General features: G+C 73.4%; 110 protein-coding genes and 1 pseudogene (1 of these 111 running past the window's edge). 68 read left to right on the top strand and 43 right to left on the bottom strand.

The features are described 5' to 3' along the window. The first annotated feature begins 2 nt into the window (after positions 1 to 2). Both DEI99_RS16620 and DEI99_RS16615 read left to right on the top strand, forming a co-directional pair. Complete coding sequence (locus tag DEI99_RS16620; RefSeq protein WP_071297718.1) at positions 3 to 674, top strand: SDR family NAD(P)-dependent oxidoreductase; 672 nt, start codon at positions 3 to 5, stop codon at positions 672 to 674. A 162-nt stretch (positions 675 to 836) separates the two neighbouring features. Then, a complete protein-coding gene (locus tag DEI99_RS16615; protein WP_111040406.1) occupies positions 837 to 1,937 on the top strand; it encodes a hypothetical protein in 1,101 nt (366 codons plus the stop codon). Positions 1,938 to 2,109: 172 nt separating this feature from the next. Here DEI99_RS16615 and DEI99_RS16610 read toward each other — a convergent pair whose 3' ends face one another. From DEI99_RS16610 to DEI99_RS16580, 7 genes are all read right to left on the bottom strand, one after another. Continuing rightward, positions 2,110 to 4,944, bottom strand: a complete 2,835-nt coding sequence (locus tag DEI99_RS16610; protein WP_111040405.1) for an ABC transporter permease — start codon at positions 4,942 to 4,944, stop codon at positions 2,110 to 2,112. Further along, positions 4,941 to 5,669, bottom strand: coding sequence for an ABC transporter ATP-binding protein (locus DEI99_RS16605; protein WP_071259064.1), 729 nt, complete (start codon positions 5,667 to 5,669; stop codon positions 4,941 to 4,943). The genes DEI99_RS16610 and DEI99_RS16605 overlap by 4 nt, the downstream gene beginning before the upstream one ends. Continuing rightward, positions 5,666 to 6,247 (bottom strand): PadR family transcriptional regulator, encoded by a 582-nt coding sequence (locus DEI99_RS16600; RefSeq protein WP_258369134.1) that lies wholly within the window; start codon positions 6,245 to 6,247, stop codon positions 5,666 to 5,668. Before DEI99_RS16600 ends, DEI99_RS16605 begins: the two co-directional genes overlap by 4 nt. A gap of 164 nt (positions 6,248 to 6,411) precedes the next feature. Beyond that, positions 6,412 to 7,290, bottom strand: a complete 879-nt coding sequence (locus tag DEI99_RS16595; RefSeq protein WP_111040403.1) for an aldo/keto reductase — start codon at positions 7,288 to 7,290, stop codon at positions 6,412 to 6,414. Further along, positions 7,283 to 7,921, bottom strand: coding sequence for a YdeI/OmpD-associated family protein (locus DEI99_RS16590; RefSeq protein ID WP_111040402.1), 639 nt, complete (start codon positions 7,919 to 7,921; stop codon positions 7,283 to 7,285). The genes DEI99_RS16595 and DEI99_RS16590 overlap by 8 nt, the downstream gene beginning before the upstream one ends. Positions 7,922 to 7,942: 21 nt before the next feature. Further along, on the bottom strand, positions 7,943 to 9,520 hold the full coding sequence (locus DEI99_RS16585; RefSeq protein WP_111040401.1) for an FAD-binding oxidoreductase: 1,578 nt from the start codon (positions 9,518 to 9,520) through the stop codon (positions 7,943 to 7,945). A gap of 88 nt (positions 9,521 to 9,608) precedes the next feature. After that, complete coding sequence (locus tag DEI99_RS16580) at positions 9,609 to 9,839, bottom strand: hypothetical protein (RefSeq protein WP_111040400.1); 231 nt, start codon at positions 9,837 to 9,839, stop codon at positions 9,609 to 9,611. A gap of 110 nt (positions 9,840 to 9,949) precedes the next feature. On the opposite strand from DEI99_RS16580, the gene DEI99_RS16575 reads away from it, so the two are divergent. Further along, positions 9,950 to 10,936 (top strand): aldo/keto reductase, encoded by a 987-nt coding sequence (locus DEI99_RS16575; RefSeq protein ID WP_111040399.1) that lies wholly within the window; start codon positions 9,950 to 9,952, stop codon positions 10,934 to 10,936. 180 nt (positions 10,937 to 11,116) lie between these two features. Here the strand turns inward: DEI99_RS16575 and DEI99_RS16570 are convergent, their stop codons facing one another. From DEI99_RS16570 to DEI99_RS16550, 5 genes are all read right to left on the bottom strand, one after another. Then, the gene (locus tag DEI99_RS16570) at positions 11,117 to 11,599 is read right to left on the bottom strand and encodes an FBP domain-containing protein (protein ID WP_111040398.1); all 483 of its coding nucleotides are present in this window, start codon (positions 11,597 to 11,599) and stop codon (positions 11,117 to 11,119) included. 180 nt (positions 11,600 to 11,779) lie between these two features. Continuing rightward, positions 11,780 to 12,499, bottom strand: coding sequence for a methyltransferase domain-containing protein (locus DEI99_RS16565; protein WP_111040397.1), 720 nt, complete (start codon positions 12,497 to 12,499; stop codon positions 11,780 to 11,782). Between the two features lie 19 nt (positions 12,500 to 12,518). Further along, complete coding sequence (locus DEI99_RS16560; protein WP_146247037.1) at positions 12,519 to 13,424, bottom strand: helix-turn-helix transcriptional regulator; 906 nt, start codon at positions 13,422 to 13,424, stop codon at positions 12,519 to 12,521. Between the two features lie 83 nt (positions 13,425 to 13,507). After that, positions 13,508 to 14,782 carry a hemolysin family protein gene (locus tag DEI99_RS16555; protein WP_111040395.1) on the bottom strand — a complete coding sequence of 425 codons (1,275 nt, stop codon included), beginning with the start codon at positions 14,780 to 14,782 and terminating at the stop codon, positions 13,508 to 13,510. 184 nt (positions 14,783 to 14,966) lie between these two features. Next, a complete protein-coding gene (locus tag DEI99_RS16550) occupies positions 14,967 to 16,013 on the bottom strand; it encodes a M23 family metallopeptidase (protein WP_111040394.1) in 1,047 nt (348 codons plus the stop codon). Positions 16,014 to 16,196: 183 nt separating this feature from the next. Between DEI99_RS16550 and DEI99_RS16545 the strand changes: the two genes are divergently transcribed. Next, entirely contained in the window at positions 16,197 to 16,691 is a 495-nt protein-coding gene (locus DEI99_RS16545) for a hypothetical protein (RefSeq protein ID WP_111040393.1), read from the top strand. Between the two features lie 42 nt (positions 16,692 to 16,733). Here DEI99_RS16545 and DEI99_RS16540 read toward each other — a convergent pair whose 3' ends face one another. Next, a complete protein-coding gene (locus DEI99_RS16540; protein ID WP_258369132.1) occupies positions 16,734 to 18,425 on the bottom strand; it encodes a cation:proton antiporter in 1,692 nt (563 codons plus the stop codon). Between the two features lie 149 nt (positions 18,426 to 18,574). Between DEI99_RS16540 and DEI99_RS16535 the strand changes: the two genes are divergently transcribed. Beyond that, a complete protein-coding gene (locus tag DEI99_RS16535) occupies positions 18,575 to 20,785 on the top strand; it encodes an NADP-dependent isocitrate dehydrogenase (RefSeq protein WP_111040391.1) in 2,211 nt (736 codons plus the stop codon). 150 nt (positions 20,786 to 20,935) lie between these two features. On the opposite strand, the gene DEI99_RS16530 is transcribed toward DEI99_RS16535, so the two are convergent. Further along, positions 20,936 to 21,388, bottom strand: a complete 453-nt coding sequence (locus DEI99_RS16530) for a DUF3817 domain-containing protein (protein WP_111040390.1) — start codon at positions 21,386 to 21,388, stop codon at positions 20,936 to 20,938. 38 nt (positions 21,389 to 21,426) lie between these two features. Further along, positions 21,427 to 22,851, bottom strand: coding sequence for a DUF4832 domain-containing protein (locus DEI99_RS16525; protein WP_111040389.1), 1,425 nt, complete (start codon positions 22,849 to 22,851; stop codon positions 21,427 to 21,429). Positions 22,852 to 23,002: 151 nt separating this feature from the next. Between DEI99_RS16525 and DEI99_RS16520 the strand changes: the two genes are divergently transcribed. Continuing rightward, positions 23,003 to 23,779 carry a ThuA domain-containing protein gene (locus DEI99_RS16520; protein WP_181434298.1) on the top strand — a complete coding sequence of 259 codons (777 nt, stop codon included), beginning with the start codon at positions 23,003 to 23,005 and terminating at the stop codon, positions 23,777 to 23,779. Beyond that, positions 23,776 to 24,933: a GAF domain-containing protein gene (locus DEI99_RS16515; RefSeq protein ID WP_111040388.1), complete on the top strand. Its 1,158-nt coding sequence runs from the start codon at positions 23,776 to 23,778 to the stop codon at positions 24,931 to 24,933. Before DEI99_RS16520 ends, DEI99_RS16515 begins: the two co-directional genes overlap by 4 nt. Positions 24,934 to 24,975: 42 nt before the next feature. On the opposite strand, the gene DEI99_RS16510 is transcribed toward DEI99_RS16515, so the two are convergent. Beyond that, complete coding sequence (locus DEI99_RS16510; RefSeq protein ID WP_071297523.1) at positions 24,976 to 25,419, bottom strand: hypothetical protein; 444 nt, start codon at positions 25,417 to 25,419, stop codon at positions 24,976 to 24,978. Positions 25,420 to 25,644: 225 nt separating this feature from the next. Between DEI99_RS16510 and DEI99_RS16505 the strand changes: the two genes are divergently transcribed. From DEI99_RS16505 to DEI99_RS16480, 6 genes are all read left to right on the top strand, one after another. Continuing rightward, complete coding sequence (locus DEI99_RS16505) at positions 25,645 to 26,256, top strand: DUF6197 family protein (RefSeq protein WP_111040386.1); 612 nt, start codon at positions 25,645 to 25,647, stop codon at positions 26,254 to 26,256. After that, positions 26,253 to 26,945, top strand: coding sequence for a DinB family protein (locus tag DEI99_RS16500; RefSeq protein WP_111040385.1), 693 nt, complete (start codon positions 26,253 to 26,255; stop codon positions 26,943 to 26,945). Before DEI99_RS16505 ends, DEI99_RS16500 begins: the two co-directional genes overlap by 4 nt. A gap of 208 nt (positions 26,946 to 27,153) precedes the next feature. Next, entirely contained in the window at positions 27,154 to 27,801 is a 648-nt protein-coding gene (locus DEI99_RS16495; RefSeq protein ID WP_111040384.1) for an ABC transporter permease, read from the top strand. After that, a complete protein-coding gene (locus DEI99_RS16490; protein ID WP_111040383.1) occupies positions 27,788 to 29,065 on the top strand; it encodes an ATP-binding cassette domain-containing protein in 1,278 nt (425 codons plus the stop codon). The genes DEI99_RS16495 and DEI99_RS16490 overlap by 14 nt, the downstream gene beginning before the upstream one ends. Continuing rightward, the gene (locus DEI99_RS16485) at positions 29,062 to 29,823 is read left to right on the top strand and encodes an ABC transporter permease (RefSeq protein WP_111040382.1); all 762 of its coding nucleotides are present in this window, start codon (positions 29,062 to 29,064) and stop codon (positions 29,821 to 29,823) included. The genes DEI99_RS16490 and DEI99_RS16485 overlap by 4 nt, the downstream gene beginning before the upstream one ends. Continuing rightward, the gene (locus DEI99_RS16480; RefSeq protein ID WP_111040381.1) at positions 29,820 to 30,821 is read left to right on the top strand and encodes a glycine betaine ABC transporter substrate-binding protein; all 1,002 of its coding nucleotides are present in this window, start codon (positions 29,820 to 29,822) and stop codon (positions 30,819 to 30,821) included. The genes DEI99_RS16485 and DEI99_RS16480 overlap by 4 nt, the downstream gene beginning before the upstream one ends. 143 nt (positions 30,822 to 30,964) lie before the next feature. Here DEI99_RS16480 and DEI99_RS16475 read toward each other — a convergent pair whose 3' ends face one another. Further along, positions 30,965 to 31,594 (bottom strand): TetR/AcrR family transcriptional regulator, encoded by a 630-nt coding sequence (locus tag DEI99_RS16475; RefSeq protein WP_111040380.1) that lies wholly within the window; start codon positions 31,592 to 31,594, stop codon positions 30,965 to 30,967. A gap of 61 nt (positions 31,595 to 31,655) precedes the next feature. On the opposite strand from DEI99_RS16475, the gene DEI99_RS16470 reads away from it, so the two are divergent. Continuing rightward, the gene (locus tag DEI99_RS16470; RefSeq protein ID WP_181434297.1) at positions 31,656 to 32,183 is read left to right on the top strand and encodes a GNAT family N-acetyltransferase; all 528 of its coding nucleotides are present in this window, start codon (positions 31,656 to 31,658) and stop codon (positions 32,181 to 32,183) included. A gap of 58 nt (positions 32,184 to 32,241) precedes the next feature. On the opposite strand, the gene DEI99_RS16465 is transcribed toward DEI99_RS16470, so the two are convergent. After that, positions 32,242 to 32,529: a hypothetical protein gene (locus DEI99_RS16465; RefSeq protein ID WP_111040482.1), complete on the bottom strand. Its 288-nt coding sequence runs from the start codon at positions 32,527 to 32,529 to the stop codon at positions 32,242 to 32,244. A 104-nt stretch (positions 32,530 to 32,633) separates the two neighbouring features. Between DEI99_RS16465 and DEI99_RS16460 the strand changes: the two genes are divergently transcribed. Genes DEI99_RS16460 through DEI99_RS16450 form a run of 3 tightly spaced genes read left to right on the top strand, consistent with a single transcriptional unit; the run spans position 32,634 to position 35,239 of the window. Next, positions 32,634 to 33,305, top strand: coding sequence for a hypothetical protein (locus DEI99_RS16460; RefSeq protein WP_111040378.1), 672 nt, complete (start codon positions 32,634 to 32,636; stop codon positions 33,303 to 33,305). A 39-nt stretch (positions 33,306 to 33,344) separates the two neighbouring features. Beyond that, positions 33,345 to 34,790: a phytoene desaturase family protein gene (locus DEI99_RS16455; protein ID WP_071259182.1), complete on the top strand. Its 1,446-nt coding sequence runs from the start codon at positions 33,345 to 33,347 to the stop codon at positions 34,788 to 34,790. A 5-nt stretch (positions 34,791 to 34,795) separates the two neighbouring features. Next, entirely contained in the window at positions 34,796 to 35,239 is a 444-nt protein-coding gene (locus DEI99_RS16450) for an SRPBCC family protein (RefSeq protein WP_111040377.1), read from the top strand. 76 nt (positions 35,240 to 35,315) lie between these two features. Here DEI99_RS16450 and DEI99_RS16445 read toward each other — a convergent pair whose 3' ends face one another. Further along, positions 35,316 to 36,134, bottom strand: a complete 819-nt coding sequence (locus DEI99_RS16445) for a shikimate 5-dehydrogenase (protein ID WP_111040376.1) — start codon at positions 36,132 to 36,134, stop codon at positions 35,316 to 35,318. Between the two features lie 79 nt (positions 36,135 to 36,213). On the opposite strand from DEI99_RS16445, the gene DEI99_RS16440 reads away from it, so the two are divergent. The 3 genes from DEI99_RS16440 to DEI99_RS16430 are packed head-to-tail and all read left to right on the top strand — an operon-like array spanning position 36,214 to position 38,782. After that, entirely contained in the window at positions 36,214 to 37,140 is a 927-nt protein-coding gene (locus DEI99_RS16440) for an NADP-dependent oxidoreductase (RefSeq protein WP_258369130.1), read from the top strand. A gap of 14 nt (positions 37,141 to 37,154) precedes the next feature. Further along, positions 37,155 to 37,349 (top strand): PspC domain-containing protein, encoded by a 195-nt coding sequence (locus DEI99_RS16435; RefSeq protein ID WP_071259202.1) that lies wholly within the window; start codon positions 37,155 to 37,157, stop codon positions 37,347 to 37,349. Between the two features lie 35 nt (positions 37,350 to 37,384). Next, positions 37,385 to 38,782: an L-serine ammonia-lyase gene (locus DEI99_RS16430; protein WP_111040480.1), complete on the top strand. Its 1,398-nt coding sequence runs from the start codon at positions 37,385 to 37,387 to the stop codon at positions 38,780 to 38,782. Between the two features lie 5 nt (positions 38,783 to 38,787). Here DEI99_RS16430 and DEI99_RS16425 read toward each other — a convergent pair whose 3' ends face one another. From DEI99_RS16425 to DEI99_RS16405, 5 genes are read right to left on the bottom strand one after another with little or no spacing between them, the layout of a single operon-like run. Then, positions 38,788 to 39,624, bottom strand: a complete 837-nt coding sequence (locus tag DEI99_RS16425; RefSeq protein WP_111040375.1) for a class II fructose-bisphosphate aldolase — start codon at positions 39,622 to 39,624, stop codon at positions 38,788 to 38,790. Next, on the bottom strand, positions 39,621 to 40,619 hold the full coding sequence (locus DEI99_RS16420) for a 1-phosphofructokinase family hexose kinase (RefSeq protein ID WP_111040374.1): 999 nt from the start codon (positions 40,617 to 40,619) through the stop codon (positions 39,621 to 39,623). The genes DEI99_RS16425 and DEI99_RS16420 overlap by 4 nt, the downstream gene beginning before the upstream one ends. Further along, complete coding sequence (gene nagA, locus DEI99_RS16415) at positions 40,616 to 41,737, bottom strand: N-acetylglucosamine-6-phosphate deacetylase (RefSeq protein ID WP_111040373.1); 1,122 nt, start codon at positions 41,735 to 41,737, stop codon at positions 40,616 to 40,618. Before nagA ends, DEI99_RS16420 begins: the two co-directional genes overlap by 4 nt. Next, positions 41,734 to 42,639: an ROK family protein gene (locus tag DEI99_RS16410; protein WP_111040372.1), complete on the bottom strand. Its 906-nt coding sequence runs from the start codon at positions 42,637 to 42,639 to the stop codon at positions 41,734 to 41,736. Before DEI99_RS16410 ends, nagA begins: the two co-directional genes overlap by 4 nt. Beyond that, positions 42,639 to 43,517 (bottom strand): SIS domain-containing protein, encoded by an 879-nt coding sequence (locus DEI99_RS16405; protein WP_111040371.1) that lies wholly within the window; start codon positions 43,515 to 43,517, stop codon positions 42,639 to 42,641. Before DEI99_RS16405 ends, DEI99_RS16410 begins: the two co-directional genes overlap by 1 nt. Positions 43,518 to 43,643: 126 nt before the next feature. Between DEI99_RS16405 and DEI99_RS16400 the strand changes: the two genes are divergently transcribed. The 9 genes from DEI99_RS16400 (at position 43,644) to DEI99_RS16360 (ending at position 53,560) form a co-directional block, all read left to right on the top strand. Further along, positions 43,644 to 44,432 carry a DeoR/GlpR family DNA-binding transcription regulator gene (locus DEI99_RS16400; protein ID WP_071260337.1) on the top strand — a complete coding sequence of 263 codons (789 nt, stop codon included), beginning with the start codon at positions 43,644 to 43,646 and terminating at the stop codon, positions 44,430 to 44,432. Positions 44,433 to 44,810: 378 nt separating this feature from the next. Next, on the top strand, positions 44,811 to 46,061 hold the full coding sequence (locus tag DEI99_RS16395) for a Gfo/Idh/MocA family protein (protein WP_502867031.1): 1,251 nt from the start codon (positions 44,811 to 44,813) through the stop codon (positions 46,059 to 46,061). Positions 46,062 to 46,084: 23 nt separating this feature from the next. Beyond that, on the top strand, positions 46,085 to 47,410 hold the full coding sequence (locus DEI99_RS16390; RefSeq protein ID WP_111041624.1) for an ABC transporter substrate-binding protein: 1,326 nt from the start codon (positions 46,085 to 46,087) through the stop codon (positions 47,408 to 47,410). An 11-nt stretch (positions 47,411 to 47,421) separates the two neighbouring features. After that, entirely contained in the window at positions 47,422 to 48,396 is a 975-nt protein-coding gene (locus DEI99_RS16385) for a carbohydrate ABC transporter permease (RefSeq protein WP_111041623.1), read from the top strand. Beyond that, positions 48,393 to 49,253, top strand: a complete 861-nt coding sequence (locus tag DEI99_RS16380) for a carbohydrate ABC transporter permease (protein ID WP_071259293.1) — start codon at positions 48,393 to 48,395, stop codon at positions 49,251 to 49,253. The genes DEI99_RS16385 and DEI99_RS16380 overlap by 4 nt, the downstream gene beginning before the upstream one ends. Further along, positions 49,250 to 50,017: a hypothetical protein gene (locus tag DEI99_RS16375; RefSeq protein WP_111041622.1), complete on the top strand. Its 768-nt coding sequence runs from the start codon at positions 49,250 to 49,252 to the stop codon at positions 50,015 to 50,017. Before DEI99_RS16380 ends, DEI99_RS16375 begins: the two co-directional genes overlap by 4 nt. 34 nt (positions 50,018 to 50,051) lie before the next feature. After that, positions 50,052 to 50,258, top strand: coding sequence for a hypothetical protein (locus DEI99_RS16370; protein ID WP_071259299.1), 207 nt, complete (start codon positions 50,052 to 50,054; stop codon positions 50,256 to 50,258). 47 nt (positions 50,259 to 50,305) lie between these two features. Further along, positions 50,306 to 51,991, top strand: a complete 1,686-nt coding sequence (locus tag DEI99_RS16365) for a bifunctional 3'-5' exonuclease/DNA polymerase (RefSeq protein ID WP_111041621.1) — start codon at positions 50,306 to 50,308, stop codon at positions 51,989 to 51,991. A 45-nt stretch (positions 51,992 to 52,036) separates the two neighbouring features. Next, on the top strand, positions 52,037 to 53,560 hold the full coding sequence (locus DEI99_RS16360; protein ID WP_111041620.1) for a glycosyltransferase family protein: 1,524 nt from the start codon (positions 52,037 to 52,039) through the stop codon (positions 53,558 to 53,560). 67 nt (positions 53,561 to 53,627) lie between these two features. Here the strand turns inward: DEI99_RS16360 and DEI99_RS16355 are convergent, their stop codons facing one another. Beyond that, a complete protein-coding gene (locus DEI99_RS16355; RefSeq protein WP_220037140.1) occupies positions 53,628 to 54,515 on the bottom strand; it encodes a CE1 family esterase in 888 nt (295 codons plus the stop codon). A gap of 84 nt (positions 54,516 to 54,599) precedes the next feature. Between DEI99_RS16355 and DEI99_RS16350 the strand changes: the two genes are divergently transcribed. The 6 genes from DEI99_RS16350 (at position 54,600) to DEI99_RS16325 (ending at position 61,295) form a co-directional block, all read left to right on the top strand. Further along, positions 54,600 to 54,968, top strand: coding sequence for a MerR family transcriptional regulator (locus tag DEI99_RS16350; RefSeq protein ID WP_111041619.1), 369 nt, complete (start codon positions 54,600 to 54,602; stop codon positions 54,966 to 54,968). 32 nt (positions 54,969 to 55,000) lie between these two features. After that, positions 55,001 to 55,819: a phosphatase PAP2 family protein gene (locus DEI99_RS16345; RefSeq protein WP_111041618.1), complete on the top strand. Its 819-nt coding sequence runs from the start codon at positions 55,001 to 55,003 to the stop codon at positions 55,817 to 55,819. 75 nt (positions 55,820 to 55,894) lie between these two features. Continuing rightward, the gene (locus DEI99_RS16340) at positions 55,895 to 57,493 is read left to right on the top strand and encodes a serine/threonine-protein kinase (protein ID WP_111041617.1); all 1,599 of its coding nucleotides are present in this window, start codon (positions 55,895 to 55,897) and stop codon (positions 57,491 to 57,493) included. A 46-nt stretch (positions 57,494 to 57,539) separates the two neighbouring features. Continuing rightward, positions 57,540 to 60,734 (top strand): GH92 family glycosyl hydrolase, encoded by a 3,195-nt coding sequence (locus DEI99_RS16335; RefSeq protein ID WP_258369365.1) that lies wholly within the window; start codon positions 57,540 to 57,542, stop codon positions 60,732 to 60,734. A 34-nt stretch (positions 60,735 to 60,768) separates the two neighbouring features. Then, positions 60,769 to 61,011 (top strand): hypothetical protein, encoded by a 243-nt coding sequence (locus DEI99_RS16330; protein ID WP_111041616.1) that lies wholly within the window; start codon positions 60,769 to 60,771, stop codon positions 61,009 to 61,011. Between the two features lie 59 nt (positions 61,012 to 61,070). Continuing rightward, positions 61,071 to 61,295: a hypothetical protein gene (locus tag DEI99_RS16325; RefSeq protein WP_146247103.1), complete on the top strand. Its 225-nt coding sequence runs from the start codon at positions 61,071 to 61,073 to the stop codon at positions 61,293 to 61,295. A 90-nt stretch (positions 61,296 to 61,385) separates the two neighbouring features. On the opposite strand, the gene DEI99_RS16320 is transcribed toward DEI99_RS16325, so the two are convergent. Genes DEI99_RS16320 through DEI99_RS16310 form a run of 3 tightly spaced genes read right to left on the bottom strand, consistent with a single transcriptional unit; the run spans position 61,386 to position 63,608 of the window. After that, positions 61,386 to 61,934 carry a GNAT family N-acetyltransferase gene (locus DEI99_RS16320; RefSeq protein ID WP_111041630.1) on the bottom strand — a complete coding sequence of 183 codons (549 nt, stop codon included), beginning with the start codon at positions 61,932 to 61,934 and terminating at the stop codon, positions 61,386 to 61,388. 52 nt (positions 61,935 to 61,986) lie between these two features. Continuing rightward, entirely contained in the window at positions 61,987 to 62,925 is a 939-nt protein-coding gene (locus DEI99_RS16315; protein WP_111041614.1) for an aldo/keto reductase, read from the bottom strand. 53 nt (positions 62,926 to 62,978) lie between these two features. Continuing rightward, positions 62,979 to 63,608: a CG0192-related protein gene (locus DEI99_RS16310; protein ID WP_111041613.1), complete on the bottom strand. Its 630-nt coding sequence runs from the start codon at positions 63,606 to 63,608 to the stop codon at positions 62,979 to 62,981. A 41-nt stretch (positions 63,609 to 63,649) separates the two neighbouring features. On the opposite strand from DEI99_RS16310, the gene DEI99_RS16305 reads away from it, so the two are divergent. Beyond that, positions 63,650 to 64,570: a putative RNA methyltransferase gene (locus DEI99_RS16305; RefSeq protein ID WP_111041612.1), complete on the top strand. Its 921-nt coding sequence runs from the start codon at positions 63,650 to 63,652 to the stop codon at positions 64,568 to 64,570. Positions 64,571 to 64,580: 10 nt separating this feature from the next. Here the strand turns inward: DEI99_RS16305 and DEI99_RS16300 are convergent, their stop codons facing one another. Both DEI99_RS16300 and DEI99_RS16295 read right to left on the bottom strand, forming a co-directional pair. After that, on the bottom strand, positions 64,581 to 65,513 hold the full coding sequence (locus DEI99_RS16300; RefSeq protein WP_111041611.1) for a hypothetical protein: 933 nt from the start codon (positions 65,511 to 65,513) through the stop codon (positions 64,581 to 64,583). 64 nt (positions 65,514 to 65,577) lie between these two features. Then, positions 65,578 to 65,997 (bottom strand): VOC family protein, encoded by a 420-nt coding sequence (locus tag DEI99_RS16295; RefSeq protein WP_111041610.1) that lies wholly within the window; start codon positions 65,995 to 65,997, stop codon positions 65,578 to 65,580. 62 nt (positions 65,998 to 66,059) lie between these two features. Between DEI99_RS16295 and DEI99_RS16290 the strand changes: the two genes are divergently transcribed. The 8 genes from DEI99_RS16290 to DEI99_RS16255 all read left to right on the top strand — a co-directional run bounded on the left by DEI99_RS16290 (position 66,060) and on the right by DEI99_RS16255 (position 75,575). Beyond that, on the top strand, positions 66,060 to 67,004 hold the full coding sequence (locus tag DEI99_RS16290) for a helix-turn-helix transcriptional regulator (RefSeq protein ID WP_111041629.1): 945 nt from the start codon (positions 66,060 to 66,062) through the stop codon (positions 67,002 to 67,004). A 228-nt stretch (positions 67,005 to 67,232) separates the two neighbouring features. Beyond that, complete coding sequence (locus DEI99_RS16285) at positions 67,233 to 67,322, top strand: potassium-transporting ATPase subunit F (RefSeq protein ID WP_017887940.1); 90 nt, start codon at positions 67,233 to 67,235, stop codon at positions 67,320 to 67,322. Further along, positions 67,322 to 69,004, top strand: a complete 1,683-nt coding sequence (gene kdpA, locus DEI99_RS16280) for a potassium-transporting ATPase subunit KdpA (RefSeq protein ID WP_111041609.1) — start codon at positions 67,322 to 67,324, stop codon at positions 69,002 to 69,004. The genes DEI99_RS16285 and kdpA overlap by 1 nt, the downstream gene beginning before the upstream one ends. Further along, positions 69,001 to 71,097 carry a potassium-transporting ATPase subunit KdpB gene (gene kdpB / locus DEI99_RS16275; protein ID WP_111041608.1) on the top strand — a complete coding sequence of 699 codons (2,097 nt, stop codon included), beginning with the start codon at positions 69,001 to 69,003 and terminating at the stop codon, positions 71,095 to 71,097. Before kdpA ends, kdpB begins: the two co-directional genes overlap by 4 nt. A 2-nt stretch (positions 71,098 to 71,099) precedes the next feature. Next, positions 71,100 to 71,702 carry a potassium-transporting ATPase subunit KdpC gene (kdpC, locus tag DEI99_RS16270; protein ID WP_111041607.1) on the top strand — a complete coding sequence of 201 codons (603 nt, stop codon included), beginning with the start codon at positions 71,100 to 71,102 and terminating at the stop codon, positions 71,700 to 71,702. Between the two features lie 109 nt (positions 71,703 to 71,811). After that, positions 71,812 to 74,304, top strand: a complete 2,493-nt coding sequence (locus DEI99_RS16265; protein ID WP_111041606.1) for an ATP-binding protein — start codon at positions 71,812 to 71,814, stop codon at positions 74,302 to 74,304. Further along, entirely contained in the window at positions 74,301 to 74,984 is a 684-nt protein-coding gene (locus DEI99_RS16260) for a response regulator (RefSeq protein WP_111041605.1), read from the top strand. Before DEI99_RS16265 ends, DEI99_RS16260 begins: the two co-directional genes overlap by 4 nt. A 96-nt stretch (positions 74,985 to 75,080) precedes the next feature. Next, complete coding sequence (locus DEI99_RS16255) at positions 75,081 to 75,575, top strand: helix-turn-helix domain-containing protein (RefSeq protein WP_111041604.1); 495 nt, start codon at positions 75,081 to 75,083, stop codon at positions 75,573 to 75,575. Here the strand turns inward: DEI99_RS16255 and DEI99_RS16250 are convergent. After that, positions 75,559 to 76,422, bottom strand: a complete 864-nt coding sequence (locus tag DEI99_RS16250; RefSeq protein WP_111041603.1) for a helix-turn-helix transcriptional regulator — start codon at positions 76,420 to 76,422, stop codon at positions 75,559 to 75,561. The genes DEI99_RS16255 and DEI99_RS16250 overlap by 17 nt on opposite strands. A 109-nt stretch (positions 76,423 to 76,531) precedes the next feature. Here DEI99_RS16250 and hxlB point away from each other — a divergent pair, with 109 nt between their 5' ends. From hxlB to DEI99_RS16235, 3 genes are all read left to right on the top strand, one after another. Further along, entirely contained in the window at positions 76,532 to 77,095 is a 564-nt protein-coding gene (gene hxlB, locus DEI99_RS16245; RefSeq protein ID WP_284180890.1) for a 6-phospho-3-hexuloisomerase, read from the top strand. A gap of 11 nt (positions 77,096 to 77,106) precedes the next feature. Beyond that, entirely contained in the window at positions 77,107 to 77,733 is a 627-nt protein-coding gene (gene hxlA, locus DEI99_RS16240; protein WP_111041601.1) for a 3-hexulose-6-phosphate synthase, read from the top strand. 131 nt (positions 77,734 to 77,864) lie between these two features. Continuing rightward, the gene (locus tag DEI99_RS16235) at positions 77,865 to 78,587 is read left to right on the top strand and encodes an alpha/beta hydrolase (RefSeq protein WP_111041600.1); all 723 of its coding nucleotides are present in this window, start codon (positions 77,865 to 77,867) and stop codon (positions 78,585 to 78,587) included. A 45-nt stretch (positions 78,588 to 78,632) separates the two neighbouring features. On the opposite strand, the gene DEI99_RS16230 is transcribed toward DEI99_RS16235, so the two are convergent. Beyond that, the gene (locus DEI99_RS16230) at positions 78,633 to 79,988 is read right to left on the bottom strand and encodes an APC family permease (protein WP_111041599.1); all 1,356 of its coding nucleotides are present in this window, start codon (positions 79,986 to 79,988) and stop codon (positions 78,633 to 78,635) included. 203 nt (positions 79,989 to 80,191) lie between these two features. Between DEI99_RS16230 and DEI99_RS16225 the strand changes: the two genes are divergently transcribed. The 3 genes from DEI99_RS16225 to budC all read left to right on the top strand — a co-directional run bounded on the left by DEI99_RS16225 (position 80,192) and on the right by budC (position 84,517). Further along, positions 80,192 to 81,001, top strand: coding sequence for an HAD family hydrolase (locus tag DEI99_RS16225; RefSeq protein ID WP_111041598.1), 810 nt, complete (start codon positions 80,192 to 80,194; stop codon positions 80,999 to 81,001). 33 nt (positions 81,002 to 81,034) lie between these two features. Beyond that, on the top strand, positions 81,035 to 83,545 hold the full coding sequence (locus DEI99_RS16220; RefSeq protein WP_111041597.1) for a glycoside hydrolase family 65 protein: 2,511 nt from the start codon (positions 81,035 to 81,037) through the stop codon (positions 83,543 to 83,545). A gap of 204 nt (positions 83,546 to 83,749) precedes the next feature. Further along, entirely contained in the window at positions 83,750 to 84,517 is a 768-nt protein-coding gene (gene budC / locus DEI99_RS16215) for a meso-2,3-butanediol dehydrogenase (protein ID WP_111041596.1), read from the top strand. A 48-nt stretch (positions 84,518 to 84,565) separates the two neighbouring features. Here budC and DEI99_RS16210 read toward each other — a convergent pair whose 3' ends face one another. Continuing rightward, positions 84,566 to 84,952, bottom strand: coding sequence for a VOC family protein (locus DEI99_RS16210; RefSeq protein WP_111041595.1), 387 nt, complete (start codon positions 84,950 to 84,952; stop codon positions 84,566 to 84,568). Further along, a complete protein-coding gene (locus tag DEI99_RS16205) occupies positions 84,949 to 85,470 on the bottom strand; it encodes a DUF1697 domain-containing protein (protein WP_071259506.1) in 522 nt (173 codons plus the stop codon). The genes DEI99_RS16210 and DEI99_RS16205 overlap by 4 nt, the downstream gene beginning before the upstream one ends. A gap of 91 nt (positions 85,471 to 85,561) precedes the next feature. Here DEI99_RS16205 and DEI99_RS16200 point away from each other — a divergent pair, with 91 nt between their 5' ends. After that, a complete protein-coding gene (locus DEI99_RS16200) occupies positions 85,562 to 86,134 on the top strand; it encodes an ArsR/SmtB family transcription factor (RefSeq protein ID WP_146247102.1) in 573 nt (190 codons plus the stop codon). Next, on the top strand, positions 86,131 to 87,375 hold the full coding sequence (locus tag DEI99_RS16195; protein ID WP_111041593.1) for an MFS transporter: 1,245 nt from the start codon (positions 86,131 to 86,133) through the stop codon (positions 87,373 to 87,375). Before DEI99_RS16200 ends, DEI99_RS16195 begins: the two co-directional genes overlap by 4 nt. 31 nt (positions 87,376 to 87,406) lie before the next feature. On the opposite strand, the gene DEI99_RS16190 is transcribed toward DEI99_RS16195, so the two are convergent. Further along, entirely contained in the window at positions 87,407 to 87,670 is a 264-nt protein-coding gene (locus DEI99_RS16190; protein WP_071259515.1) for a hypothetical protein, read from the bottom strand. 133 nt (positions 87,671 to 87,803) lie between these two features. On the opposite strand from DEI99_RS16190, the gene DEI99_RS16185 reads away from it, so the two are divergent. Continuing rightward, complete coding sequence (locus DEI99_RS16185) at positions 87,804 to 88,256, top strand: hypothetical protein (protein ID WP_111041592.1); 453 nt, start codon at positions 87,804 to 87,806, stop codon at positions 88,254 to 88,256. Positions 88,257 to 88,465: 209 nt separating this feature from the next. On the opposite strand, the gene DEI99_RS16180 is transcribed toward DEI99_RS16185, so the two are convergent. Next, complete coding sequence (locus DEI99_RS16180) at positions 88,466 to 89,938, bottom strand: NCS2 family permease (protein WP_111041591.1); 1,473 nt, start codon at positions 89,936 to 89,938, stop codon at positions 88,466 to 88,468. 147 nt (positions 89,939 to 90,085) lie between these two features. Between DEI99_RS16180 and folE the strand changes: the two genes are divergently transcribed. From folE to DEI99_RS16155, 5 genes are all read left to right on the top strand, one after another. Next, entirely contained in the window at positions 90,086 to 90,703 is a 618-nt protein-coding gene (gene folE, locus DEI99_RS16175; RefSeq protein WP_258369360.1) for a GTP cyclohydrolase I, read from the top strand. Then, positions 90,700 to 91,602: a dihydropteroate synthase gene (gene folP, locus DEI99_RS16170; protein ID WP_220037139.1), complete on the top strand. Its 903-nt coding sequence runs from the start codon at positions 90,700 to 90,702 to the stop codon at positions 91,600 to 91,602. Before folE ends, folP begins: the two co-directional genes overlap by 4 nt. Next, complete coding sequence (locus DEI99_RS16165) at positions 91,599 to 92,336, top strand: pyrimidine reductase family protein (protein WP_258369359.1); 738 nt, start codon at positions 91,599 to 91,601, stop codon at positions 92,334 to 92,336. Before folP ends, DEI99_RS16165 begins: the two co-directional genes overlap by 4 nt. 119 nt (positions 92,337 to 92,455) lie before the next feature. Beyond that, positions 92,456 to 93,109 (top strand): HAD-IA family hydrolase, encoded by a 654-nt coding sequence (locus tag DEI99_RS16160; protein ID WP_111041590.1) that lies wholly within the window; start codon positions 92,456 to 92,458, stop codon positions 93,107 to 93,109. A 116-nt stretch (positions 93,110 to 93,225) separates the two neighbouring features. After that, a complete protein-coding gene (locus DEI99_RS16155; protein ID WP_111041589.1) occupies positions 93,226 to 93,768 on the top strand; it encodes a type 1 glutamine amidotransferase domain-containing protein in 543 nt (180 codons plus the stop codon). A 15-nt stretch (positions 93,769 to 93,783) separates the two neighbouring features. Here DEI99_RS16155 and DEI99_RS16150 read toward each other — a convergent pair whose 3' ends face one another. Next, positions 93,784 to 94,362 (bottom strand): molybdenum cofactor biosysynthesis protein, encoded by a 579-nt coding sequence (locus DEI99_RS16150; RefSeq protein ID WP_258369358.1) that lies wholly within the window; start codon positions 94,360 to 94,362, stop codon positions 93,784 to 93,786. Positions 94,363 to 94,475: 113 nt separating this feature from the next. On the opposite strand from DEI99_RS16150, the gene DEI99_RS16145 reads away from it, so the two are divergent. The 5 genes from DEI99_RS16145 to DEI99_RS16125 all read left to right on the top strand — a co-directional run bounded on the left by DEI99_RS16145 (position 94,476) and on the right by DEI99_RS16125 (position 100,390). Next, positions 94,476 to 96,041 (top strand): DNA-3-methyladenine glycosylase 2 family protein, encoded by a 1,566-nt coding sequence (locus DEI99_RS16145; protein ID WP_111041588.1) that lies wholly within the window; start codon positions 94,476 to 94,478, stop codon positions 96,039 to 96,041. Next, a complete protein-coding gene (locus tag DEI99_RS16140) occupies positions 96,038 to 96,550 on the top strand; it encodes a methylated-DNA--[protein]-cysteine S-methyltransferase (RefSeq protein ID WP_111041587.1) in 513 nt (170 codons plus the stop codon). The genes DEI99_RS16145 and DEI99_RS16140 overlap by 4 nt, the downstream gene beginning before the upstream one ends. 241 nt (positions 96,551 to 96,791) lie before the next feature. After that, positions 96,792 to 97,613 carry an alpha/beta fold hydrolase gene (locus DEI99_RS16135; RefSeq protein WP_111041586.1) on the top strand — a complete coding sequence of 274 codons (822 nt, stop codon included), beginning with the start codon at positions 96,792 to 96,794 and terminating at the stop codon, positions 97,611 to 97,613. An 18-nt stretch (positions 97,614 to 97,631) separates the two neighbouring features. Beyond that, positions 97,632 to 98,504 (top strand): hypothetical protein, encoded by an 873-nt coding sequence (locus DEI99_RS16130; protein WP_111041585.1) that lies wholly within the window; start codon positions 97,632 to 97,634, stop codon positions 98,502 to 98,504. A gap of 410 nt (positions 98,505 to 98,914) precedes the next feature. After that, positions 98,915 to 100,390, top strand: a complete 1,476-nt coding sequence (locus DEI99_RS16125; RefSeq protein ID WP_111041584.1) for an APC family permease — start codon at positions 98,915 to 98,917, stop codon at positions 100,388 to 100,390. 103 nt (positions 100,391 to 100,493) lie between these two features. Here DEI99_RS16125 and DEI99_RS16120 read toward each other — a convergent pair whose 3' ends face one another. After that, the gene (locus tag DEI99_RS16120) at positions 100,494 to 101,249 is read right to left on the bottom strand and encodes a LysE/ArgO family amino acid transporter (RefSeq protein ID WP_111041583.1); all 756 of its coding nucleotides are present in this window, start codon (positions 101,247 to 101,249) and stop codon (positions 100,494 to 100,496) included. 69 nt (positions 101,250 to 101,318) lie between these two features. On the opposite strand from DEI99_RS16120, the gene DEI99_RS16115 reads away from it, so the two are divergent. Then, positions 101,319 to 102,242 carry a LysR family transcriptional regulator ArgP gene (locus DEI99_RS16115; protein WP_111041582.1) on the top strand — a complete coding sequence of 308 codons (924 nt, stop codon included), beginning with the start codon at positions 101,319 to 101,321 and terminating at the stop codon, positions 102,240 to 102,242. Between the two features lie 24 nt (positions 102,243 to 102,266). On the opposite strand, the gene DEI99_RS16110 is transcribed toward DEI99_RS16115, so the two are convergent. After that, positions 102,267 to 102,818 (bottom strand): TetR/AcrR family transcriptional regulator, encoded by a 552-nt coding sequence (locus DEI99_RS16110; RefSeq protein WP_111041581.1) that lies wholly within the window; start codon positions 102,816 to 102,818, stop codon positions 102,267 to 102,269. 144 nt (positions 102,819 to 102,962) lie between these two features. Here DEI99_RS16110 and DEI99_RS16105 point away from each other — a divergent pair, with 144 nt between their 5' ends. Then, positions 102,963 to 104,009: an aldo/keto reductase gene (locus tag DEI99_RS16105; protein ID WP_111041580.1), complete on the top strand. Its 1,047-nt coding sequence runs from the start codon at positions 102,963 to 102,965 to the stop codon at positions 104,007 to 104,009. A 69-nt stretch (positions 104,010 to 104,078) separates the two neighbouring features. Then, the gene (locus DEI99_RS16100) at positions 104,079 to 104,576 is read left to right on the top strand and encodes a hypothetical protein (RefSeq protein WP_111041579.1); all 498 of its coding nucleotides are present in this window, start codon (positions 104,079 to 104,081) and stop codon (positions 104,574 to 104,576) included. Positions 104,577 to 104,595: 19 nt separating this feature from the next. On the opposite strand, the gene DEI99_RS16095 is transcribed toward DEI99_RS16100, so the two are convergent. Both DEI99_RS16095 and DEI99_RS16090 read right to left on the bottom strand, forming a co-directional pair. Next, a complete protein-coding gene (locus DEI99_RS16095; protein WP_111041578.1) occupies positions 104,596 to 105,375 on the bottom strand; it encodes an Fpg/Nei family DNA glycosylase in 780 nt (259 codons plus the stop codon). After that, a pseudogene (locus DEI99_RS16090) lies at positions 105,368 to 110,121 on the bottom strand (ATP-dependent helicase). Before DEI99_RS16090 ends, DEI99_RS16095 begins: the two are co-directional and overlap by 8 nt. Positions 110,122 to 110,281: 160 nt before the next feature. Here DEI99_RS16090 and DEI99_RS16085 point away from each other — a divergent pair. Further along, complete coding sequence (locus tag DEI99_RS16085) at positions 110,282 to 110,941, top strand: PadR family transcriptional regulator (protein ID WP_111040854.1); 660 nt, start codon at positions 110,282 to 110,284, stop codon at positions 110,939 to 110,941. A gap of 122 nt (positions 110,942 to 111,063) precedes the next feature. On the opposite strand, the gene DEI99_RS16080 is transcribed toward DEI99_RS16085, so the two are convergent. Then, a complete protein-coding gene (locus DEI99_RS16080; RefSeq protein WP_258369225.1) occupies positions 111,064 to 111,681 on the bottom strand; it encodes an alpha/beta hydrolase in 618 nt (205 codons plus the stop codon). Positions 111,682 to 111,755: 74 nt separating this feature from the next. Here DEI99_RS16080 and DEI99_RS16075 point away from each other — a divergent pair, with 74 nt between their 5' ends. Continuing rightward, positions 111,756 to 112,310, top strand: coding sequence for an NUDIX hydrolase family protein (locus DEI99_RS16075; protein WP_071259587.1), 555 nt, complete (start codon positions 111,756 to 111,758; stop codon positions 112,308 to 112,310). A 79-nt stretch (positions 112,311 to 112,389) separates the two neighbouring features. On the opposite strand, the gene DEI99_RS16070 is transcribed toward DEI99_RS16075, so the two are convergent. Continuing rightward, positions 112,390 to 112,590, bottom strand: partial view of a CsbD family protein gene (locus DEI99_RS16070; protein WP_111040853.1) — the 3' portion only. Its footprint extends 3 nt past the window's final position; 201 of the gene's 204 nt are visible here — the last part of the coding sequence; the start codon falls outside the window, past its right edge; the stop codon is at positions 112,390 to 112,392.

Below are 112,590 nucleotides of genomic sequence, written 5' to 3'. Positions count from 1 at the left end.
ACATGACCACCATCGCCATCGTCGGCGCCGGCAAGGGCCTCGGCATCGCCGTCGCCGAGCGCTTCGCCCGAGAGGGCTTCGCCGTCGCCCTGATCTCCCGCAACCAGGACCGCCTGGACGGCCTCGCCGCGGAACTGCGCGAGCGCGGCCACACCGCCGCCGGGTTCGCCGCGAACGTCCGCGACGGGGACTCGCTGCGCACCGCGCTCGAGCGCGCCACCGAGCAGCTCGGCCCGATCGAGGTGTTGCAGTACAGCCCGCTCCCCGCCAAGGAGTACATGCGCCCCGTGCTCGAGACCACGGCGGAGGACCTGGTCGGTCCGATCGAGTTCTCGGTCTACGGCTCGGTCAACGCCGTCCGCCAGGTGCTGCCCGGCATGCGCGCGATCGGCCACGGCACGATCCTGTTCGTGAACGGCGGCAGCGCGGTCCGCCCGGGTGCCCGCGTCACCGGCACGTCCGTCGCCTTCGCCGGCGAGAGCGCGTACGCCCAGCTGCTCCACGACGCCGTCCGCGACGAGGACGTGCACGTCGGCCAGCTCATCATCCCGTTCGGCATCGACGACGGGCAGCCCGAGCACTCCGGTGAGTCCATCGCCGACCGCCTGTGGGCGATCCACACCGAGCGCGGCGACTTCCGCACCTACGCGGAGCCGATGCCCGAGCTCGGCTGAGCGCGACGCGCTGCGCACCACGTGCCGGACGGGAGGCCCGTGGTGACGCCGCCACGGGCCTCCCGTCCGTCGCGTGTCGCCACCAGGGCCCCGATGGGTCGGGGGACACAGTCGCGACGTCGGAGGGCGGGCCGCACCGCCGCGCGCCCCTAGCGTCGAGGCGTGGACCCGGAAGCCTTCGACGGTGCGGCGGGCACCGCCCTGCTGCTCGTCATGCCGCTGTCCGTGCTGTTCGTCGCCGCGGCCCTGCGGCGGGCGGGCGCGCCGCGGTGGACCTGGGCGCTGTACCTGCTCGGGGCCGCCGGGGCGCTGGTGCTGCTGCACGTCGCCGGGCACACCCGGTACGACGGCCCGTCCGACGGGCACTTCCCGTGGGACGTCGGGCAGTTCGCGGGTCTGGGCCTCGGCCGGATCGGCGTCGCCGTCAACGCGGTCGCCGCGACGCTGTGGATCGCGCCGGGGCGCCGTCCGTACACCGAGCCGTTGCCCCGTCGCGAGAACCGACTGGTCGTCGCCGCGTACTGCTCGGCGGCGCTCGCGACGGTCGTGCCGGCGACGTGGTGGAGCGTCGGGCTCGGCATCGTGCCGGTCGGCGTCGAGCTGCCGGTCGTGCTCGCCGGGGTCGGGTTCCTCGCTGCAGCGGTGCTGCTCCGGCGGCGGCGCCAGCGCGCATCGGGCGAGCGCGAGCTTCTGCCCGAGACAGTGTGGCCGGTGGACGCGGTCGTCGCGATCGGCCTCGCCGGGGTACTCGCGGTCGGGCCGTCGTTCTCCGGCAGCGGCCTGCCGGACCCGTCGTCCGAGCGCGACCCGGCCGTGGTGACCGACCGACCCGCCCCGACGACGGACCCCGAGTGGCCGGGGCCGACACCCGTGACCCGGACGTCGCTCGGCCCCGCTGCGGTCGAGGCGGGGACGCGTGCCCTGCTCGAGGACACGGTCCGCTGGGCCGGCCCGCTCGACGACCTGTCGTCCCCGACGCCGGCCGCCGCCGAGCCGCCGGCGGTCGCCCTCGTACCGGAGCGGTGCGACGACCGCGGGCGGCGCTGGACCGGCTCGCTCGTGCTGCCCTCGGCCCGGCCGCAGGACCTGGCGCCCCGGGTGCTCTCGGGCTGGAAGGCGTCCGGCTACGCCCCGGTCGACCGGGCGATGGGGACCGACCTCGTCATGCCGCTGCGGACGGACGCCGCGGTCGAGCGGATGCGCCTCGGTGGGGGCCCGGACGGCGTGCACGTCACCGTCGAGTCCTTCTGCGTGCCCGACTGAGCGCGGCGCTCGCCGCTTCGTGAGCAGGAACGGTCGGCTCACCCGCAGCGACCCGACCGTTCCTGCTCACGATGTGACGGACGGGAGGCCCGTGGCGGCGCCGCCACGGGCCTCCCGTCCGTTCGTGCTCCCGTTCGTTCAGTGCGCCCGTCCGTTCAGTGCTCCCGTCCGTTCAGTGCGCCCGTCGCACCGCGACCCGGCGCCGGCTCCGGGTGGTCAGCCAGGCGCCGGCCGACACGACCAGCGGCAGGCCGATCGCCAGCAGCCCGAGCACCGGCCAGTCCGGGACGAACGGCAGGTGGTTCACGCCGGCGGCCTGCTCGCCGAACCGGATCGTGAGCGCCCGGATCGGCAGCAGCCCGAGCAGCGTCCCGATCACGGCCCCGACCGTGGTGAGGATCGCCGCCTGCCAGGTCGACACCTGCCGGCGCAGACGGGGTGCCGCGCCGACGGCGTCGAGCACCTCGTCGTCGCGGCGGCCGTCCGACCGCGCCAACCCGAGTGCGACCGCGGTCGCGCCGATCGTGACGGCGGCGGCCAGCGCGAGCACGATCGCCCGGATGAGCGCCCCGTTATCCACCGGGCCGGTCTCGTAGAAGAACTGCGGTCCGTACCACCGTTCGCGGTCGGCCCCGCCGTACGACTGCCACGCGGAGCTCAGTTCGTCGTACTGCTTCGGCGTGAGGTCGCCCGGCAGCGTCGTGACGAGCAGGCCGTCCACCGCCGGCACGTGGTACCGCTCCGCGGTGGCCCGGGTCATGAACACCCCGACCTTGATCCGCGGCGACTGCACGTCGGTGACGGCCGGGATCGTGACGCTGGAATCCGGACGGGTCCGTTCGGTGATCGTCGGGCTCTCGTACGTGCGGTCGCGGAACGTGTCGATGCGGACCGCGCCGTCGCGGGCGTACTCGGACCAGAGCGACACGGCCTCGCCGCCCTCCAGGGCGTCCCGCACCGCGGCCGACGGCCGGTGCCCGGTGAGCACGGCGTAGTCGTCGACGGTCCCGGTCAGGATGTGCGGCTCCGCCGCGTCGTCGGTGTCGAGGAACCACGAGCACGCGGTCGTGTCGTTCACGGTGCAGTCGTACGGCGTCCAGCGGTGCGGGATCGTCACGGTCGTCGGCGTCTCGCCCGAGCCGCCCTTCACCACGCCGAGCACGCGGATCCGGTCGTGGCGCAGCACGCCCGCGGTGACCTTCGCGGCCCGTGCGGTGAGCTCGGCGTCGTGTTCGCCGAAGGACCCACCGTCGGCGTCCGAGACCTGGACCTCGGTCGTGGCGACCCCGACGGCGGTGGCGTAGTCGTAGCCACGGACGTACCGGGCCTGGCTCGAGGCGTTCCAGGTGATGACGAGCGAGGCGACGAAGACGACGCTCATCACGCTGGCGAGCACCGGGACGGTGCGCACCGGGTTCCGCAGGGCGTCGCGGGCGGCCATGCGCGCTGCGAGTCCGAGACGCGACGACAGCCGCGCCACCAGGGCGAGCAGCCACGGGGAGCAGATCGCGACACCGAGCTGCATGAGGCAGGGGCCGATCGCGACCCCGGCGCCGACGACCCACGCCAGGTGGTCTTCCTGCACCTCGCGGTCGTTCAGCACGAGGACCCCGATGCCGCAGGCCAGCGTCATCACGGCGCCGCCGACGATGAGCGCAGGGCCCCAGATCCGGCGTCGGCGCCGTGCCGGACGGCTGACCGTGACCGGGCGGAGGGAACCGCGCAGGGCGGCGAGCACGTTGATGCGGGTCGCCGTGCGCGCCGCGACCAGGGCGGAGACGAGGCCCGCCAGCACGCCGGCGCCGCCGATCGTCAGCAGCAGGGGCAGCGGCACGTGCAGGCCCGGGAACGACACGACGTCGCCGTTGTCGATGATCCGGTAGGTGAACATCCCGATACCGGTGCCGAGCAGCACGCCGAGCACGGCGCCGGTCGCCCCGAGCACCAGCCCGGACCCGGCGACGATCGTGCGGACGAACCGCTTCTCGCCGCCGACGCTCGTGATGATCGCGTACGAGCGGGTGTCCGCCCGGGTGCCGACCAGGAACGCGGCACCGGCGAGCAGTGCCACCTCGAACATCGCGAAGACGCCGAGCAGCGCGAGGCCGCCGAGGTACCAGCCGAGGTTCGACCCCGAGGACCCACCGGTGACGCGCTCGTCCGGCGGGTCGAGCACGACGGGGCGGGACTGCACGGTGATGCCGTGCGCGTTGAGCTGCCGGATCTCCGACCAGGTCGGCGCCGTCGTCGGCAGGTAGACCGTGACGTCGGGCAGGCTGCCGGCATCCGTCGCCGCGGTGTCCGTCATGGTGGTGCCCCACGGCACGAACACGCCCTGCGTGTCGGGCGCCGACCCGAGGTCGCGCATGGTGCCCGTGATCGTGAAGCGCTTCGTCACCGGGTCGGTCAGGTCGACGGTGTCGCCGATGTGCGCCCCGAGCCGGTCGAGCGTCGCCGGGGTCACCATGAGTTCGTCGCGCGCCGTCGGCCGGTCGCCGGCGAGCACCCGCCAGTGCCCGTCGAGCGAGCGGTCCCAGGTGCTGCCCTCGACCGCCGTGATGCCGACCGGTCCCTTCGGCCCCTGCAGCACGACGGGCGCGCTGCCCACCGGGATCGCGAGCGCCCCGTCCGGGACGAACGACAGCGGGTCCGCGAAGGGGGCGTCGCCGTCCGCCTTCGTCACCGGGCTGTTCCGCGCCGACTCGGTGGACTGCCACTGCACCGGGTCCTGCCGCATGCCGGGCAGGTCGGGACCGGACACGCGCATCTGCGCCGCGGCACCGCCGAGGTCGTAGGCGAGCGATTCGGCCTGGGTCGGCTGGGTCGACTGCACCACGACGGCCACGGCCGCGAACCCCGCGGTCGGGATCCCGATGAGCGCCACGATGAGCGCGGCCCGCCCGGCCTTCGCGAAGGCGAGTCGGCGGCCGAGTCGGAGCGCGGGACGGAGTGCGAAGGGTGTCCGGACGCGCTGGGCGGTCCCGGTGGACCGCCGTCGCCCGCTCACGACGCGGCCCGGTCGGCGAGTGCCTGCTCGACCCCGGTGTACACGGCCTCGTCGACGACGCGACCGTCGCGCAGGAACACGATCCGGTCGGCCCAGGCGGCGTGCCGTGCGTCGTGGGTGACGAGCAGCGCGCCGGCACCCGCGTCGACGTGGCGGCGGAGCATGCGCAGGACGACCTCGCCGGTCTGCGAGTCGAGCGCCCCGGTCGGTTCGTCCGCGAGCACCAGGCGGCGCTCGCCGACGACCCCGCGGGCGATCGCCACGCGCTGCTGCTGGCCGCCGGACAGGTCGTCCGGGTAGGCGGTCAGCCGGTGGCCGAGCTCCACGTTGTCGAGCGCGAGCTCGGCGGCGCGGCGGGCCTGCGAGGCCTTCCAGCCGTCGAGTTCGAGCGGCAGGGCGACGTTCTCGACGGCCGTCAGCGAGGGGATGAGGTTGAAGTCCTGGAAGACGAAACCGAGCAGCCGACGCCGCAGCGCCGCGAGCTCCTTCGCCGGGCGCTCGGAGACGAACTCGCCGTCGATGACGACCTCGCCGCTCGTCGGCGGCAGCAGGGTGCCGGCGACCGCCAGCATCGTCGACTTGCCGGAGCCCGACGTGCCCATCACCGCGACCATCTCGCCGCGCTGGACCGACAGGTCGATCCCGGCGAGGGCGGTGACGGCCTTGGCGCCGGACCCGTAGTGCACGCTCACGGCGTCGAGCCGCAGCAGCGGCGCGGCGCTCACCGGACACCCCGGGCTGCGTCGGCGGCGGGCGCGGTCGCGGATTCCGGAGCGGCAGGGTGCTCGTCCGGTCGGTACCGGGCCACGCTCGACTCGACGTGGTCGAGCCAGCGCACCTCGGCCTCGGCCTGGAACACCATCGACTCGAGCACGAGCGACCACGCCAGGTCGGACGCCGGGTCGGCCGTGCGCTTGAGCCGCGTCAGGTCCTGCAGGTTGCGGATCGCGGCACCGCGCTGCACCTGCACGAGCCTGGCGACGTCGACGCCGGGCACCGTCACCGCGAGGGCGAACTTGATCGCCAGCTCGTCGCGACCGCGCTTGGCCGGCACCGGCTCGCTGAACCAGCGCGCCACTTCCTCGTGCCCCGCGGGGGTCGCCGTGTAGACGACGTGCCCGTCGTCGTCGGCGTCGCCGCGGGCCACGAGGCCGTCGCGCTCGAGCCGGTCGAGGGTCGTGTAGACCTGGCCGATGTTCAACGGCCAGCTCCCGCCGGTGCGGTGCTCGAACTCCCCCCGGAGCTGGTACCCGTACCCGGGTCCCCCCACCAGCAGCGCGAGTACGCCCATCCGTACGCTCATGACACTTCCTCGTTCCGTTCTGCGAACGGGCATACTCGGTATGCCCATACCGAGTATGCAGACGCAGCGGGAACGGCGCAAGTGCGGCTCGCGACGTGCCTGCACGACGGACGGGAGGCACGGTGCCCGCTGGCGCCGTGCCTCCCGTCCGTCTGCTGGTCGCGTCAGGAACCGAGCTTCGACAGCTCCTCGAACTCGTCGTCGGTGAGCTCGATGGTCGCGCCCTGCAGGTTGTCCTCCAGGTGGGAGACGCTCGACGTGCCCGGGATCGGGAGCACGACGGGCGAGCGCTTGAGCAGCCAGGCGAGCGCGAGCTGCGCCGGCGAGGCGCCCTTGCGCTCGGCGATCTCGGTGAGCGGCGAGTCCTCGCCGGTGAGGCCACCGGTCGCGAGCGGGAACCACGGGATGAACGCGATGCCCTGCTCGGTCGACCAGTCGAGGAGCTCCTCGGCGTCGCGCTTCTGCAGGTTGTACAGGTTCTGCACGGAGACGATCGTCGCGATCTCCTGCGCCGCCTTGACGTCGTCGACGGAGACCTCGGACAGGCCGATGTGGCGGATCTTGCCCTCGTCCTGCAGCTTCTTCAGCTCGCCGATCTGGTCCTCGAGGGGGACCTTCGGGTCGATGCGGTGGAGCTGGAACAGGTCGATGCGCTCGAGCCCGAGGCGGCGGAGGCTCATCTCGGCCTCCTGGCGCAGGTACTCCGGGCGGCCGACCGGCGGCCACTCGTTCGGGCCGGTGCGGGTCAGCCCGGCCTTGGTCGCGATGACGACGTCGTCGCCGTAGGGGTGCAGGGCCTCCTTGAGCAGGTCCTCGGCGACGTAGGGACCGTAGCTGTCGGCGGTGTCGAAGAAGTCGACGCCGAGCTCGACCGCGCGCTTGAGCACCCGGACGGCCTCGTCGTGGTCCTTCGGCGGTCCCCAGACGCCGGGGCCGGTGAGCTGCATGGTGCCGTAGCCGAGGCGGTGGACCTCGAGGTCGCCACCGATGCGGAAGGTGCCGGAGGCAGCGGCCGGACGGTTCGTGGTGTCGGTGTCAGTCATGACCCTGGTCTACGCCTGGTGCGTCGCCGGTCCCTGGACGGGTGTCCCCCGGCGACGGCCGGGGGAACGGGGTCTCGCCGCGCTCCAGTCCACCGACGAGCTTCGCCAGCCGGTTCGTCCGCGCCGCGGCGCTCGGCGCCGTGGCGATCCGGTGCAGCACCGCGTACCGGTTCGTCGCGTCGAGGTCGGCGAACAGGGCGGCAGCGGCGGGGGCTGCGTCGAAGGCCGCCCGCAGGTCCTCCGGCACGGTCGCACTCGCCGCCCCGGCGTAGGCGCGGTCCCACCGGCCGTCGCCCTGCGCCCGGTCGATCTCGGCCTGGCCCCGGGCGCGCATCCGCCCCTCGGCGATGAGCGCGGCGACGAGCCCGACGTTCCGCTGCGACCACAGCGAGGCACGCCGACGCGGGGTGAACCGCTGCCGGAAGGTGGCGGCGTCGCGTCCGCGCTTCTGCCCGTCGATCCACCCCGAGCACAGGGCCTCGTCGAGTGCCTGGTCGTAGGTCAGGGTCGTCGGCTCCGTCGTGCCCTTCTTCGCCAGGACGAGCCACACGCCGTCGGCGTCGTCCTCGTGGGCGTCGAGCCAGGCCCGCCACGCGGCGGCGTCCGGCAGCACGAGGTCGACGACGTCCATGCCGTCATCGTAGGGGCGACCTCAGACCCAGTTCGGCTGCGACAGCACGCCGGCGGGGTCGGCCTGCTCGGCGATCCGGTGCAGCCGCGAGGTGTTGTCGCCGAAGTAGGCGGACGGGTCCGTGATCGCCGCGTCGCAGTAGTTCGCGTAGGCGGCATCGCCCCACGCCGGCCGCATCGCGTTCCGGAACCCGCGCACGTAGGCGTCGAACGGAGCGGGGTCCGTGCCGTCCGCGAACACCGCGGTGTACTGCACCGTCATGAGGGCCGACCGCCACGGGAAGGCCGAGTCGGTCCGGCCGACGTCCGCGACGACCCCGCCGAGCGCGTCGAGGGAGACCCCGCCCTCGTCGAGCCCCGCGACGTCGCCGCTCGCGGCGGCCTGCTGGACGAGCACGTCGACCTGCTCGTCCGTCAGCTTCCTCGAGCCGATCGACGACGTCGCCGCCTCGGACACCCGGGCGCCGGAGCCGGCGAGGGCGGCCATCGCGGCACCGTAGTCGAGCTGCCGCCCGGTGTGGGTGACGGGTTCGGCGCCCGTCGCGCGGATGAACCCGTCGACGGAGGCGTCCGCGCCGGTCTTCGAGCCGGTCCAGACACCGGAGACCGTGACGGTCGGCGTCGCGTGCCGTGCACCACCGAGGAGCTTCAGCGTCGACCACAGCTCGGGGTCGGCGGTCGGCGCCCAGTCCTGCCAGGCACGCACCACGTCCGCGGCCGCTGACCAGGGGAACGTGATGGTGAACAGCAGCACGTCCGGCGCGGGGCGCGTGCGGAAGGTCATCGCGGTCACGACGCCGACGGTGCCGCCGCCCCCGCCCCGACAGGCCCAGAACAGGTCCGGCTCGTCCGTCGCCGAGACCGCGCGCTCGCGGCCGTCCGGGGTGACGAGCGTGACGCCGGTGAGCTGGTCGGCGGTCAGTCCGAAGGAACGGACGAGCACCCCGACGCCGCCGCCGAGGGTGATGCCGCCGATGCCGACGGTCGGGCAGGACCCGGACCCGATGGCACGGCCGGCGTCGGCGAGCGCGGCGTAGACGTCCCCGAGCTGCGCGCCCGGGCCGATCGTGACGGTGTCGTCGTCGTGCAGTTCGATGTCGTCGAGGTCCTGCGTGCTGATCACGAGCGAGCGGGGGACGTCGGTGCCCGGGGCGCCACCGGCCGACCACCCCGTGTACGAGTGCCCGCCGGCCCGGAGCGCGACGGGCGTGTGCGTCGCCCGGGCGAAGGCCAGGCCGGCCTGCACGTCCCCGGCGTCAGCGACGCGCAGGATGCCCCGCGGGTCCGCGTCGTCGTACCGGGGGTTCCGGAGCACCCTGGCGTCGGCCCACCCCGACGAGCCGGGGCGGAGCAGGGTGCCGGACACGGCGGCGGCCAGGGCCTCCCAGGTGTCCGGGACCGCTGCGGTCGGGCCGGTCCCACCGGCTCCGGACGTGCCGGGCGCTCCGGACGACCCGCTGCCGGTCGGGCTCGGTGACGCGGCGGGTGCCGGTCCGCTGCACGCGGCGAGCACCCCGGCGACCCCGATGCCCACACCCCCGGCGAGCAGGACCCGTCGGGTCGGCTTCGGGGTGCTGCGGTCCTCGTCGTCTCCGGTCACCGGACCTGTCTACGCCGTCCCGCGCCCGCCGACGTCCGTCGCCGGGCTGACATCCGGGGAGATGAGCGGCGACGAGCGGGCGGGCAGGTCAGCCGATCGGGCCGCCGGCGCCGGAGATCCCCTGGTGGGCGGCCTTCGACAGGCCCTCGGTCATCGCGGCCTGGGCCTCGGCGTCGTGGCGCGCCTGGTCGGCGATCCGCGGGTCGGCCCGTTCGAGGTGGGCCAGGCGACGCGCCCGACGGCGGTTCTGCACCTCGAGCACGGTGAGCAGGACGGCGGCGACGAGCACCACCCCGATGACGATCCAGATGACGGTCACGGTGTTCCCCCTTCTTCCGGGGCGCCTCCGCCCCGAGCCCACCCTAGCGAGGACTGACCGGTACCCCCAGGGCCTCCCAGCCGTCGGTGACGCGGGAGTAGACCTGCACCATGCAGACACGCAAGCTCGCAGACCTCGAGGTCGGACCCGTCGGCCTCGGAACCATGGGCATGAGCGCCTTCTACACGGGCGCCGGCACCGACGACGACGAGTCGATCCGCACCGTCCACCGCGCGATCGACCTCGGCGTCACCCTGTTCGACACCGCCGAGGCGTACGGCCCGTACACGAACGAGGACCTGCTCCGCCGGGCCCTCGCCGACCGGCGCGACGACGTCGTCATCGCGACGAAGTTCGGCCTCATCACGCACACCGCCGGCGAGGAGACCCCCGCCACCGGCCGCGGCATCAGCTCCGCCCCGGAGTCCGTGCGTGAGGCGCTCGAGGGCTCGCTCCGCCGCCTCGGCACCGACCACATCGACCTCTACTACCAGCACCGCGTCGACCCGGCCGTCCCGATCGAGGACGTCGTCGGCCAGCTCGCCGGCTTCGTGCAGGAGGGCAAGATCCGGCACATCGGCCTCTCCGAGGCGAGCGCCGCCACGATCCGCAAGGCCCACGCCGTGCACCCGATCACCGCGCTGCAGAGCGAGTACTCGCTGTGGACGCGCGACCCCGAGGGCGACGTGCTCGACACCCTGCGCGAGCTCGGCATCGGCCTGGTGCCGTACTCGCCGCTCGGCCGCGGGTTCCTGACCGGTGCGATCACGAAGCCGTCCGACCTGGACTCCGACGACTTCCGCCTGGCGAACCCCCGCTTCCAGCAGGAGGCGTTCGCGCAGAACATGCGCATCGTCGACGCGGTCAAGGACATCGCGACCGAGGCCGGCGCCACCCCGGCGCAGGTGTCCCTCGCCTGGCTGCTGGCCCAGGGCGACGACGTCGTCCCGATCCCCGGCACGAAGCGGGTCTCGCGCCTCGAGGAGAACGTCGGCGCGGCCGACCTGACCCTCACCGCGGACCAGCTGTCGCGCCTGTCGTCGCTGCCCGTGCCGACCGGCGACCGCTACCCGGACATGTCGAGCATCGGTCGCTGACCCCGGCTGGGTGCAATTCCGCGCGTGGGAGGCCGTTCCGCGCGTCGGAGGGCGTTCCGCGCGTGGGAGGCCGGACCTTCCGGCCTCCCACGCGCGGATCCGCTTCCCATCCCACGCGCGATGGGACGGACCGTCCCGCGCGACGGACTGTGCCGTCGCGACGGGACTGCCGTGCGCGGGTCAGACCTCGGCGGCGAAGGACGCGGCGCGCAGCTGCAGGTCCTCGATGCGCCGGACCCGCGCCGCCTCGACGTCGTACCCCTCGTACGCCGGCGGCGGCAGCTTCCGGACGTTGCGCGAGCACTGGAAGTCCTGGCAGACCAGGGTGCCGACGGTGTTGCCGTTCCGACCGGCAGGCCCCGAGCGCTTCGCGCTGTAGAACACGACGTCGTTCGGCAGCTGCACGTCCTGGCACCACGAGCACTGGGCGCGCGCGCGGGACGAGGCCTCGGCCTGCCGGAACAGGATGCCGACGAGCGTGCCGTCGAGTGTCGGCACGACGGCGTACGCGCGCCGTCCGATCTTCGGGTCGCGCCAGCCGAGGTAGTCGAGTGCGTCCCAGTCGGTGGTCGCGAACTCGGCGGGCAGCGTGATGTCGGACGTCTCCTTGCGGGAGGCGTTGACGAAGGACGTGCGGAGGGTCTTCTCCGTGATGGGGAGCATGGTCGTGGCTTTCGTGCGGACCCGGGGCGTGCGGACGCACACCGCACCGGGCGGAGGAGGTCAGGGGACGACGAGGTCGGCCGCGCCCGAGGGCACGACCGGGGGCCTCACGCCCTGATGCCGGCGATACGGGCGCCGACCACCTCCTGCAAGCTCACCCGACCAGCCTACGACGACGTGTCAAGCGGTCGGGGTCGCGGTGACGAGCACGAGCGACCCCCGGTGCGTCGGGCTGATCCGGAGCGCCCCGTGACACCGGTCCCACTCACCGGACTCCAGCGCGGAGCGGAGTGCCGCGACCGACCGTCGCGCGGTGAACGCGTCGACCTGCGCCCACGCCGGGTCTGCGTGCCGGACGCCCGCGTCGAGCAGCCGTTCGGGGCGGGCGGAGTACGCCTCGGCGAAGCCGTCGACGCACGTGAACGGGATCGGCAGCGGCACGGCCGTCACCGCGTCGCCCGGGAGCGCATCGCTGACGTCGGCCGGCGACGGGTGGCGCCGGGCCGCTGCCGCGACGACCTCGGGTGCGTACTCCGCGAGCCAGTGCTCCTGCGCGAGCTCGCGGTCGACCGCGATCAGCACGATCGGCCCGCGGGTCACCCGGCGCAGCTCGGCGAGCACGGCCCCGGGGTCGACCGGTCCCGGCAGGGGCGCCGTGGCGAGTGCGGCGTCGAACGCCCCGTCGGCGAACGGCAGGTGCCCGGCGGCGTCGACGACCGTGACGCGACTCCGGTCGGTCGGCGCGTACGAGGGCGCCGCGTCGCCCTTCGGCGGCCCGAGCTCGAGCAGCGAGCCGGCGCCGCCGAGGGCCTTCGCGACGGCGCGGGCGAAGACCGGTTCGGCGCGACGGTACCGGCGCCGGTCGTCGTCGGCGGCGGCGGTGTCCGGCGGGGTCGTCACGAGGTGCTCGCGGTGGGGGTCAGTCGACCGACTCGGACTCCGACGCCCGCAGGGCCGCGGAGCGCTCGGCCCGTTCGGTCGCCGCCCACGAGCCGAGCAGCGACAACGAGCGCTCGGACTCGCTGCTCGGCTCCGCTGAGTACGTGAACAGCACGAGTCCGGGGTCGGCGACGAGGTCGAGGGCCTCGTAGGTCAGGCGGAGCTCGCCGACGATCGGGTGCACGATGCGCTTGCCCCCGCCGCGGTGCATCCGCACGTCGTGCTCCGCCCACCAGGTGCGGAACTCCTCGCTGCGGGTGGAGAGCTCGCCGACGAGCGTGATGAGCCCGGGCTCGCAGGGGTTCGACACCGCGGCGGCGCGCAGGACCGCGACGGCGTCGCGTGCGGTCTGCGCCCAGTCCGGGAAGAACTCGCGGGCGGACGGGTCGAGGAAGGTGAAGCGGGCGGTGTTCACCGGGCGCCCGGGGCCGGCGAACATCGGCGCGTAGAGGGCGTGGCCGAGCTCGTTCGTGGCGACGACGTCACCCCGCTCGTTGCGCACCCACGCCGGTGCGCCCGTGATCGCGTCGAGCAGGCGCTGCACCGCCGGCCGCACCCGGGTGGGGACGGTGCGGTGCATGTCCTTCACGCCGGCGTTCGCCAGGCGGGTGAGGTCCCACAGGTGCACGCGTTCGTCCTCGTCGAGCTGCAGCGCGTTCGCGAGTCCCTCGAGCACGCTCTCCGAGACGCCCTTCAGCGAGCCCCGTTCGAGCCGCGTGTAGTAGTCGACGCTCACCCCGGCGAGCATCGCGACCTCGTGCCGCCGCAGGCCGGGGACGCGTCGGACGCCGCCGCCGAAGGACGGCATGCCGACCTGCTCCGGCGTGAGCCGGGCCCGTCGCGAGGACAGGAAGTCGCGGATCTCGTTGCGCACGTCGATACCCATGCGTCGAGCGTACGTGTCGCGTCGGTGCCGCGGGCGCGGCGGACGGGAGGCCCGTGGCGGGGCCGGCACGGGCCTCCCGTCCGTCAGGCGGGGACGTCGGCCGCGATGCGGACGCGCGCCACGCGGTGACCGTCCATGGCGGTCACCTCGAGCCGGTGGCCAGCCACGAGGACGACGTCGCCGACCGCGGGGACGCGGTCCAGGTGCACCTGGACGAGCCCGCCGACGGTCTCGTAGTCGCCGTCCGGCAGGACCGGGCCGCCGTCGGCGGCAAGGTCCTCGAGGACGGTCGCGCCGTCGACCCCGTCGCGCTCGGCGGTCGGCCCGTCGTGTTCGACGGTGTCCCACTCGTCGCGGATGCGGCCGACGAGGTCCTCGAGCAGGGCCTCGAGGGTGACCATGCCGGCACTGCCGCCGTACTCGTCGACGACGAGGGCGATCTGGTGCCCGTCGGTGCGCATGTCCGCGATGGCGCCGGACAGCGACTTCGTCTCGGGCAGGGCGAGCACCGGACGCACGAGCGTCGACACCGGGGCGTCGGGGTCGGCCGGGCGCAGCAGGTCGCGGAGGTGCACGAAGCCGTCGACCTCGTCGCGTCCGCCCGAGGTCACGAGGTACCGGGTGTGCCCCGCCGCGATCGCCCGGTCGGTGGCCTCGGCGACGGACAGCCCCGCGTCGATGGTCGACACGTCGTACCAGGGGCGCATCGACTCGCGCAGGATCCGGTCGCCGGCGTCGAGCGCGCTGCGGGCGATCCGGCGGCCCTGCGCGTCGATCGCGTCGTGGTCGTCGACGAGGCCGCGGAGCTCCTCGGTGCTCATCGACTCGCTGCGGGCGTGCGGGTCGCCGCCGAGCAGGCGCACGACGGCGTCGGTGGACGTCGAGAGCAGCCAGATGACCGGCCGCATGAGCACCGCGAAGCGTTCGAGCGTCGGGGCGACGGCCATCGCGAAGCCCTCGGCGCGCTGCAGGGCGAGGCGCTTCGGCACGAGTTCGCCGAACACCAGCGACAGGTACGCGATGACGAGGGTCATGAGCACCAGGGCCACCGCCTCGGCCGCTCCCCGGTCGAGTCCGGTGCCGAGCAACAGCGGGGCGACGTCCGGCGCGATCGACGAGGCGCCGTAGGCGGCGGAGAAGAACCCGGCCACCGTCACGCCGATCTGCACGGCGGACAGGAACCGGTTCGGGTCACGGCCGAGGGCGGCGACCCGGGCGCCGCGGGGCCCCCGGCGTTCGAGCTGCTGCAGCTGCGACTCGCGCAGCGAGACGAGGGCGATCTCGGCCGCGGCGAAGACGCCGCCGACGAGCACGAAGAGGATGACGAGCCCGAAGGCGATCCAGGTGTCGGTGCCCATCAGCGGGCAGTCCGTGCAGATCGGGATCGGGCGGGCGGTCTGTGACAGTCGTCCATGCTGTGATCCTGCACAGGTGGACTGGGACGCCACCGCGGCGGTGCTCGACGAACGCTGTGGATCCGGTGTGGCCGTGCTGCGGGGCGGTGTCGACGCGTGCCCTCGTCGCGTGTCCCGCGGGGTCGCGTCAGATGGTGAGCGAACGACCGATGCGGGCCTCGAGCCACGCCTCGGGGTCGATCGGGGTGATGCCGTCCATGAGGACCTCGAGGTGCAGGTGCGCACCGGTCGAGACGCCGGACGAGCCGACCAGCCCGATGAACTCGCCCGCCTCGACCTGGTCGCCGACCTGCAGCGGCGACGAACCCGGGATCATGTGCCCGTAGAGCGTCGAGACCTGGCGCCCGTCGATCACGTGGTCGATGACGACCGCGTTGCCGTACGAGAAGTACGTGCCCGAGACCCGGACGGTCCCGGCGGCGACGGCGCCGATCGGCGTGCCCATGCCCGGCGTGAAGTCGAGGCCCTGGTGGAGCGACGAGCACGCGCCGCACGGAGCCGCTCGGTAGCCGAAGCCGGAGCTCATCTGCACCGGTCCGGGGAACGGCGACCGGACGGCGCCGCCGTACGACACTGCGTCGTCGGACGAGCCCGGGCCGCTCGCCGTGCGGGTCGAGCCGCCGCCGACGGTGAACCCGTCGCGGGACAACCCGGAGGCGGTGACGGCCTGCGTCACGGCGTAGTCCTGTGTGCGGACCATCGGCGCGATGGTCGAGGTCGCCATCGAGGTGCCGGCGCTGGCGTGCGCGGGCATCGCGGACGCGGCGAACAGGGCGATGGCCGCGGCGGCGCTCGTGAGCGTGATGCGGCCTGCCCGACCCGACCGCGAGCGACGCGGGGCGGGTGCGGGGGCTGGCGCGGTGACGGAGGGACGGCGGACGACGCGCGTGATGCGGCGGTCAACGTGCTCGGTCGTCGAGCGGGCGGTCGTTGCACGACGCCCGGTCGGCACGGCGGCCGGCTGCGCGGCGGCGGGCTGCACGGTGACCGGCTGCTGCGCGGCGACCGGCGGCTGCGTGGCGCGCTGTCCGGAGCGCTTCTCCGGGCGGGGCGTGCGGGCTGCTCGACGCTCGGGCTTCCGCGCCGCGGCGCGCTCCGCCTCGAGTGCAGCACGACGGGACAGGTGCACCACCGGGGTCGCCGGGTGCTGGTCGGGTTCGTGTGCAGTCGTCATGGCCGCCCACCATTCTGCACGACTCTGTCGCTTTGTACAGAGACTTTCGTGATCTTCTCGTTACCGAACCGGATCGCACCGCGGAGCCGCCGTCCTGGGAAGGGCCTGGCCGTCGGGCGGTCGGCGGCCCCTCGCGCGGGACGATCGGTAGCGTCGGGACGGAGCGCCGGAAGGACCCCCACCATGGCCCGATCGCCGCACGAGCGGCCCGCACCGGTCGACCTGACGTCGGCCGACGTCGTGCTCGCCGGTACCCAGGAACTCCTGCCCGTCCTGCGCGCCGCCGCGGTGCGCGCGGGCATCGACGCCGCACGGATGCGGGTGGTCGGCGTCGACGACCCGCCGGACCCCGACGAGACCTGGGACGCGACGCTCGCCGTGATCGCCGTCCGACGGCCGGGCGACGACCCGGCGTTCCACCGAGCGCAGGCGGCGGCCGAGTCGATCGACCCGCTCCTCGCCCCCGGGGCCGTGCGCGTCGTGGTGACGGTGTCCGGGCTCACCCGGCTCGCGCCGAAGCTCGAGCGCACCCTGACGTCCGAGGTGCTGCACCAGATCGGCGTCGCGTCGGCGTGGTCCGGGTTCCGTCGACCGTTCCGCGGGATGCGGATGCGGCTCGGGCTCGCGGGTCTGCGCGCGTCCGGGGTGCGGGTCTTCCGGATCTCGATCGGCACCTGACCCGGCGTCCGGCCGGCGGACTCCGCTCCGGTCCGTCGGTCGTCAGCGCTCCGGTCCGCCGCGCAGCTCCAGGGCGATCTGCTCGGCGTCCAGGTTCTGCAGCATCGACTCGAGCACCTCGGCGTCGAACGTGCCGTCGTCGCGGGCGTCGAGCACCGCGGCTCGCTGTGCCTCGAGCACCGCGAGGCGCCGGGTCTTCTCGCGGCCCATCCAGGCGCGGAGCTCGACCGGGTCGGCCGCGCGCAGCTCCTGCTCGGTCGCCGGGGGCCGTTCGCGCTCGGCGGGCACCTGCGTCGCCGCGTCCCGCATGAGCTCGAGCAGCCGGTGGCGTTCCTCGGTGTCCTGCGCCTCGGTGTCCGTCGCCGGGGCGGCGATCCGACGGAGCAGCGGCCCGATCGTGCCGCCCTGCACCACGAGCGACAGCAGGGCGACGGCGAAGGCCACCAGGACCAGCAGGGATCGCTGCGGGGTGTCCTCCGGCAGTGTCTGCGCCGCGGCGACGGTCACCGCGCCGCGCATCCCCGCCCACACGACGGCGGTGCCCTCCCGCCACCCGAGCGGCGCCTGCGTGTAGTACGCGATGTCGGCCAGGGTGCGGCGGATCCGGGTCGAGAACCGGTCGAGCTCGCGTTCCGACGGTGCGCGACCGCCCGGGCGGTGCTCGCGGATCACCTCGCTCATCGCGTCGCGGTCGCCGGCGTGCATCTCGGCGAAGCGGTCCCGCATCCGCTCACCGCGGGCGGCGCCCTTCGACAGGGCGAACAGGAGCGGGGCGACGTACGCGGCCCGGACGAGCACGGTCAGCACGAGGGCGCCGACCGCGACGAGCAGCGCCGGACCGATGCCGGTGTGCTCCCGTTGCACGTCCCCCAGGATCCGCGCGAGCTCGAGCCCCATCGTGAGGAACACCGCGCCCTCGAGCACGAGCTCGACGGTCCGCCAGTTCTGCGCGTCCGAGAGCCGGTGGCCCGGCGGGAGCCGCCGCGGTCCGACGATGCCGGTGAACAGGCCGGCGACGACGGCGGCGACGAGTCCGGAGCCCCCGAGGTGCTCGGTCGGCACGGCCGCGACGAACGGCACCGCGAAGGACAGCGCCGTGTTCACCGCGGCGCTCGGCACCCGGGCGCGGACGAACACGTTCAGCCAGCCGACGAACCAGCCGATGACGACGGCGACGGCGACGGCCTTCGCGAAGTCGCCGAGTGCGCCCCAGAACGAGAACGTGGTGCCCGCGGCGACGATCGCCGTGCGCAGGAGCACGAGCGCCGTGGCGTCGTTGAGCAGCGACTCCCCGTCGAGGATCGAGATCGCCCGCCGAGAGATCGAGGTCTGCTTGACGATCGAGGTCGCGACGGCGTCGGTCGGGCTGATGATCGCGCCGAGGGCGATGCCCCACCAGAGCCCCAGGTCCGGCACCACCCAGGCGAAGAAGAGCCCGAGCACGAGGCTGCTCGCGACCACGAGCACCACCGACAGGCCGCTGATCGCGCCGAACTCGCGGCGGAAGTTCATCGACGGCATCGACACGGCCGACGAGTACAGCAGCGGCGGCAGCAGCCCGGCCAGGATCCACTCCGGATCGATCCTCGCGTCCGGTACCCACGGCAGCAGGCTCGCGACGATCCCGACGACGACGAGCACGAGCGGGGCGGCCACGCCGATCCGTGGCCCGAGCACGGCTGCGCCCGCGATGGCGATGAGGGCGATGACACCCACGGCGAGGAGTTCGGTCACCGTTCCAGGGTGGCACTCCACCCGCCGTCGCGGGCTGCCGGCACACCTCGGGGCGACGCGGAGCACCCCCATGTATCTTGATGTCGAGACATCCTGCGCCACGAGTACCGTGGACGTACCGACGGTCGAACAAGGGAGTACCCGCCAGCATGGCCAAGATCATCTACACCCTCACGGACGAGGCGCCGTTCCTCGCCACCCACTCCTTCCTCCCGGTCATCAAGGCCTTCGCCGGCACCGCCGGGGTCGAGGTCGAGACGCGCGACATCTCGCTCGCCGGCCGGATCATCGCCCAGTTCCCCGAGCGGCTCACCGACGAGCAGCGCGTGGACGACGCCCTCGCCGAGCTCGGCGAGCTCGCGGGCACCCCCGAGGCGAACATCATCAAGCTGCCGAACATCTCGGCGTCCATCCCGCAGCTCAAGGCGGCGATCAAGGAGCTGCAGTCCCAGGGCTACGACCTGCCGGACTACCCGGACGAGCCCGGCACCGACGCCGAGCGCGACATCCGCACCCGCTACGACAGCGTGAAGGGCAGCGCCGTCAACCCGGTCCTGCGCGAGGGCAACTCCGACCGCCGGGCGCCGCTGTCCGTGAAGAACTACGCCCGCAAGCACCCGCACCGCATGGGTGCGTGGTCGCACGACTCGAAGACGAACGTCGCCACGATGGGCGCCGACGACTTCCGGTCGAACGAGAAGACCTGGGTCGCCCCCGCCGACGACGCCCTGACGATCACCTTCGTCGCCGAGGACGGCTCCGAGCAGGTGCTCAAGCAGTCGATCCCGGTGCTCGCGGGCGAGGTCGTCGACGGCACCGTGCTGCACGTCGGTGCGCTCGAGCAGTTCCTGCGCCGTCAGATCCAGCGCGCGCAGGACGAGGACGTCCTGTTCTCGGTGCACCTCAAGGCCACGATGATGAAGGTCTCCGACCCGATCATCTTCGGCCACGTGATCCGCGCCTTCTTCCCCGACGTGTTCGACCGCCACGGCGCGGACCTGGCCGCCGCGGGGCTCACCCCGAACGACGGCCTCGGCTCGATCCTCGCCGGCCTCGACGCGCTGCCGAACGGCGCCGAGATCGCGAAGGCGTTCCACAAGGGCCTCGCCGAGGGCCCCGAGCTCGCCATGGTCGACTCGGACAAGGGCATCACGAACCTGCACGTCCCGAGCGACGTCATCGTGGACGCCTCGATGCCCGCGATGATCCGTACCTCGGGTCACATGTGGGGTCCGGACGGCGACGAGCACGACACCCTCGCCGTCATCCCCGACTCGAGCTACGCCGGCATCTACCAGGCGGTCCTCGACGACTGCCGCGCGAACGGCGCCTTCGACCCGGCGACGATGGGCTCCGTGCCGAACGTCGGCCTCATGGCGCTGAAGGCCGAGGAGTACGGCTCGCACGACAAGACCTTCGAGGTGCCCGGCGACGGCACCGTGCGCGTCACGGACCAGGCCGGCGACGTCGTCATCGAGCACCGGGTCGAGCAGGGCGACATCTGGCGCGCCTGCCAGACCAAGGACGTCGCGATCCGCGACTGGGTGAAGCTCGCGGTCACCCGCGCCCGCGCCACGGGGGCCCCCGCGGTGTTCTGGCTCGACCGCTCCCGCTCGCACGACGCCGCGCTCATCGAGCTCGTGCACCGGTACCTCGGCGAGCACGACACCGAGGGCCTGCAGATCGAGGTGCTCTCCCCCGAGGACGCCATGCGCTTCTCGCTCGAGCGCATCCGCCGCGGCGAGGACACGATCTCGGTCACCGGCAACGTCCTGCGCGACTACCTGACCGACCTGTTCCCGATCATGGAGCTCGGCACCTCGGCGAAGATGCTCTCCGTGGTCCCGCTGCTCGGCGGCGGTGGCCTGTTCGAGACCGGTGCCGGCGGGTCGGCCCCGAAGCACGTGCAGCAGCTCGTGCAGCAGGACTACCTGCGCTGGGACAGCCTCGGCGAGTTCCTCGCCCTCGCTGTGAGCCTCGAGCACCTCGCCGGTGTGACCGGCAACGAGCGGGCGAAGATCCTCGGCGAGACCCTCGACCGCGCCACCGGGACCTTCCTCGAGCAGGACAAGTCCCCGGGGCGCAAGCTCGGGTCGATCGACAACCGCGGCAGCCACTTCTACCTGGCGAAGTACTGGGCCGAGGAGCTCGCGGCGCAGACCCAGGACGCCGACCTGGCGGCGTCCTTCGCCGCGATCGCGGCGAAGCTCGGCGAGCAGGAGCACACCATCGTCGAGGAGCTCGTGTCGGTGCAGGGCCACCCGGCCGACATCGGCGGCTACTACCGCCCCGACGACGCCAAGACGAGCGCGGTCATGCGCCCGTCCGCCACGTTGAACGCGACCCTCGCGGCCCTGTAGCCGCGCCGACGACGGACGGGAGGCCCGGTGCCAGCTGGCACCGGGCCTCCCCTCTGTGGTCGCGGCCACCGCGTCGAGTGAGCAAAGACGTCGGGTCCCGACCGCGGACCCGACGTCTTCTGCTCACTCAGCGGCGCGGCGCCGCGCGCGTCAGCCCCGCGGGACCGGCGGCCCGACGGCGAGCAGCGCCGCGAAGACCAGGGCGACCGCGACGACGCCGACGCCCGCGGCGACCCACGGGTGCCGCACCACGACGAACAGCAGGCGGTCCCAGGCCCCCGACCGTGCGTCGGGCGAGCGGCGCCAGGGCCCCTCGAGCAAGCCGCGCCGGGCGACCGCGACCTCGAACGGGACGGTCGTGTACGGCACGACGGCGCTCGCCCAGCCGAGCACGAGGGTGCCGACCGACCAGCGCTGGTTCACCGCGACCACCGTCGTCACGACGAGGTAGGCCAGGAAGACGAACCCGTGCACGCTCCCGCCGATGCGGACGGGCAGGTCACCGAGTCCGAACGCGTACTTCATGAGCATGCCGACGAGCAGCAGGGTCCAGGTCACGAGTTCCGCGACGGCGAGGGCGCGGAACAGGGATCGAGGCGTCATGCCCGTCATCGTTCCGCACCCCGCCTGGGGAACCGGCGTCAGCGCCGGACGGTGACCGTCTGCCCGAGCCGGTTCACACCGGTGCGGGCGTCCCACGTGCCGACGTTCGCGGTGCGGATGGCGAACGCCGGGTCGTCGGCGATCGTCCGTTCGGGTGCCGGCAGGGCCAGCGCGACGTGCCAGGTGCCCCGCGGGACCCCGCGCAGCGACGCGGAGACGGTCACGGACCGCCCGGGCTGCCAGTCGCGGGCGTCGGCGCGGGTCGGCACGGTCACGGTGCGACGGCCGTCGGTCAGGACGAGGTCGACCGGACGCGTGTTGTACGGCGCCGCCCAGCCGTCGTTCCGCACGGTGACGGACACCGCGGCGGAGCGCCCGGACGTGACGGTGCTCGAGGTCATCGTGAACCGGTAGCCGAGCTTCTTCGCGGCGTCGCGCATGCCCTCGGCGCCCCAGGTCGCGAGGACGTCCCGGTTGTAGTCGAGGTTGAGGTAGCTGTAGTGGTACCGGGCCATCTCGGCCGACGCCGACGGGTACTCCGAGCGCGGAGCGTTCACGGCGCAGGTCTCCCCGCCGACGGGGACGTACCGCGACTCGGCGGCCAGGTAGTCCTGGTCGAGCGACAGCGGGTCGCTCAGGAACGTGCCGAAGTCGTCGGGGGACGCCAGGAAGCAGTCGTTGTGGTGCCCGATCCGTGCCGCTGCCGACCCGTCGTGCGCCTGCGCGGGGGTGAGCGCCCCGGCGGTGCCGGACGGCGTGCGCAGGGCGTCCTGCTTCATCTGCATCGTGCGGACCTGGATCGAACGCGAGGACGGCAGCGCCCGGAGCTCGGCGCGGACCACCTGACGACGCGCGGCCTCGTCCGCCTCGGTCAGGACGCCCGGGTTCGCCGGGTCGCTGGCGAAGTGGTCCGTGTAGTAGCCCTCGCCCCAGAGGCCGATGAAGCCCTGCTGCAGGGTCGGGATGACGTCGGCGTTCCGGCGGAGCGTCGGGGTGAGCTGCTCGATGTGGGCGAGCACGGTCGGCAGGTCGGCGTCGCCGTACGGTGCCGTGTACGGGTAGTCGCCGCCCTGCACGTACGCGAACCGGGTGATGACCCCGATGCCGGCGTCCCGCGCGGTGTCGTAGTCGTGCTGCACGAGCCGGAGCCAGGCACGGCTCAGGTGCCGCTGGTCGACGAAGGCCTCCATGTAGAAGACGCGGACGATCTGCGTCACGCCCTCGTCGCGGTACCCGGCCAGGGTGGTCGCGTCGAGCGGCGTGTACCCGGAGCCGTCGGCGCGGTAGTGGGTCTCGGTGGTGTGGTCGAACCCGCGGGACGGGTTCGCGATGACCGCGTCGCTCGCCGTGTACCGCACGGTCGAGGTGGACGCGTGACCACCGGGCGAGGCCGCCGCGGTGGTCGGGACGGCGAGAGCGATCACGGTCGCGGCGGCGACGGTGAGGATGGTGCGGTGCAGCATCGAGCGGACCCCTGTCCTCGGCGCTGGCGGTCGTCCGGCGCCCCTGGCACCGCCGCTCTGCGCGTTCGTGCTCACAAGGTAGGCGAAACGATCAGGAAACGCCAGGGTCGATCACCGGACCGTGGACGACGGTGTCCAGTAGCGTGGCGGCATGTCGACGCCGACCGAACCCCGTGACCTGCACATCGTCGTCTGGAACGAGAACGTGCACGAGACCCGCGGTGACGCGACGGTCGTCGAGCACTACCCGCACGGCATCCACACCGTCGTCGCCGACGGCCTGCGCGAGCACCTGCCGCACGCCGACGTCTCGACCGCGACCCTGCAGGAGCCCGACCACGGCATCACCGCCGAGCGCCTCGCCGCCACCGACGTGCTGTTCTGGTGGGGGCACGTCGCCCACGACGAGGTGAGCGACGCCGTGGTCGACCTGGTCGTCGACGCGGTGCACGCGGGCATGGGCCTCGTCGTGCTGCACTCGGGCCACTACTCCAAGCCGTTCAAGCGCCTGATGGGCACGACCTGCTCGCTGAAGTGGCGCAACGACGGCGAGCGCGAACTCGTCTGGACGATCGCGCCCGAGCACCCGATCGCCGCGGGCGTCCCGCACCCGATCGTCATCGACCGCCAGGAGATGTACGGCGAGTACTTCGACGTCCCCCGTCCCGACGAAGAGGTCTTCCTGTCGACGTTCGCCGGCGGCGAGGTCTTCCGTTCCGGTGTCGCGTACCGACGCGGCCTCGGCCGGGTGTTCTACTTCTCGCCCGGCGACCAGGAGTACCCGGTGTACCACCACCCGGACATCCGTCGGGTGCTGTCGAACGCCGCACGGTGGGCGGCCCCCGTGTCCGGGCGTCGCGAACTCACCGCCGACCCCCACCCGCGGGACTGGTTCCTGACGGACGGTGCGGGTAGACAGGGGGCATGACCGACCTGGAGTCCGCAGCGCGCCGAGCCGCCGTCGTCGAGGCGCTCGGCGTCCTCGGCAGCGGTCCGGAGGAACGCTTCGACCGGATCACGCGGATGACGCAGGAGGCCTTCGGCGTGCCGCTGAGCTTCCTCAACCTGGTCCACGACGGACTCGTCACCGCACAGTCCACCCAGGGCTGGAACCAGGGGCAGAGCGTCCCGGCCGAGTGGGTGTTCTGCGCGACGACGGTGCTCACGCCCGAACCGCTCGTCGTGCCGGACACCGTCCTCGACGAGCGGTTCCGCCACATGCCCGCCGTCACGGACGAGGGCATCCGCTTCTACGCGGGCGCGCCCCTGTCCATGCTCGACGGCACCCGGGTCGGCACCCTCTGCATCATGGACGCGGCCCCGCGGACGTTCTCCGACGAGGACCTCGCCCTGCTCCGCGACCTCGCCCGGTGGGCGGAACGCGAGCTCGGCCAGGCGATCGACCGCGGCCGGGTGCGTCGGGTGCTCGACGGGCTCGTGCCGGAGCCGGTCGTCGTGCCCGGCCACGACCTGGCCACCCTGGTGACGCAGCGCGAGGACGGCGGCGGCGACGTGGCCGACTGGCGCCTTGCCGCCGACGACGTCCTGCACGTCACGGTCGGACGCGTCGCCGCCCCGGGACGCGCCGCCGGGCTGCTCGCAGCCGCGGTGCGCGGTGCCGCGGTCGCCCGCACGGACACCGCCCTGTCCGACGCGGTCGCCGGACTGGAGGCACAGGTCACCCCCGACCTGTCGACCGGCGGTGCCGTCGGCTCGCTCTTCCACCTGCGGCTCGACACGACGTCGGGTCACGCCGACTTCGCGGACGCCGGGCACGGTCTCGCGGTGCTCGTCCGCGCCGACGGCAGCAGCCGGGTGCTGCACTCGCTCGACCTGCCGATGGGCCTGCAGCCCGACGCCGTCCCGCGGTCGTCCGGGGCGCTCGACCTCGGTCCCGGCGACCGGCTCGCGATCTGCACGCCCGGTGTCCTCGGACTCGACGGCATCGGCCACCTGGACGCCCTCGCCGACCTCGTCCGGTCCGCGCCGGACGGTACCGCGGTCGTCGACCACGTCCGTGCCCTGCTGCCCGCCGGCGAACCGGCGCACGACGTCACGCTCGTGGTCCTCACCCGGCGCTGACGCCGAGGCCGACGGGACGGTACTGCACCCGTCGCGCGACGCTCAGCGGCGCGGCGGGAGCTCCCGCCCCCGCGGGGCGCCCGTCAGCGAGACCACGAGCAGCGTCGCGAGCGCGGCCAGCCCGGACAACCAGACGCCGAGCCCGGCGAGCTGCCAGTAGGCGCTGCCGACGCGCTGCGGCTGGGTGATCGCCTCGGGCCACCACGGGTCGACGAGCGGGAACGACCCCGGGAACGGGTCGAGCCCGAACACGACGAGACCGCCGAGCAGCATCACGACACCGACCGCCGCCGTCGCACCGCGACCCCGCCGGAGCAGGGCGACGACGAGTGCGGCCGCCATCCCGGCGATCCCGACGACGGCGAGCAGGAACGCGAGCACGACGACCGTCTGCGGGGCGAGCGCCACCCAGTCGAGCACCGCGATCGGCAGCAGCAGCCACCGCCCGGTCCGGGCCCAGCGCGCGGGGTTCCGCCATCCGTCCATGCGGGAACCGTAGGGCACCAGGCCGAACGCGTCCCGAGCGCCCAGCGACGCGGGTCCCCCCAGGGTCACACCCGCGTCACCGCTCCTTCGAGGATACGCAGGGACCACGGCCCCGCACCGGCCCCAGTTCGCGGGCGACGGGCACCGACGAAGTGCTGGACGGCTGCCTCTCCGCGGGGCTATCGTCTCCTCACCATCCGTGCACAGCCGATCGGAGGGGCCACCATGAGCCTCGAGTTCCGCGTCCAGCACGACGTCGCCACCGACGCCTCTCCCGCCCCCACCCGACCCGTCCGCACCGGTCTCCGCGGTGTCCTCGACCGCTGGGGCGACCGCCGTGCCGCGGCACGCGCCCGCCGGGTCGACGACCGCATCCGCGAGCTCGGTGAGCTCGGCCACCTGCTCTCCGAGGCGCGTGGCGTCGTCGAGCGCGGCTGGATCCAGCACGCCTGGTTCACCTACGTCGACGAACGCGGCCGGACCCGCACCGCGACCAGCGCCGCCGCGCTCGACGTGCAGGGCCGTCCGCTCGTCGGCGCCTGCCTGGTCGGGGCCGTCGTGTCCGCCGCCGGCGGGCCGCACGCCGTGCACTCCCCGCGGGTGCAGCACGCGCTCGACCTCGTCTGGCACGCGCTCGCGGCGGACGAGGGCACCCCGGTCCTGTGGTGCCCGGCGCCCGACGTCCGGATGGGCCGCGTGCGGGACCTGACGAGCTGGAACGACGCGTCCACGCGGACCTCGACCGACGTGGCGGGGCTCCTGCTCACCGCGGAACGCGTGGCCGTGCAGGAGTCGACGCGCCTGCGCGACGGACAGGTGGCACGATCGAGGGCATGAGCAGCGCCGACGCCGTCCCCGAGGTCCACCCCGCCACGGCCGACGGGCCGGCGTCGAGCGGCAACGCGGCGCTGTCGGACGAGGGCTCGACGCCGCACCCCGACGCCGCGGCCGTCAAGCAGACGCTGCACCGCTACCTGCAGAAGCACCGCGCCGCCCTGCTCGCGAAGCTCGACGGCCTGGCCGAGCGGCAGGCGCGGTGGCCGGTGACGCCGACCGGCACGAACGTGCTCGGCCTGGTGAAGCACGTCGCGGGGGTGCAGGCCGGGTACTTCGGCGCGGTCTTCGGGCGGCCGCTGCCGGACGCCCCTGCGTGGCTCGACGCCACCGACGGCTCGGACATGTACGCCGCGGCCGACGAGACCCTCGACGACGTCGTCGCCTTCCACCACCGCAGCGCAGCGCACGCCGACGCGACCATCGACGCGCTCGACCTCGACGCCCGCGGCACGGTCCCGTGGTGGCCCGAGGAGCACCGCGAGGTCACGCTGCACCGGATCCTCGTGCACATGGCGTACGAGACCGCCCGGCACGCGGGGCACGCGGACATCGTGCGCGAGATGCTCGACGGCCTGGCCGGCGACGGGGACGGCAACCTGGCCGAGAAGACGACCGAGGAGTGGGCCGCCTGGCGCGACCACCTCGCCGACATCGCCGAGCGCGCCGGCCTCCGCGAGCTGCACGCGTAGCCGACGCCGCCTCACGATCGTTACCGTTCTCCCAGGGTGACGCCGACCCACCCCTCCTGACCGGGGGTTCCTGTCTGGGTGATCGTGCAGGATCCGCGCGGATCCGCCGATCCCGGTTGTACAAGCGCCTGCTCGGCTGCGTAGCCTCGGCCGGGTTCGTGCCCCGATCCGTGGGCAGTTCGGCCGACCGGAAGGGGAGCACCCACCCGTGTTCCAGTACGTCGTGGAGCGATGGAGCCAGATCTGGTTCTCGTCGTGGCAGCACTTCTCACTGGTGGTCCAGTGCACGGTGCTCGCCACGGTCATCGCCGTGGTGCTCGCCACACTCGTCTACCGCAGCCCCCGGCTGACCGGGATCGCGAACGGGGTGTCGGCCATCGGCCTGACCCTGCCGTCGTTCGCCGTCATCGGTCTGCTCATCGTGCCGCTCGGCTTCGGCGTCCTGCCGTCGGTCGTCACCGTGGTGTTCTTCGCCGCCCTGCCGATCCTGCGCAACGCGGTCGTCGGGCTCGCCGAGATCCCGCCGACGGTCGTCGAGTCGGCACGGGGGATCGGCATGAGCCGGTTCCGCACGCTCGTGCAGGTCGAACTGCCGATGGCGTGGCCGATCATCCTGAGCGGCGTCCGCGTGTCCGCGCAGATGGTGATGGGCATCGCCGCGATCGCCGCCTACGCGCTCGGCCCCGGGCTCGGCGGCTTCATCTTCTCCGGACTCTCGCGCCTCGGCGGCGCGAACGCCCTGTACTCCGTGGTCGTCGGGGTGGTCGGCGTCGTCCTGATCGCCTTCGTCCTCGACCTGCTCCTCATCGGCCTCGGCCGCCTGACCATCTCGAGAGGTATCCGTGTCCAGCACTGACTCCGCCACCACCACCGCACCCGACGGCGACGTCACCGGCCGCAGCATCCTGCTCGACGAGGTCACGAAGCGCTACCCGGGCCAGCAGAAGCCCGCGGTCGACGGCATCACGCTCGAGATCCCGGCCGGCAAGATCGTCATGCTCGTCGGCCCGTCCGGCTGCGGCAAGACGACGACCCTCAAGATGATCAACCGGCTCATCGAGCCGACCGAGGGGCGCATCGTCGTCGGCGACGACGACGTCACCGGCATCGACGGCGACGAACTCCGTCGCCGCATGGGCTACGTGATCCAGGCCGGCGGCCTGTTCCCGCACATGACGGTCGCGGCGAACATCGCGATCGTGCCGAAGATGCTCGGCTGGTCGAAGGAGAAGATCGCCGCGCGCGTCGACGAACTCCTCGACCTCGTCTCGCTCGACCCGGACACGTACCGCGACCGGTTCCCCCGCGAGCTCTCCGGCGGCCAGCAGCAGCGCGTCGGCGTGGCCCGTGCGCTCGCCGCCGACCCGCCCGTCCTGCTCATGGACGAGCCCTTCGGCGCGGTCGACCCGATCACCCGCCAGCGCCTGCAGGACGAGCTGCTCCGCATCCAGGAAGAGCTGCACAAGACGATCGTCATCGTCAGCCACGACTTCGACGAGGCCGTGAAGCTCGGCGACTGGATCGTCATCTTCACCGAGGGCGCGCACATCGTGCAGTACGACACCCCGGAGCGGATCCTGGCCGAGCCGGCGAACGAGTTCGTCGAGAACTTCATCGGTTCCGGCGCCGGGCTCAAGCAGCTCACGCTGAACCGCGTGCGCGACGTCGAGGTCGTCCCCGCCGTCACCTGCTCGCCCGGGGAAGAGGCCAAGGCGGTCCTGCAGCGCATGCAGGAGGCCGGTGGCCACGGGCACGCGGTGGTCGTGGACCGCCGTCAGCGCCCGATCGGGTGGCCGTCCCGCCGCCAGCTCGAGCGCCTGGAGCGCATCCCCGAGGGCATCGACCCCGACCTGCCGATCGTCGGCGAAGCCTCGACGCTCAACGACGCCCTCGACACCATGCTCGTCTCGAGCGCCGGCGCCGCCCTGGTCACCGGCCGGGGCGAGGCGTTCCGCGGCGTGATCACCGTCGAGGTCGTCATGGACGCCATCACGCGCTCCCGCGCCGAGGCGGCCGAGAACCAGCAGTACGCGCCGGTCGGCACGAACACGAACCCGATCGAGACCCTGCCGTCGGCGCCGGCCGCGCCGACGGTGGCCGCCTCCGGGGAGGACCTGTGAGCGCGGTCGCCGCCGGCCCCGCGACCGGGGCGAGCACGTCCTGGAAGGGCCTGCTCGTCCAGCCGATCGCGATCCTCGTCGTGCTCGCGGCCTTCGTGGTCTGGCTCACCACGGCCGACCTCACGGCGACGGAGCGCGGCACGCTCAACCCGGCGAGCATCCTCGACCTGACCGGTCAGCACCTCGTGCTGACGCTGCAGGCGACCGTCCTGGTCCTCGTCATCGGGATCCCGCTCGGGATCGTGCTGACCCGCGGTCCGCTCCGCCGGATCAGCCCGGCGGTCATCGCGGTCGCGAACTTCGGCCAGGCCGCGCCGGCCGTCGGCCTCATCGTGCTGCTCGCCGCCTGGCTCGGCCTGAACTCGTGGTCCGCCGTCGTGGCGCTCGTCGTGTACGCGATCCTGCCGGTGCTGCGGAACACCATGATCGGCGTGCAGAGCGTCGACACGCGGCTCGTCGAGGCCGGGCGGGGCATGGGCATGAGCGCGTTCAGCGTGCTCGTGAAGGTCGAGCTGCCACTCGCCGTGCCCGTCATGCTCTCCGGCATCCGCACCGCGCTCGTCCTGCTCGTCGGCACCGCGAGCCTGGCGACGTTCGTCGGAGCGGGCGGCCTCGGCCTCCTCATCACCACCGGCGTGACGCTGTTCCTGCCGAAGGTGCTCGTCTCCGGGGCGCTGCTCGTGGCACTCCTCGCGCTCACCATCGACTGGCTCGGCCGCGTGGTCGAGACCGTCGCACGACCGAAGGGCCTCCGATGAACCGCCGTACCCGTCGCGGTGCCGCCGTCCTGCTCGCCGGGACCACCGCGCTCGTCCTCACCGGCTGCGGGCTCCAGCCCGCGACGTCGTTCGTGCCCGCCGCGGACCCCGGTTCGATCGAGCGCATCGACGACCTGCCCGAGGGCGCTCACCTCACGGTCACGTCGAAGAACTTCACCGAGCAGCTCGTGCTCGGCAAGATCGCCGTGCTCGCCGCGAAGGCCGCCGGGTTCGACGTCACCGACGAGACGAACGTGCCGGGCAGCGTCGCGGTCCGCGAGCTGATGACGTCGCACGCCGCCGACTTCACGTACGAGTACACCGGCACCGCCTGGCTGACCTTCATGGGCCACGCCGAGGGGATCCCGGACAAGACCGAGCAGTGGACGGCGGTCAAGGACGAGGACGCCGGCAACGGGCTGACCTGGCTCGAGCCGGCACCGATGAACAACACGTACGCGTTCGCGGTGCGCGACGAGGCCGTCGAGGAGCTCGGGAACATCGAGACGCTCTCCGACATCACCGAGCTGCCGGTCGACCAGCGGACGTTCTGCGTCGAGTCGGAGTTCAACTCGCGTGCCGACGGCTTCAAGCCGATGCTCGAGAAGTACGGCCTGGAGCTCGGTGGCTCGGGCGACAACGGGATCCCGAGCAGCAACGTCAGCATCCTCGACACCGGCACGGTCTACACCGCGACCGACCGCGGCAAGTGCAACTTCGGCGAGGTCTTCACCACCGACGGCCGCATCAAGTCGCTCGGCCTGACGGTGCTCGAGGACGACGAGGGGTTCTTCCCGGCGTACAACGTCGCGCCCGTCATCGACTCGGAGACGCTGCAGGAGTACCCGCAGCTCGAGGGGATCTACGACCAGATCTCGCCGAAGCTCACCGACGCGGTGCTCCAGGAGCTCAACCGTCAGGTCGACGTCGAGGGCCGCGAGCCGGCCGACGTCGCCTTCGACTGGATGGTCGACGAGGGCTTCATCGCGGAGCCCTGACGCGCGCAGCGCGTCGCGCGCTCGCATCGTGAGCAGGAACGGTCGGGTCCCCGTGCGGCACCCGACCGTTCCTGCTCACCACCCGGCGGACGGGAGGCCCGTGGCGGCGCCGCGACGGGCCTCCCGTCCGGCCGGTGGTCGCGTCAGCCGGCCGCGATCCGGGCAGCCGTGTCGCGGATCGAGGCGACCACCGCGGCCCGGACGTCGTCCGGGTCGGAGCCCTCGTGCCGGGCGGAGCTCCGCAGGCCCGTCATGCACATGCCGAGGAGCATCTCAGCCGCCTGCGGGGTCGCCGCCTCGGGTCCCCAGGCCGGGTCCCGCTCGAGGACCGCGCGCACCGCACCGGTCATCGCCTCGGCGACCGCCGTCATCCGGGCGACCTGGCGGTGCATGAGCTGGGGGAAGCGCACGATGACCTCCTTGCGGGCGGTCCGCTCGTGCTCGTCACCGAACGAGTCGCCGAAGACCAGGAACGCCAGGTCGACGACGGCCTGCGCAGCGGGCTCCCCCGCCACCGCCGTCAGGTGCGCGTCGAGCGTCTCGGGTGCCAGGTCGAGCTCGGTGTGCCCGAGGACCGCGTCCTCCTTGCTCGCGAAGTAGTTGAAGAACGTGCGCGGCGAGACGTCCGCCCGCGCGGCGATCTGCTCGATGGTGGTCCGGTCGACGTCCTGCTCGAGTGCGAGGGACCGCGCGGCCTCGGCGATGCGGCGGCGGGTCGCCCGCCGCTTGCGGTCGCGCAGGCCCGGCTCGGACGAGGACGCGGAGTCGTGCATGGCCCGACTGTAACGGGACCGCCCGCGACGGTGACCGCCGGGTGTGCATAGTGTCGGACCGGTGACGGCTTTCGGACGCGACCTGGGCGGCGGCGCCACGCTGACCCTGCGCGACCTGACGACCGTCGACCCGGTGCTCGAGCTCGTGCTGGCGAACCTGGACCGGCTCCGGGCGGCCGAGCCCTGGGCGTGGGGGCCGCAGACCCGCGAGCGCTCGGCCCTGCAGACCGAACAGCTGCTCGCGCAGTTCGCGATGGACCGGGCGCTGCCGTGCGTCATCCGACAGGACGACCGCATCGTCGGTGCGGCCTCGCTCGCGTTCGACCCGTACCTCGGGCAGGCATCGCTCGGCTACTGGGTCGACGCTGCCGCCGAGGGCCGGGGACTCGTGCGCCGCGCCGCGACCGTCCTGGTCGACGTCGCGCGGGTCCGGGGGGTCGCCCGGCTCGAGATCCGCACGGCCGTCGACAACGCGCGGAGCCGGGGGCTGGCCGAACGGCTCGGCTTCACCCATGAGGGGACCCTGCGCCGCGCGCTGCCGCTCGGCCCGGAGCGGGTCGACGTCGCCGTGCACGGCCTGCTCCTCTGACCGGGGCGCGGCACCGTGGTGGTCTCGGTGGTCTCGGTGGTCTCGGTGGTCCCGGTGGTCAGCGGCCCTGGGTCAGGCCGTGCCAGGCGGCGACCGCCCCGCCCGCCACCAGGAACACGCCCACCAGGACCCAGACGGCCAGTGCGACGAGGTTGAGCAGGATGCCCCAGCCGGCGCGACCGCGGGCGTACGGCTCGCGGCCGCGCGACGCGATGCCGAGGCAGAGCCCGACCACGGGGGCGACGAAGGTCCAGCCCGCCAGCAGCGAGCAGATCCCGAGGACGAGGCTCGCGGTGCCGAGGCCGGTGCCGAGGCCGGTGCGGAGGGACTGCGTGGAGGTGACCATGCCGTCCACGCTACGAGCGGCCGCACCCGGGCGTCGTCCGTCCACGGCGTGACCCCGGGTCCTCCCTCGGACGGACGGACGTGTTCCGCCGGTATCGTCGGAGCATGGCCTTGTTCGGACGACGCAACCACGACGTGCGCGATCGACCCGTCAGCCAGGTCGAGCTGAAGCGGGCCGTCGACGAGGGCTTCCTCATCGCGAAGGCCGCCGTCACGATCGCCGTGGGGAACCGCATCATCACCAACGCCCTGCGCGACCAGGGCTACTTCGACCACGCGCTCATCGCCGAGGCCGCGCGCGAGGAACTCCACCGGATGGCCGAGGAACAGCGCGGCGACGCCGCCCGCATGCGCGCGATCCGACAGACGTCGAGCAAGACGAAGGGCCGGTCGCGGCACCAGCACGACTACCGCCGGGGCGACGACCTGAAGCTCCGCACGCGCGAGGCGACCTACGAACAGCTCGCGACGATGCTCGACCGGCGTCGCGACGACCAGCACTTCGTCGACGGCATCGTCCTCGCCGCCCGCGCCCGTGCCTGGGACGACATCGGCACCACGGTGGTCGGGCGGCTCGGCTGGGCGCAACGCCCGGCGGACGACTACGAGATCGGCCGCGACGACCGGCTGCGGCAGATGCTCGACGAGGACTTCGCCGCGCTCGTCGCCGAGCACCCGATCGGCCCGGGCACGCCGGTCGACGTGGACGAGCCCGACGACGCCGACGGCGACGAGGACGGCTCGGACCCCGCCGACGCGGACGTCGCGCGACCCTGAACCGCACCACGTGCCGCCCCGGGTCCTAGGCTCGGACCCATGGTTGATGCGGTGGTCGTCGGGGCAGGACCGAACGGACTCGCGGCGGCGGTGACCCTGGCTCGGGCCGGGTTGTCCGTCGAGGTCGTCGAGCGGAACGACACGATCGGCGGCGGCGCCCGCACGGCGGAGCTCACGCTGCCCGGGTTCCTGCACGACGTCTGCTCCGCGGTGCACCCGATGGCGCTGCAGTCCGAGTTCTTCCGGCTGTTCCGGATGGAGGACCGCATCGAGCTCCGCCTGCCCGAGGTGCAGTACGGCCACCCGCTCGACGGCGGCCGCGCGGGGATCGCGTACCGGGACATCGACCGCACGGCGGACGGGCTCGGCGTCGACGGCGCCGCCTTCCGGCACCTGATGGGGCCGCTCGCCCGGAACGCCGACCAGGTCGCCGACTTCGCGACCGACGCGCTCCTGCACGTGCCCCGCCACCCGCTCACCGTCGCGCGCTTCGGACTCCGGGCGCTCGAGCAGGGCACCGCCGCCTGGAACGTGCGGTTCCGCGGGGACGCGGCACCCGCGATGGTCTCCGGCGTCGCGGCACACTCCATCCAGCACCTGCCGTCGCTGTCCACCGCGGCGGCGGCGCTGTCGCTCGGCTCGTACGCGCACGCTCGCGGCTGGCCGGTGCCGATCGGCGGCAGCCAGGCGATCGTCGACGCGCTCGCCGCGGACCTCGTCGCGCACGGCGGCCGCATCGTCACCGGGCACGAGGTCCGGACGCTCGGCGACCTCACCCCGGCGAAGGCGGTGCTGTTCGACACGAGCGTGCCGGGCATGCTCCGGATCGCGGGCAAGCAGATCCCGACGCCGAAGCGCGGGGCGCTGCGTCGCTTCCGGTTCGGCAACGCGGCGGCGAAGGTCGACTTCGCGCTGTCCGACGCCGTGCCGTGGACGAACGAGGACCTGCGCCGTGCCGGCACCGTGCACATCGGCGGCACCCGCCAGGAGATCGCCGCCGCCGAGCACGCGGTGGCGCACGGACGGCACGCCGAGCGTCCGTACGTGCTCGGTGCGGAACCGACCGTCGTCGACCCGAGCCGCGCTCCGAGGGGGAAGCACGTCTTCTGGGCCTACGCGCACGTCCCGGCCGGCTCCGACGTCGACCCGACCGAGGTGGTCACGCGGCAGATCGAGCGCTTCGCCCCGGGGTTCCGCGACACGATCCTGTCGTCGAGCGCCCGCACCGCGGTGCAGATGGGCGAGTACAACCCGAACTACGTCGGCGGCGACATCGCCGCCGGGGCCGCGAGCTTCTGGCAGCTCGTCAAGCGGCCGGTCCTGTCCAGCGACCCGTGGCGGATGGGCGGCGGCATGTACCTGTGCTCGGAGGCCTCCGCCCCGGGCCCCGGCGTGCACGGCATGGCCGGCTGGCACGCCGCCAAGAGCGCCCTCCGGCACACCTTCGGGCTGCCGGCCGACGTCGACCTCACACCGGAAGGCTGATCACCATGGCGAAGAACGTCCGCATCTTCCACTGCGCGCCCGAGGCCGTCTTCGACGTGCTCCGCGACGGCTGGCTCTACCCGACGTGGGTGGTCGGCGCCTCGCGGATGCGCGGCGAGGACCGCGGGTGGCCGGCGGTGGGCACCCGGATCCACCACTCCTTCGGCATCTGGCCGTTCGTCATCAACGACACGACGACGGTCCTGGAGTACGACGAGCCGCGACGGCTCGTCATCCAGGCCCGCGGCTGGCCGGTCGGCGAGGCCCGCGTCGAGGTCGAGGTCGAACCGCACCCCCGCGGCTGCCGCGTCACCCTGCGGGAGAACCCCGTCGAGGGACCCGGATCGCTCGTTCCGGGGTTCATCGCGCAGCCGGGCATCTGGTTCCGCAACCGCGAGAGCATCCGCCGGCTCAGCTGGGTCGCGGCCGGGCGCGCGGTGAACGCCTGAGACGTCCCCACGGGACGGACGGGAGGCGCGGTGCCAGCTGGCAGCGCGCCTCCCGTCCGTCTCGTTGCCGACCCGACTACTCGGCGCGCGAGAAGGCGCTGGCGCGCGCCACCTGGTCGTCCGTCAGGGCGACGCCCGTGTAGCGCTCGAACTGGCGGGCCGCCTGCAGGGCGATGACCTCGGCGCCCGTGATGACGTGCCTGCCGGCGTCGCGTCCGGCGCGCACGAGCGGTGTCTCCGAGGGGAACGCGACCACGTCGAAGACGGTGTGCGCGGCCTCGATCCGCTCCCGGGCGAAGGCGAGCGCGTCCTGCTGGTCGCCGCGCATGCCGAGCGGGGTGACGTTGACGACGACGTCGGTCTCCCCCGCCTCGCGCTCCTCGGCGACCCACTCGTAGCCGTACTGCGCCGCGAGCGCCGGACCGGTCCGCTCGTTGCGCGCGACGACCGTCAGCCGGTCGAAGCCGGCACCCCGGAACGCCGCCGTGACCGCCTTCGCCATGCCGCCGGAGCCGCGGAGCAGCACGCGCGACCCGGGATCGACCCCGTGGGACGCGAGCAGGGCGGCGACGGCCTCGTAGTCGGTGTTCGACGCCGTGAGCACGCCGTCGTCGTTCACGACCGTGTTGACCGACCGGATCGCCGCGGCGGAGTCCTCGAGGTGGTCGACGAGCGGGATGATCGCCTCCTTGAAGGGCATCGACACCGAACACCCGCGGATCCCGAGCGCACGGATGCCGGCGACGGCACCGGGCAGGTCGGTCGTGGTGAACGCCTTGTACAGGAAGTCGAGCCCCAGCTCGTCGTACAGGAAGTTGTGGAACCGGGTGCCGATGTTGCTCGGCCGGGCGGCGAGCGACATGCAGACCTGCATGTCCTTGTGGAGGATGGGCATGCCGTCAGTCTCCCATGTGCACGCCGATGGAGCGATCCAAACGGACCGGGCCCGGCGCTCCGGGGTAGCGTCGGTGCGGATGACCGAGATCCCGGAGACCATGCGCGCTGTCCGCTTCGACGAGTGGGGCGACCGATCGGTCCTGCACGTCGCCGAGGTGCCCGTTCCCGAGGTGGCTCCCGGGCGGGTGCTCGTCCGTGTCCGTGCCGCCGGGATCAACCCCGGTGAGTCGGCGATCCGCCAGGGTGCCTTCGGCGGTGACCTGCCGTCCGGGCAGGGCACCGACTTCGCCGGCATCGTCGTCTCGGTCGGCGCCGAGGTCGACGGTGTCGACGAGGGCGAGGAGGTCCTCGGGTGGTCGTGGGACCGCGCCGGCCAGGCGGAGTACGTCGCCGTGCCCGCCGTGCAGGTGGTGCAGAAGCCGCGCCTGCTCGACTGGGCGGTCGCCGGCGGCCTCGACGTCGTCGCCACCACCGCGGCCGCTGCGGTCCGCGCCGTCGACCCGCGTCCCGGTGAGACCGTCGTCGTGTCCGGCGCGGCCGGCGGCGTCGGCGGGTTCGTCACGCAGCTGCTCACGAACGAGGGCATCGACGTCATCGCGATCGCGTCCGAGGCCAACCACGACTGGCTCCGGTCGAAGCGGGCGCGCCCCGTGGCGTACGGCGACGGTCTGCAGGAGCGGATCACCGAACTCGCGACCAACGGGGTCGACGCCGTGATCGACACGTTCGGCCCGGAGTACGTGCACCTCGGCATCGCGTTGGGCGTCCCCGCCGAGCGCATCGAGACGGTCATCGCCTTCGAGGCGGCGGCCGAGGTCGGGGCACGGACCGCCGGCAGCGCCGACACCGCCGACCCGGAGATCCTCGGGGCACTCGCCCTGCAGGTCGCCGACGGCTCGATCGAGGTCCCCGTCGCGGCCACGTTCCCGCTCGAGCGCGTGCAGGACGCCTACGAACAGCTCGAGCAGCGGCACACCCGCGGGAAGATCGTCCTGGTGCCCTGAGTACCGTGGGCCGCATGAGCACTCTCTCCCGCCCCCGCCGGGGCCGCGTCCTCGCCGGTGTCTGCGCCGGACTCGCCGACCGCTTCGGGCTGTCCCGCACGCTCGTCCGGATCGGCTGGGTCGTCCTCAGCCTGTTCCCCGGGCCGCTCTGGATCGCCTACGTGGTCCTGTGGGCCGTGATGCCGTCCGAGGGCCGCCCCAGCCGCTGAGCACCGCCCCGTCCGGACGGGTTAGTGTGTCGGGCGTGCCGGTCTCCGTCTTCGATCTGTTCAGCGTCGGTGTCGGCCCCTCGAGCTCGCACACCGTCGGGCCGATGCGGGCCGGGGCCGAGTTCGCCGCCCTCGTCGCCGGGATGCCCGTCGCGACGATCGCCGTCGACCTGTACGGCTCGCTCGCCTCGACCGGGCAGGGCCACGGCACGCTCGGCGCCGTCGTCGCCGGCCTGATGGGCTCGCACCCCGAGACCGTCGACCCGGACGCGATGACCGCCGCGCTCGCCGCGGTCGACCGCGACGGCGAACTGCCGCTCGACGGCGGGGCACGGGTGCCGTTCCGGCTCGCCGACATCGTGCTGCACCCGCTGACCATGCTGCCGCGGCACCCGAACGCGATGCGGCTCCGCGCGCGGGACGCGGCGGGCACCGACCTGGCCGACGAGACCTACTACTCGATCGGCGGCGGGTTCATCGCGCGCGACGACGAGGCCGAGCCCGCGGCCGACACGCCGGCAGCGGTCGCCGGTGTCGCGATCCCGGTCGGCGACGCCGTGCCGTTCCCGTTCTCGAGCGGCGCCGAGCTGCTCGCGGCCTGCACCGGTTCCGGACTCCCGATCAGCGGTGTCGCGATGGCGAACGAGTCCGTCACCCGCAGCGAGGCCGACGTCCGCTCCGGGCTGCTCGGCATCCACGCCGTGATGGAGTCCTGCGTCGAGCGTTCCGTGCGCCGCACCGGACTCCTGCCCGGCGGCCTGACCGTGCGCCGTCGCGCGGCCACCTGGCACGAGCAGCTCACCCGCGAGGACCCGGACCACGACCCGCTGTTCGCGATGGAGTGGGTGAACCTCGTCGCCATGGCGGTCAACGAGGAGAACGCCACCGGCGGCCGGGTCGTCACGGCGCCGACGAACGGTGCCGCGGGCATCATCCCCGCGGTCCTGTACTACGCGTTGACCTACGTGCCCGCGGTCACGCCGGCGGACCGCGACGACGCGGTGGTCCGCTTCCTGCTCACGGCGGGGGCGATCGGGTCGATCTACAAGGAGCGCGCGTCGATCTCCGGTGCCGAGGTCGGCTGCCAGGGCGAGGTCGGGTCGGCGGCGTCGATGGCCGCCGCCGGGCTCGCCGAGGTCCTCGGCGGCACGCCCGAGCAGGTCGAGAACGCCGCCGAGATCGCCATGGAGCACAACCTCGGCCTGACCTGCGACCCGATCGGTGGCCTCGTGCAGATCCCCTGCATCGAGCGGAACGCGATCGCGGCGAACAAGGCGATCAACGCCGCCCGGATGGCCCTGCGCGGTGACGGCGTGCACCACGTCTCGCTCGACCAGGTCGTCGAGACGATGCGCCAGACCGGTGCGGACATGTCCACGAAGTACAAGGAGACCGCGATGGGCGGTCTGGCGGTCAACGTCCCGCTCTGCTGACCGGGTCAGCCGTGCAGCAGGGTGAGCAGTCGTGCCGTCTCGGCGGCGATCGCCTCACGGCCGGCGGACACGTACCCGCGCGGGTCCACGAGGTCCGGGCGCTCGTCGAGGACGCCCCGGAGCGCACGGGTGAACAGTCCGTTGAGGTGCGTCGAGATGTTGATCTTCGTCATGCCGGCGTGCACGGCGCCGCGGAGCTCGTCGTCCGACAGGCCGGAGGACCCGTGCAGCACGAGCGGCACCGGCACGGTCTCGCGCAGCCGCTCGACCAGGTCGCGGTCGACCGAGGCCTCGCGGGTCTGCATCGCGTGCGAGGTGCCCACGGCGACGGCGAGGGCGTCCACGTCGGTGTCGGCGACGAAGGTGGCGGCGTCGGTCGGGTCGGTGCGGACGCCCGGGGCGTGCACGCCGTCCTTGCCGCCGACCTCGCCGAGTTCGGCCTCGATCGCGACGCCCGCCGCGTGGCACCGGGCCGCGAGGTCGCGGGTGGCGGCGACGTTCGCCGCGAAGTCGAGGTGTGACCCGTCGTACATGACCGAGTCGACACCGAGGTCGATGCCGGCGGCGACGAGTTCCGGGTCCTCGATGTGGTCCAGGTGCACGAGCACGTCGACGTCGGCGGCGCGGGCGATGGCCTGCGTCGCCGCCGTGATCGGGGCGAGGCCGCCGTGGTAGCGGACGCAGTTCTCGCTGATCTGCAGCACGACGGGCAGACCGGCGCGCTCGGCCCCGGTGACGATGGCCTCGGCGTGCTCGAGCAGCACCACGTTGAAGGCACCGACGCCGCGGCGGGCGGTGCGGGCGGTGTCGAGCAGCCCGGTCAGGGCCAGGTCGGTGATCATGCGGGGGTCCTCGTTCGGTCGGGGTCGGCGTGGTCGTGGTCGGGATGCAGGAACCGGGCGACGTCGGCGGGGTCGACCTCGCCGGCCACCGGGCGCAGGACCGCGGCGGCACCGTGCGCCGCGGCGGAGCGGAGCGCGTGGAGCAGCACGGCGTCGTCGAGCACCGCGGTGCTGCCCGGACCGCCGTCGGCCGCGCGGTCGGGGGCACCGTCGAGCGCACCGACGAGCGCACCGACGAGTCCGGCGGTCGCGGCGTCGCCGGCACCCGTCGGGTTGCCGCTGACCCCGGGGACCGCCGGCACGTCGAGCACGCGGTCGGCGGTGTGGGCAGCGATGCCGTCCGATCCGCGCGAGACGACGACGACCGTCGCGCCGCGCTCGAGCAGGAGCCGCGCACCGGAGCGCTCGTCGTCGGCGCCGGTGGCGTCGAGCAGCTCCTCGCGGTTCGGCTTGCACACGGTCGCCCCGGCCGACGCGGCGGCGAGGAGCGCATCGCCCGAGCAGTCGACGACGCTCGGCACGCCGTGGTGTCGCGCAGCCGCCACCCACCGGGCGACGACGCCCGGGTCGGTCGCCCGCGGCAGCGAGCCGGACACGACCAGCGCGTCGGCACCGGGCAGCAGTGCCGTGACGGCAGCGGTGACGGCGTCCCACTCGTCCGCCCCGAGTTCCGGGCCGGGTTCGCCGAGCATCGTCGGGTGGGCGAGGTCGTCGACGACGGTGACCGTCGTGCGGGTCTCGCCGCCGATCCCGACGTCGGTGTGGGCGAGGCCGAGGGCGTCGAGCGCCTCGGCGATCCACCGCCCGCCGGTCCCGCCGAGCGGCAGGACCGCGTGCGTGGCGGTGCCGGTGGCGTCGAGCACCCGACCGACGTTCAGGCCCTTGCCGCCCGGCCGCCGGGCGACGTCGAGGACGCGCTGGGTCTCGCCGATGCGCTGTTCCGCGACGCGGTAGGTGACGTCGACGGCGGGGTTCGGGGTGACGACGACGATCACGCGGCCACCGCCCTCGGCAGGGGCCGCACCGTGCCCGCGTGCGGGTCGAGCACGAGGAGCTCGGCCGGGGCCCCGACGGTCAGGGGTGCCGGACGGCCGAGCAGGTGGGCGGCGCGTGCGGACGACGCGGCGACGACCTCGGGCAGCGGGACACCGGCGGTGAGCAGGGTCCGTGCGGCGTCGGCCACGGTGATCGTGCTGCCGGCGAGCGACGAGCCGTCGGCGGTCATCGCGATGCCGCCCCGGACCGACACGGCCGACCCGGCGACGGTGTGGTCGCCGTCGGGGCAGCCGGTCGCGGACATCGCGTCGGAGACGAGCACGGTGCGACCCGGAGCGGTGCGCTGCACGAGCGCGACCGTCAGCGGGTCGAGGTGGTGGCCGTCGACGATGCACTCGAGCAGCACGCGGTCGTCCGTGAGCGCCGCACCGACCGGGCCGGGGGCGCGGTGGTGCAGCGGTGGCATGCCGTTGAACAGGTGCGTGACGAGCGAGGCCCCGGCGTCGACCGCCCGGCGGGTCTGCTCGGCGGTCGCGTCGGTGTGGCCGATCGCCACGACGACCCCGGCGTCGACGAGTCGGGCGACGACGTCGAGTGCGCCGGGGAGCTCCGGTGCGAGCGTCACGATCCGGAGCGCGTCGCCCGCGGCGGCGAGGAAGGCGTCGACCTCGGCAGCGTCCGGTGCGTGCAGCAGGTCGGCGCGGTGCGCACCGCGCCGGGACGGGGCGAGCCACGGCCCCTCGAGGTGGATGCCGGCGAGCGTGCCGTCTGCCACGAGCGGGCGGAGCCGGGCCAGGGCGGCGACGGTGTCGTCGGGGCGGCCGGTGGCGACGGACGCGACGAGCGTCGTCGTGCCCCGGGAACGGTGGTGGTCGGCGGCGGCACGGGCCTGGTCGGCGGTGCAGGACGCGAAGTCGTGGCCGCGGGCGCCGTGGGCGTGCAGGTCGACGAGGCCGGGGACCACGGCGCCGTCGGTCACGGTGACCACGTCGTCGGTGTCGGGCGGGGTGCCGACCCCGGTGGCGCGCACGGTGTCGGTGTCGTCGATGACGAGCCAGGCGTCGCGGAGGTCATCGGTCGCGGTCACGACACGGGGGGCGCGGATGAGCGTCGTCACACGAGGACCCGTCCGTCGAGGGCACGGCGGGCGAGCAGGCCGGCGCCGATCGCCCCGGCGGCGTCGCCGTGCCGGGCCGGCACGACGGCGGGAACCCGGACCCCGACGAGCCGATCGGCCAGGGCCGTGCGCAGCGGGTCGAGGAGCAGCGGACCGGACTCGGCAAGTCCCCCGCCCACGACGACGGTGTGGCAGCCGGCGACCGCGGTGGTCCAGGCCAGGGCGTCGGCGAGGACGGCGACGCACTCGTGCCAGACGGCGGTCGCCACGGGATCGCCGTCCCGCACCCGGAGCATCGCCGCGTGGGCGGACGGGGCGCCGGACCGGCGGGCGACGGCCCCGGCCGAGGCGATCTCCTCGACCCGGAGCCCGGCGTGCGGCCCGGTCGGGATCCGCACCTGGCCGATCTCCCCCGCCCAGCCGCCACCGGACACCACGGCGCCGTCGACGACGAGCGTGCTCGCGAGGCCGGTGCCGACGGGCACGAACGACACCGAACCGGTCGCCAGGGCCGGTCCGCCGGCGGCGACCTCGGCCAGGGCACCGGCACGGACGTCCTGGCCGAAGGCGACGGGGACGTCGATGCCCCGTGCGAGCAGGGCCGCGCGGACCCGCTCACGGGCGGGGACGTCGCGCCAGCCGAGGTTGACGGCGAGCACGACGGTGCCGCTCGGCTCGTCGACGACGCCGGGGGTGACGAGCCCGACCGCGGCCAGCGGGCCGTGCTCGGTCGCACGCACCGCCAGGTCGGCCACGGCGGCGGCGAGTGCCGTGCCGTCCGGGTCGTCACGCGGTGTCGGGACCCGGTGGTCGTCGAGGACGCGCCCGTCGGCGTCGGTGAGCCGCGCCTTCACGCCCGTGCCGCCGACGTCGACCCCGAGCACCGCGCCTGCGGCCGCCATCAGGTGAGGATGACCGACCGCGTGAGCGACCGGGGGTTGTCGGGGTCGAGTCCGCGGCGCTCGGCCAGGGCCACGGCGAACCGGTGCACGACGACGAGCCCGGCCAACGGGTCGAGGTCGTGCTGCACGAGGCGGGCGCCGGTGGCGGCGACCTCGTCGGCCAGCCCGTCGGGCGTCGGGCCGAGCGACCAGACGAGGCGGCCGGGCTGGGCGATGGCGATGGGCCCGTGCCGGTAGTCCATCGCCGGGTACGACTCGGCCCAGAACTGTGCGGCCTCGCGCGTCTTGAGCGCTGCCTCGGCGGTCAGGCCGACCGCGGCTCCGCGACCGAGGAAGGTGACCTGTTCGGCGTCGAGCAGGTCGTCGATCGGGACGGACAGGGCGGTCTCGGCCTGGGCGGCGAGGGCGTCGACGTCGTCGCCGAGCGAGGCGCGGAGGAGCGCGAGCGTCGTGGTCGCGAAGCGGGTCTGCACGACGGAGCGTTCGTCGGCGAAGGGCAGCGCGACGACGTCGTCGGCCGCGGCCGCTGCGGGGCTGTCCGGCACGGCCGTGACGAGCACGGTGCGTCGGGACGGCAGTGCGCGGAGCAGGTCGACGACCTCGGTCGTCGTGCCGGAGCGGCTGATGGCGAGCACCCGGTCGTAATCGCGCGACGCCGGGTACTCGGAGCCGGCGAAGGCGTCGGTCACGCCGAGGCCGGCCTGCTCGCGGGCGACGGCGTAGGACATCGCGACGAACCAGCTCGTACCGCAGCCGACGACGGCGACGCGTTCGCCGGGCTGGGGGAGTGCGTCGGCGACCGTCGGCAGGAGTGCGGCGGCGGCACGCCAGGTCTCCGGCTGGGACGCCAGCTCGGCGCTCACGAAGGTGTCGGTCATGGGAGCCTTCCGTTCCGGTCGCGGTGATCGATGTCCCGAATCGTAGCGAGCGATCGTGCGCGGCGGAAGACGAACGCGTCATTTCCGATCACGGGAGCGTCGGACCGACGCCGTAGGATGACCGTCATGACCCCCCAACAGCGGCTGAACGCCCTGCTCGAACTCGTGAGCGAGCGCGGCAACGTCTCGATCGCCGAGATCGGCGAGCTGCTCGGGATCTCGCCCGCGACCGCGCGGCGCGACCTCACGACGCTGGCCGACCAGCGGCTCGTGACCCGCACCCACGGCGGGGCGGCGGCGCTCGGCGCCGGCTACGAACTGCCGCTGCAGTACAAGATCGCCCGGCAGGCCGAGGCGAAGACGGCGATCGCCCGCGCGACCGCCCGTCTGGTGCAGCCCGGCGAGACCGTGGGGCTGAACGGGGGGACGACCACGACCGAGGTCGCTCGCGAGCTCGGCAAGAGCGAACGCTTCATCCGAGCCGACGGCGAGTTCGGCATCACCATCGTGACGAACGCCCTGAACGTCGGGTACGAGCTCTCCGTCCGGGCGAACGTCAAGATCGTCGTCACCGGCGGGGTGGCGCGCCGCCAGTCCTACGAGCTCGTCGGCCCGCTCGTCCGCGACACCCTCGACGAGTTCGCGCTCGACCTCGTGGTGCTCGGGGTCGACGGCCTGACCGGGCAGTACGGTGCCACGACCATGCACGAGGGCGAGGCCGAGGTGAGTCGGCACTTCGCCGCCGTCGGGCGCCGGGTCGTCGTGGTGGCCGACTCGACCAAGATCGAGCGGTCGACCTTCGCGCGGATCTGCCCGCTCGACCGGATCGACGTGCTCGTCACCGACCAGCCCGTCCCGGCGGCCTTCGCCGCGGACCTCGCCGCCGCCGGGGTGGAGCTCATCGTCGCGGACTGAGCACCCGACCGCAGCACCCGACCGCAGCGAACGACCGCAGCACCCCACCTCCGCCACGAGCGGCCACCCGCACGGGCGACCGCCCCCGACCAGCCCGCGCCCCGCTCCCGACCAGCCCCGCACACCGACCCGCGCACCGATCCGCACGCCCGACCCGCGGAGCGCCCCGCGCCCGACGTGTCGTCCCCGGACGGCGACGGCCGCGACGGACGCGAGCCGTGCCTCCAGGCCGCCGCGTCGGCACGGTCCGCCCGCGGACGTTACCGGCATGTAAAACCATCGCATCTCGCCCCATGAGCGTTCCGTGAGCGCCTATTGTGCATCCATGATCGATTCGGCATCATGGACGTCACAATCACGCAAGGGAGCGAGATGAGCATGCGCGCTGACGACGGGACCCTCCGGGTCGCGGTGATCGGGATGGGACAGCGGTCCGCCATCGCGGGGCACGTGGCCGAGGCCAGTGCCGCGGACCCGGCGCTGCGCGCCGAGGTCGTCGCGGTGGCCGACGTCACCGAGGCGGGCCGCGAGCGCGGCCGGGCCGAGTACCCCGGGGCCACCGTGGTGGAGCACCACCGTGACCTCACCGGGGTGGTGGACGCGGCGATCGTCACGACGCCCGACTGGACGCACGCCGAGATCGCGATCGACCTGCTGCGCGCCGGCATCGCGGTCTACCTCGAGAAGCCCCTGGCCATCACGGTCGAGGACGCCGACGCGGTCCTCGACACCGCCGCCGAGACCGGCACGCCGCTCTACGTCGGGCACAACTTCCGGCACGCGGCGGTCGTCCGGCTCATGCGCCAGGTGATCGAGCGCGGCGAGATCGGCGAGGTGAAGGCCGTCTGGGTCCGTCACTTCGTCGGCAACGGCGGCGACTACTACTTCAAGGACTGGCACGCGGACCGCGCGAAGGTGAACTCGCTGCTCCTGCAGAAGGCGAGCCACGACCTCGACGTCATCCACGCCCTCGGTGGCGGCGACACCGCCCGCGTCGTCGGCATGGGGTCCCTGTCGGTCTACGGCGACGTGACCGACCGGCGCGACCGCAGCGGCGAGCTGATGGGGGACTGGTTCTCGTTCGACAACTGGCCGCCGCTCGCCCAGACCGGCCTCAACCCCGTCGTCGACGTCGAGGACGTCTCGATGGTCATGATGACGCTCGACAACGGTGTGCAGGCGAGCTACGAGCAGTGCCACTTCACCCCGGACTACTGGCGGAACTACACCGTCATCGGGACCGAGGGGCGGCTCGAGAACATCGGCGACACCGGCGGCGGCGTCGTCAAGGTGTGGACGCACCGCCGCGGGTGGGACACCGCGGGGGACCGCGAGTACCCGATCGACGGTGTCGAGGACGGCCACGCCGACGCCGACCTGCTCACCATGACCGAGTTCCTGCGGTCCGTCGCGCTCGGCGAACCCGCGCAGCTCTCGCCGATCGCGGCCCGCGCCGCGGTCGCCGCCGGTGCGCTGGCGACCCGGTCGCTGCGCAACGGCTCGGTCCCGATCGACGTCCCGCCCCTGGCGGCCGCGACGATCGCCCACTTCGCGGCGCCCGTCCACCCCGCGCACACGCACCCCTCCGACACCGACCCCTCCCACCCCTCCCAGACCGTCACCTCCTGACGGCCGTGCGAAAGGACCTCCCGATGACCGCACACATCCCCGCCCGAGGAACCGGCGTGCGCCGCGTCCTCCTCGGCGCCGTCGCCGCGCTCGGTGCGGCCGCACTCCTCGCCGGGTGCTCCTCGTCGTCCGGGGCCTCCGGCTCCGGCGGCGACTACGCCGCCCCGGCGAAGGACACGAAGGCGAACCTGACGTACGCCGTCTGGGACGAGAACCAGGTCGACGCGATCAAGGCGAACCTGAAGGGCTTCAACGAGGAGTACCCCGACATCAAGGTCAGCGTCGACGTCACGCCGTACGCCAACTACTTCACGAAGCTGCAGACCCAGGGCTCGAGCAACACGCTGCCCGACCTGTTCTGGATGAACGGCCCGAACTTCCAGCTCTACGCGGCCAACGGCAAGCTCGCCCCGATCACCGGCGAGGTCAAGGCGGGCGACATCGACCCGTCGAAGTACTCGAGCGCGCTCAACGACCTGTACACCTACGACGACACCCAGTACGGCGTCCCGAAGGACTTCGACACCATCGGTGTCTGGGTGAACAAGTCGCTGTTCGAGCAGGCCGGCATGGACCTGCCCGACGAGGACTGGACCTGGGACGACTTCCAGCAGACCGCGGCCGAGCTCCGCGAGAAGCTCGAGGGCAAGGGCGTCTACGGCGCCGCCGCCGGCATGGACGGCCAGACGACGTACTACAACACCATCTTCCAGGCCGGGGGATCGGTGCTGAACGCCGACGGCACGAAGTCCGAGTACGCGTCGAAGGCCTCTGAGGAAGGCCTGCAGTTCTGGACCGACCTGATCGACTCCGGTGCCTCGCCGTCCATCAAGCAGCTCACCGACACCACCGCCGACCAGTGGTTCACCTCGGGCAAGCTCGCGATGTACCAGGGCGGCAGCTGGTTCCGGTCCGCGCTGACCGGCACCGACCTCGAGAAGGACGTCGTCGTCTACCCGCTGCCCACGGGCAAGAAGCAGGCGACCGTCATCCACGGGGTCTCGAACGTCGTCGCCGAGGGCAGCAAGGACAAGGCCGCCGCGCAGGCGCTCCAGGTGTACCTGGCCAGCAAGGACGCCCAGCAGCAGCAGGGTGACATGGGTGCGATCATCCCCGCTTACGAGGGCACGCAGGACGCCTTCACGAAGACGATGCCCGACGCCGACCTGCAGGTCTTCCTCGACGCGGTCGACTACGCCGAGCCCCTGCCCGTCTCGAAGAACACCGCAGCGTGGAACACCCTCGAGACGAACATGCTGCCGGGCGCGTTCGACGGCTCGACACCGGTCGACGACGTCGCCGAGCAGCTGGCGCAGAAGATGGACGCCGCGCTCGCCAAGGAGCAGTGAGTCCCGAGCCGATGACGATCAACACCGAGCGGCCCCCCGCCGCCTCCGCCCCCGCCCGGACGCGTTCGTCCGGGCGGGGCGCCCCCGGTCCCGCGGCCGGTGGCACCCGCGCCCCCCGCCGCACCGACGGGTGGTGGCCGTGGCTCTTCGTCCTCCCGCTGCTCCTCGGCGTGGGCACCTTCTACATCTGGCCGATCCTCCAGACGTTCTGGTACTCGTTCACGAGCTGGGGCGTCTTCGGTGGTGCGACGTTCAGCGGCGTCGAGAACTACGTCCGCCTGTTCGGCGACCCGCAGCTGTACCAGTCCCTCCTCAACACGATCGTCTACACGGTCGTCGTGCTCGCCGGCATCCCATTCGCGGTCTGGCTGGCGAGCCTGCTGAACACCCCGGGGCTGCGGTTCGCGCAGTTCTACCGGGTGCTGTTCTTCCTGCCCTACGTCGCCATGCCGGCGGCCATCGCGCTGGTCTGGCGCATCATGTTCAACGGTGACTTCGGCATCGTGAACTGGTTCCTCGGCCGGTTCGGGATCGACGGCCCCTACTGGATCTCGACGCCCGGGTTCGCACTCGTGGCGGTGAGCCTGGTCGGCCTCTGGTCCTCCCTCGGCTTCTCGATGATCATCCTCGGCGCCGGGCTCAAGGACATCCCGCCGGAGCTCTACGAGGCAGCCGAGCTCGACGGCGCGAGCCGGTGGCGGCAGTTCCGCTCGGTGACCGTGCCGCTGCTCAGCCCGAGCATCTTCTTCGTGGTCATCATCACGACGATCTCGAGCTTCCAGCTCTTCGACCTGCTCTACGCCATCCTCGGCAGCACGAACCCGGTGATCCCGAAGACGATGTCGCTCGTCTTCTACTTCTACAGCGCCGGGTTCATCGACAACGACAAGGGCTTCGCGGCCGCGATCGCCATGGTGATCTTCGTGCTCATCGGCATCATCACGCTCGTGCAGTTCCGCGTCCAACGGAAGTGGGTGCAGTCATGACCGCAACGGTCACCCCGCCCCGGGCCGCCCGCCGGCCCGGTCGCCGAGGCGGCAGCCACTGGTGGATCCACGTCGTCCTGGGCGTCGGCGGGTTCGTCATGGCCTTCCCGTTCCTGTGGCAGATCATCATGTCGCTGTCCACGAACACGCAGGTGCAGTCGGTCACCCCGGTCTTCTGGCCGGGCGAGCTGCAGTGGCAGAACTACGCACAGGTCTTCGAACGGCTGCCGTTCCTCAGCCAGCTCGGCACGTCCGTGTGGGTCACGGTCATCCGCACGATCGCGCAGATCGTCTTCTGCACGCTCGCCGGGTACGCGTTCGCCCGGATGCGGTTCCGCGGCCGGATGGTCCTGCTCGGGATCGTGCTGTCGATCCTGCTCGTGCCGTCGCAGGTCTACCTCATCTCGCAGTACCAGATCGTGCAGGGTCTCGGCTGGCTCGACTCCCTGATGGGCATCGTGGCGCCGGGGCTGTTCAGCGCGTTCGGCACCTTCCTGATGCGGACCGCGTTCCTCAACATGCCGCCGGAGCTCGAAGAGGCAGCGCGGATGGACGGCGCCAACCCGTTCCAGACCTTCTGGCGGATCATGCTGCCGCTCGCCCGTCCCTCGATCAGCGTGCTCGCGATCACCACGGTGCTCTGGTCGTGGAACGAGCTGCTCTGGCCGCTCGTGGTCTCCACGCGCGCCGAGGACATGCCGTTGGCGGCGGGCCTCGCCACCCTGTCGAGCGACCGCACGATCGACTACCCGGTGCTCATGGCCGCCAGCCTGATGGCGATGGCCCCGGTGCTCATCATGTTCGTCGTCCTGCAGCGGCGGGTGATGGACGGGCTCGCGTCCTCCGGTCTGAAGTGACCACCACCGGCCTGGAGGCCCGCCCCGCGTCCGTCGCGCTCCTCACCGCCGCCGTGGGGACCGACCAGGGCGCGGCGACGGTGGCGACGGCGCTCGCCGCCACCGTCGCCGACGCGGAGCCCGCGGAGCGCGACGCCCTCGTGGTCGCCGCGCTCCGCGCCGCGGTGCCCGGCAACGCCGACGCGCTCACGCGCCGCGGGCTCCCGCGCGACGTGGCCGAGGCGACCGTCGCGGACGTGGACCGCAAGCTCGACCGGTACGGCCTGCGCGGCGCCGACGTGGACTGGCTCGTCGCGGTGGTGACCGGTCGCGTGGTGGCCGTGGGGCGCCTCCAGTTCGAACTCGGCGACCACCTGGCCGACGGTTCCCCGGCCTGGGGCGTGCACGTCCCGGAGACCGGGCCGCTCGATCCCGAGGACTGCGACCGGTCCTTCGCCCGCGCGCCCGGACTGCTCCGGCGGCTCGCACCGGACCGCGTCGCCGAGCGGTGGCGGTGCCGCTCGTGGCTGCTCGACCCGGGGCTGGCGGCCGTGCTCGGGCCGGACGCGAACACGGTGCGCTTCGCACGGCGCTTCCGGCTCGACCCGCCCGGTCCGCACGACGCGGCGGAGGGCGACGACAGCGTCGCGAAGTTCGTGTTCGGCGTGCCGCTCGCGACCGCCCGCGCCTCTGCGCCGACCGGTCGGTTGCGTGCCGCGGTCCTCGACCGCTGGGCGAGCGGTGGGCACTGGACGGAACGCACCGGCACCGCCCCCGTCGCCTGACCGTTCCGGGGCCGGGCCGCGTACCGTGCACGGCATGACGAAGCCCGACCACGACCACCTCGACGACGGCGTCGACATGACCTTCGAGGAACGTCGACAGGACACCTTCCGCCGGATGTCCGGGTCCGACGCGCACGACGCCGACCCCCGTGTCGAGGTCTCCCACGCACCGGACGGCGACGTCCGGATCGACATCGCCGACACCGCGGCCGTCCGGCCGGGGCCGCCGCAGGAGGACTGACCCCGCCGCCGTCGGACGGTGACGGTGGGACACGGCATGATCGTTCCGTGCACCTCGTCCTGCGCCGTGTCGACGGCGGCGTCTCCGCGACGCCCCTGACCGACGCCGGGGCGCCGGACGGCGATCCGGCCCGGTTCGCCGAACCGGACCTGCCGGCGTTCGTCGTCGCGCACGACGGCCCGGCCGTGCGCTGGGTCTGGGACGACACGGCGCGGTGGTACCCGGCCGTGCTCGCGGCCGGTGGGCGGGTCGGGCGTTGCGTCGACCTGCGGCTGGGCCGCCGGGTCCTCCGTGCTGCGCTCGCCGCCCGGGGGTCCACCCTCGCCGCGGCACCCGCCGACGCCCTCGACGCACCGCCGACCGAGCCCCGGGTGACCCGACCGACGCAGGCCCAGCTGTTCGACGACGCCCTGTTCGCCGTGTCCGTCGCCGACGACGCCGTCGACCCGGTGGCGGAGTTCCGGGCGCAGACCGAGGCGATCGCCGGGTCGACGGCGCCGGGCGCCCTGCGGCTGCTCGTCACGGCGGAGTCCGCGGGGGCGCTCGTCGCGGCCGAGATGCTGCACGCCGGGCTGCCCTGGCGGGCGGACGTGCACGAACGCCTGCTCGAGGACGCCCTCGGCCCCCGCGTGCCGTACGGCGTGCGGCCCCGCCGGCTCGAGGAGATCGCCGCCGTGGTGCGCGAGCGACTCGACGACCCCGCGCTCAACCCGGACTCGCCGGCCGACGTGCTCCGTGCCCTCCGCCGGGCCGGGCTCATGGTGACGAGCACCCGGAAGTGGGAGCTGCAGGAGATCGAGCACCCGGTCATCGAGCCGCTGCTCGAGTACAAGCGCCTCGCGCGGCTGCTCACCGCCAACGGCTGGACGTGGCTCGACGAGTGGGTCCGCGACGGCCGGTTCCACCCGAAGTACGTCGTCGGCGGCGTCGTCACCGGGCGGTGGGCGGCCGACGGCGGGGGAGCGATGCAGCTGCCGAAGGGCATCCGCGCCGCGGTCGTGGCGGACGACGGCTGGCAGCTCGTCGTCGCCGACGCCGCGCAGCTCGAGCCGCGGGTGCTCGCGGCGATGGCGGGGGACCGGGCGATGGCGTCCGCCGGCGACGGCCGCGACCTGTACGACGGCGTGGTCGCCTCCGGCGCGGTCGAGACCCGGCAGCAGGCCAAGGGCGCGATGCTCGGCGCGATGTACGGCGCGACCCAGGGCGAGGGCGGGCGGCTCGTGCCGCGGCTCGAACGGGCGTTCCCGGCCGCCCTCGGACTCGTCTCCCGAGCGGCCCGGGCGGGCGAGCGCGGCGAACCGGTGACGACCCTGCTCGGTCGGACCTCGCCCGTGCCGGACGATGCCTGGTTCGCGGCACGCAACCAGGCCTACACGGTGGACGGCACCCCGGCGATGCAGCGGGCCGTCGAGTCCCGGGCCCGCAGCTGGGGCCGGTTCACCCGCAACTTCGTGGTGCAGGGGACCGCCGCCGAGTGGGCCCTCGCCTGGATGGGGTCGCTGCGGTCCCGGCTCGCCGCACGGTTCCCGGGGCCGGTGACGGACGGCCCGCACCTGGTGTTCTTCGTGCACGACGAGATCGTGGTGCACACGCCGCAGGAGCACGCCGAGTGGGTCGCGACACAGGTCCGCGCCGCCGCGGTCGACGCCGGACGGCTGCTGTTCGGGGACTTCCCGGTGACGTTCCCGCTCTCGGTGGCGGTGGTCGGGGCCTACTCGGACGCGAAGGACTGACCCGGCCGTCCGGGCCGTGGCCCCGCGGCCCCTACGCTGTTCTGCGTGCTCGGCGACCTCAGACGATCGAACCGGAGGACGGCCCAGCTCGCCGTCGCAGGTGCTGCGACCCTGTTCGGGACGCTCGTGAGCGTCATCGCGCTCACCCACCGGACGATCTGGCTCGACGAGACGGCGACGATCGCCGCGTCGACCCGGTCCTGGCACGCGTTCGGCGAGCTGGTGGGCGAGATCGACCTCGTGCACGCCGCCTACTACGTGCTGATGCACTGCTGGTTCGACCTCGTCGGGTACAGCCCGTTCGCCCTGCGGTTCCCCTCCGCGCTCGCGATCGGCGTCGCCACCGGGCTGCTCGTGCTCCTCGCCGAGCGCCTGACCTCGCTCGCCACCGCGACGGTCGCGGCGGTCGTGCTGCCGTTCGTGCCCGTCGTGGCGGCCGCCGGCACCCTCGGACGGTCACCGGCCTTCGAGCTGCTGCTCGCCGTCGCGGCGACGCTGCTGCTCGTCCGGGCGCTCGACGCCGCCGACGCCCGGCGCCACCCCGCCGTGGTCGTCGCGTGGTGGGTCGCGTACGCCCTGGTCGCGTACCTGTCCGTGCTCGTGTTCCTCTGGGCGGCCCTCGTGGTCGCGTGTCACGCCCTCAGCGTCCTGCTGCGGTTCCTGGCCGCCCCGCGGGTGCGCTGGGTCGGGCTCGTGGGCGCCGCTGCGGCCGTGGTCGCGGCGGCGCTGGCAGCGGTCCCGTTCGCGCGGGCCGCCGCGGGCCAGGCGGCGCAGATCGACTGGCTGCGGCCGCCGTCGCTGCGCGGGGCCGTCGAGAGCGCGTGGCGGTTGCAGTTCTTCGACTTCAGCCTCGTCGAGACGAACCGGTCGTCCGTCACCGCGGTCGCGGTGGTCGCCTGGCTGCTCGTCGCCGTCGGCGTGGTCGCCGCGCTCCGCCGCCGATCCGACGCGCTGGTCGTGCTGCTGCCCTGGCTGGTCCTGCCGACGGTCGCGCTGCTCGCGGCGTCCCGCTTCGTCACCCCGGTCTACGTCGGGCGCTACCTGACGTTCTCGGCGCCGGCCCTGGCGGTCCTCGTCGCCGCGGGCGTCGTCGCGCTGCTGCCGTTCGCCCGGGGCATCGTGAGCGGTGTCCTGCTGCTGGCGTTCCTCGTGCCGGCCGGTCAGGTCTGGTGGAGCATCCGGACCGCGCCACCGAAGACCACCGACCTGGCGAGCGCCGCCCGGCAGCTCACCGAGGCCCGCCGTGGTGAGGCCGAGCCGGCGGGGTTGGTCCTCGGCAGGATGCGGCGGCCGGCCGACCAGCTGACGACGGCGTACCCGGCGGCCACGGACGGCCTCCGCGACCTCTGGACCAAGACGAGCGCCGCCGACCAGGGCTACTTCTTCGCCCGGCTGCACGGTGCCGTGAACTCCGCGGCGGACACCGAGGGGCTGCGGACCGTCTGGTACGTCGGCGACGACCCCGGCGAGCGCGCGAAGGTCGCCGCGGTGCTCCGCGGCGAGGGCTTCACCGCCCACGAACCGCTCGGCTTCGGCGGCTCGAACGTCATCGTCGAGTACACCCGGTAGGACGGCCCGGAGCGACGACGCGTCCGTGACGGACCCGCCGGAGCTGCGCGGAACGGGGCGGGCCCGGTCAGGCGGCCGGGTGTCCGCCGTCGAGGGCGTCGAGCACCTGTTCGGTCATCTCGTCCACGCCGCGGGCACTGCCCGTCCTGCCGAGCACCGCGGGGGCGGCCACCGGCCCGGGAACGGTGTGGCCGCCGCCGTGCACCGTGTACAGGACGACCGGTGGGCGGCCCGGGGCGGACCACGTCGACTGCTCCGTCCGGGGGCCGCGGCGCCCGTCCGTCGGAGCGGGGACGTCGGACACCACCGGGGCCGTGTCGATCCCGTTCCGCTGCGCGAAGTAGCGCGCCGTCGCGTCCGCGGACAGCGTCGTGCCGTCGACGCGGAACAGGCGCCGCGCCCACCAGGCCATCCGCCCGCCACCGAACGGGACGATGCGGTCCGCGGTGCCGGCGGCGAGCGTGACCGGGACGGCGTGCTCGGTCGTCGTCGAGAAGTCGCCGAGGAAGCCGTCACGGTCCGGCATGGCGGCTGCGACGACCACGGCCCCGGCGAGCACCTGCGACTGCTCGTGCAGCAGGCGGAACACCATCTGCCCGCCGTTCGAGTAGCCGACCCCGACGACCCGGGCGCGGTCGATCCGGTGGCTCGCGGCGACGGCGTCGACGACGGCACGGGCGAACGCGACGTCGTCGATCCCCTCGGTCCTGGCCGGGAACGCGCTCGCTGCCCGGGCGTCGTTCCAGTTCCCGCGGTGGCCGTCGAGGTAGACCACCACGGCCCGCCCCGCGTCGGCGAGCCGGTCGAGTGCGCCCCCGGTGGACCGACGGTGCGTCGAGCCGTCCTGCTTCGACCCGTGGAACACGAGGACGAGCGCTCGTCCGACCGGTCCGTCGGGGTCACCGACGACCGTGAGGGAGCGGGTCCGGCCGTCGACCGACAGGGTGGTGTGCACGGGTCTCCTCCGATCGTCCGGACGGTGCTCGGCCGGATCGATCGCGACGCTATAGGCTGACACCGTGTCAAGGTCAAGCGTCCGATGAGGATCGGTGAGCTGAGCCGTCGCAGCGGGGTCAGCGCGCGGTCGCTGCGCTACTACGAGCAGCACGGCCTCATCACGGCCGACCGCGAGTCGAACGGGTACCGCGAGTACGACGACGCCGCGGTCGAGCGTGCGCAGACGATCAGCATGCTGTTCGGCATGGACTTCCCCCGCGAGGTGGTCCGGTCCGTCCTCGGCTGCACCGGGGACGCCCCCGGGGCCGCACACGACCGGTTGGCCGAGCAGCTCGGACCGGTCCGGGACCGGCTCGCGCGGCAGCTCGAGCAGCTCGGCGCCACCCACGCCCGGGTCAGCGCGTTCCTCGACGAGCGCGGACAGGCTGCCGGGGCCGGGGCCGGGGACTGACCCTCACAGCCCGTCACGAGCAGGCTGGTCCGATGCACACCGAACGGGGCGAGGCCGCCGACCGCACGCTCGGACAGGTCGACCTGACCCGCTGGCGCACCCGAGTCGGCCGTGCGACGGCTCGCGGGTGGACGGCGCTCGGGCAGCGGTACGGCGCGATGCCGCTCCTGCTGCTGACCCTGGCCGTCGGGCTCGCCGTGGCGGTCGTCGCCACGTGGCTCGCCTCGGCGGTGTTCGACGCCGTCCGCGAGGCCGACGACGTCGCCGTGCTCGACCGCCCGGTGCTCGACTGGGCGATCTCGCTGCGGTCGCCCGCGGCCGACCGCCTCGTGACGTGGTGGACCGACGTGGCCGGCACGATCGGCATGCCCGTCGTCGCGGTCGGGTTCCTGGTCGGCTTCACGATCCAGCGCCGGGCGTGGACGCCGGTGGTCCTGCTCGTCGCGGCGAGCGGCGGCTCGCTCCTCATGACGATCGCGGGCAAGGACCTGATCGGCCGGGCCCGCCCGCCGCTCAGCGACGCGGTGCCGCCCTACGAGCACTCGCCGTCGTTCCCGTCCGGGCACACGCTGAACGCCACCGTGATCGTCGGCACCATCGTCTACCTGCTGCTCCTGCGGGAGTCGCGGGCGGTGACGCGGGTGTGGACCATCGTCGCCGGCACCCTGTTCGTGCTGTCGGTCGGGGCCTCGCGGGTGTTCCTCGGGCACCACTGGCTCACCGACGTGCTCGCCGCCTGGGCGCTCGGGCTCGCCTGGTTGTCACTGGTCGTCACGGCGCACCGGTTGTACCTGACGGCGCTCCGCCACGGCGCCGGACCCGCACCGGACCCGGCCGCGCGCACGGAGTGAGCAGGAGCGCGACGCCGGGCACGCACACGACGGCACCGAGCCACGTGGTCAGGAGTTGCCGGTAGGTTGCCGGGCATGGAAGAACGGGTCTTCGGCGGCAGGTACCGCGTCACGGGCACGCTCGGACACGGTGGCATGGCCACGGTGTACCGCGCGGTCGACGAGCAGCTCGGCCGCGAGGTCGCCGTCAAGGTGTTCCGGATCGGACCGGTCGACCACGGTGAACGCGCCCGTGCCGAGGCCGAGATCCAGACCCTCGCGACGCTCCGCAGCCCCGCCCTCGTCACCCTGTACGACGCGGCGCTCGACGACGCCGACGGCGACTCGTACCTCATCATGGAGCTCGTCCCGGGCAGCGACCTCGCCACCCGGCTGCGCGAGGGCCCGCTCGACCCGACGACCGCCGCCCGCGTCGGCGCCCAGGTCGCCGACGGGCTGGGCGCCGTGCACGCCCAGGGCATCGTGCACCGCGACGTGAAGCCCGCCAACGTGCTGCTCGAGCGCGACGGCAGCCACGTCAAGCTCGCCGACTTCGGCATCGCCCTGCTCCGCGACGCGTCGCGTGTGACCGGCACCGGCACCGTGATGGGGACCGCCGCCTACCTGGCTCCGGAGCAGGTCACGGCGCAGGAGATCACCGGCAAGGCCGACGTCTACGCGCTCGGTCTCGTGCTGCTCGAGTGCCTGACCGGCGAGCGGCCGTTCCCGGGCAGCGCGATCGAGTCCGCCACCGCGCGTCTCACCCGCAGCCCCGCGATCGACCAGCACCTGCCGACCGCCTGGCGCACGCTCCTGCACGTGATGACCGCGCAGGACCCGGCCGTCCGGCCCTCGGCAGCAGAGGCAGCCGAGCGGCTGCGGGCACTCGGCCGCGACGACCCCGGAACGTCGACCCAGCTCCTGCCCGCCGCCCCGGGGGCGCTCACCGCCGCGGGCGCCGGCGCCGCAGCCGCAGCCGCAGCGGCGACCGCGGCGTTCCCGACCGCCGACGCGGACGCCGCGACGCGTGCGATGCCGACGAGCCGCGCCGCCGCTGCGGACGACGCGACGCGGGTCCTCGACCAGCACCCGAACGCCTCGGACGACGTCGCGACCACGGTGATGGGCGCGCAGTCGGGGCGCGGTCCGTCCGGCGGTGGCGGGGCGACCGTGCCGCCACCGACCGCTCCGGCGCCGGGAGCGGCGGAGGACCCCCGCGAGCGTCGGCGCAAGGGGCCGATTATCACCGCGATCGTCGTGGTCGTCCTGGTGCTCGTCGGCATCGCGGTCGCGGTCGTCGCGCTGAACGGCGGCGACGACACGGCCCCCGCGCCGACCGGCTCCTCCTCGCCCTCCACGCCGACGGACGAGCAGCCGAGCGACGAGCCGAGCGAGGAGCAGCAGCCCAGCCAGCCGGTCGAGCAGCAGCCCTCCGAACCCGCCGAACAGCCCTCGCAGCCCCAGCAGCCGAGCGAGGTCCCCAGCGAGGAACCGAGCGAGCCCGCGGTGCCGAGCCAGGCGCCGGTCGGGCCCGAGCCGAGTGCGCCGGCGTCCAACCCGGTGCAGGAGCCCCAGGACGGCGATGGCGCCGCGGACCAGGCGCCGGTCGACGCCCCCGCGCCCGCCGACGCCGCACCCGCCGACGCTGCGCCGGACGCTGCCGCGCCGGACGCCGCCGCTGCCGACGCGGGCTGACACGCCGACGGTTTCCTCCACACGCTGGAGCAAATACGCTGGGTCCGTGCGAGAACTGCAACGGAGCGGTGGGCCCACGACGGCCCTCGCAGCGCGGAACGGTGTCGGCTTCGGCTCGGTCGAGGGGTGGCTGGTCGAACGACCGTCCGGAGCGGGTGCGGTCAGCGCCGTCGTGCCCGGGTCGGCCGGGCACACCGTGGCGGCCGGCGAGGAGCTGTCGTGGGTGTGGTTCCCGGAGCGGACCCTGCCGGACGGCGCCACCGAACCCACCGAGGCGGACCTGCCGCACTTCTGGGACGCCACGGCCTTCGCCCTCGACGTCGTCTTCACCGACGGCACCCGGCTCAGCGAGCACGACGCCGGGCACGACCAGCACGGCGACGCCCTGACACCGGCGGCGCAGGACGCCGCCCGCAAGACGTGGGTCGACCAGTGGAACCGTCGCGCGGTCGACCTCACGCCGTTCGCGGGCCGGGTCGTGGACCGTCTGGAGGCCCGGCTCGGCTCCGACACGGCCGCCGCGGACGACGACGGCGTGCGCCCGGCGCTGCGGGGCTGGCTCGACGAGGTCGTCGTCGGCCCGGCGCGCCCGACGCCGACCACGCCGCTCGACCACGTCCGCACGACCCGTGGCACGCAGGCGTCCTCGCGGTTCTCGCGCGGGAACAACGCGCCGCTCGTCGGGTTGCCGCACGGCGGGGTCTTCGGACTGCCGATGACCGACGCGTCGAGCAACCGGTGGCCGTACGCGTACCAGGAGCACTCGCGCACCGACGACGCGGGCCGGGTCCGCCCGGCGATCCAGGCGTTCGCGACGAGCCACATCCCGTCGCCGTGGATGGCGGACCGCGGGGTGTTCCAGGTGATGCCCTCGCCGCTCGACACCCCGGACGTCGACCGGGCCGCCCGCGCGCTCGGCTTCGACCACGACGACGAACACGACGGCCCGCACCGGTACCGGGTCGCACTCGACCAGGGCGTCACGGCCGAGGTGACCGCGGGGGAGTTCGCCCTCGGGTTCCGCTTCACCAACACACGCAGCGTCGTCCTCGACCACCACGGCCGGGTGTCCGACGTGTCCGTGACCGTCGACGACGGCACGGCCGTGGTCGAGGCGCTGCTCGACGACCGCCCGGGCACGCCGCCGCACCACGTGCACGTCCGGGTCGCCGGCGTGACCGCGGACCACACCACCGTCGACGAGCACGAGCTGCGCGGCTGGCTGTCGGTCGCCGGGGACGTCGACGTCCTGCTCGGCATCTCCACGGTCTCGATCGAGGACGCCCGCGCGAACCTCGACGCCGCCGGCACCGTCGACGCGATGCGCGCGCACGCCGAGCAGGCATGGACCGAGGTGCTCGGCACCATGTCGTTCGAGGGCGCGACGCCCGACCAGCTGACGTCGCTGTACTCCGGGCTGTACCGGGTGTTCCTCTACCCGAACCGCGCCGGCGAGACCGCGCTGACGGGCACGCCGCGGCACCGCTCGCCGTACGGGGCGGTCCTGGCCGAGCCGATCCGCGACGAACCCGGCCCCGAGGTCGTCGAGGGCCCGTTCACCACGACGCACGGCTTCTGGGACACCTACCGCACTGCGTGGCCGCTGCTCGCGCTCCTCACGCCGGAGACCGCCGGGGAGCTCGCCCAGGGCTTCGTCGAGCACCACCACGACGGCGGCTGGACGCCCCGGTGGAGCGCACCGGGCGCCGAGGACTGCATGACCGGCACCACGGCCGACACCGTCTTCGCCGACCTGGCCGTCAAGGGCGTCACCGGCTTCGACCTGGCCGAGGCGTACCGGAGCGCGGTGCGGAACGCGACCGTCCCGCCGCGCGACGAGCGTGTCGGGCGCAAGGGGAGCCTCCCGGGCGCCTTCCGCGGCCACGTCGACACCCGGACGTCCGAGGGGATGTCCTGGACCCTGGACGCCGCCATCAACGACTGGGGCCTCGCCGTCATGGCGGGTCTGCTCGCGTCGCGCGCGGAGACACCGGCCGACCTGTCCCGGTACGAGGCCGAGGCCGAGTGGTTCGCCCGACGGTCCCTGCAGTACCGGAACGTGTTCGACGCCGAGCGGGGCTTCTTCATCGGCCGCGACCCCGACGGCTCGTGGCGCGTCGGCACCGAGTTCGACCCGCGCGACTGGGGCGACGACTACACCGAGACGAACGCGTGGGGCACGGCCTTCACCGCCCCGCACGACGGCGCCGGCGTCGTCGACCTGCACGGCGGCCCGGAGCGGTTCGACCGGACCGTCGACCGCTTCTTCGCGACGCCGGAGACGGGCGCGTCGGCGTTCTCCGGCTCCTACGGGTTCCCGATCCACGAGATGACCGAGGCCCGCGACGTCCGGATGGGCATGCTCGGGCTGTCGAACCAGCCCGCGCACCACATCCCGTTCTTCCCGATGTTCACCGGGCGCCACGACGACGCCCACCGGGTGGTGCGGGAGTGCCTCGAGCGGCTGTTCGTCGGCTCCGACCTCGGCCAGGGCTACCCCGGCGACGAGGACAACGGCGAGATGAGCGCCTGGTACGTCTTCGCGACGATCGGCCTGTACCCGCTGGCGCCGTCGACGGGCACCTACGTGCTCGTGCCGCCGTCGGTCCGCAGGACGGTGCTGCGACAGCCTGGGCCCACGCCGCCGGTTCCTGACCGGCGCGCCAGCGGCGGGCAGGCCGTGCCGGTGGGGAGAGGGACGGAGACCGTCATCGAGGTCGCCGAGGGTTCCACGGGTGCGTACGTCGCGTCGGTGACGGTCGACGGCGCGCCCTGGACGTCGATCAGCATCCCGCACCAGGTGGTCGTCGCGGCGTCGCACGTCGTCTTCACGCTGTCCGACACCCCGCAGGGCTGGGCGGCGGACACGCGTCCGGTGTCGGCGTCCGAGGTGCACGGGTACCGGGACACCCCCGTCGACGTGCTGCCCGTCGGGGCGTCACCCCTGACCGACGACGAGGGGCGGACCGTGACCGTCCTGCCGGCCGGGGCGTCGGTGGCGTTCGACGTCGCGTGCCCGGCCGCAGCGCTGTACACGGTGACCGTCGCGGAGCCCGGCTCGTACTCGTGGCAGGTCGGCCTCGGCGACCGCACCACCGCGGTCGACGGTGCGGAGTTCGCGTGGGCCGGTCAGAGCCGCGTGTTCCGGATCACCGGCGGCGGCTCGACGTTCTCGTTCACCGCCGGCACCGACGTGCCCCTCACCCAGCTGGAGCTCGTCGCGGCGGACGGACAGCGTTGACCCGGCGTTCACCGACGGGGAGCATGCTCGGCCCATGTCGATGAGCGCACCGTTCGATCCCGAACAGCAGGGCACGTCCACCCCGGTGGACGGCAGTGACGAGACCGAGACCGAGGTCGAGGTCGAGGCGGACCGCGGGGCGGACGTCGGCCCCGACTCCGCCGACCCGAGCGTCTCGCCCGCGGACCACCACGACGAGGACGAGGCCGGCGGCGGCCCGGTGTTCCGGCGCCCCGAGCCCGGCGACCGCCTGCACCCGGAGGACCTCGCGGACTGACCGGCGCTGCGGAGGCGACACCGAGCCGCCGCCAATGTCCGACCGGCATGCTCGTCGGCATGTCGATTGCGAACTCGTTCGATCCGTCCGGTGGCCGCGCGATCCCGGAGCGCCAAGCGCGCCAGGACGGGCTGGAGCTCGACGAGGACCCGGCCGACCTCGGGATCTCGTTCGACGTGGTGGGCGGTGCCTCCGCCGACCCGACGGCCGTGTCGCCCGTGGACGTCCGCGTGCCGGAGCCGCGGTCCCCGGAGGCGGGGTCCGACTCCGACTCCGACGACTAGCGCGGCGCGCCGGTCGGCCGGTCCGGGCCGGTTCGGGAGCGGTTCGCACAACCGGAGTGTCCCCGCGCCGTGCGGATGCGCGGTTCCGGATCACTTCGGTTGTGCGCCGCCGCCCACTGCGCCGGGCCCGGGGACACGGTACTTGAAGCCGACGTGCGACCCGGTGAACCCGAGCCGCTCGTAGAACCGGTGTGCATCGGTGCGCGCCGCGTCCGAGGTGAGCTGCACGAGCGGCGTACCGAGCGCCGGGGCGGCCACGTCGGTGACCCACCGCATCACCGCCGTGCCGATGCCGCCGGAGCGGACAGCGCTGCTGACCCGGACGGCCTCGACGAGCAGGCGCCGTGCACCGCGCCGGGCCATGCCGGGGATCCGGGTGAGCTGGAGGGTGCCGACGAGCCGCCCGACCTCGTCCTCGACGACGAGCAGGGCGTTCGCCGGGTCGTCGACGATCGAGCGGAGCGCGGCGGCGTACTCCGGCCGGTCCTCCGGCGCGGCGACGTCCCCGCGGGCGGCGCTGACCGGGTCGTCGGCGAGGAGCGCCACGAGGGCGTCGAGGTCGTCGTCGACGGCGTTCCGCAGGGTGACGGTCCCGGTGCGGGCGGTCAGGAGGACGGGCAGGGCGAGGTCGTCGAGCACGACCCCCACCCTGCCCCATGTGCTCACGCGACGGGGCGCGCGCCACGGGTCGTCAGGGGACGAGGTGCCCCGCGGCCGAGGTGATCCGGTACCACTCCTCGCGCGACAGGCGGACGTCCGAGCCGGCCGCCGAGTCCCGCACGCGCTGCGGGTTGGTCGTGCCGAGGACGACCTGGAACTGCGCCGGGTGGCGCGTGATCCAGGCGACCGCGATGCCGGTGGGGGTGACCCCGTGTGCGGCGGCGACCTCCTCGAGCACGTCGTTCAGCTCGGCGTACTGCTCCCGGTCGCCGAGGAAGACGCCGTCGAAGAAGCCCTTCTGGAACGGCGACCAGGCCTGCAGGGTGACGTCGTGCAGCCGCGAGTCGTTGAGGATGTCGTTGTCGCGGTCGATCGACTGGTCGACCGCCGCCATGTTCGCCGCGAGGCCCTGCGTGATCACGTTGGCGTGCGTGATGCTCAGCTGCACCTGGTTGAACGCGAGGGGCTGCCGCACGGAACGGCGGAGCAGCTCGACCTGGCCGGGGGTGTGGTTCGAGACGCCGAAGTGGTGCACCTTGCCGGCGGCGTGCAGTTCGTCGAAGGCCTTCGCCACCTCGTCCGGTTCGACCAGGGCGTCGGGACGGTGCAGCAGCAGGACGTCGACGTACTCGGTCTGCAGTGCGGCGAGGGACTCCTCGACCGACTCGAGGATGTGCTCGTACGAGAAGTCGAAGTAGGCGCCGTTCGCCGTCGGCCGGATGCCGACCTTCGTCTGCAGGACGATCTCGCTGCGCTCAGCCGGGGTCAGCGTGACCGCGGAGCCGAAGCGCTCCTCGCAGCCGTGCCACCCGCCGTAGACCGCGGCGTGGTCGAACATGGTCACGCCCGCGTCGCGCGAGGCGGCGTAGAGCGCGCGGATGTCCTCGTCGCTCATGTCGTTGATCCGCATCAGCCCGACGACGACGTCGGAGGCGGTGAGGTCCGTCTGTGGCAACTCCAGTGTCTTCACGACACCGATCCTGCCATCGACGCGGTGGGGCAGGCAGGCCCTGCCCGTACCCGCTAGGGCAGCAGCACGGCGAGCACGCCGGACCCGTCGGCCCAGGTGCCGGTCAGCGTCTCGCCGTCGGGCAGGGGTGCACCGACGACGCGCGGCACCGCGAGGCTGCCGTGGTCGGTCGCGATGGTGGTCGTCGTGCCGGCGGTGGTGTCCCGCACGACCGTCACCGTGGGGGAGTCGGACGCCGAGCCGCTGCCCGACACCGTGCCCTCCTTCACCGGGGTGCCGCCGCCCTCGCCGGGTGCCGCCTCGAGGTCGGCCTCGCGCCCGCCGGTCGCGACGGCGCGGCGGAGCACGTCGGCGTAGACGGGGTCGCCGACGGCGTCGTACACCCAGCGGCGACCGAGCACGGAGTGGTCCATCTCGGTGACGAGGTGGTCGTCGGCACCGTCGAGCGGTGCGCCGCGGTAGGTGAGCGGCACCTGCAGCACCGGACCGTCGCCGACCCGCACCAGGTACGTCTCGACACCGACCTCGCCGTCCGGGTCGTCGAACCGGAACCGGCCGGCGACGACGAGCGACCCGTCGGCGGCGGGGTCCGTCGTGACGCCGCTCCACGGCCGGGTCGGCAGCCAGGCGCCGATCGCGTCGGTCTTCGACGGGCGGAGGACGGCGTTGTGGATGACGGCCATGCCCCGACCGTACCGGCTCGCGACGCCCGTACGCTGGTCCGGTGCGAGACGACCTGCTGCCGATGCTCGCCTGCCCCGTGTGCACCGAGCCCCTCGCCCGCACGGCCCCGGGTCAGGCCGGCTGCACGACCGGCCACCGGTTCGACGAGGCGAAGCAGGGCCACCTGACGCTCCTGCCCGCGAAGCGTCGTGCCCTCACCGCGGACACCCCGGCGATGGTCGACGCGCGGCTGCGGTTCCTGGGTCGCGGGCACTACGCGCCCGTCGAGCGGGCGCTCGCCGTCGTCGTCGTCGAGGCCTCGGCGCCCGGCATCGTGCTCGACGTCGGGTCCGGCCCGGGCACCTACCTGGCACACGCGCTCCGCGCGGCGGGGACGGACGGGAGGCCCGTGGTGGCGCCCGGTGCGTCCGGCACCGCCGCCGGTGGGCCGAGCCCAGAGCCAGAGCCAGAGCCAGAGCCGGAGCCGGAGCCGGGGCCGGGGACGCGGCTCGGCCTCGCGCTCGACCTGTCCGCCGTCGCGATCCGGCGTGCGGCACGCGCCCACGAGCGGGCGGGGGCCGTCGTCGGGGACGTGACCGAGCGCCTCCCGGTCGTCGACGACGCAGCCGCGGTCGTGCTCGACGTCTTCGCACCCCGCAACCAGACGGAGTACGCCCGCGTCCTGCGGCCGGACGGCGTGCTCGCCGTGGTGACCCCGCGGACCGGCCACCTGGCGGAGCTCGCCGAGGCGACGATCGCGGTCGACCCGGAGAAGGAGCGTCGCCTGCACGACTCCCTGACGCCCGCCTTCACCCGGCGCTCGTCCGACGACCTGACGTGGACGATGGAGCTGTCCGCCGAGGACGTCCACGACGTCGTGCACATGGGGCCGAGCCACCACCACGTCGACCCGGAGCGGGTCTTCGCACCGACCCGCGTGACCGCAGCGGTGACGGTCAGCACCTGGGCCCCGGTGCGCTGAGGTCCCCGGCTCAGCCCGCGGCCGGACGCTCGCGCGGGTACCGGCCGACCCGGGCCTCGTGCAGGCGGCGGAGCACGAAGCCGAGGCCGACCCCGGCCATGCCCGCGGTCAGCGTGATCGGCAGGGCGTGCACACCGGCGGAGCCCCAGGCGTTGAACAGCAGGCCCCACTGCGCCGCCGCGAACGGTGCACCGCCGGCCGCGTGGTGGCTCCGCACCATGCCGGTCCACCAGCCCACCGGGCCGGACCACGCCAGGGTGACGAGGACGAGTACGAGCCAGGTGCCGACCGCACCCGGTGCAGGGACCAGGACGAGGAGCGCCGGGACGACGACGGCCAGGACGCCGGAGACCCCGGTGGCCACGAGCTGCGAGCGCTCGCCGGGGGTGATCCGTGCCGCGCGTCGTGGGCGGCCGCGATCGACCAGGCGGGCTCGCTCGGGCGGCCGTCGGCGACCGGCGACCAGGTACCGGAGCTGCATGCCGAGCAGCCAGCCGGCGACCGAGGCCACCAGGCTGGCACTCACCGCGCCCGGGCCGAGCGGCCCGACCAGCACGAACCCGCAGAACACGCCGGCAGCGACGAGCGGGACCGCGACGATCGGCGGCGCGCAGGCGAACAGCAGTGCACCCCAGCCGACGCCGATCGCCGCTCCGGCGACGGCAGCACCGAGGGCATTGGCACCGAGGGCATCGGCACCGGGCCCACCGACCCCGGGGTCCCCGGCGTCGGTGGCCCGGCCGTAGAGGACCCCGAGGGCGACGGCGAGCACGGCGAACCACCACGCACCGGCGGGGACTGGGGCGCCGCGCCAGTCCATCCGCTGCCGCAGGGTCCGGCGGAGTCGTTGCCGCCGGCGGCGCTTCCGCTGCGCGCGACGGCGCCGTTCACGCTCGCCGTCGCGGACGCTCGTCCCGCCCGAGGCGGCCGCCTGCTCCCCCATGCGCCCAGTATGCCGAGCGCGCGGGCGGCGGGTCAGCCCTGCGCCGGTTCACCCCCGCGCCGGTTCAACCCCGCGGACCCGCGACGTCGAGCTGCCACACGACGCCGAACCGGTCGCGGAGCTGCCCGGCGAGCGGCGCCCAGGCCGAGGGGGCCAGGGGCTGCCGGACCTCGGCGCCCTCGGACAGCGCGGCCCAGTACCGCTCGATCTCGGTGGTGTCGTCGCCGTGCACGAAGACGTAGAAGGCGTTCGAACCCTGGTCCCAGGGCTGGCCGGGCCAGACGTCGAAGGCCATGATCCGGAAGCCGGCGGCGGTGGCGACCTGACCGAAGACGATGCGGTCGGCCCAGGCTGGGTCGTCCAGGGCGCCCATCTGGCCGTAGGTGGCGGCGGTGACGTCGCCGCCGAAGACCGCTGCGTAGAAGTCGAGCGCCGCCCGGGCGTCGCCGTCGAAGTTGAGGTGGGTTGTCGTTTCGATGCTCATGGGACAAGGTTGTCGGGCGATGCGGTCAGATCGTGTCCGCTTCTTCGACGAAGATGATCGACATGGCCGGCCCCTCCGCTCGCATGCTCGCGCTGCTCTCGCTGCTGCAGGTGCACCGCGACTGGCCGGGCGACGAGCTCGCCGGCCGGCTCGAGGTCAGTCCCCGCACGGTCCGTCGCGACGTCGACCGGCTCCGCGGCCTCGGGTACCGGGTCGAGGCGCTGCGCGGGCCGGCCGGCGGCTACCGGCTCGAGGCCGGGTCCGACCTGCCCCCGCTGCTGTTCGACGACGACCAGGCGGTGGCGATCGCCCTGGCGCTCGCCGTCGCGCCGGCATCGGGGGCGGACGTCGCCGAGTCGGCGGCCCGCGCCCTCGCGACCGTCCGGCAGGTGATGCCCGCGCGCCTGCGGTCCCGGGTGGACGCGGTGCAGGCCGTGACCACGACGAGCCGGACCACGACCGACCCGGGCGTCCTGGTGGCGGTGAGCGAGGCGGTCCACCTGCGAGAGGTCTTCCGCTTCGGGTACGGCGAGGACGAGACCCCGCACCGCGTGGAACCGCACGCCGTCGTCGCCCGGAACGGCCGCTGGTACCTGCTCGACTGGGACACCGACCGCGACGACTGGCGCACCCACCGCGTCGACCGGATCACGCCGCGGATGCGCACCCGCGTCCCCTTCACACCGCGCGCGGTCCCCGGCGGCGACGCGGCGGCCTTCGTGTCGGCGCGCTTCAAGGGGTCGGCGGTGGACGACGTCTGGCCGTGCACCGGGGCCGTGACCACGACGGCGGCCGATGCGCGGACGATCACGCCGTACCTGCCCGAGGACGCCGTGGTCGAGCCCATCGGTGACGATCGGGTCCGCGTCACCCTCGGCTCGTGGTCGTGGGAAGGGCTGGCGGGTGTCGTCGCGGGCTTGGCCGTGCCGGTGCGGGTCGAGGGCCCGGACGAGCTGCGCGGGGCGGTCCGCGACCTGGCCGGACGGCTGCGGGCGGCAGCGCGTTAGGGCGGCGCATGCGTCCGTCCGGGCGGCGTGAGGGATCCGTTAGGACCGGCCGGGAGGCCCGGCGCAGGACCCAGCATCGGTTCGGCACCACACGTGGTGCCGTCCCGTGCCGCCCGGCGCGGGTACCGCAGACCTTCTGGAGTCCCTCGTGTTCGACGTGTTCGTCGTCGCCGGTGTCCTCGCCGTGTTCGGCGTGGTGGCACTGATCGCCAAGGGGGTGGAACGGCTGTGATCGGCATCACCATCGCGGCCGCCGTCCTCGGCATCGCCGCTGTCGTGTACCTCGTCTGGGCGCTCGTGCGTCCTGAGCGCTTCTGATGGGCGCCGCAGACGTCTGGGCCGGCATCGTCCAGGTCGCGACGCTCGTCCTGCTGCTCGTCGTCGCCCACCGGCCGCTCGGCGACTGGATGGCGAAGGTCTTCACCCCCGTCCGGCACAACCGGGTCGAGCGCGGGGTCTACCGGCTGATCGGGGTCGACCCGGACGCCGAGCAGTCCTGGCCCGTGTACCTGCGGGGCGTGCTGCTCTTCAGCGTCGTCGGGCTCCTGCTCGTCTACCTGCTGCAGCGCATCCAGGTCGTGCTGCCCGGCGACCTCGGGCTGCCGGCCGTCGGACCCTCGCTCGCGTTCAACACCGCGGCGTCGTTCGTCGCGAACACGAACTGGCAGTCCTACTCGCCCGAGGTCACCGTCGGCTACGCCGTGCAGATGGGCGGCCTCGCGGTGCAGAACTTCCTGTCCGCCGCCGTCGGCCTCGCCGTCGCCGTCGCCCTGGTGCGCGGGTTCGCCCGTCGCGGGTCCGGCACGCTCGGCAACGTGTGGGTGGACGTCGTCCGCGGGCTCGGCCGACTGCTGCTGCCCGGGGCGTTCGTCTTCGCGATCGTGCTCGTCGCCGGTGGTGTCGTCCAGTCGTGGGGGAGCGGTACCGACGTCACCACGCTCGTCGGTGGCACGCAGCACATCCCGGACGGGTTCGTCGCCTCGCAGGAGGCGATCAAGGAACTCGGTACGAACGGTGGCGGGTACTTCAACGCGAACTCGGCGCACCCGTTCGAGAACCCGCAGGCGTGGACGAACCTCGTCGAGGTGTTCCTCATGCTCGTCATCCCCTTCTCGCTGCCCCGCACGTTCGGCCGGCTGGTCGGCGACGACCGCCAAGGCTCCGCGATCCTCGCCGTGATGGGCGCGATCTTCCTCGTGTCCTTGTCGGTGATGTCGATCGCCGAGCTCGCCGGTGGCGGCAGCGCGACCGCAGCGGCGGGCGGCGCGATGGAGGGCAAGGAGGTCCGCTTCGGCCTCCTCGGCTCGACGCTGTTCTCGACGGCGACGACCTCGACGTCGACCGGCGCGGTGAACGCCATGCACGACAGCTACACGCCGATCGGCGGCATGATGGCGCTCCTCAACATGATGCTCGGCGAGGTCACCCCCGGTGGCGTCGGCTCCGGCCTGTACGGCATGCTCGTGCTCGCCGTCATCACGGTGTTCATCGGCGGCCTGCTCGTCGGCCGCACGCCGGAGTACCTCGGCAAGAAGATCCGCGCGAAGGAGATGACCTTCGCGGCGCTGTACATCCTCGTCACGCCGACGCTCGTGCTCCTGGGCACCGGGCTCTCGCTCGTGATCCCCGGTGTCCGCGAACAGGTGCTCGGCACGTCGATCTACAACCCCGGCAACCACGGGCTGTCCGAGCTGCTCTACGCCTTCACCTCGGGTGCGAACAACAACGGATCCGCCTTCGGCGGGCTCACCGCGAACACCACGTGGATGAACTCCTCGCTCGGTGTCGTGATGCTGCTCGGCCGCTTCGTGCCGATGGCGTTCGTCCTGGCGCTTGCCGGGTCCCTCGCCGCCCAGGACCGGGTGCCGGAGACCGCCGGCACGCTGCCCACCCACCGCCCGCTGTTCATCGGGCTGCTCGGCGGCGTCGCCGTCATCGTCACCGCCCTCACCTACTTCCCGGTGCTCGCACTGGGCCCGCTCGCAGAAGGACTGTCATGACCTCCGTGACCACCGAGCCGGAACCGCGCACCGCCGTGGAGCCGACCACCCGCTCGTCCGCGTTCGGACCGCGCCAACTGGTGGCGGGCCTCCCGGGCGCCCTGCGGAAGCTCGATCCGCGACTCATGTGGCGGAACCCCGTCATGTTCATCGTCGAGGTCGGCGCGGCGCTGACGACGGCGGCCGCCGTCGTCGAGCCGTCCGCCTTCACGATCGCCATCGCCGTCTGGCTCTGGCTCACCGTCGTCTTCGCCAACCTGGCGGAGTCGGTGGCCGAGGGCCGCGGCAAGGCGCAGGCCGACACCCTGCGGAAGACCCGCTCGACCACGAGCGCCCGCCGGGTGCTCGGCTACGACCGGGCCGACGCTGCCGCCACCGGCAACGACACCGAGGAGGTCGCGTCCGTCGACCTGGCCAAGGGCGACGTCGTCGTGGTCGTGGCCGGCGAGGTCATCCCGGGTGACGGCGACGTCGTCGACGGCATCGCGTCGGTCGACGAGTCGGCCGTCACGGGGGAGTCCGCACCGGTCATCCGCGAGTCCGGCGGCGACCGCAGTGCCGTCACCGGCGGCACCCGGGTGCTGTCCGACCGGATCGTGGTGCGCATCACCTCGACGCCGGGTGAGACCTTCATCGACCGGATGATCCGCCTGGTCGAGGGCGCAGCACGGCAGAAGACGCCGAACGAGATCGCGCTGAACATCCTGCTCGCCTCGCTGTCGATCGTCTTCGTGATCGTCTGCCTGACGATGCAGCCCATCGCGGGCCTGGTCGGTGCGACCGTCAGCGTCCCGGTGCTCATCGCCCTGCTCGTCTGCCTCATCCCGACCACCATCGGCGCGCTGCTCTCCGCGATCGGCATCGCCGGCATGGACCGACTCGTGCAGCACAACGTGCTCGCCATGTCCGGCCGTGCGGTCGAGGCCGCCGGGGACATCACGACGCTGCTGCTCGACAAGACCGGCACGATCACCTACGGCAACCGACGGGCGTCCCGCGTGGTGCCGGTGCCGGGCGTGTCGACCGCCGAACTGCTCGAGGCGGCGGCGCTGTCGAGTGCCGCGGACAGCACCCCGGAAGGACGCTCGATCGTCGACCTGGCGCGCGAGGACGGGGTGGCCGTCGGTCTGCCGGACGGCGCCGTCGAGGTGCCGTTCACCGCGCAGACGCGCATGTCCGGTCTCGACCTGCCGGACGGGTCGCAGATCCGGAAGGGTGCCGCTGCTGCAGTGCTCGCCTGGGCTGACACCCCCGACGCCGGTGTGACGGCTGCGATCGACGCGACCGTCGCCGAGGTCTCCGACCAGGGCGGGACCCCGCTCGTGGTCGGCCGCCGCGACCCCGCGGGGACGGTCTCGCTGCTCGGCGTCGTGCACCTGAAGGACGTCGTCAAGGACGGCATGGCGTCGCGCTTCGCGTCGCTGCGCGAGATGGGCATCCGCACGGTGATGATCACCGGCGACAACCCCCGCACCGCGAAGGCCATCGCCGCCGAGGCGGGTGTCGACGACTTCCTCGCCGAGGCCACGCCGGAGGACAAGCTCGCGTACATCAAGCGCGAGCAGGAGGGCGGCAACCTCGTCGCGATGACCGGTGACGGCACGAACGACGCCCCGGCCCTGGCGCAGGCGGACGTCGGTGTCGCGATGAACACCGGCACGACGGCGGCGAAGGAGGCGGGCAACATGGTCGACCTCGACTCCGACCCGACCAAGCTCATCGACGTCGTCCGCATCGGCAAGCAGCTGCTCATCACCCGCGGCGCCCTGACCACCTTCTCCATCGCCAACGACGTCGCGAAGTACTTCGCGATCATCCCGGCGATGTTCCAGGCCGCGTTCCCCGGGCTCGCGGCGCTCAACGTCATGGGGCTGCACAGCCCCTCGTCCGCGATCCTGTCGGCGGTCGTCTTCAACGCGCTCGTCATCGTGGCGCTCATCCCGCTGTCCCTGCGCGGCGTGAAGTACCGCGCAGCCGCAGCGTCGTCGATCCTCGGCCGCAACCTGCTCGTCTACGGGCTCGGCGGCGTGGTCGTCCCCTTCATCGGCATCAAACTGATCGACCTCGTGGTCGGTCTCATCCCGGGGTTCTAGTCATGGCATCTGCACGTTCCACCGTCCGCTCCGCTGGTGTGGCGATCCGCCTCACCCTGCTCGCCACCGTCGTGCTCGGCGTGGTCTACCCGCTCGCCGTCTGGGGCGTCGGCCAGGCGGCGTTCCACGACCAGGCCAACGGCTCGATGGTCACGGACTCGTCCGGCGAGGTCGTCGGTTCCTCGTTGATCGGGCAGTCCTTCACGGGCGAGCAGGCCGATCGCTGGTTCCAGTCGCGGCCGTCCGCCGCCGGCGAGGACGGCTACGACGCCGGTGCGTCCTCCGGCTCGAACCTCGGGCCGAACAACCCGGACCTGCTCGAGGCCGTCGAGGAGCGTCGTGCGGCCCTGGCTGCGGCCGACGGCGTCCCGGCATCGCGGGTGCCGGCAGACGCCGTGACCGCGTCGGGCTCGGGCCTCGACCCGGACATCAGCCCGGAGTACGCGGCGCAGCAGGTGTCGCGGGTGGCTGCGGCGCGGGGCCTGTCGGAGGACACGGTGCGGGCGCTCGTGGCCGCGAACACCGAGTCGCGGCAGCTCGGGTTCCTCGGCGAGCCGGTCGTGAACGTCCTCGCGCTCAACCTGGCGCTGGCGAAGGCGTCCTGACGGTGCCCGTGAACCAGGTTCCGGACACGACACCGCGGAGGAGCGTGGTGCCGTGTCCGGAACCTGGTTCCGGCACCCGCTGCGAGGCCCGACGCGAGAGGATGAGCACGTGAAGCGCGGCAAGCTGCGGGTCCTGCTCGGTGCGGCGCCCGGCGTCGGCAAGACGTACACGATGCTCGAAGAGGGGCGTCGCCTGCTCGACGAGGGACGCGACGTGGTCGTGGCCGTCGTCGAGACGCACGAGCGCGCCGCCACCGCAGCCCTGGTGGACGGGCTCGAGGTCGTGCCCCGCCGCACCGTCTCGCACCGCGGGGTGGAGCTCGACGACCTCGACCTCGACGCCGTCCTCGCCCGGGCCCCCGAGATCGCCCTCGTCGACGAGCTCGCGCACACGAACGCCCCCGGGGGGCGCCACGACAAGCGCTGGCAGGACGTCGAGGCGCTCCTCGCCGCCGGGATCTCGGTGGTGAGCACCGTCAACGTGCAGCACATGCAGTCCCTCGGCGACGTCGTCCGCGAGATCACCGGCACCGTGCAGCGCGAGACCGTCCCCGACGCCGTGGTGCGTGCGGCCGACCAGATCGAGGTCGTGGACCTCGCCCCGGCGGCCCTGCGGGAGCGGTTGTCCGACGGGCTCGTGTACCCGGCGGCCCGGATCGACGCGGCGCTGTCGAACTACTTCCGGCTCGGCAACCTCACCGCCCTGCGCGAGATCGCCCTGCTCTGGCTCGCCGACGAGGTCGACGACGCGCTCAAGGCCTACCGCGCCGAGCACGGCATCGAGCACCGGTGGGAGACCCGCGAGCGCGTGCTCGTCGCCCTGACCGGCGGCCCCGAGGGCGAGACCCTGCTGCGCCGCGGGGCCCGGATCGCCGCCCGCAGCGCCGGTGGGGAGCTCGCCGCCGTGCACGTCACGACGAACGACGGCCTGCGCGAGCGGCACCCCGGCGCGCTCGGCACCCAGCGCACCCTGCTCGAGCAGCTCGGTGGCACGTACCACCAGGTCGTCGGCGACGACGTGCCGAGCACGCTCGTGCGCTTCGCGCGCTCGATCGACGCCACCCAGATCGTGATCGGCGTGAGTCGCCGCAGTCGTCTGGCGGCAGCCATGACCGGTCCGGGGATCGGCAACACCGTGATCCGCGAGTCCGGCGACATCGACGTGCACGTCGTCACGCACGAGCGCGCCGGCGGCGGGATCGCCCTGCCGAAGCTCGGCGGCAGCCTGTCGCGTGGCCGGGTGGTCGCCGCGTTCGTGCTGTCCCTGCTGCTCGGGCCGCTGCTCACGTGGGCGCTGTCGTTCGGCAGCGACCCGGACGCCATCACCGTCGACGTGCTCGCGTACCAGCTGCTCGTGCTCGTCGTCGCGCTCGTCGGCGGCATGTGGCCGGCGGTCTTCGCCGCAGTGCTGTCCGGGCTGAGCCTCGACTACTTCTTCGTGCAACCCCTCTACATGGTCACCGTCCAGCAGCCGTGGCACCTCTTCGCCCTGGTGATGTACGTGATCAGCGCGGTGCTCGTCAGCTTCGTGGTCGACCGGTCGGCCCGCCGTTCCCGTGCGGCACGCCGGGCGTCCGCCGAGTCGGGCCTGCTCATGGGCATCGCGGGCAGCGTGCTCCGCGGCGACGACGCCCTGCAGGCCCTGCTCGACCGCACCCGCGAGGCCTTCGGCTTCGCCGGTGTCCGGATCCGCCAGGGCGACGAGGTGCCGGCCACGTCCGGGACGTTCGGTGCGACGCCGGACGCGACCACGAGCCTCCCGTCCGGCGCCGTCCTGGAGTTCGCGGGCGCGCCCGACGACCCGACCCAGCGCCGGCTGCTGCGGGTCGTCGAGCAGCAGCTCGACGCCGCCGTCGAGCACCGCGAGCTGACGCGCACCGCCGTCGGTGCCGAGCGCATCGCCGCCGCCGACCGTGTCCGCAGCGCCCTGCTCGCGGCCGTCGGTCACGACGTGCGCCGCCCGATCGCGGCGGCCTCCGCCGCCGTGCAGACCCTCCGTGCGCCCGACATCGACCTGTCGCGCTCCGACCGGGAGGCCCTGCTCGCGACCGCCGACGAGAGCCTCGGTCAGCTGGCGGTGCTGTTGGCCGACCTGTTGGACGTCAGCCGCGTGCAGGCCGGTGTGCTCGCGGTCGCCCCCGCGTCGATCGCGCTCGAGACGGTGGTCGCCCCCGCACTCGACGAGCTCGAGCTCGGCCCCGACGACGTCGACCTCGACCTGCCCGCCGACCTGCCGCCGGTGCTCGCGGACCCAGTCCTGCTGCAGCGGGTCGTCGTGAACCTGCTCGCGAACGCCGTCCGCTACGCGCCGGAGGGCACCCACGTCCGGGTCGGTGCGAGCGCCTTCGCCGGTGGGGTGGAGCTCCGCGTCGCCGACCACGGCCCCGGGATCCCCGAGGACCGCCGCGGCGAGGTCTTCCAGCCGTTCCAACGCCTCGGCGACACCGACAACGACACCGGCCTCGGCCTCGGACTGGCGCTCGCCCGCGGCTTCACGGAGGGGATGGGCGGCACGATCGAGGTCGACGACACCCCGGGCGGTGGCCTCACCGTCGTGGTGCGCCTGCCGATCGCGGGGCACGTGGGAGTGGAGATCCGATGAAGGTCCTGATCGCGGACGACGACGCCCAGCTCGTGCGGGCGCTCGCCGTGACGCTCGCCGCGCGCGGGTACGACGTCGTCACCGCCAGGGACGGTCGCGAGGCGATCGACGCCGTCATCACCGAGCGTCCCGACCTCGTGCTGCTCGACCTCGGCATGCCCCGGCTCGACGGGATCGGGGTGCTCGAGGGCGTGCGGGCCTGGTCGCAGGTGCCGGTCCTCGTGCTCTCCGGGCGGACCGACTCGTCCGACAAGGTCGACGCACTCGACGCCGGTGCCGACGACTACGTGACGAAGCCGTTCCAGATGGACGAGCTGCTCGCCCGGCTCCGCGCGCTCGGGCGGCGCCGGGTGGTGGCGTCCGAGGAGACCCCGACGATCGCGATCGGTCCGCTGCTGGTCGACCTCGTCGCGAAGCAGGTGACCCCGGCCGAGGGTCCGGCGATCCGGCTGACCCCGACCGAGTGGCGTCTGCTCGAGGTCCTCGTGACGAACCCGGACCGGCTGATGACCCGCGAGATGCTCCTGACCGAGGTCTGGGGTCCGACGCACGGCAACGACTCCGGGTACCTGCGGCTCTACATGGCGCAGCTGCGCCGGAAGCTCGAGCCCGACCCCGCGCACCCCCGCTACCTGGTGACCGAGTCGGGCATGGGGTACCGGTTCGCGCCCGGAACGTAGGCAACCGCCGCTGTCGGGGGCCTGGCGGGGAACTGTCGTGTCGGTGGCGGGTCCCTGTCGTGGTGCGCCGTTCCGCGATTCCCTACTGTTCAGGACATGAACGAGATGCGGATCGGGGAACTCCGACGACTGCGGGGCTGGACCCAGGAACGACTGGCCGAGACCAGCGGCATCGCCGTGCGCACGGTGCAACGGATGGAGAGCGGCAACGACGCGAGCCTCGAGTCGCTGTCCGCCGTGGCCGCCGCGCTCGAGGTCCCCGTGCGCGACCTGTTCGTCACCGAGGAACCGGCGACGCTCGAACCGGGCGTCCGCGGCCTCGACGAGCGGGTAGAGCGGCAGCAGACCCAGCGTGAGGCGGTGACCCGCGGGTGGCGGTACCTGTACTCCGGACTCGGCATCGTCGTGACGCTCGGCACCCTGGCGCTCATCGGTTCGGACGTCTGGGCCGGTGCGGCGATCTTCGTGATCCCCGTCTACTGGGCGGGTGGGCGGCTGCTCTCGCAGTTCCTCATGGCGACGGTCGTCGAGCCGTCGCTCGACCGCCGGTACCCGTTGTCGCGGTCGACCCGGGTCACGCGCGGGAGCTGAACGCGGCGAGCTCCGCCCGGGTCCGGGCGCCGTGCTTCCGGAGCAGGTTCGCCACGTGGTACTTCACGGTGTTGACGCTGATGCCGAGACCGTCGGCGATCTCCCGGTTGCCGACGCCCGTCGCCACGAGCCGGAGCACGTCGCGCTCGCGCGGGGTGAGGTCGTCGTCGTCGACCGCGTCCACCTCGGTCGGGCGGGGGTCGAGCGGCAGCGTGATGTCGAGCACCGACCCCCAGCCGGGCGTGCTCGCGACGCGCACCGTCCCGTCGAGGGTGACGACCCGTTCGGCGATCGGCCGCACGGCGTCGTCGTGGACGTCGAGCGTGCCGGAGCCGTCGTCGCGGAGCTGCATGAGCAGGTTCCGGCCGTCGCAGTCCCACTGGATGCGCACCCGCTTCGCCGCACCGTCGTCGACCAGGGCGAGCACCGCGGTCCGGACGATCGCCCGGGCGGCGTGCGCGACGTCGCCGGGCAGCGCACGACCGGTCGTCGGCGGTTCGACGAACTGCACGTCGAGGTCGCCGAAGCGCACGAGCGGCCGCAGGTCGGCGCGCAACCGCGAGAACGCGCCGGTGACGGGTTCGAGCAGGGTGCTCCGCTGCTGGTCGGTGACGGTGCGCAGGTCGACGAGGGCCGCCGACGCGATCTCGACTGCCTCGGCCCGGGCGGCGGCGTCGGTGACCCGCGACGAGCGGAGCACGGCGAGGACCGACTCCAGGGTGAGGGCGTGCCGGTCCGCCTGCTCGGCGACGGTCCGGGCGTGCTCGGCGGCGGCGAGCCGGATGGCGGAGCCGCCCCGGGCCTCCTGGGCCTGCCGGGCGTCCTGGGTGTCGACCGGAGCGTCCATGCTGCCGAACCTACCCGTCCCACCCGAGCGGGCAGGCCCACCCGATGGGGTGGGGACCCCGCCGGGGCGGGTAGCAGTGCCGGACGTCCGTCGCCGGGAGGATCGACGCATGGCAGCAACCACCGTCTCCGCAGCGCTCGACCTCGCGGACGACGAGGTCGGCGACCTGGCGGCCCGACTCGACGACGCCCCGGCGCAGCGCGCACTCGACCTGGTCGAGGGCTCCGACCGGGTGTTCGTGCACGGCGCAGGGCGCTCCGGCCTCGCCCTCCGGATGACCGCGATGCGCCTCATGCACCTCGGGCTCGACGCGCACGTCGTCGGCGAGGTCACCACCCCGGCAATCCGACCCGGTGACCTGCTGCTCGTCGCGAGCGGCTCCGGGACGACCACCGGCATCGTGCAGGCGGCGCGCACCGCGCACGAGGTCGGGGCGTCCGTCGTGGCGCTCTCGACCACCGACGACTCCCCGCTCGCCGAGCTGGCGGACGTCACGATCGTGCTGCCCGCCGCGACGAAGACCGACCGCTCCGGCACGGCCTCGGCCCAGTACGCCGGCAGCCTCTTCGAACAGGCCGTCGCCCTGGTGGGCGACGCCGTGTTCCACGCCCTGTGGGCCCGAGGCGGGCAGTCCGCCGACGACCTCTGGCCCCGTCACGCCAACCTCGAATGAAAGGCATCCCCATGCAGCTCCAGTTCGCCATGGACACCCTGACCACCGAAGCCGCCCTCGAGCTCGCCGCCGCGGCCGCGCCGCACGTCGACGTCCTCGAGCTCGGCACGCCCCTGATCAAGAGCGCCGGCCTGTCCGCCGTCACCGCGATCAAGGAGGCGCACCCCGACAAGATCGTGTTCGCCGACCTCAAGACCATGGACGCCGGTGAGCTCGAGGCCGACATCGCCTTCTCGGCTGGCGCCGACCTGGTCACCGTCCTCGGTGTCGCCGGCGACTCGACGATCGTCGGTGCCGTCAAGGCCGCGAAGCAGCACGGCAAGGGCATCGTCGTCGACCTGATCGGCGTCTCGGACAAGGCCGCCCGTGCCCGCGAGGTCGTCGCGCTCGGCGCCGAGTTCGTCGAGGTCCACGCCGGGCTCGACGAGCAGGCGGAAGAGGGCTTCACGTTCTCGACCCTGCTCGACGCCGGCAAGGAGTCGGGCGTCCCGTTCTCGATCGCTGGCGGCGTGAACGCGTCCTCGGTCGCCTCGGTGCAGCAGGCCGGTGCCCGCATCGCCGTCGCCGGCAGCGCGATCTACAGCGCGTCGGACGTCGGTGCCGCCGCCGCCGAGATCCGCGCCGCGATCACCGAGTAGCGCGTCCCGGTCGCCCGGTCGCCCGCCCCGGGCGACATCGTGAGCAGGAATGGTCGGGTGTGCACGTCGCACCCGACCATTCCTGCTCACGAAGCGAACGCCGCCGGCCCGCCGCGCCGTACGGTGGCCCCATGAACCGAGCACTGCGCGTGACCACCTGGACCGTCGCGGTGCTCGTGCTGCTCGCAGTGGTGTTCCTGGTGTGGGCGCACACCGTCATGGAGGGCACCCGCAGTGCCGCACTGCAGGTCTGGCGCGACGACCGGGTCGCCGTCCGGGACGCCGGCGACTCGGTGGTGATGACCCCGACCGGCCAGGCCGACGGGGTCGGCATCGTCTTCATCCCCGGCGCGAAGGTCGATCCCTATGCCTACATGGCGACCTTCCGGCAGGTGGTCGCGAACGGCACGACCGTCGTCATCACGAAGCCGACGCTCAACCTCGCGTTCTTCGACGCGCGTCCGCTCACCACGTTCCAGGCGCACGCCCCCTCGGTCGCCCGCTGGGCGGTCGGTGGGCACTCCCTCGGCGGGGTCCGTGCGTGCCAACTCGCGCAGGACGCCGACGGCCTGCTGCTGCTCGGCAGCTACTGCGCGAACGACGTCAGCCGCTCGTACATCGACGTGCTCAGCGTCTCCGGGTCCCGCGACGGGCTGTCGACCCCCGCGAAGGTCGACGCCGCGCGGCACCTGCTGCCGTCGACCGCCACCATGACCGAGGTCCAGGGGGCGAACCACGCCGACTTCGGTGCCTACGGCGACCAGCCGGGCGACGGGACGGCGACCATCAGCGGTGCTGGTGCCCGCCAGCAGATCGCGGACGCGATCGGTGCCTGGGTGCGCGACCTGCGCTGACCACGCACGCGGACGATCTGCCTGGAGGCCCGTGGTGCGTGCCGGTCAGCGGATCACGCCCGCCTCGTGGTCGCGTCCGGAACGGCGCCCGGTGAACCGGGCGACGAAGTACAGCACCACGCCGACGGCGAGCAGCACCGCGGCGTAGAGCCAGACCTGACCGCTCTGCTGCGTCAGCAGCAGGATGCACGACAGGACGCCGAGCACCGGCACGACGGTCCAGACCCGGAAGTGGTCGTGTTCGACGCGGTCGCGGCGGAGCACCAGGACGGCGACGTTCGTGCTGATGAACACGAAGAGCAGCAGGAGCACGACGGTCTCGGCCAGGACGCCGACGTCCCCGACCAGGGTGAGGAGCATCGCGACGACGGTCGTGGCGACGATTGCCGTCCACGGGGTCTTCCGGTTCGGCAGGACCTTCGCGAGCAGCGCGGGCAGCAGACGCTGCTCGGCCATGCCGTACGTCACGCGGCTCGCCATGATCATCGTCAGCAGGGCGCCGTTCGCGACGGCGACCAGGGCGATGAGGCTGAACACCCAGTCCGGGATCGGCACGCCGGTGGCCGAGACGACCGCGAGCAGCGGACCGCTCGACTCGGTCAGCTCCGAGGCCGGCAGGGCGATCGCGCTGGCGAGGGCGACGAGCACGTAGACGACGCCGGCCGTGGCGAGGGCACCGAACAGGGCCTTCGGGTAGACCCGACGGGGTTCGCGGACCTCCTCCGCGATGTTCGCGGAGGTCTCGAAGCCGACGAACGAGTAGTAGGCGACGATCGCGGCACTCAGCGTCGCCAGTGCCGGGTTCGCCTCGGCCGGGAACGCGCCGATCCGCGAGACGTCGCCGCCGCCGCCGCCGAGCATCACGGCCACGACGACGATCACGATGACGAGGCCGGAGACCTCGATGATCGTCATGACGACGTTGCTCTTCAGCGAGTCGGAGATGCCGCGGGCGTTCAGGCAGGCGATCAGGGCGAGGAAGACGATCGCGGTCGGCACCGGCGGCAGGTCGACGAAGGTGCCGAGGTAGTCGCCGGCGAAGGCGAGCGACAGGCCGGCGGCACTCGTGACGCCGGCGGCGAGCATGCTGAAGCCGACCAGGAACGAGACGATGGGCGTCTTGTAGGCCCGCTCGGCGAAGACGGCGGCGCCGCCGGCCTTCGGGTACTTCGTCACGAGTTCGGCGTACGAGCCCGCGGTGAGCAGGGCCAGCAGGAGCGCGAGCACGAGCGGTGCCCAGAGCGCACCGCCGACGTCCTTCGCCAGGGTCCCCATCAGGGCGTAGATGCCGGCGCCGAGGACGTCACCGAGGATGAAGAGGAACAGCAGGGGGCCGGTGATCGCCTGGCGGAGCTTCGAGCCCCCGCCGTCGTGGGGCGCGGCCGTGGTGTCGCTGGTCATGGTGGTGCCTTCCGTCCCGGGACAGCGTGCCGGTCCGGCCATCGGTGGACGCACAGGAGAGCCGGTGGACGCGGCACTCCTCCACATCGAGCCGGGCCACCAGTGCGCTCCACAGGCTGTCGAGCCGCCTGAACGTGCCGTCTGGAGCGGTCCTAGACTCGTCGGGAGCCACACGTCCACCACCAGTCCCCGGAGGACCGCAGATGACGACGCAGGACCAGCGCACGCCCGCGCGACTCGGAGACCAGCGAGCGCTCCTGTTCGACCTGGACGGGGTCCTCACCCCGACCGCCGACGTGCACATGCGCGCGTGGAGCCGCCTGTTCACGCCGTACCTCGCCGCGCACGGAGCCGACCCGTACACGGAGCAGGACTACTTCGCGCACATCGACGGCAAGCCGCGGTACGACGGCGTGCGGTCGCTGCTGGCCTCGCGCGGCATCGAGCTGCCCGAGGGCACCCCGGACGACGACCCCGAGGCGGACACCGTGTGCGGCCTCGGCAACCGCAAGAACGCCGAGTTCACGGCCGAGCTCGACGAGCACGGGGTCGAGCCGTACCCCGGCTCGCTCGCGTTCCTCACCGCCGCGATCGCGGCCGGGCTCGACGTCGCGGTCGTCTCCAGCTCCGCGAACGCCACCTCGGTGCTCCGGACCGCCGGCATCCTCGATCGGTTCCCGGTCGTCGTCGACGGTCTCGTCGCGCGCCAGGACGGCCTCGCCGGCAAGCCCGCCCCCGACACCTACCTCGACGCCGCGAGCCGGTTCGGGCGCACCGCGGCCGAGTGCGTCGTGGTCGAGGACGCCACCAGCGGGGTCGAGGCGGGCCGCAACGGCGCCTTCGGGCTCGTCGTCGGCGTCGACCGCGGTGCCGGCGCCGACGCGCTCCGCGAGCACGGGGCCGACGTCGTCGTGACCGACCTCGCCGACCTCCTCGCCGACCTGCCCCGACCGGCCGCCAGCACGACGGAGGCCGACGGTCGGGGGCGAGCCGCGCCTCCCGTCCGCCCCTGACGTCCCACCCACCCTTCCCTGCCACGGAGCCCCATGAACCCCATCACCTCGGACCCGCTCGACCGCGTCCGCTACCCGATCGACGAGTGGGCGCTGGTCGAGACGGAGTACGCGCCCGACGAACAGGGCGTCGCCGAGACGAACTTCGCCGTGGGCAACGGGTACCTCGGGCTGCGCGGCAACCTCGACGAGGGCCGTGGCGGCGTGCAGTACGGCACGTACATCAACGGCTTCCACGAGACCTGGCCGATCCGGCACGCCGAGGACGCCTTCGGCTTCGCGAAGACCGGCCAGACGATCATCAACGCCCCTGACGCGAAGGTCATCCGGCTGTACGTCGACGACGAGCCGCTCGTCCTGGCCGAGGCGGACATCCTGCGGCACACGCGTCGGCTCGAGTTCCGCGGCGGGTACCTGTTCCGCGAGACCGAGTGGTCGACCCCGTCCGGCAAGCGCGTGCTCATCCGCTCGCGCCGCCTGGTGTCCTTCACCGACCGGCACCTGGCGGTCATCGACTACGAGGTCACCGTGCTCGACGCCGACGCGTCGATCCTGCTCTCGAGCCAGATCCTCAACCGGCAGGACGTGCAGGACGAGTACCACGCCGGCATGCGGGCGGCGGCGAGCGCCTTCGACCCGCGCAAGGCCGAGTCCTTCACCGAGCGGGTGCTCGAGCCGAAGCTGAAGCGGAGCACCGGCGGGCGGTCGCTGCTCGGGTACCAGGCGTCGAGCTCCGGCATGACGGTGTGCGTCGGCGTCGAGCACCACCTGGAGACCGAGAACAACTGGGACGAGTCCTCGTCGATCGACGACGACCTCGCGAAGCACGTCTACCGTGTGCAGGCCCGTGCCGGACAGCCGATCCGGCTCGTGAAGCACATCGTCTACCACACGTCGCGCGGCGTCCCGGTGCGGGAGCTCGCGGACCGCTGCGACCGCACGCTCGACCGGGCCCACGCCGAGAACATCGACGAGACCTTCGAGAAGCAGCGCACCTGGCTCGACGACTACTGGGTGCGCACCGACGTCGAGATCGCCGGCCAGCCGGCCATCCAGCAGGCGGTCCGGTGGAACCTCTTCCAGCTCGCCCAGGCCACGGCGCGGACCGACGGACACGGCATCGCCGCCAAGGGCGTGACGGGCTCCGGCTACGGCGGGCACTACTTCTGGGACATGGAGATCTACGTCCTGCCGTTCCTGTCGTACACGGCACCGGTCGTGGCGCGGAACGCCCTGCGCTTCCGCTACAACATGCTCGACCCCGCCCGGGCCCGGGCCCGGGAGCTCAACCAGCGGGGCGCGCTGTTCCCCTGGCGGACGATCAACGGCGAGGAGTCGAGCGCCTACTACGCCGCCGGTACCGCGCAGTACCACATCGACGCGGACATCGCGCACGCGCTCATGCAGTACGTCCGGGCCTCGGGCGACACCGAGTTCCTCAAGCGCGGGGCGATCGACATCCTCGTCGAGACCGCCCGGCTCTGGTCGGACCTCGGCTTCTGGCGGTCGAACGGCGACCGGAAGTTCCACATCGACGGCGTCACCGGTCCCGACGAGTACACGACCGTCGTCGACGACAACCTCTACACGAACGTGATGGCGCGGGCGAACCTGTGGTTCGCCGTGAACGCCTGCCGCGAACTCGCCACCGACGACCCCGAGGAGTACGACCGCATGGTCCGCCGGACGGGCCTGCATCCGGACGAGGTCCGCGAGTGGGAGCACGCCGCCGAGTCGATGGAGATCCCGTTCGACCCGCACCGCGGGATCCACCCGCAGGACGCCCAGTTCCTCGACAAGGAGCTCTGGGACCTCGAGAACACACCGGAGTCGAAGCGGCCGCTGCTGCTGCACTACCACCCGCTGGTGATCTACCGGTTCCAGGTGCTCAAGCAGGCCGACGTCGTGCTGGCCCTGTTCCTGCAGGGGCACGAGTTCACGGCGGCCGAGAAGCGCCGGGACTTCGACTACTACGACGCGCTCACCACCGGCGACTCCACGTTGTCGGCGGTGGTGCAGTCGATCATGGCGGCCGAGGTCGGCTACCACGACCTGGCCGACCAGTACTTCCAGACGGCGCTCTACGTCGACCTGGCGGACCTGCACGGCAACACCTCGGACGGCGTGCACATCGCGTCGACCGGCGGGATCTGGGGCGCGCTCGTCAACGGCTTCGGCGGCATGCGCGACCACGGCGGTCGGATGACCTTCAACCCGCGCCTGCCGCGGCACTGGGAGCGTCTGACCTTCCGCATCACGGTGCGGGGGTCGCGGGTCCGGGTCGAGCTCGACGAGTCCGCCCTGACCTTCACGGTGGAGACCGGCGAGGGCTTCACGGCGTGGGTGCACAACCAGCAGTGGGACATCGTCGCCGGTGCCCCGACGGTCGTGCCGCTCCCGCACCAGGGGCCGCGCATGACGGGGCACGCGCCGACGACGAGCGACATCCAGGGCACGCTGCGGGCGGACGGGTCGGTCGTCACGGCGTCGATCCCGACGATCTCCCTCGAGCGCGACTTCGACGTCGACGAGACGACCGCGTAAGCCCACCCGCCGGCCGCCTGCCGCCGGCCACTGAGGTCGCACTCCGCCCCGGTTCCGCTGAGCGGTACCGGGGCGGAGTGCGACCTCAGCGCGAGGTGTGCACCTCCGAACGTGTCCAGGCGGTCCCGGGCACCGTGGTCCGACGTGCCCCGACGGGCCGATGGCGTCTCCCGGGCACGGATCGTGCAACGAAGAGGAGACACCATGGGCAACAGGTTCGAGGGCAAGGTCGCGATCGTCACGGGCGCCGGCTCGGGCATCGGTGAGGCGACCGTCCGGGCGCTCGTCGATGAGGGCGCGTCGGTCGTCCTGACCGACAGTGTCGAGGAGAAGGTCCGTGCGGTCGGCGACTCGCTGCCGACCGACCGGGTCGTGGCACTGCACGCGGACGTCGCCAGCCCCGAGGACTGGGAGACCGTCGTCTCGGCGGCCATCGACCGGTTCGACCGGCTCGACGTCCTGGTGAACAACGCCGGGACCTTCAGCTCGGGCGACATCACCGAGATCAGCACCGACGAGTGGCGTCGGGTCATCGAGACGGACCTCTCCGGGGTGTTCTACGGCACCCGGGCAGCGCTGCCGTTCCTGCGTGAGACGAAGGGGTCGATCGTCAACACCTCGTCGGTGTCGGGCGAGGCCGCCGACTGGCGCATGAGCCCGTACAACGCGGCGAAGGGTGGCGTCTCGAACTTCACGAAGGCCGCGGCGCTCGACAACGGGAACTTCGGCGTCCGCGTGAACGCCGTGGCGCCGGGTCTCATCTGGACCGACCTCACGACGGAGCAGGCAGAGAACGAGTCCCTCAAGGCGAAGTTCGCGGAGCGCATCGCCCTCGGGCGCGGTGGTCGGTCCGAGGAGGTCGCCGCCGCGATCCTGTTCCTGGCGAGCGACGCCGCGTCGTTCGTCACGGGTGCCGTGCTGCCGGTCGACGGCGGCACCCTGGCGAGCAACGGCCAGCCGCCGCAGGCGTAGCAGCCCGACGGGGCGGGGCGCGGTCACGTCCCGCCCCGCCCGGTCGCGTCAGTCGGCGACGAGCTCGACCTTGAACCGTTCGCCGTCCTCGAGGAAGGCGGCGTGGTGGTCCGGCCCACCGGCGAAGGGGTGCCGGTCCTCGTAGAGCCGTGTCCAGCCGTTCGCCGGTGCGTCCTGCCAGAGGCGCTCGACGTCGGCCGCCGAGCCGGCGTGGAACGCCAGGTGGCTCAGCCCCGCGCGACGCCGGTCGTGCGCCCCGTCGAGCGGAGCGGCCTCGAGCACGACGTACAGGTCGCCGAGTCGCCAGCTCCGGCCGTCCTCCCAGCGCTGGAACGGTTCGTGGCCCAGCGCACCGAGCAGCCACCCCCACGCGCGCTCGGCCCGACCCAGGTCCGCCGTGCGCAGTTCGACGTGGTGCAGCGTTCCCCGCGTCACAGCAGCTTCCGGAGCGTGTTCGCGTTGCGGGTCGTGGTCGTGCGCTTGAAGCGGGCGGCGCCGGCCCGCTTCGCGAACACCGTGTCCGTGCTCGACCCCTTCGGGCAGGACCAGTAGACGACGCCCCGTCCACGCGCGACCTGCTCCACGGCGGTGTCGAGCACGAGGTCGGCGAGCAGGTCGTCGAGGGCGGCGTCGTCCGAGCCGAACAGCACGTAGTCGTGGCGGTCCGGTGCCGAGGCGAACGGGAACGCGTCGAGGACCGCTCGCAGGTCGTCGTGCCGGACGAGCACGATCCACGCGTCGTAGCCGAACCGGTCTCGCAGCGCCTGTTCGATCGTGCCGGAGAGCCGGGCGACGTCCTGCTCGTCGTCCGTGCTGAAGACCACGTTGCCCGAGGCCAGCACGGTCCGGACGTCCGCGTACCCGAGCCCACGGAACAGCGCACCGAGGTCGGCGCTCCGGATCGTGATGCCGTTGACGTTCACCCCGCGCAGCAACGCGATCCACTTCGCCATGCCGGAACCGTAGCGCGGTCGCCCGTCCGCGGGTGCGGCAACATCGACAAGAACCATTGCGCAACGATTCTTGTGCATCTAGGGTCGTGCCGTGACCGTTCGCAGACTCGACGATGCCGCCCACATGCGCGCACTCGCCCATCCCACCCGGCTCCGGATCGTCGGCCTGCTGCGCACCGGTGGCGCGCAGACCGCGGCGATGCTCGGCGACGTGATCGACGAGGCGCCCGGCACCATCAGCTACCACTGTCGGCGTCTCGCCGAGGCCGAGCTCATCGAACCGGCGCCGGACCTCGGGGCCGACCGCCGCGAGCGGTGGTGGCGTGCGACGGCCGACCGCACGTCGTGGGACCTGGCCGAGGCGTTCGGCGACCCGGAACGGCTGGTCGCCGCGACCGAGCTCGGCCACACCGTCGCCCAGGCCTACGCGACCGAGTACCAGCGCTTCATCGACCAGGCGCCGGTGCTCGGCCGCGAGTGGGTCGCAGCGTCGACCAGCTCGGACCAGGTGCTCCGGCTCACGCCGGACGAACTCGCCGGCCTCGGCGCGGAACTCGCCGCCGTCCTCGACCGGTGGACGGCCGTCAGCGACGCCCACACCGCGGACGACGGGGCCGAGCAGGTCATCGCCGTCACCCAGGCCTACCGGACGACGCGACGGTGACGCCGAAGGCGCGGCTGCGAGCCCTGCTCGCGGTCCACATCCTCTCGCGGACCGGGAACGTCGTCACGACCGTGGCGGTGCCGTTCGCCGTCCTCGCGCGGGGCGGCTCGGCGACGGACGTCGGCATCGCCGCCTTCGCCGCCACGGTGCCGATCGTCCTCGGCGGCCCGTTCGGCGGAGCGCTCGTCGAGCGGGTCGGCTTCGTCCGTTCGAGCGTGGTGTCCGACCTCGTCAGCGGCGTGACGCTGCTCGCGATGCCGGTGCTGGCGTGGACGGTGGGGCTGCCCTTCTGGGCGCTCCTGGCGCTCGTCTTCGTGAGCGGTCTGCTCGACCTGCCCGGGGAGTCCGCGCGCCGGGTCCTGCTGCCGGGACTGGCCAGCTCGTCCGGGGTACCGCTGGAGCGGGCGGTCGGGCACTTCGAGGCAGCGCAGCGACTCTCGGTGCTCATCGGTGCACCGCTCGGTGGTGTGCTCGTCGCGGCCGCCGGGCCGATGGCTGCGCTCGTCGGCACCGCGGCGGCGTTCGGCGCCGCCGCACTGCTCGCCGCGGTGCTGGTCCGGCCCGCCGACGCCCCGTCGCCAGCGGCCGCCGATGCCGGACCGGCCTCCGGGTACTGGCGGGACATCGCCGAGGGCTTCCGGTTCTGCGTCCGTGACCCGTTCTTCCGACTCGTGGTCGCCCTCGTGCTGGTCACGAACCTGCTCGACGCCGCCCGGTCGACGACGCTCCTGCCGCTCTACGCCGCGGACGTGCTGGGTGGGGCGCAGGCGCTCGGTTTCGCGACGGGGACCTTCGGCGGTGCGGCCTTCATCGGGTCCGTGGCGTTCGGGTACGTCGCCCACCGGGTCCCGCGTCGTGCCACGTTCGTGGTGTGCTTCGTGCTCGCCGGTGGTCCGTCGCTCCTGGTGCCGGCCCTCGGCCTCGGACTGCCGTGGATGCTCGGCGCCGCCGCGGTGTCCGGACTCGCGGCCGGGGCGCTCAACCCGATCCTCGGAGCGGTCGAGCTCGAGCGCATCCCGGAGCACATGCGTGCCCGGGTGTTCGGGCTCCTCGGCGCGGGGTCGTGGGCGGGCATCCCGCTCGGCGGCCTGCTGGCCGGCTTCGCGGCGGAGGGTGTCGGCGTCCAGGCGACCTTCGGTGTGGTCCTCGTGCTCTACACGGTCGTGACGCTCGCGCCGCTGACCGGTGGTGCCTGGCGGCTCATGGAGCGCCCGGTGGCGACGGAGCGCGCACCGGCCTGACCCGTCGCGCCGGCGACGTCGGCCGGACCGTTCACGTCCACGTCCGCGCGACGCCCCAGCCGTCCCCCTCCGGCACGATGTCGACGACCAGGGCCTCGCCGTCCTCGGCGGTCGCCTGGAACCGCCAGCCGACCGTGCGCTCCGGTGCGTGCGTGATCGCGGTCGGCAGTTCGGCGCGCGTCACGGTGAGGCGCGTGGGGGTGTCGGACACCCGCCAGCGTCGTCCGGCCCAGACCAACCGGGCCGGTGCCCCCTCGGACCACCACACGGTGGCGGTCGTGTCGGTGATCATCATCGGCTTCTCCGTTCGAACGTGTGTTCGAATGCTAGGTCGCTCCTGTCGCCCACCGCAAGCGCCCACGACGTGCACGGCGGGTCGTGGACGATGCCGGTCGCGGGGCCAGGTGCGGTCGTGTAGACGAGGGTCCATGACGAACGACGCACAGGGTCCCGACGCGCAGCACCAGGTCCCGGAGGGGGTGTCCGAGGCCACGGTCGAGGCCCTCGGCAGCCTGTCCGCCGCGGTCGAGGTCATCGAGCACGCCCGTGGTCTGCTCTACGGCTTCCACCGCCTGACCGGCACGGCCGACCTCAACCTCGGCGAGGCGGTCGAGCAACTGCGGAAGGCCGGCCACACCGACCTCGCCGACCGGATCGACACGGAGCTGGTGGGCCGCAACGTCATCGCGGGGCGGTGGACGTTCCAGATCGTCGAGGACTACGACGACGGCTACTACGCCCTGGCCAAGGAGCTCGAGCGCACCGCGCGCGACGAGCTCGTGCAGGGCCGCCGCCACCTGTTCGAGGCGGGCATGAAGGAGGACCGGCGCACCCCGGACCAGCGCCACCACGAGGCGACGCCGGGCGACCTGCCGGACTGAGCCCGGGCCTCCAGGCCGCCCGAACGCGAAAGCGACAGTCCTCCGCGGATGGTTCGCGGAGAACTGTCGCTTGTGCGGACCACCCTCGGGCAGCCCCACAGGAACTGTCGCTCTTGCGTGAGCCAGCCGACCGGCCCGACCAGCGGGAACCAGCCGACCGGCCCGCCGAGCGGGCGTCAGCCGGCGCCGACCGCCCCGCGCCCCAGGCGTCAGCCGACGCCGAGCAGTGCCTCCAGCGGTCCGCGCGCGAAGTACAGCAGGAAGCCCGCGGCGACCACGTAGAGCAGCCACGAGACCTCGCGACCGCGGCCGGACAGCAGCTTGATGAGCACCCAGCTGATGAAGCCGGCGCCGATGCCGTTCGCGATCGAGTACGTCAGCGGCATGACGACGATCGTCAGGAACGCCGGCAGGGCCGACCCGAAGTCCGTCCACGAGATGTCGGCGACCTGCGCGACCATGAGCGCGCCGACGACGACGAGGCCGGCGGCGGCGACCTCGAGCGGGACGACCTGGGTGAGCGGCGTCAGGAACATCGACGCCAGGAACAGCAGACCGGTCACGACCGAGGCCATGCCCGTCCTGGCGCCCTCGCCGATGCCGGAGGCCGAGTCGATGAACACGGTGTTCGACGAGACCGAGGCGCCACCACCGGCGATGGCACCGACGCCCTCGACGACGAGCGCCGACTTCAGGCGCGGGAAGGTGCCGTCGGGCTTCGCGACGCCGGCGGCCTTGGCGAGGCCGGTCATGGTGCCCATCGCGTCGAAGAAGTTCGTGAACACGAGGGTGAAGACGAGCATCGACGCGGCCAACGGGCCGATGCGGCTGAACGCGCCGAACAGGTCGGCGTGCCCGACGAGCGACAGGTCGGGGAACGCGAAGAGCGCGCTCGGCAGGCCGGGGGCGTTGAGGTTCCAGCCGGTCTTCGAGTCGACCGACGTCGGCACCTGGAAGACCGCCTGCAGGATGATCGCGATGACCGTCGTCGCGACGATGCCGATGAGCAGCGCACCCTTGACCCGGCGGGCCATGAGCGTGCCGATGATGATGAGCCCGATCAGGAACACGATGGTCGGCAGGGCGCCGACGGAGCCGTCCTCGCCGAGCTGCAGCGGCGGCGACGACAGGCCGGAGGAGCGCACGAAGCCGGAGTCGACGAGCCCGATGAAGGCGATGAACAGACCGATGCCGACCGTGATCGCGGCCTTGAGCTGCGCGGGCACGGCGGTGAAGATCATCGTCCGGATCCCCGTCAGGGCGAGGACCACGATGATGACGCCGTTGATGACGACGAGGCCCATCGCCTCGGCCCACGTGACCTGCTGCACGACGCTGACGGCCAGGAACGAGTTGATCCCGAGGCCCGCGGCGATGCCGAACGGCAGGTTCGCGATGACGCCCATCGCGATGGTCATCAGCCCGGCGACGAGACCGGTCGCCGCGGCGACCTCTGCGTTCTCGAGCCAGCCGCCGCTGACGTCCTTCGCGGCCTGGTCGGCGCTGAAGCCGCCGAGGATGAGCGGGTTGAGGATGACGATGTACGCCATGGTCACGAACGACACGAGACCGCCGCGGACCTCGCGCGGGATCGAGGACCCGCGTTCGGTGATCGAGAAGAAGCGGTCGAGGCCGGTCGCGAAGCGGTTCCGGTGTGGGGTGTCGGTCTTCGTGGCGCTCACCGACTGAGTTTAAAGGACGCTGGGTTTCGCGCGTGTCACAGGATCCTCACAGGGCTCCCGGACGGGAGGCCCGGCTCACGTCCCCGGGGAACCTCACGTCGAGCGGCCGCTCGTGTCCACTGCGCGCGGCTGGTGTTGGATGAGCGGGTGACGTCTCCCCTGGACCGCGCCCGCGTCGAGGCCGCGGTGCGCGAACTCCTGCTCGCCGTCGGCGAGGACCCCGACCGCCCCGAGCTGGTGCGCACGCCGTCGCGGGTCGCCGACTCGTACGCCGAGTTCTTCAGCGGCATCGGCACGGACGCGGTCGCGATCGCCCGCGACGGCACGGTGCACGCCGAGGACGGCGAACGCGGTCGGCTCGTCGTCGTCCGCGGCATCCGGTTCCGCTCCGTCTGCGAGCACCACCTGCTGCCGTTCCTCGGCGTCGCGCACCTGGCGTACGCCCCGGGCGAGCGGCTCATCGGCCTCGGCACCCTGTCGCGCGTGCTCGACGCGGTGGCCTCCCGCCCGCAGCTGCAGGAACGGCTCGGCGAACAGGTCGCGGCGACCATCGCCGAGGGCCTCGGCGCCGCGGGCGTGCTCGTGGTCCTCGACGCACAGCACCAGTGCGTCACGAGCCGCGGGGAGCGCCAGAACAGCTCGACGACCGTGACGGTCGCGGCGAACGGCACGCTGGCCGGCGCCGCGGAACGGGCCGAGGCGATCGCGCTCATCGGTGCCGGGTCGGCCACGCCGCCGACCGCCGAGCCGGGGGCGGACGCGTGACGAGCCTGCCCGGGTGGGTCGTCCCCGAACTGCGCGACCCGGTCCGCACGATCGGACGGCGGACCGTCGACTTCGACCACCGCATCGCCGTCATGGCGATCGTGAACCGGACGCCCGACTCGTTCCACGACCGCGGCGCCACGTTCGCGCTCGACCGCGCGGTCGCGGCGGCCGTGCGCGCGGCGGAGCAGGGCGCGGACTGGGTCGACATCGGCGGGGTGAAGTTCGCGCCTGGGCCCGAGCTCCCCGCGGCCGACGAGATCGACCGCGTCGTGCCCGTCGTGCGGCAGCTCGCCCAGGAGTCCGACGTCACGATCAGCGTCGACACCTTCCGACCCGAGGTCGCGGCCGCGGCGATCGCCGCCGGCGCGAGCGTCGTCAACGACACGACCGGACTCCACGACCCGCGGATGGCGGACGTGGTCGCCGACTCCGAGGCGACGATCGTCATCACCCACTCGACCGCCGAACCGCGCCGTGCGCTCGCCGCGCCGCCCCGGTACGCCGACGTCACCGCGTCCGTCGTCGGGTTCCTGCGCGAGCGGGTCGACCGGGCGCTCGCCGCGGGGATCCCGGAGTCGCGGATCGTCGTCGACCCCGGCCACGACCTCAACAAGAACACGGTGCACACGCTCGAACTGACCCGGCGGTTGCCCGAGGTCGTCGCACTCGGCTACCCCGTGCTCGCGGCGGTGTCGAACAAGGACTTCGTGGGGGAGTCGCTCGGCCGCCCCCGTGGCGAGCGCCTCGCCGGGTCGCTCGCCGTCGCCACCCTCAGCGCGGTGCTCGGCGCCCGGATCGTCCGGATGCACGACGTCGCCGAGAGCGTCGACGCGATGCGCATGGTCGAGGCGACGCTCGGCTGGCGGGCACCGGTGGAGTCGAGGCACAACACGTGAACCCGCTGCCCCCGTCCGTCGCCGACCTGTCGGACGACGACCTGCTCGCGCTCTACACCGACGGCGTCGGCGATCCCTGGCTCCGCGTCAACTTCGTCGCGACCCTCGACGGGTCGGCGACCGCGGCGGGCCGGACGGGTGCGCTCGGCGGTGCCGACGACCTGCGCGTGTTCGACCTGCTCCGCCGGGTGGCCGACGTCGTGCTCGTCGCCGCCGGCACCGTCCGTGACGAGGGCTACGGCCCGATGGTCCTGCACGACGCCGACGTCGCCTGGCGGCGGGCGCGCGGCCTGCCCGACCACCCCGTCTTCGCGATCGTGACGAACTCGGCGTCGCTCGACGCGTCCTCGCGGGTCTTCACCGAGGCACCGGTGCGGCCGGTCGTCCTGACGTCGGCGTCCGGGGCGGCGTCGTCGTCCGGTCGTGCTCTGGGCGAGGTCGCCGACGTGTTGGCGTGCGGGTCCTCGTCCGTCGACGTCGCGGCGGTGCTCGGCGAGCTGGCCGCCCGTGGGCTCGGGAGCATCCACTGCGAGGGCGGTCCGTCGTTCCTCGGGGCGCTCGTCGCCGCGGACGCGGTCGACGAGCTGACCCTGACGGTCGACCCGTCCCTCGAGGGCGGCGCCGGGCCCCGCATCGCGACCGGGTCCTCGCCCGAGCTGCGGCGGATGCGACCGGCACACGTGCTGCTCGGTGCGGGCGGGGTGCTGTTGACGCGGTGGGTCCGTTCACGCTGACGCACCGTTCGGGCACCGAGTGAGCAGGAGACGTCGCCTCGGCCCGCTCGACCCGACATCATCTGCTCACTCGACACCGCCCCGGCCCCGTCGGACACGCGGGCGCTAGGGTCGGGCGTGTGATCGACATCGTGGCGTCCGGGGTCCTCTTCGACATGGACGGGACCCTGGTGGACTCGACCGCGGTGGTCGAGGCGACCTGGACCCGCTTCGCCGAGGAGCACGGCATCGACCCCGCCGAGATCCTCGCGTTCTCGCACGGCCGCCAGGCGATCAGCACGATCCAGCGCTTCCTGCCCGACCTGGACACCGACGAGCAGCTGCGCATCGCCGCGCGCCTGGTCGACGAGGAGAGCGCCAGCACCGAGGGCATCGCCGAGATCCCCGGCGCCGCGGCGTTCGTCGAGCGGCTCCTCGCGGCCGGTGTGCCCGTGGCGCTCGTGACGAGTGCGCCCCGCGACCTCGCCGTCGGGCGGATGGCCGCCGCCGGGCTGACGATGCCGACGGCGTTCGTGCCGTCGGAGGACGTCGAGCACGGCAAGCCGCACCCCGACGGCTACCTGCGCGGCGCCGCCCTGCTCGGCGTCGACGCGGCCGACTGCGTCGCCTTCGAGGACGCGCCGGCCGGGCTCGAGTCCGCGATCGCCTCCGGTGCGACGACCGTCGTGGTGGGTGGGCACGAGTCGGACGTCACGGCCGGGCTGCACCGCGTGCCGGGGTACGACGGCATCACCGTGACGGCCGACGGGGCCGCTTTCCGCATACGAGGCTGAACGTCGGCTCCGTCCTGCGGACGTGCCCAGCCGTCGGCGACGACCCTGGACGAGCGGCCGGGGACACCGGCCCGTGGAAGTGCGGCCGGAACCACCGGGCCGCGGAAGGAGCGACCATGGCAGCCCTCGACGGCAAGAAGATCCTCGTCATCGCGACGAACTACGGCGTGGAGCAGGACGAGATCGTCGTCCCCACCGACCAGCTGCGCGAGCGCGGCGCGACCGTGACGGTCGCGGCGCAGGAGTCCGGCTCGATCGCGACCCTCGTCGGCGACAAGGACCCGGGCAAGTCGGTCGACGTCGACACCACCATCGACGGTGTCACGGCGGCGGACTACGACGCTCTCGTCGTCCCCGGCGGCACCATCAACGCGGACACCCTGCGCACCGACGGCCAGGCCGTCGCGCTCGTCAAGGCGTTCGTCGAGGCGGGCAAGCCCGTCGCCGCGATCTGCCACGGTCCGTGGACCCTCATCGAGGCCGGTGTCCTCACCGGCAGGACGATCACCTCGTACCCGTCGCTGCAGACCGACGTCCGCAACGCCGGCGCGGAGTGGGTGGACCAGGAGGTCCAGGTCGCCGACGGCTTCGTGACCTCGCGGAACCCCGACGACCTGCCCGCCTTCGTCGACGGCATCGAGCGCGTCCTCACCGCGTAGGACCGCACCCGCCGGTCAGCGCAGCGCGACGGGGCGGGCCGTGCGGAGCACCGCGGGTCCGAGGGTGAGCACACCGTCGGACTCGGGGTCGCACCGCACGCCGCCCCGTCCGCGCATCGCCCGGAAGGCCCCCGGCGCCACCTCGTGGTCCATCCAGGCGCAGGGGTTCGCCGGCCGGTGACCCCGGAACAGCACCGGGACCGACCCCTCGGCCGCGCTCGTCAGCGAGAAGGGCTCACCGCGGAGCGCCTCGACGTCGGCCCCGCGCAGGAACACGTTGCGTCGGGTCGCGACCGGGTCCACCGGTACCCCGAGCTCGACGCCGACGGCCTCGAGCGGCTCCAGGCCGATCACCGTCACGGACGCGTGCACGTGCGCCCGCGAGGCGAAGTACCGGTCACCGACGATCCCGAGGCCCGCGCGCAGCTCGACACGGTCGCGGCGCTCGTCCGGATCGGTCGGCAGCACCGGTTCGGCCCCGTCCGACGGCCGCCCCAGGTACCGGTGCCGCCGCGACACCAGGAGCAGCGCGACCTCGACCTCGGTGGCGTACGGCAGGTCGCCGGGACCGGCCACGTCGTCTCCGGAGTGCACCCGCCCAACGCTAGTCGGGCCTCCCGGTCGACCGCCCCGCACCGGACGTGACCCGCACTGCCCCGTCCGATTCCCGCCAGTGCCGCGTCGGTGGTGCGTGCCACGCTGGTCCGGTGTCCACCCCCGTCACCGACCCGCTGCACGCCGAACGGCACCGCGTCGTCGCCTCGCGCGACGCCCGGTTCGACGGCCAGTTCGTCACGGCCGTGCACTCGACCGGCATCTACTGCCGGCCGTCCTGCCCCGCCAGGACCCCGAGCGAAGCGGGCGTCACCTTCTACCGCACCAGCGCCGCGGCACACCTCGCCGGCTTCCGTGCGTGCAAGCGGTGCCTGCCCGAGGCCACGCCGGGCAGCCCCGAGTGGGACCTGCGCGAGGACGTCGCCGGACGCGCCATGCGCCTCGTGCTCGACGGGGTCGTCGAACGGGACGGCGTACCGGGCCTCGCCGCCCGCCTCGGCTACTCCGAGCGACAGCTCAACCGGATCATGACCGCCGAGCTCGGCGCCGGCCCGAAGGCGCTCAGCCGAGCGCACCGCGCGCAGACCGCGCGCACGCTGCTCACCTCGTCCGACCTGCCCGTCGCCGACGTCGCCTTCGCCGCGGGGTTCCGGAGCGTCCGGCAGTTCAACGACACCGTCCGCGAGGTCTTCGCCGTCACCCCGACCGAGCTCCGCGCCCGGCGCACGACGCGCGCGACGCCCGACGGGGACCTGCACGTGCACCTGCCGGCCCGCGAGCCGTTCGACGCGCAGGGGCTGCTCGACTGGCACGCGTTGCACGCGCTGCCGGGAATGGAACAGGTGGGGGTCGACCCGGCGGGCCGGGTCACCTCCTACGGGCGCGTGCTCACCCTGCCAGGAGGCCCGGCCCGCTTCACCGCGACGGCCGCGGTCCCCGGGGTGGCCGGGTCCACGGCGCCGGGTCGCGGAACCGGCATCGACCTGCGGGTCCGGGTCACCGACCTGTCGGACCTGCCCGCACTCGTCGCGCGGGTCCGCGCCGCCTTCGACCTCGACGCCGACCCGGCCGCCGTCGACGCCGTCCTCGGGTCGGTCCCCGAGCTCGCCGGGGCCGTGGCCCGGGTACCGGGCATCCGGCTGCCCGGGGTGGTCGACGCGCACGAGCTGGTGTTCCGCACCCTCATCGGACAACAGGTCTCCGTCGCGGCGGCCCGCACGGCGCAGGGACGGCTCGTCGCGGCGCTCGGCAGCCCCGTCGACCCGGCCGTCGCACCCGACGCGGTGCTGTTCCCGTCGGCGGCCGTGATCGCGGAACGGGGCGCCGAGGTCCTGCGCGGTCCGGCGGCGCGGGTGGACACGATCCTGCGCGTGGCCGCGGCGCTCGCCGACGGGTCGCTCGTCGTCGACGCGGCGCAGTCGGTCGACGAGCTCCGCGCCGGGCTCCTCGCCGTGAAGGGCATCGGCCCGTGGACCGCCGACTCGGTGGCGCTGCGGGTGCGGCACCATCCGGACATCCTCCTCCACAGCGACCTCGCGGTGCGGAACGGTGCACAGGTCCTCGGCCTGCCCGGATCGGCACGCGAGCTCTCCCTATGGTCGGAGCAGGTGGCGCCCTGGCGGAGCTACCTGACGATGCACTGCTGGCGACCGGTCATCGACCGCGCGATGACCACGGCAGCCGTGCGCCCCACCGACTCCCGGAAGGACGAACGATGACCAACGCGACCATCCAGACCCTGGACACCCCCGACGGACCCTTCACCGTGCTCGAGGACACCGAGGGGCGCGTGCTCGCCTCGGGGTGGACCGACTCGGTCGACCGCATCCTCGGCCGGATCGCCGACCGGCACCGGCCCCAGCACGTCACCGTGGGCCGGGTCGCCTCGGCCGGGGCGGTCGACGCCTTCTACGACGGCGACGTCGAGCACGCGATGCAGGTGCCGGTGCGGCAGTTCGGCACCGAGCTCTTCGCCGAGGGCTGGCGCCAGCTGCGGCGCATCCCGGCCGGCACGACCCTGACCTACACCGGCTTCGCGGCGGCGATGGGCCGACCGGACGCCGTCCGCGCCGCCGCGAGCGTGTGTGCACGGAACGCCCCGGCCCTGTTCGTGCCGTGCCACCGGGTCCTGCGCTCGGACGGCACCCTCGGCGGCTTCGCGTGGGGACTCGACGTCAAGCGCTCCCTGCTCGAGCGGGAATCGGTCGGCAGCTCGGCGCTCGTCTGAGCTGACGGACTGACGGACTGACGGACTGACGGACTGACGGACTGACGGACTGACGGACTGACGGGCTGACGGGCCGACGGGCCACCGCTCGGGGTCGCGACGGCAGACCGACCGTTCCGCCCTTCCCCCTGGTTGCGGGTGTCGACGTGGGAGCGCTCCGCTGTCACGATGAACGGACCGACCCGCACGGTCCGACCCGAGGACCCGACGCAGCGCCGTCGCCCCACCTCGCAAGGACACCATGGACCAGCACGTCGACCGCACCGTCGTCTCCGCCGACGGGACCGTCATCGCCGTCTCCGAGTCGGGGACGGGGCCGGCGCTCGTCGTGCTCGCCGGCGCCTTCGACCACCGGGACAGCCACTACCTCGGCCGCGTCACGGCCGCCCTGCGCGACCGTCACCGCGTCGTCACCTACGACCGCCGCGGCCGCGGGGCGAGCGGGGACACCCGGCCGTGGTCGGTCGACCGCGAGGTCCAGGACCTCGCCGCCGTCGTGGCGAGCGTCGACGGCCCGGTGTCCGCACTGGGCATCTGCGTCGGGGCCGGTGTGGTGCTGCGCGGCCTCGCCGCCGGTGTGCCGATCGACGCGGCCGTGCTGTACGAACCGCCGTACCGGGCGAGCGTCGACCCGCACGCCGACGACGTGGTGTTCGCCGACCTGCTCGACGAGCACGTCGCCGCCGGTCGCCGCGCCCAGGCGGTGCGCGCCTTCCTCGCGCAGGTCCTCGGGGTGCCGATGGGGCAGATCTCGGCGCTGCGCCTGCGGAGCGGGCTCTGGCGGTCGCTCGTGGCCGACGCGCACGTGCTCGGCCGCGACGTTCGGGTCATGAACGGTCTGGCGATCCCCGAGCGCGTGGCCTCGGCCGTCGGCGTGCCGGTGCTCGTCGCCGCGGGGTCGGACAGCCTCGACTGGATGCGTCGGGCCGCCCGCGCCGTCGTCGGGGCCGTGCCCGGTTCCGAGTACGCCGAGGTCGCCGGGCAGGGCCACGTCCCCGACCCCGCGGCCATCGGTCAGGTCCTCGACGCGTTCGTCGCCCGGGTCGGCTCGCCGAGCAGCTGACTGCGAGAGGATGGAGGGGTGAACGCACCCCGCCTCGGTCTCCTGCTCGACGTCGACGGACCCATCGCGAGCCCGGTCTCGCGCACCATCGCGATCCCGAGCATCGTCGACGACATCGTCGCCCTGGCCGCCGAGGGCGTCCCCGTCGTCTTCAACACGGGGCGGAGCGACGCGTTCATCCGGAGCGAGGTCGTCGGGCCGCTGCTCGCCGGTGGCCTCGCCGAGGGCGGCCGCGTGCACGCCGTCTGCGAGAAGGGCGCCGTGTGGTGCTCGATCGGTCCGCAGTACGACGGCGGCATGGGCGAGCTGACCGTCGCCGAGGACCTCGCGCTCCCGCGGGACTTCGCCGACGAGATGCGCGACCTCGTGCGCGCCGAGTACGCCGACCTGGTGTTCTTCGACGAGACGAAGCACGCGATGGTCTCGATCGAGCAGCGCGTCGAGGTGCCGAACGCCACCTACCTCGCCCGCCAGGCCGAGTTCGACGCGAAGGCGATGGCCGCGCTCGAGCGTCGTGGCCTCGGCGTGCGCCGCCTCGACGACGTCCGCCCCGATGCCGACGGTGCGGTGCAGTGGCGCGTCGACCCGACCATCATCTCCACCGACGTCGAGTCGGACCGCAGCGGCAAGGACCTCGGCGCGGAGCGGTCGCTCGACCTCCTGGCGCAGGACGGCGACCTGCCGACGGCCTGGCGCACGATGGGGGACTCGCGCAGCGACTACGCCATGGCGGACTGGCTGCACGCGAACGGCCACGAGGTCGCGCACGTCGACGTCCGTCCCGCCGACGGGGTGCCGGCCACGCCGTACCCGGTGCTCACCGCGCCGGACGGTGTCATCCACGACGAGGCGGGCGCCCGCTTCCTGGCGGACTGGCGCGCGGCCCGCTGACGCGGCCCGCTGACGCGGCCCGCTGACGCGGCCCGCTGACGCGGCCCGCTGACGCGCCCCGCTGACGCGGCCCGCTGACGCGCCCCGCTGACGCGGCCCGCTGACGCGCCCCGCTGACCCGGCCCGCTCGCCCGGCCCCGCTGACCGGACCCGCTCGCCGATCCGCTGACCTGACTCGCTGACCCGATCCGCTGACCTGACTCGCTGACCCGACTCGCTGACCCGACTCGCTGACCCGACCCGCTGCCGGGCCGGCGCCCGGACGTGGGTCCGGCACCGCGCCTCCCGGCCGTCCTGTCGTCGGCACCGGGTCCCGGAGGCCGACCGTCCGGGCGGACGCTTTGCGTGACGCGGTGGTACACCAGTACCCTTCCGAGGTCCGCCGCCCAGCCGATGACGGGAACCACCCCATGGCACCGAAGCTCCGCATCAAGTCGATCGAGGCCAGTCTGGCCGACTCCGAGGAGCAGGGCAGGTCCCTGAAACGCTCCCTCCGGACGTTCGACATCGCCGCGATGGGCATCGCGGTCGCCGTCGGCGCCGGCATCTTCTCGGTCGGCGCGAACGCCGCCGCGAACTTCGCAGGGCCCGGCGTCATCATCTCGTTCCTGCTCGCCGCCGTCACCTGCGGCCTGGCGATCATGTGCTACGCCGAGTTCGCCTCGACGATCCCGGTCGCCGGCTCCGCGTACACGTTCACGTACGCGACGATGGGCGAGCTGCTCGCCTGGATCGTCGGGTGGGACCTCATCCTCGAGACCCTGACCGCGAGCGCCGTGATCGCGAAGTACTGGGGCATCTACCTGAGCACCGCGTTCGGGGTGTTCGGCATCGAGATCCCGGACACGATCCAGCTCGGCCCGATCGGGTTCACCTGGGGTCCGGTCCTGATCGTCGGCGTCTTCACGGTGCTGCTGGCCTTCGGGACGCGCCTGTCCTCCCGCGTGTCGGCGGTCATCACCGTGATCAAGGTCGCCATCGTCGTCTTCGTGATCGTCGCCGGTGCGTTCTTCGTCAAGGCCGCGAACTTCACCCCCTTCATCCCGCCGGCCGAGCCCACCAAGGGCGCCGAGGGCGGCGTGCTGACGCAGTCCCTCGTGTCGTTCGTGACCGGGTCCGCGCCCGCGCAGTACGGCGTGTTCGGCCTGCTCGCCGCCGCGTCCCTCGTGTTCTTCGCCTTCATCGGCTTCGACGTCGTCGCGACGAGCGCCGAGGAGACCGAGAACCCGCAGAAGACCCTGCCCCGCGGCATCTTCATCGGCCTCGGCATCGTCACGCTGCTCTACGTCGGCGTCAGCATCGTCATCACCGGCATGGTCTCCTACCAGCGCCTCGCCGACGAGGAGGCACCCTCCCTCGCCTCCGCCTTCGACATCGTGGGCCTGCCGTGGGCCGCCGGCATCATCGCCATCGGCTCGCTCATCGGTCTCACCACCGTCGTGATGGTGCTGCTGCTCGGGCTGTCCCGCATCGTGTTCTCGATGAGCCGCGACGGTCTGCTGCCCCGCTGGTTCTCCAAGACGAACCCGAAGACCCAGACGCCCGTCCGCGTGCAGGTCGTCGCCGGTGTCGTCGTCGCGTTCATCGCCGGGTTCACCGCCGTCGAGCGCCTCGAGGGCATGATCAACATCGGCACGCTGTCCGCGTTCGTCCTCGTGTCGATCGGCATCGTCGTGCTGCGCAAGACCCGTCCGGACGCGCCCCGTGCCTTCCGGGTGCCGTGGGTGCCGGTGCTGCCGATCCTCTCGGCGGTGCTGTGCTTCTGGCTCATGCTCAACCTCGAGGTCGAGACCTGGCTGCGCTTCATCGCGTGGCTGGCGATCGGGTTCGCGGTCTACTTCGGGTACAGCCGCCGCCACAGCCGCGTGGGCAAGGGCCTGCAGTAGGGCCGGGCGTCACGCCGAGTCCTCCTCCGGAACCGGGTTCCGGACACAGCACCGTGGTCCGCCACGGTGCTGTGTCCGTTCCGGGGCGCCGTCCGGTCGGCCGCTAGGCACCGAGCAGCAGCAGCACCCCGAACGTCAGCATCACGAGGGCGACGAGCGCGTCGAAGACCCGCCAGGTCCCGGGCCGCGCGAACAGCGGCCGGAGCAGTCGCCCGCCGAACCCGAGGGCGCCGAACCAGAGGCAGCTCGCGGTGACCGCCCCGGCCGTCCACGACCAGCGGTCCGCCGGTCCCTGCTGGTTCGCGACCGACCCGAGGAACACCAGGGTGTCGAGGTACACGTGCGGGTTCGCCCACGTGAAGACGAGCATCGTCAGCACCGCCGCGCGCACGGTCACCTCGCGGTCGTTCGCGCTGACGGTCGCACCGCGCCCACGTGCGGGCACCGCGCCCGGGTGGGTCGGGGCGCGACGCCCGTCGGCGGGCGCGATCCCGGCGCCCGGTGCCGCGGGGGCTCGCACCGTCGGCCCGAGGGTGGCCGCCGGGACGGGGTCCACACGCATCGCGGCGTCCGCAGGGCGCAGCGCCCGCCGGGCCGCCAGGACGCCGTAGGTCAGCAGGAACGCGGCGCCCAGCAGCCGGATCACCACCACGGCGGCCGGCAACCGTTCGACCACGGCCCCGACCCCGAGGACCCCGGCGACGATGAGGACGGCGTCGGAGACCGCGCAGACCACGACCGCGGCGGTCACCACCCGCGCGCCGGCCCCCACCGCGAGCCGCAGCAGGTACGTGTTCTGCGCGCCGATCGCAACGATGAGGGCGAGACCGGTACCGAGACCGGAGAGCAGAGCGAGCACGATCCGACGATAGAGAAGGACCGAGGATCAGCACAGCTCACGTTCCTGATGTGCCGTAAGCTCACCTGCATGGTACGGCTGCAGCGCGACCACCTCGAGACACTCCTCGCCGCCGTGGACCACGGCACGCTCGACGCCGCCGCGCGGGCCCTCGCGATCACGCCCTCCGCCGTCTCGCAGCGGATCAAGGCGATGGAGCAGCAGCTCGGGCGCGTGCTCCTGCAACGCAGCACGCCGGTCGCGCCGACGGCCGACGGCGAGGTCGTGCTCCGGCACGCACGGCAGGCGCGGCTGCTCGACGACGAGACGGCCCGGGCGCTCGGGGTCGGCACGGGCGCGGACGCGCCGGACGTCCCCGCCATCCCGCTCGCCGTGAACGCCGACACCCTCGGCACGTGGTTCCTCGACGCGCTCGCCCTCGTGCGCGCGGACACCGAGGTCGTCTTCGACCTGCACCGCGAGGACCAGGACCGCACCGCCGAACTCCTGCGGGCGGGCACCGTGATGGCGGCGGTGACCGCCGAGGCCGATCCCGTGCAGGGCTGCTCGTCGGTGGCGCTCGGCGTCGACCGGTACCGCGCGGTGGCCTCGCCGGCCTTCGTGGCCCGGTACCTGCCGGACCTCGGGTCCGAGCACCACACGGCCGAACGGATGGACCGCGTGCCGCTCGTCGACTACGACCGCGCCGACGACCTGCAGCAGGGGTACCTGCGGCGGGTCCTCGGGCACGCCCCGCGGGGGCCGCGCCACTTCGTGCCGACCTCCGCGGACTTCGCTCGGGCGGTCACCCTCGGGTTCGGATGGGGGATGCTGCCCGAGGCGCAGTGCCTCGACGCCCTCGACCGGGGCGAACTGGTCGAGCTCACGCCGGGCCGACGGGCGGACGTAGCGCTCTGGTGGCAGCGGTGGAACCTGGCGTCGCCGCTCCTCGAACGCGTGACCGAGGCGGTCCGGACGGTCGCGGCGCAGCGGCTGCACCCCCTGCCCGGCTGAGATCCGGCACCGGTACCGGCGCCGTCAGGCCGGGGACGTCGCGCGCCAGCGCAGGCCGTCGACGAGCAGCCCGACGAGGAACTGGCTCTGCTCGACCGTCGGCGCACCGTGCGACAGGTCCGCCGCAGCCCGGAGCAGCTGCTCCGCGTCGAGGTCGGCGCGGACCGTCCCGGCTGCGGCGGCGTCGTCGAGGAGCCCGGTCAGTGCGCCACCGAGTCGGCCGATGAAGTACGGGTGCAGACCTTCGAACGCCGGGTCGCCGGACTGCAGGGCCGCTGCGAGCCCGCGCTTCGTCGCGACGAAGCCGGTGAAGCGCTGGAGCCAGCGCGCGAGCGCCTCGTCCGGTTCGTGCTCGGCCCGGAGTTCCTCGGCGGCGGTGGCGCAGTCCTCGACGGCCTGTCGGAACACGGCGACGACGAGGTCGGACCGCTGCGGGAAACGGCGGTAGAGCGTGCCGACGCCGACCCCGGCCCGGTCGGCGATGACCTTCGCGGGGGCGTCGACCCCCTGCTCGGCGAACACCGTGCGGGCGGCGTCGGTCAGGGCATCGGCGTTGCGCTGGGCATCGGCGCGCACGGGGTCCTCCGATCGGAGCGGACGGGAGCGGGACTGGGTCTTGCAAAAGCGGAACAACGTTCCGTATAGTTCCGGAAGAGCGTTCCACTTCGGTCCACGATACGGCACCGCCGCCCGGGACGCCACTGACAGGAGGCAACGCACATGCAGTACCGCACCCTCGGCCGCACCGGCATCCAGGTGAGCCCCTTCGCCCTCGGCGCCATGATGCTCGGCACCGACGGCACCTTCGGCAACAGCGACGAACAGGACTCCGTCCGGATCGTCCACCGCGCACTCGATGCGGGCATCAACCTCGTCGACACCGCGGACCGCTACTCGCAGGGTGGTTCCGAGGTCCTGGTCGGCAAGGCGATCAAGGGCCGTCGCGACGACGTCGTCCTCGCGACGAAGTTCAACGGTCCGATGGGCGACGACCCGAACCGGCGGGGGAACTCCCGCCGGTGGATCACCACCGCCGTCGAGGACTCGCTCCGCCGCCTGCAGACCGACCACATCGACCTGTACCAGGCGCACCGTCCCGACGACACGGTCGAACTCGAGGAGACGCTCTCCGCGCTCACCGACCTCGTCCGCAGCGGCAAGGTCCGCGCGATCGGCACGTCGGAGTTCCCGGCGTCGATGCAGGTCGAGGCGCAGTGGACCTCGGAGCGACGGGGTCTCGAGCGCTTCCGGACCGAGCAGCCGACCTACTCGATCCTCAACCGGGGCATCGAGCGCGAGGTCCTGCCGACCGCTCAGCGCTACGGCATGGGCACCCTGGTGTGGAGTCCGCTCGCCGGCGGCATGCTGACCGGCCGCTTCCGTCGCGGCCAGCAGAGCGACCTCGCCCGGGTCGGGATGTTCCGGCACAACCAGGACGGACGACGCATCGACGTCATCGAGCAGGTCGTGGCGCTGTCCGAGGAGACCGGCATCCGGATGACGCACCTGGCACTGGCCTTCGCGACCGCGCACCCCGGCGTGACGAGCGCCCTGATCGGCCCGCGGTCGATGGAGCAGCTCGACGACCTGCTGGCAGGCGCGGACGTCACCCTGTCCGACGATGTCCTCGACCGCATCGACGCCATCGTCCCGCCCGGCACCGACGTCACGCGGCTCGACCAGCAGTACGAGCCGCCGGCGCTGACCGTCCCGGGACTCCGCCGCCGTCCGCTGGTCGAGCGGCCGGCCGCCCTCCGTCCCGCCTGATCCCCGGTCGACCGCGCCCGGCGGACCACCTGAGCGTCCGGGCACGATCCGCCGCCTACCGTCCACGGCATGGACATGCGAGCGAAGACCGCCACGGCGCTGATCGGTGCCGCCACCGTTGCCCTCCTGCTCACCGCCTGTGACCCCGGCGGCGCGCAGAACATCAACCCGGTCGGCAAGGTCCCCGGTTCCGAGGAGAAGTCGCAGTCGGCCGAGTGCGAAGTGGCCTCGGGGGCGGTCGCGGACGCGATCGGCGCCGCCGTCGGTCCGCACGACACCACGGAGTTCGCCGACGTCCAGGAGGGCGACGGCGGCTGGTACCTCGGCGCGACGATCGTGCCCGAGGACAGCAACGACCCCAACGAGGACGAGGTCACCGTCTGGGCGACCACGAGCGACCCGACGTCCGACGACTTCGACGGTCCGCTCTACGCGGTGAACCAGGCCGCGAAGGACGCCACCGCCGACGAGTCGGAGTCGGCCTCGCCGGCCCCGAGCGACTTCAGCGCCGAGTCCGAGGCAGCGAAGCAGGTCGAGAGCTGCGTGGTCGAGGCGAGCGACCGCTGAGCCACGGTTCGCACAGCCATCAGGTCTGGCAGCGCGGGCACCAGTAGGTGTCGCGCAGGGTGAGTTCCGAGTCCCCGAGCTCGCCGTGCCGGACCGGGGTGCCGCACCGCAGGCACGGCTTGCCGGCCCGCCCGTAGACCCAGAACCGCCGCCCGGGGCGGTCGACGCCGGTGGTCACCCGGTTGCTGCGGTCGCGGTTCGCCGTGATGAGCCGGCTCGCGAGCGTGATCGTGCGCGCCGGGTCGGGGACCTCGCTCACGGGGCGTGTCGGCAGCACACCGCGCAGGAAGCAGAGCTCGTTCCGGTACACGTTGCCGAGCCCGGCCAGCACCCGCTGGTCGAGCAGGGCGAGTCCGACCGGGCGTGCCGGGTCCCGCAGCAGGTTCTCGCGTGCCAGGTCGGGGTCCCAGTCGGGCCCGAGCAGGTCCGGCCCGAGGTGCCCGACGACCTCGGACTCGCGGTCGCGCGGCACGATCTCGAGCACGCCGAGCGTGAAGCCGACGGTGGAGACGTCGGCGGCGTCGAGGACCGCGCGGGCCTGGTGCGCCGGTCGTCGCCAGCGGTCGCCGGGGGCGTAGACGTCCCACCGCCCCTCCATCTTGAGGTGCGAGTGCACGGTGAGGTCACCGATCCGGTGGAGCAGGTGCTTGCCGCGGGGCACGACCTCGTCGACGGTCCGGCCGACCAGGTCGACCGTCGCGAACGCGGGCACACGGAAGTCGCTGCGGGTCAGGACCTTGCCCGCGAGCGCGGTGTGCAACCGACGTGCCGCTCGGTAGACGGTGTCGCCCTCAGGCACGGAGCCGGAGTCCCTGCGGGGTGGCGGTGAACCCGGCTTCGCGCAGTGCGCCGCCGAGCGGGGTCTCGAGGACGAAGTCGCCGTCGACCCGTTCGACGGCGAGCTTCCGCAGCCCGGTCCGCACGGTCGTCGCGATCGACGCGGCCGCCGCCGCCAGGTCCGCGGGGTCGTCGGTGAACGTCAGCACGGACTTGCCGCCGCGCTCGACGTAGACCGCGAGTCGACCGTCGACCGTCGTCACCAGGGCGCCGGCCTTGCGGCCGGGGCGGTGACCGCGAGCCTTCGTCCCGCCGTCGTCCCCGCCCGCAGCGCCGCCGGGGCCGCCGGAGCCGTCGGAGCCGTCGGTGTCGCCGGTGTCGCCCGTCGGCGCATCCGTCGGCCACGGCAGCGACGCACCGAAGGGGTTCGCCGGGTCGGTCGCCGCGAGCGTCAGTGCCTCGCGCTTCCGGTCCGGGTCGGTGCGTTCGTCGTCGTCGAGGTCACGGGCGTACGTGCGCAGCCGGTCGATGGTCGGACCGGTCGCGAACTGCGCAGCCCCGAGTCCCTCGATGAAGTACCCGCGGCGGGCGCGGCCGGACTCCTCGAACCGGGAGAGCACCCGGTAGACGCCGGCGAACCCGCCCCGGACCCCCTCGACCTGCACGGCCCCCCGGTCACGACGCCGTAGCGCTCGAGCAGTTGCTCGGCGGTCGCGGCGGCGCGCAGCGTCGAGTCGGACTCGGCCAGGGGCAGCAGCGACCAGCGGCCGCCGACGGACGGCGGTCCGGACTGCGTCGGCAGGGTCGGGCGGCGACGGCCGCGGTAGGCCCGTGCCCGGGGCGTGCTCGTGCTCTTCGCCGCACCGCCGAGCATGGCGCGGAGCGGTGCGAAGGTGTCGTTCGTGATCTGCCCGGCCCAGACGAGGTCCCACAGGGCGGTGGTCAGCGCCTTGTCGTCGGTGCTGCCGACGGCCTGTCCGAGCTGTCGGAAGAAGTACGCGCCGCCGCCGGCCAGGGCGCCGAGCACGTCGCGCTGCAGCTCGGTCGTCTCGTCGCCGGAGGGCTCGGCGAGCGTCGTCGCCGCGGACTCCGCCAGGTGCAGCCGCACCCAGCCGTCGTTGCCGGGCAGGGTGCCGCCGCCGGACCAGAGGACCTCGCCCGTGGCGGTGAGTTCGTCGAGCATGCTCGTCGAGTAGTCCGTCACACGGGTCGGCAGCACCAGGGTCTCCCAGGCGCTGGCCGGCAGCGCGACGCCGGCGAGCTGGTCGACGACCTGCAGCACGCCGTCGACGCCGCGCAGTCCGCCACGGGTGCCCGGGGCCTGCACGTGCTGCCAGGCCGGCAGGAAGCGGGCGAGCGTGTCCGGCGAGACCGGTTCGACCTCGTGACGGAGGGCGGCGAGCGACTTCGTGCGGATCCGGCGGAGGACCTCGGAGTCGCACCACTCGGCGCCCTGGCGGTCGGGTCGGAACTCGCCCTCGACCACCCGGCGGTCGGCGACGAGTCGGCGCAGGGTGTCCTGCACGACGGCGATGCCGAGCCCGAGCCGTCCCGCGGCGTCCTGCGCCGAGAAGGGGCCGTGCGAGCGGGCGTACCGGCCGATCAGGTCGCCGAGGGGATCGGCGACGGGTTCCACGAACGCCGTCGGCACCCCGATGGGCAGGGGCACGCCGAGGGCGTCACGGAGTCGGGAGGCGTCCTCGATCACGGCCCACCGGGTCGACCCGGCGTGCGAGAACGACAGGACGCGGCGGTCGCGTTCCAGGGCGGTGAGGGCCCCGCGGACCTCGGTCTCGGCCGCCGCACGGTCCGGGGCGTCGGCGAGCCAGCTGCGGTCGACGGCCTCGGACAGCTCCAGCGCGCCGACCAGGCGCAGCACGTCGACGAGCCCCTCGGCGTCGCGGGCGCGACGGTCGGGGGAGAGCCGCTGCAGGTCCTGCTCGACGGACGCGATGACGGCGGGGTCGAGCAGCTCGCGCAGTTCGGCGCGGCCGAGCAGCTCGCCGAGCAGGGTGGAGTCGAGCGACAGCGCCGCGGCCCGACGCTCGGCCAGGGGCGAGTCGCCCTCGTACATGAACGCCGCGACGTACCCGAACAGGATCGACCGGGCGAAGGGCGACGGGGTCTCGGTCTCGGTCTCGACCAGGCGGATGCGGCGGCCCGCGATCTCGTCCGCGATGCCGAGCAGGGCCGGCACGTCGTACACGTCCTGCAGGACCTCGCGCACGGTCTCGAGCACGATCGGGAACGTCGGGTACTTCCGGGCGACCTCGAGCAGCTGCGACGCCCGCTGCCGCTGCTGCCAGAGCGGCGACCGCTGCCCCGGGTTCCGGCGCGGCAGCAGGAGTGCCCGCGCCGCGCACTCGCGGAACCGGGCCGCGAAGAGCGCCGAGCCGCCGACCTCGTCGGTGACCAGGGCCTCGAGGTCGTCGCGCTCGAACACGAACAGGTCGGCACCGGGGGGTTCGGCGTCGGTCTCGGGGATCCGCACGACGATCCCGTCGTCGGCTGCCATGGCGTCGCCGTCGATGCCGTGCCGCTCGTGCAACCGGGCACCGACCGCGAGCGCCCACGGTGCGTGCACCTGCATGCCGTACGGCGAGTGCAGGATGAGCCGCCAGTCGCCGAGTTCGTCGCGGAACCGTTCGACCACGAGCGTGGTGTCGTTCGGCACGTGCCCGGTGGCGGCGCGCTGGTCGCGCAGGAAGGTCAGCAGGTTCGTGACGGCGCGCTCGTCGAGGCCGCCCGCTGCGACCCGGGCGCGGGCGTCGTCGTCCGAGGCGCCCTCGACCTCGCGCACGAAGGCCCCGGTCGCACGCCCGAGCTCGGCGGGGCGGCCGATGCCGTCGCCCTTCCAGAAGGGCACCCGACCGGGCTGCCCGAAGGCGGGGCTGACGATGACGCGGTCGTGCGTGATCTCCTCGATCCGCCAGCTCGTCGCACCGAGTGCGAAGACGTCGCCGACGCGGGACTCGTAGACCATCTCCTCGTCGAGCTCGCCGACGCGCGACGCCTTCTCGCCCACCATGAACACCCCGAACATGCCGCGGTCGGGGATGGTGCCGCCGCTCGTCACCGCGAGCCGCTGGGCCCCGGGTCGGCCGGTCAGGGTGCCGTGCACGCGGTCCCAGACCAGGCGCGGGCGGAGTTCGGCGAACTCGTCGCTCGGGTAGCGGCCGGTCACCAGGTCGAGCGTCGCGTCGAACGCCGAGCGCGGGAGTCCGCTGAAGGGGGCGCTGCGCCGGACCAGGTCGAACCAGTGCTCGACGTCGACGGTGTCGATCGCCCCGGCCGCGACGGTGTGCTGGGCGAGGACGTCGAGCGGGTTGGCGGGCACCGAGATCGACTCGATCTGTCCGGAGACCATCCGCTCGACGGTGACCGCGCTGTTGACGAGGTCGGCGCGGTGCTTCGGGAACAGCACGCCACGGGAGATCTCGCCGACCTGGTGGCCGGCGCGGCCGACGCGCTGCAGCCCGCTGGCGACCGACGGCGGCGCCTCGACCTGCACGACGAGGTCGACCTCGCCCATGTCGATGCCGAGTTCGAGCGAGCTCGTGGCGACCACGCACCGCAGTCGCCCGGACTTCAGGTCGTCCTCGATGATGGCGCGCTGGTCCTTCGACACCGAGCCGTGGTGGGCGCGGGCGAGCACGGGCACCGTGGCGTCGGACCCGCCGCCGCCCGTCTGCCCGGACGCACCGACGAGCTGCGCGGGCGGCCGTTGCGGGGCGACGGCGTGCGCCGACGTCCGCGCGGGGGACTGCGGACGGCCGCCGCCGGCCGCCGGACCACCCGCCGGCACGAGGGACGCTGCGGCCTCGGCCGGTGCTGCGGCCGCGAGCACGCGCTCTTCGTGGATCTCGTTGAGCCGCGCGGTCAACCGCTCGGCCAGCCGCCGCGAGTTCGCGAACACGATGGTCGACCGGTGCTCCTCGATGAGGTCGACCACGCGTTCTTCGACGTGGGGCCAGATCGAGCCGTTCGTCGGTGCGTCGGTGGCGTCGGCGCCGACCGGCGGTGCGCCGAGCTCGGTCATGTCGTCGACCGGCACGACCACACGCAGGTCGAAGGTCTTCTGCGCGGGCGGCGCGATGATCGTCACCGGGGCGCGGCCGCCGAGGAACCGGGCGACCTCTTCTGCCGGGCGGACGGTCGCGGACAGCCCGATGCGCTGCACGGGCTTCTCGAGCAGGTCGTCGAGGCGTTCCAACGAGACGGCGAGGTGGGCGCCGCGCTTCGTCGACGCGACGGCGTGGACCTCGTCGACGATGACGGTGTCCACGTTGACCAGGGTCTCGCGCGCCTGCGACGTGAGCATCAGGTAGAGGGACTCGGGGGTCGTGATGAGGATGTCCGGCGGCTGTCGCAGCAGCTTCTGCCGGTCGGACGACGGGGTGTCACCGCTCCGGACGCCGACGGTGACGTCCGGGGGTTCGAGCCCGAGGCGCCGCGCGGTCTGGGTGATCCCGACGAGGGGACTGCGCAGGTTGCGTTCGACGTCGACACCGAGGGCCTTGAGCGGGGAGACGTAGAGCACGCGTGTGCGCTGCTTCGCCGGCGGACGGTCCGTCGCGCTGATGAGCCGGTCGATCGACCACAGGAACGACGCCAGGGTCTTGCCGGAGCCCGTCGGGGCGATGACGAGCGCGTGCTGCCCCGTGGAGACGGCGTCCCACGCGCCGGCCTGCGCCGGAGTGGGGGCGTCGAAGGCGCCGCGGAACCACTCGGCGGTGGCGGGGGAGAAGCGCTCGAAGACGTCCGTCATGGTCCGTCCCATCCTGCCCGCCACCACCGACAGCGGCCCGTGCGGACGTACCCCTTGACGAAGCGATAGTTACCGATCTATCGTTGAGACATCGCGATACGACGCAGGCGTTCCCGCCAGACCGATCGCGAGCCGACCCAGCACGACGGAAGGACGCACCATGCGACCCATGCACGACCACGACGACACCCACCAGCACCCGCGCGGCCTGCGCTTCGGCGGTGCGCGGCACCACCACGGCGCCGGCTTCCCCGGCCGCGACCGCGGAGACCACGACCACGGCGGACGCGGCGGCTCCGGTCGCGGCTTCGGCCCCGGCTTCGGCCCCGGCTTCGGACCCGGTTTCGGCGGTCCGGGGTTCGGCGGTCCCGGCTTCGGCCGCGAACGCCGTCGCCGCGGCGACGTCCGCCTCGCGATCCTCGGCCTGCTGGCCGAGGGCCCGCAGAACGGCTACGCCGTCATCAAGACCATCGCCGAACGCACCGGCGGCGCCTGGAAGCCGAGCCCCGGCTCGGTCTACCCGACGCTCCAGCAGCTCGTGGACGAGGACCTCGTCGTCTCGACGGGCGACGGCCGGAAGACGCTCTTCGAGCTCACCGACGCGGGCAGGGCCGAGGCGCAGGCCAAGGCGGACGAGATCGCCGCGGCCTTCGACGCGCCGGGCCTGCCGGACTCGTCGCGCGAGTTCGTCGAGGCGCTCCGCAAGACCATGGGCGTCCTGCACATGTACCGCACCAGCGCGACGGAGGAGCAGGCGAAGGCGGCCACCGCCAAGATCGACCAGCTCCGCAAGGACCTGCTGCAGATCCTCGCCGACTGACGGACAGGAGGCACGGTGGCGGCTCGCCCCGCGCCTCCCGTCCACATCGTGAGCAGCAATGGTCGGGTCCGCACATCAGACCCGACCATTCCTGCTCACCGAGCGCGCCCGGCCCTCGCCGACTACGCCCCGATGAACGCGGCCACGTCCGCCAGCTCCGCCGCCGACACCGAGTGCGGCAGGCCCGCGTACGTCCGGTCGGTCACGTCGGTGTGCGTCGCTGCCCAGGCCTCCGTGCGCGCGGTGGCCTCGGCCGGGATCACCGGATCGAGGTCGCCGTGCCCGAGGAACACGCGCGGCCGGACGGCTGCCACTGCCTCGTCCCGTGCGTCGGCGACGCCGGGCACCACGAACCCGGACAGCGACACGGCGAAGGCGAACCCCGCGGGCCGGGCACGCAGGAGCTGGAGCGCCATCGAACCGCCCTGCGAGAAGCCGAGCAGTCCGATCCTCGGGTGGTCGGCGGCGACGGCGTCGACCCAGCGGAGCACCCCGGCGACGGCGTCGTCCACCGGCTCGAGCGCGGGGGAGCCCGGCGTCCCGAGCGGGTACCAGCTGAACCCCTGTCCCCACGGCGTCGGGGCGCGCAGCGACGCGACCGTCCAGGCCGGCGGCAGTGCCGGTGCGAGGCCGAGCAGGTCCTGCTCGTCCGAGCCGACCCCGTGCATGGCCACGAGCAGGGGCGTCCCGGCCCGTTCCGACTCCGGTCTGGTCCACCGCACCACGTCTGCATCGATCACGGCGACCACGCTAACCGTCCACAGGTGCCCGCGCCGTGCGCCGAACTCGCCGCCGGCCCTGGTAGACACGGTGCATGGCCACGCTGCGAACCCCCGACCCCGATCCCGACTCCGGTTCCGGCTGGCTGTCCGACGAGGAACTCGCGACCGTCCGACGCCGGCTGCCGATCTGCTACGTCGAGGCCGTCCCGGTCCGCACCGACGGTCTCGGCGTCGTGACCGAGGTGGGCGTGCTCCTGCGGGTCTCCCCGAGCGGGTCCATCGCCCGCACGCTCGTCTCCGGCCGGGTGATGTTCGGCGAGTCCATCCGCACCGCCCTGTTCCGGCACCTCGAGAAGGACCTCGGTCCGATGGCGTTCCCGCAGCTGCCGTCGAGCCCGACGCCGTTCACCGTCGCCGAGTACTTCCCGCTGCCCGGCGCCTCGGTCTACACCGACGAGCGCCAGCACGCGATCTCGCTCGCGTACGTCGTGCCGGTCACGGGTACGTGCGAGCCGCGCCAGGACGCCCTCGAGCTCACCTGGATGAGCCCGATGGAGGCCGCCTCGGACGCGGTCGCCAACGAGATGGAGGGCGGCCGCGGTGCACTGCTCCGTGCCGGCCTGGCCTCGGTCGGCGCGTTGCCCTGACCGGTCCCCTGGACCCGACACGACGAAGCCCCCGGATCCGATCGGATCCGGGGGCTTCGCAGCGCGGTGCGGGACCGGCTTACTTGTTGTCGTTCTTGAAGCTGTCGGCGACGCCGTGTGCGGCGTCCTTGACGTCCGTGACGCCCTGCTTCGCCGAGGCCTTGCCCTGGTCGGTCTGGCCCTCGGCCTTGAGGCGGTCGTTGTCGGTCGCGTTGCCGACGGCTTCCTTGACCTTGCCGGCCGCCTTCTCGGCGGCGTTCTTGATGTCGTCGATGCCTGC

Origin of the sequence: Curtobacterium sp. MCLR17_036, assembly GCF_003234445.2 — a bacterium.
Taxonomy (GTDB): Bacteria; Actinomycetota; Actinomycetes; order Actinomycetales; family Microbacteriaceae; genus Curtobacterium.
Note: the sequence above shows the minus strand (reverse complement) of the source record. Positions and strands in the feature narration are given on the sequence as shown.

Coding starts and splice junctions, on each gene's coding strand:
- DEI99_RS16620 (WP_071297718.1), top strand. CDS start 3: ATGACCACCATCGCCATCGTCGGCGCCGGCAAGGGCCTCGGCATCGCC.
- DEI99_RS16600 (WP_258369134.1), bottom strand. CDS start 6,247: ATGAGCGTACGGATGGGCGTACTCGCGCTGCTGGTGGGGGGACCCGGG.
- DEI99_RS16595 (WP_111040403.1), bottom strand. CDS start 7,290: ATGACTGACACCGACACCACGAACCGTCCGGCCGCTGCCTCCGGCACC.
- DEI99_RS16590 (WP_111040402.1), bottom strand. CDS start 7,921: ATGGACGTCGTCGACCTCGTGCTGCCGGACGCCGCCGCGTGGCGGGCC.
- DEI99_RS16575 (WP_111040399.1), top strand. CDS start 9,950: ATGCAGACACGCAAGCTCGCAGACCTCGAGGTCGGACCCGTCGGCCTC.
- DEI99_RS16570 (WP_111040398.1), bottom strand. CDS start 11,599: ATGCTCCCCATCACGGAGAAGACCCTCCGCACGTCCTTCGTCAACGCC.
- DEI99_RS16560 (WP_146247037.1), bottom strand. CDS start 13,424: ATGGGTATCGACGTGCGCAACGAGATCCGCGACTTCCTGTCCTCGCGA.
- DEI99_RS16555 (WP_111040395.1), bottom strand. CDS start 14,782: ATGGGCACCGACACCTGGATCGCCTTCGGGCTCGTCATCCTCTTCGTG.
- DEI99_RS16550 (WP_111040394.1), bottom strand. CDS start 16,013: ATGACGACTGCACACGAACCCGACCAGCACCCGGCGACCCCGGTGGTG.
- DEI99_RS16545 (WP_111040393.1), top strand. CDS start 16,197: ATGGCCCGATCGCCGCACGAGCGGCCCGCACCGGTCGACCTGACGTCG.
- DEI99_RS16535 (WP_111040391.1), top strand. CDS start 18,575: ATGGCCAAGATCATCTACACCCTCACGGACGAGGCGCCGTTCCTCGCC.
- DEI99_RS16530 (WP_111040390.1), bottom strand. CDS start 21,388: ATGACGCCTCGATCCCTGTTCCGCGCCCTCGCCGTCGCGGAACTCGTG.
- DEI99_RS16525 (WP_111040389.1), bottom strand. CDS start 22,851: ATGCTGCACCGCACCATCCTCACCGTCGCCGCCGCGACCGTGATCGCT.
- DEI99_RS16520 (WP_181434298.1), top strand. CDS start 23,003: ATGTCGACGCCGACCGAACCCCGTGACCTGCACATCGTCGTCTGGAAC.
- DEI99_RS16515 (WP_111040388.1), top strand. CDS start 23,776: ATGACCGACCTGGAGTCCGCAGCGCGCCGAGCCGCCGTCGTCGAGGCG.
- DEI99_RS16510 (WP_071297523.1), bottom strand. CDS start 25,419: ATGGACGGATGGCGGAACCCCGCGCGCTGGGCCCGGACCGGGCGGTGG.
- DEI99_RS16505 (WP_111040386.1), top strand. CDS start 25,645: ATGAGCCTCGAGTTCCGCGTCCAGCACGACGTCGCCACCGACGCCTCT.
- DEI99_RS16500 (WP_111040385.1), top strand. CDS start 26,253: ATGAGCAGCGCCGACGCCGTCCCCGAGGTCCACCCCGCCACGGCCGAC.
- DEI99_RS16480 (WP_111040381.1), top strand. CDS start 29,820: ATGAACCGCCGTACCCGTCGCGGTGCCGCCGTCCTGCTCGCCGGGACC.
- DEI99_RS16475 (WP_111040380.1), bottom strand. CDS start 31,594: ATGCACGACTCCGCGTCCTCGTCCGAGCCGGGCCTGCGCGACCGCAAG.
- DEI99_RS16465 (WP_111040482.1), bottom strand. CDS start 32,529: ATGGTCACCTCCACGCAGTCCCTCCGCACCGGCCTCGGCACCGGCCTC.
- DEI99_RS16460 (WP_111040378.1), top strand. CDS start 32,634: ATGGCCTTGTTCGGACGACGCAACCACGACGTGCGCGATCGACCCGTC.
- DEI99_RS16455 (WP_071259182.1), top strand. CDS start 33,345: ATGGTTGATGCGGTGGTCGTCGGGGCAGGACCGAACGGACTCGCGGCG.
- DEI99_RS16450 (WP_111040377.1), top strand. CDS start 34,796: ATGGCGAAGAACGTCCGCATCTTCCACTGCGCGCCCGAGGCCGTCTTC.
- DEI99_RS16445 (WP_111040376.1), bottom strand. CDS start 36,134: ATGCCCATCCTCCACAAGGACATGCAGGTCTGCATGTCGCTCGCCGCC.
- DEI99_RS16440 (WP_258369130.1), top strand. CDS start 36,214: ATGACCGAGATCCCGGAGACCATGCGCGCTGTCCGCTTCGACGAGTGG.
- DEI99_RS16435 (WP_071259202.1), top strand. CDS start 37,155: ATGAGCACTCTCTCCCGCCCCCGCCGGGGCCGCGTCCTCGCCGGTGTC.
- DEI99_RS16425 (WP_111040375.1), bottom strand. CDS start 39,624: ATGATCACCGACCTGGCCCTGACCGGGCTGCTCGACACCGCCCGCACC.
- DEI99_RS16410 (WP_111040372.1), bottom strand. CDS start 42,639: ATGGCGGCCGCAGGCGCGGTGCTCGGGGTCGACGTCGGCGGCACGGGC.
- DEI99_RS16405 (WP_111040371.1), bottom strand. CDS start 43,517: ATGACCGACACCTTCGTGAGCGCCGAGCTGGCGTCCCAGCCGGAGACC.
- DEI99_RS16400 (WP_071260337.1), top strand. CDS start 43,644: ATGACCCCCCAACAGCGGCTGAACGCCCTGCTCGAACTCGTGAGCGAG.
- DEI99_RS16395 (WP_502867031.1), top strand. CDS start 44,811: ATGCGCGCTGACGACGGGACCCTCCGGGTCGCGGTGATCGGGATGGGA.
- DEI99_RS16390 (WP_111041624.1), top strand. CDS start 46,085: ATGACCGCACACATCCCCGCCCGAGGAACCGGCGTGCGCCGCGTCCTC.
- DEI99_RS16385 (WP_111041623.1), top strand. CDS start 47,422: ATGACGATCAACACCGAGCGGCCCCCCGCCGCCTCCGCCCCCGCCCGG.
- DEI99_RS16380 (WP_071259293.1), top strand. CDS start 48,393: ATGACCGCAACGGTCACCCCGCCCCGGGCCGCCCGCCGGCCCGGTCGC.
- DEI99_RS16370 (WP_071259299.1), top strand. CDS start 50,052: ATGACGAAGCCCGACCACGACCACCTCGACGACGGCGTCGACATGACC.
- DEI99_RS16350 (WP_111041619.1), top strand. CDS start 54,600: ATGAGGATCGGTGAGCTGAGCCGTCGCAGCGGGGTCAGCGCGCGGTCG.
- DEI99_RS16345 (WP_111041618.1), top strand. CDS start 55,001: ATGCACACCGAACGGGGCGAGGCCGCCGACCGCACGCTCGGACAGGTC.
- DEI99_RS16340 (WP_111041617.1), top strand. CDS start 55,895: ATGGAAGAACGGGTCTTCGGCGGCAGGTACCGCGTCACGGGCACGCTC.
- DEI99_RS16330 (WP_111041616.1), top strand. CDS start 60,769: ATGTCGATGAGCGCACCGTTCGATCCCGAACAGCAGGGCACGTCCACC.
- DEI99_RS16325 (WP_146247103.1), top strand. CDS start 61,071: ATGTCGATTGCGAACTCGTTCGATCCGTCCGGTGGCCGCGCGATCCCG.
- DEI99_RS16310 (WP_111041613.1), bottom strand. CDS start 63,608: ATGGCCGTCATCCACAACGCCGTCCTCCGCCCGTCGAAGACCGACGCG.
- DEI99_RS16300 (WP_111041611.1), bottom strand. CDS start 65,513: ATGGGGGAGCAGGCGGCCGCCTCGGGCGGGACGAGCGTCCGCGACGGC.
- DEI99_RS16295 (WP_111041610.1), bottom strand. CDS start 65,997: ATGAGCATCGAAACGACAACCCACCTCAACTTCGACGGCGACGCCCGG.
- DEI99_RS16290 (WP_111041629.1), top strand. CDS start 66,060: ATGGCCGGCCCCTCCGCTCGCATGCTCGCGCTGCTCTCGCTGCTGCAG.
- kdpA (WP_111041609.1), top strand. CDS start 67,322: ATGGGCGCCGCAGACGTCTGGGCCGGCATCGTCCAGGTCGCGACGCTC.
- kdpB (WP_111041608.1), top strand. CDS start 69,001: ATGACCTCCGTGACCACCGAGCCGGAACCGCGCACCGCCGTGGAGCCG.
- kdpC (WP_111041607.1), top strand. CDS start 71,100: ATGGCATCTGCACGTTCCACCGTCCGCTCCGCTGGTGTGGCGATCCGC.
- DEI99_RS16260 (WP_111041605.1), top strand. CDS start 74,301: ATGAAGGTCCTGATCGCGGACGACGACGCCCAGCTCGTGCGGGCGCTC.
- DEI99_RS16255 (WP_111041604.1), top strand. CDS start 75,081: ATGAACGAGATGCGGATCGGGGAACTCCGACGACTGCGGGGCTGGACC.
- DEI99_RS16250 (WP_111041603.1), bottom strand. CDS start 76,422: ATGGACGCTCCGGTCGACACCCAGGACGCCCGGCAGGCCCAGGAGGCC.
- hxlB (WP_284180890.1), top strand. CDS start 76,532: ATGGCAGCAACCACCGTCTCCGCAGCGCTCGACCTCGCGGACGACGAG.
- hxlA (WP_111041601.1), top strand. CDS start 77,107: ATGCAGCTCCAGTTCGCCATGGACACCCTGACCACCGAAGCCGCCCTC.
- DEI99_RS16235 (WP_111041600.1), top strand. CDS start 77,865: ATGAACCGAGCACTGCGCGTGACCACCTGGACCGTCGCGGTGCTCGTG.
- DEI99_RS16230 (WP_111041599.1), bottom strand. CDS start 79,988: ATGACCAGCGACACCACGGCCGCGCCCCACGACGGCGGGGGCTCGAAG.
- DEI99_RS16225 (WP_111041598.1), top strand. CDS start 80,192: ATGACGACGCAGGACCAGCGCACGCCCGCGCGACTCGGAGACCAGCGA.
- DEI99_RS16220 (WP_111041597.1), top strand. CDS start 81,035: ATGAACCCCATCACCTCGGACCCGCTCGACCGCGTCCGCTACCCGATC.
- budC (WP_111041596.1), top strand. CDS start 83,750: ATGGGCAACAGGTTCGAGGGCAAGGTCGCGATCGTCACGGGCGCCGGC.
- DEI99_RS16205 (WP_071259506.1), bottom strand. CDS start 85,470: ATGGCGAAGTGGATCGCGTTGCTGCGCGGGGTGAACGTCAACGGCATC.
- DEI99_RS16190 (WP_071259515.1), bottom strand. CDS start 87,670: ATGATGATCACCGACACGACCGCCACCGTGTGGTGGTCCGAGGGGGCA.
- DEI99_RS16185 (WP_111041592.1), top strand. CDS start 87,804: ATGACGAACGACGCACAGGGTCCCGACGCGCAGCACCAGGTCCCGGAG.
- DEI99_RS16155 (WP_111041589.1), top strand. CDS start 93,226: ATGGCAGCCCTCGACGGCAAGAAGATCCTCGTCATCGCGACGAACTAC.
- DEI99_RS16140 (WP_111041587.1), top strand. CDS start 96,038: ATGACCAACGCGACCATCCAGACCCTGGACACCCCCGACGGACCCTTC.
- DEI99_RS16135 (WP_111041586.1), top strand. CDS start 96,792: ATGGACCAGCACGTCGACCGCACCGTCGTCTCCGCCGACGGGACCGTC.
- DEI99_RS16125 (WP_111041584.1), top strand. CDS start 98,915: ATGGCACCGAAGCTCCGCATCAAGTCGATCGAGGCCAGTCTGGCCGAC.
- DEI99_RS16115 (WP_111041582.1), top strand. CDS start 101,319: ATGGTACGGCTGCAGCGCGACCACCTCGAGACACTCCTCGCCGCCGTG.
- DEI99_RS16105 (WP_111041580.1), top strand. CDS start 102,963: ATGCAGTACCGCACCCTCGGCCGCACCGGCATCCAGGTGAGCCCCTTC.
- DEI99_RS16100 (WP_111041579.1), top strand. CDS start 104,079: ATGGACATGCGAGCGAAGACCGCCACGGCGCTGATCGGTGCCGCCACC.
- DEI99_RS16085 (WP_111040854.1), top strand. CDS start 110,282: ATGCGACCCATGCACGACCACGACGACACCCACCAGCACCCGCGCGGC.
- DEI99_RS16075 (WP_071259587.1), top strand. CDS start 111,756: ATGGCCACGCTGCGAACCCCCGACCCCGATCCCGACTCCGGTTCCGGC.